The organism is Paenibacillus prosopidis, assembly GCF_003337375.1.
Taxonomy (GTDB): domain Bacteria; phylum Bacillota; class Bacilli; order Paenibacillales; family Paenibacillaceae; genus Pristimantibacillus; species Pristimantibacillus prosopidis.
Window position 1 is genome coordinate 115343 of record NZ_QPJD01000002.1, and the last position, 115343, is coordinate 230685.

Annotated in this window: 101 protein-coding genes (1 of these 101 cut by a window edge); 19 read left to right on the forward strand and 82 right to left on the reverse strand. The window is 48.0% G+C overall.

Features of this window, described 5'->3' with window-relative positions; all coding sequences use genetic code 11:
* Positions 1 to 3 precede the first annotated feature (3 nt).
* The 4 genes from lpdA to pdhA are packed head-to-tail and all read right to left on the reverse strand — an operon-like array spanning position 4 to position 4841.
* Positions 4 to 1419, reverse strand: coding sequence for a dihydrolipoyl dehydrogenase (lpdA, locus tag DFP97_RS02780; protein WP_114378451.1), 1416 nt, complete (start codon positions 1417 to 1419; stop codon positions 4 to 6).
* Positions 1420 to 1422: 3 nt separating this feature from the next.
* A complete protein-coding gene (locus tag DFP97_RS02785; RefSeq protein WP_114378452.1) occupies positions 1423 to 2760 on the reverse strand; it encodes a dihydrolipoamide acetyltransferase family protein in 1338 nt (445 codons plus the stop codon).
* A 15-nt stretch (positions 2761 to 2775) separates the two neighbouring features.
* A complete protein-coding gene (locus DFP97_RS02790) occupies positions 2776 to 3753 on the reverse strand; it encodes an alpha-ketoacid dehydrogenase subunit beta (RefSeq protein WP_114378453.1) in 978 nt (325 codons plus the stop codon).
* 20 nt (positions 3754 to 3773) lie between these two features.
* Positions 3774 to 4841 (reverse strand): pyruvate dehydrogenase (acetyl-transferring) E1 component subunit alpha, encoded by a 1068-nt coding sequence (pdhA, locus tag DFP97_RS02795; protein WP_114378454.1) that lies wholly within the window; start codon positions 4839 to 4841, stop codon positions 3774 to 3776.
* Positions 4842 to 5131: 290 nt separating this feature from the next.
* Here pdhA and DFP97_RS02800 point away from each other — a divergent pair, with 290 nt between their 5' ends.
* On the forward strand, positions 5132 to 5869 hold the full coding sequence (locus DFP97_RS02800) for an alpha/beta hydrolase (RefSeq protein ID WP_114378455.1): 738 nt from the start codon (positions 5132 to 5134) through the stop codon (positions 5867 to 5869).
* A gap of 70 nt (positions 5870 to 5939) precedes the next feature.
* Here DFP97_RS02800 and DFP97_RS02805 read toward each other — a convergent pair whose 3' ends face one another.
* The gene (locus DFP97_RS02805; protein ID WP_114378456.1) at positions 5940 to 6443 is read right to left on the reverse strand and encodes a low molecular weight protein-tyrosine-phosphatase; all 504 of its coding nucleotides are present in this window, start codon (positions 6441 to 6443) and stop codon (positions 5940 to 5942) included.
* Complete coding sequence (locus tag DFP97_RS02810; protein WP_114378839.1) at positions 6440 to 7081, reverse strand: trimeric intracellular cation channel family protein; 642 nt, start codon at positions 7079 to 7081, stop codon at positions 6440 to 6442. Before DFP97_RS02810 ends, DFP97_RS02805 begins: the two co-directional genes overlap by 4 nt.
* 220 nt (positions 7082 to 7301) lie before the next feature.
* Between DFP97_RS02810 and DFP97_RS02815 the strand changes: the two genes are divergently transcribed.
* The gene (locus DFP97_RS02815; protein ID WP_114378457.1) at positions 7302 to 7940 is read left to right on the forward strand and encodes a thiamine diphosphokinase; all 639 of its coding nucleotides are present in this window, start codon (positions 7302 to 7304) and stop codon (positions 7938 to 7940) included.
* A 55-nt stretch (positions 7941 to 7995) separates the two neighbouring features.
* Here the strand turns inward: DFP97_RS02815 and DFP97_RS02820 are convergent, their stop codons facing one another.
* From DFP97_RS02820 to metH, 24 genes are all read right to left on the reverse strand, one after another.
* Positions 7996 to 9927: an endonuclease MutS2 gene (locus DFP97_RS02820; protein ID WP_114378458.1), complete on the reverse strand. Its 1932-nt coding sequence runs from the start codon at positions 9925 to 9927 to the stop codon at positions 7996 to 7998.
* Between the two features lie 423 nt (positions 9928 to 10350).
* The gene (locus DFP97_RS02830; protein WP_114378460.1) at positions 10351 to 11127 is read right to left on the reverse strand and encodes an MBL fold metallo-hydrolase; all 777 of its coding nucleotides are present in this window, start codon (positions 11125 to 11127) and stop codon (positions 10351 to 10353) included.
* On the reverse strand, positions 11124 to 11798 hold the full coding sequence (locus DFP97_RS02835; RefSeq protein ID WP_114378461.1) for a GNAT family N-acetyltransferase: 675 nt from the start codon (positions 11796 to 11798) through the stop codon (positions 11124 to 11126). Before DFP97_RS02835 ends, DFP97_RS02830 begins: the two co-directional genes overlap by 4 nt.
* A 15-nt stretch (positions 11799 to 11813) precedes the next feature.
* A complete protein-coding gene (locus DFP97_RS02840; protein WP_114378462.1) occupies positions 11814 to 12473 on the reverse strand; it encodes a GNAT family N-acetyltransferase in 660 nt (219 codons plus the stop codon).
* A gap of 2 nt (positions 12474 to 12475) precedes the next feature.
* Positions 12476 to 13336 carry a carbon-nitrogen hydrolase family protein gene (locus tag DFP97_RS02845; protein WP_114378463.1) on the reverse strand — a complete coding sequence of 287 codons (861 nt, stop codon included), beginning with the start codon at positions 13334 to 13336 and terminating at the stop codon, positions 12476 to 12478.
* A gap of 23 nt (positions 13337 to 13359) precedes the next feature.
* On the reverse strand, positions 13360 to 14718 hold the full coding sequence (locus DFP97_RS02850; RefSeq protein ID WP_114378464.1) for a HAMP domain-containing sensor histidine kinase: 1359 nt from the start codon (positions 14716 to 14718) through the stop codon (positions 13360 to 13362).
* Positions 14715 to 15413 (reverse strand): response regulator transcription factor, encoded by a 699-nt coding sequence (locus tag DFP97_RS02855; RefSeq protein ID WP_114378465.1) that lies wholly within the window; start codon positions 15411 to 15413, stop codon positions 14715 to 14717. Before DFP97_RS02855 ends, DFP97_RS02850 begins: the two co-directional genes overlap by 4 nt.
* A 115-nt stretch (positions 15414 to 15528) precedes the next feature.
* Positions 15529 to 16740, reverse strand: a complete 1212-nt coding sequence (gene chrA, locus DFP97_RS02860) for a chromate efflux transporter (RefSeq protein ID WP_114378466.1) — start codon at positions 16738 to 16740, stop codon at positions 15529 to 15531.
* A 13-nt stretch (positions 16741 to 16753) separates the two neighbouring features.
* Positions 16754 to 18304 (reverse strand): ABC-F family ATP-binding cassette domain-containing protein, encoded by a 1551-nt coding sequence (locus DFP97_RS02865; protein ID WP_114378467.1) that lies wholly within the window; start codon positions 18302 to 18304, stop codon positions 16754 to 16756.
* 87 nt (positions 18305 to 18391) lie between these two features.
* The gene (locus tag DFP97_RS02870) at positions 18392 to 20017 is read right to left on the reverse strand and encodes a serine/threonine protein kinase (RefSeq protein WP_342773246.1); all 1626 of its coding nucleotides are present in this window, start codon (positions 20015 to 20017) and stop codon (positions 18392 to 18394) included.
* 122 nt (positions 20018 to 20139) lie between these two features.
* On the reverse strand, positions 20140 to 21174 hold the full coding sequence (locus DFP97_RS02875) for a glycoside hydrolase family 88/105 protein (RefSeq protein ID WP_114378840.1): 1035 nt from the start codon (positions 21172 to 21174) through the stop codon (positions 20140 to 20142).
* Positions 21175 to 21208: 34 nt separating this feature from the next.
* Positions 21209 to 22045 carry a carbohydrate ABC transporter permease gene (locus tag DFP97_RS02880; RefSeq protein ID WP_425453488.1) on the reverse strand — a complete coding sequence of 279 codons (837 nt, stop codon included), beginning with the start codon at positions 22043 to 22045 and terminating at the stop codon, positions 21209 to 21211.
* Positions 22046 to 22047: 2 nt separating this feature from the next.
* Positions 22048 to 22947 carry a carbohydrate ABC transporter permease gene (locus DFP97_RS02885; protein WP_114378470.1) on the reverse strand — a complete coding sequence of 300 codons (900 nt, stop codon included), beginning with the start codon at positions 22945 to 22947 and terminating at the stop codon, positions 22048 to 22050.
* A 91-nt stretch (positions 22948 to 23038) separates the two neighbouring features.
* The gene (locus tag DFP97_RS02890; protein WP_114378471.1) at positions 23039 to 24379 is read right to left on the reverse strand and encodes an ABC transporter substrate-binding protein; all 1341 of its coding nucleotides are present in this window, start codon (positions 24377 to 24379) and stop codon (positions 23039 to 23041) included.
* Positions 24380 to 24496: 117 nt separating this feature from the next.
* Positions 24497 to 26053, reverse strand: a complete 1557-nt coding sequence (locus DFP97_RS02895) for a response regulator transcription factor (RefSeq protein WP_114378472.1) — start codon at positions 26051 to 26053, stop codon at positions 24497 to 24499.
* Complete coding sequence (locus tag DFP97_RS02900) at positions 26046 to 27797, reverse strand: sensor histidine kinase (RefSeq protein WP_114378473.1); 1752 nt, start codon at positions 27795 to 27797, stop codon at positions 26046 to 26048. Before DFP97_RS02900 ends, DFP97_RS02895 begins: the two co-directional genes overlap by 8 nt.
* Before the next feature lie 66 nt (positions 27798 to 27863).
* Complete coding sequence (locus DFP97_RS02905) at positions 27864 to 28880, reverse strand: SAM-dependent methyltransferase (RefSeq protein WP_181873338.1); 1017 nt, start codon at positions 28878 to 28880, stop codon at positions 27864 to 27866.
* A 1231-nt stretch (positions 28881 to 30111) separates the two neighbouring features.
* A complete protein-coding gene (locus DFP97_RS02910) occupies positions 30112 to 30444 on the reverse strand; it encodes a cyclic-phosphate processing receiver domain-containing protein (RefSeq protein WP_114378474.1) in 333 nt (110 codons plus the stop codon).
* Between the two features lie 42 nt (positions 30445 to 30486).
* Positions 30487 to 31302, reverse strand: a complete 816-nt coding sequence (locus DFP97_RS02915) for an Fpg/Nei family DNA glycosylase (RefSeq protein WP_114378475.1) — start codon at positions 31300 to 31302, stop codon at positions 30487 to 30489.
* A gap of 40 nt (positions 31303 to 31342) precedes the next feature.
* Positions 31343 to 32155, reverse strand: coding sequence for a TIGR01457 family HAD-type hydrolase (locus DFP97_RS02920; protein WP_181873339.1), 813 nt, complete (start codon positions 32153 to 32155; stop codon positions 31343 to 31345).
* Positions 32156 to 32265: 110 nt separating this feature from the next.
* Positions 32266 to 33588 carry a ribonuclease H-like domain-containing protein gene (locus DFP97_RS02925; protein WP_114378476.1) on the reverse strand — a complete coding sequence of 441 codons (1323 nt, stop codon included), beginning with the start codon at positions 33586 to 33588 and terminating at the stop codon, positions 32266 to 32268.
* Positions 33585 to 35873, reverse strand: a complete 2289-nt coding sequence (locus DFP97_RS02930; protein WP_114378477.1) for a DEAD/DEAH box helicase — start codon at positions 35871 to 35873, stop codon at positions 33585 to 33587. The genes DFP97_RS02925 and DFP97_RS02930 overlap by 4 nt, the downstream gene beginning before the upstream one ends.
* Before the next feature lie 157 nt (positions 35874 to 36030).
* Positions 36031 to 36957, reverse strand: a complete 927-nt coding sequence (gene rnz / locus DFP97_RS02935) for a ribonuclease Z (protein ID WP_114378478.1) — start codon at positions 36955 to 36957, stop codon at positions 36031 to 36033.
* A 122-nt stretch (positions 36958 to 37079) separates the two neighbouring features.
* Positions 37080 to 40520: a methionine synthase gene (metH, locus tag DFP97_RS02940; protein ID WP_114378479.1), complete on the reverse strand. Its 3441-nt coding sequence runs from the start codon at positions 40518 to 40520 to the stop codon at positions 37080 to 37082.
* A gap of 144 nt (positions 40521 to 40664) precedes the next feature.
* On the opposite strand from metH, the gene DFP97_RS02945 reads away from it, so the two are divergent.
* Complete coding sequence (locus DFP97_RS02945; RefSeq protein ID WP_114378480.1) at positions 40665 to 41213, forward strand: 1,2-dihydroxy-3-keto-5-methylthiopentene dioxygenase; 549 nt, start codon at positions 40665 to 40667, stop codon at positions 41211 to 41213.
* Between the two features lie 82 nt (positions 41214 to 41295).
* Here DFP97_RS02945 and DFP97_RS02950 read toward each other — a convergent pair whose 3' ends face one another.
* The 5 genes from DFP97_RS02950 to yneA form a co-directional block, all read right to left on the reverse strand.
* Entirely contained in the window at positions 41296 to 42084 is a 789-nt protein-coding gene (locus DFP97_RS02950) for an HAD family hydrolase (protein WP_114378481.1), read from the reverse strand.
* A gap of 23 nt (positions 42085 to 42107) precedes the next feature.
* Positions 42108 to 42614, reverse strand: coding sequence for a hypothetical protein (locus DFP97_RS02955; RefSeq protein WP_114378482.1), 507 nt, complete (start codon positions 42612 to 42614; stop codon positions 42108 to 42110).
* Positions 42615 to 42640: 26 nt separating this feature from the next.
* Positions 42641 to 43630 (reverse strand): aldo/keto reductase, encoded by a 990-nt coding sequence (locus DFP97_RS02960; protein WP_114378483.1) that lies wholly within the window; start codon positions 43628 to 43630, stop codon positions 42641 to 42643.
* Between the two features lie 46 nt (positions 43631 to 43676).
* On the reverse strand, positions 43677 to 43874 hold the full coding sequence (locus DFP97_RS02965; RefSeq protein WP_114378484.1) for a DUF896 domain-containing protein: 198 nt from the start codon (positions 43872 to 43874) through the stop codon (positions 43677 to 43679).
* Positions 43875 to 44186: 312 nt separating this feature from the next.
* Positions 44187 to 44555, reverse strand: a complete 369-nt coding sequence (yneA, locus tag DFP97_RS31360) for a cell division suppressor protein YneA (RefSeq protein ID WP_245975873.1) — start codon at positions 44553 to 44555, stop codon at positions 44187 to 44189.
* A 162-nt stretch (positions 44556 to 44717) separates the two neighbouring features.
* On the opposite strand from yneA, the gene lexA reads away from it, so the two are divergent.
* Positions 44718 to 45338, forward strand: coding sequence for a transcriptional repressor LexA (gene lexA, locus DFP97_RS02975; RefSeq protein ID WP_114378485.1), 621 nt, complete (start codon positions 44718 to 44720; stop codon positions 45336 to 45338).
* Between the two features lie 201 nt (positions 45339 to 45539).
* On the opposite strand, the gene glnA is transcribed toward lexA, so the two are convergent.
* From glnA to DFP97_RS03080, 21 genes are all read right to left on the reverse strand, one after another.
* Complete coding sequence (gene glnA, locus DFP97_RS02980; RefSeq protein ID WP_114378486.1) at positions 45540 to 46877, reverse strand: type I glutamate--ammonia ligase; 1338 nt, start codon at positions 46875 to 46877, stop codon at positions 45540 to 45542.
* A gap of 45 nt (positions 46878 to 46922) precedes the next feature.
* The gene (locus DFP97_RS02985; protein WP_114378487.1) at positions 46923 to 47333 is read right to left on the reverse strand and encodes a MerR family transcriptional regulator; all 411 of its coding nucleotides are present in this window, start codon (positions 47331 to 47333) and stop codon (positions 46923 to 46925) included.
* Positions 47334 to 47395: 62 nt separating this feature from the next.
* Positions 47396 to 48688 (reverse strand): methionine gamma-lyase family protein, encoded by a 1293-nt coding sequence (locus DFP97_RS02990; protein WP_114378488.1) that lies wholly within the window; start codon positions 48686 to 48688, stop codon positions 47396 to 47398.
* Positions 48689 to 48722: 34 nt separating this feature from the next.
* Complete coding sequence (hflX, locus tag DFP97_RS02995) at positions 48723 to 50012, reverse strand: GTPase HflX (RefSeq protein ID WP_114378489.1); 1290 nt, start codon at positions 50010 to 50012, stop codon at positions 48723 to 48725.
* 29 nt (positions 50013 to 50041) lie between these two features.
* The gene (locus DFP97_RS03000; protein ID WP_114378490.1) at positions 50042 to 51028 is read right to left on the reverse strand and encodes an AAA family ATPase; all 987 of its coding nucleotides are present in this window, start codon (positions 51026 to 51028) and stop codon (positions 50042 to 50044) included.
* A gap of 95 nt (positions 51029 to 51123) precedes the next feature.
* Positions 51124 to 51795, reverse strand: a complete 672-nt coding sequence (locus DFP97_RS03005) for a YdcF family protein (protein WP_114378491.1) — start codon at positions 51793 to 51795, stop codon at positions 51124 to 51126.
* Positions 51792 to 52349, reverse strand: coding sequence for a ribonuclease FAU-1 family protein (locus DFP97_RS03010; RefSeq protein ID WP_114378492.1), 558 nt, complete (start codon positions 52347 to 52349; stop codon positions 51792 to 51794). Before DFP97_RS03010 ends, DFP97_RS03005 begins: the two co-directional genes overlap by 4 nt.
* A 221-nt stretch (positions 52350 to 52570) precedes the next feature.
* Positions 52571 to 53221: a peptidylprolyl isomerase gene (locus DFP97_RS03015; protein ID WP_114378493.1), complete on the reverse strand. Its 651-nt coding sequence runs from the start codon at positions 53219 to 53221 to the stop codon at positions 52571 to 52573.
* 3 nt (positions 53222 to 53224) lie between these two features.
* Positions 53225 to 55714 carry a penicillin-binding protein 1A gene (locus tag DFP97_RS03020; RefSeq protein ID WP_114378494.1) on the reverse strand — a complete coding sequence of 830 codons (2490 nt, stop codon included), beginning with the start codon at positions 55712 to 55714 and terminating at the stop codon, positions 53225 to 53227.
* A gap of 151 nt (positions 55715 to 55865) precedes the next feature.
* On the reverse strand, positions 55866 to 56111 hold the full coding sequence (gene hfq, locus DFP97_RS03025; RefSeq protein ID WP_114378495.1) for an RNA chaperone Hfq: 246 nt from the start codon (positions 56109 to 56111) through the stop codon (positions 55866 to 55868).
* A complete protein-coding gene (gene miaA, locus DFP97_RS03030) occupies positions 56108 to 57142 on the reverse strand; it encodes a tRNA (adenosine(37)-N6)-dimethylallyltransferase MiaA (RefSeq protein ID WP_425453489.1) in 1035 nt (344 codons plus the stop codon). Before miaA ends, hfq begins: the two co-directional genes overlap by 4 nt.
* Positions 57139 to 57915: a class I SAM-dependent methyltransferase gene (locus tag DFP97_RS03035; RefSeq protein WP_114378496.1), complete on the reverse strand. Its 777-nt coding sequence runs from the start codon at positions 57913 to 57915 to the stop codon at positions 57139 to 57141. Before DFP97_RS03035 ends, miaA begins: the two co-directional genes overlap by 4 nt.
* Entirely contained in the window at positions 57912 to 59999 is a 2088-nt protein-coding gene (gene mutL, locus DFP97_RS03040) for a DNA mismatch repair endonuclease MutL (RefSeq protein ID WP_114378497.1), read from the reverse strand. The genes DFP97_RS03035 and mutL overlap by 4 nt, the downstream gene beginning before the upstream one ends.
* Positions 60000 to 60027: 28 nt before the next feature.
* The gene (gene mutS, locus DFP97_RS03045) at positions 60028 to 62679 is read right to left on the reverse strand and encodes a DNA mismatch repair protein MutS (RefSeq protein ID WP_114378498.1); all 2652 of its coding nucleotides are present in this window, start codon (positions 62677 to 62679) and stop codon (positions 60028 to 60030) included.
* Between the two features lie 580 nt (positions 62680 to 63259).
* Positions 63260 to 65152 (reverse strand): putative amidoligase domain-containing protein, encoded by a 1893-nt coding sequence (locus tag DFP97_RS03050; RefSeq protein ID WP_147275014.1) that lies wholly within the window; start codon positions 65150 to 65152, stop codon positions 63260 to 63262.
* Positions 65153 to 65267: 115 nt separating this feature from the next.
* Positions 65268 to 65831, reverse strand: coding sequence for an outer spore coat protein CotE (locus tag DFP97_RS03055; RefSeq protein ID WP_114378500.1), 564 nt, complete (start codon positions 65829 to 65831; stop codon positions 65268 to 65270).
* A 107-nt stretch (positions 65832 to 65938) separates the two neighbouring features.
* A complete protein-coding gene (locus DFP97_RS03060; protein WP_114378501.1) occupies positions 65939 to 66907 on the reverse strand; it encodes an aromatic acid exporter family protein in 969 nt (322 codons plus the stop codon).
* Positions 66908 to 66945: 38 nt separating this feature from the next.
* Complete coding sequence (locus DFP97_RS03065) at positions 66946 to 67743, reverse strand: ABC transporter permease (RefSeq protein WP_114378845.1); 798 nt, start codon at positions 67741 to 67743, stop codon at positions 66946 to 66948.
* Positions 67744 to 67825: 82 nt separating this feature from the next.
* Complete coding sequence (locus DFP97_RS03070) at positions 67826 to 68647, reverse strand: ABC transporter ATP-binding protein (protein ID WP_181873340.1); 822 nt, start codon at positions 68645 to 68647, stop codon at positions 67826 to 67828.
* A gap of 4 nt (positions 68648 to 68651) precedes the next feature.
* Positions 68652 to 69662: an ABC transporter substrate-binding protein gene (locus DFP97_RS03075; protein ID WP_114378503.1), complete on the reverse strand. Its 1011-nt coding sequence runs from the start codon at positions 69660 to 69662 to the stop codon at positions 68652 to 68654.
* 158 nt (positions 69663 to 69820) lie between these two features.
* Positions 69821 to 71335, reverse strand: a complete 1515-nt coding sequence (locus tag DFP97_RS03080) for a carboxypeptidase M32 (RefSeq protein ID WP_114378504.1) — start codon at positions 71333 to 71335, stop codon at positions 69821 to 69823.
* 143 nt (positions 71336 to 71478) lie between these two features.
* Here DFP97_RS03080 and DFP97_RS03085 point away from each other — a divergent pair, with 143 nt between their 5' ends.
* Positions 71479 to 71796 (forward strand): iron-sulfur cluster biosynthesis family protein, encoded by a 318-nt coding sequence (locus DFP97_RS03085; RefSeq protein ID WP_114378505.1) that lies wholly within the window; start codon positions 71479 to 71481, stop codon positions 71794 to 71796.
* A gap of 13 nt (positions 71797 to 71809) precedes the next feature.
* Positions 71810 to 72373, forward strand: coding sequence for a beta-class carbonic anhydrase (locus tag DFP97_RS03090; RefSeq protein ID WP_114378506.1), 564 nt, complete (start codon positions 71810 to 71812; stop codon positions 72371 to 72373).
* Between the two features lie 22 nt (positions 72374 to 72395).
* Here the strand turns inward: DFP97_RS03090 and DFP97_RS03095 are convergent, their stop codons facing one another.
* Complete coding sequence (locus DFP97_RS03095; RefSeq protein ID WP_245975875.1) at positions 72396 to 72935, reverse strand: DUF309 domain-containing protein; 540 nt, start codon at positions 72933 to 72935, stop codon at positions 72396 to 72398.
* A gap of 161 nt (positions 72936 to 73096) precedes the next feature.
* On the opposite strand from DFP97_RS03095, the gene DFP97_RS03100 reads away from it, so the two are divergent.
* The 3 genes from DFP97_RS03100 (at position 73097) to DFP97_RS03110 (ending at position 75902) form a co-directional block, all read left to right on the forward strand.
* Entirely contained in the window at positions 73097 to 73513 is a 417-nt protein-coding gene (locus DFP97_RS03100; protein ID WP_245975877.1) for a hypothetical protein, read from the forward strand.
* 2 nt (positions 73514 to 73515) lie between these two features.
* Positions 73516 to 73794 carry a YxcD family protein gene (locus DFP97_RS03105; RefSeq protein WP_181873341.1) on the forward strand — a complete coding sequence of 93 codons (279 nt, stop codon included), beginning with the start codon at positions 73516 to 73518 and terminating at the stop codon, positions 73792 to 73794.
* A 188-nt stretch (positions 73795 to 73982) separates the two neighbouring features.
* Positions 73983 to 75902, forward strand: coding sequence for a glycosyl hydrolase family 18 protein (locus DFP97_RS03110; protein WP_114378508.1), 1920 nt, complete (start codon positions 73983 to 73985; stop codon positions 75900 to 75902).
* A gap of 55 nt (positions 75903 to 75957) precedes the next feature.
* On the opposite strand, the gene DFP97_RS03115 is transcribed toward DFP97_RS03110, so the two are convergent.
* The 3 genes from DFP97_RS03115 to DFP97_RS03130 all read right to left on the reverse strand — a co-directional run bounded on the left by DFP97_RS03115 (position 75958) and on the right by DFP97_RS03130 (position 78839).
* On the reverse strand, positions 75958 to 76449 hold the full coding sequence (locus DFP97_RS03115) for a hypothetical protein (protein ID WP_114378509.1): 492 nt from the start codon (positions 76447 to 76449) through the stop codon (positions 75958 to 75960).
* Complete coding sequence (locus tag DFP97_RS03120) at positions 76450 to 77238, reverse strand: hypothetical protein (RefSeq protein ID WP_114378510.1); 789 nt, start codon at positions 77236 to 77238, stop codon at positions 76450 to 76452.
* Between the two features lie 440 nt (positions 77239 to 77678).
* A complete protein-coding gene (locus tag DFP97_RS03130) occupies positions 77679 to 78839 on the reverse strand; it encodes a sensor histidine kinase (protein WP_181873342.1) in 1161 nt (386 codons plus the stop codon).
* 183 nt (positions 78840 to 79022) lie between these two features.
* On the opposite strand from DFP97_RS03130, the gene DFP97_RS03135 reads away from it, so the two are divergent.
* On the forward strand, positions 79023 to 79337 hold the full coding sequence (locus DFP97_RS03135) for a hypothetical protein (protein ID WP_114378513.1): 315 nt from the start codon (positions 79023 to 79025) through the stop codon (positions 79335 to 79337).
* 84 nt (positions 79338 to 79421) lie between these two features.
* Here DFP97_RS03135 and DFP97_RS03140 read toward each other — a convergent pair whose 3' ends face one another.
* The 8 genes from DFP97_RS03140 to DFP97_RS03175 form a co-directional block, all read right to left on the reverse strand.
* Positions 79422 to 79991: a manganese catalase family protein gene (locus tag DFP97_RS03140; protein ID WP_114378514.1), complete on the reverse strand. Its 570-nt coding sequence runs from the start codon at positions 79989 to 79991 to the stop codon at positions 79422 to 79424.
* Between the two features lie 62 nt (positions 79992 to 80053).
* Positions 80054 to 80317, reverse strand: coding sequence for a spore coat protein CotJB (locus tag DFP97_RS03145; RefSeq protein ID WP_114378515.1), 264 nt, complete (start codon positions 80315 to 80317; stop codon positions 80054 to 80056).
* A 2-nt stretch (positions 80318 to 80319) separates the two neighbouring features.
* The gene (locus DFP97_RS03150; protein ID WP_114378516.1) at positions 80320 to 80550 is read right to left on the reverse strand and encodes a spore coat associated protein CotJA; all 231 of its coding nucleotides are present in this window, start codon (positions 80548 to 80550) and stop codon (positions 80320 to 80322) included.
* A 176-nt stretch (positions 80551 to 80726) separates the two neighbouring features.
* A complete protein-coding gene (locus DFP97_RS03155) occupies positions 80727 to 81719 on the reverse strand; it encodes an ABC transporter permease (protein ID WP_114378517.1) in 993 nt (330 codons plus the stop codon).
* The gene (locus DFP97_RS03160; RefSeq protein WP_114378848.1) at positions 81716 to 83206 is read right to left on the reverse strand and encodes a sugar ABC transporter ATP-binding protein; all 1491 of its coding nucleotides are present in this window, start codon (positions 83204 to 83206) and stop codon (positions 81716 to 81718) included. Before DFP97_RS03160 ends, DFP97_RS03155 begins: the two co-directional genes overlap by 4 nt.
* 123 nt (positions 83207 to 83329) lie before the next feature.
* The gene (locus DFP97_RS03165) at positions 83330 to 84454 is read right to left on the reverse strand and encodes a sugar ABC transporter substrate-binding protein (RefSeq protein WP_114378518.1); all 1125 of its coding nucleotides are present in this window, start codon (positions 84452 to 84454) and stop codon (positions 83330 to 83332) included.
* Between the two features lie 205 nt (positions 84455 to 84659).
* Positions 84660 to 84845, reverse strand: a complete 186-nt coding sequence (locus DFP97_RS03170; RefSeq protein ID WP_114378519.1) for a hypothetical protein — start codon at positions 84843 to 84845, stop codon at positions 84660 to 84662.
* Position 84846: 1 nt separating this feature from the next.
* A complete protein-coding gene (locus DFP97_RS03175; protein WP_114378520.1) occupies positions 84847 to 85515 on the reverse strand; it encodes a phosphatase PAP2 family protein in 669 nt (222 codons plus the stop codon).
* A gap of 83 nt (positions 85516 to 85598) precedes the next feature.
* On the opposite strand from DFP97_RS03175, the gene DFP97_RS03180 reads away from it, so the two are divergent.
* From DFP97_RS03180 to DFP97_RS03190, 3 genes are read left to right on the forward strand one after another with little or no spacing between them, the layout of a single operon-like run.
* Positions 85599 to 86465: a class I SAM-dependent methyltransferase gene (locus tag DFP97_RS03180; protein WP_114378521.1), complete on the forward strand. Its 867-nt coding sequence runs from the start codon at positions 85599 to 85601 to the stop codon at positions 86463 to 86465.
* Positions 86465 to 87208: an RluA family pseudouridine synthase gene (locus tag DFP97_RS03185; protein WP_114378522.1), complete on the forward strand. Its 744-nt coding sequence runs from the start codon at positions 86465 to 86467 to the stop codon at positions 87206 to 87208. The genes DFP97_RS03180 and DFP97_RS03185 overlap by 1 nt, the downstream gene beginning before the upstream one ends.
* Entirely contained in the window at positions 87198 to 88442 is a 1245-nt protein-coding gene (locus DFP97_RS03190) for a CapA family protein (RefSeq protein ID WP_245975880.1), read from the forward strand. The genes DFP97_RS03185 and DFP97_RS03190 overlap by 11 nt, the downstream gene beginning before the upstream one ends.
* Before the next feature lie 21 nt (positions 88443 to 88463).
* Here the strand turns inward: DFP97_RS03190 and DFP97_RS03195 are convergent, their stop codons facing one another.
* The gene (locus tag DFP97_RS03195) at positions 88464 to 88868 is read right to left on the reverse strand and encodes a MarR family winged helix-turn-helix transcriptional regulator (RefSeq protein ID WP_114378524.1); all 405 of its coding nucleotides are present in this window, start codon (positions 88866 to 88868) and stop codon (positions 88464 to 88466) included.
* Between the two features lie 243 nt (positions 88869 to 89111).
* Here DFP97_RS03195 and DFP97_RS30600 point away from each other — a divergent pair, with 243 nt between their 5' ends.
* A complete protein-coding gene (locus tag DFP97_RS30600) occupies positions 89112 to 89282 on the forward strand; it encodes a hypothetical protein (protein WP_181873343.1) in 171 nt (56 codons plus the stop codon).
* Here the strand turns inward: DFP97_RS30600 and gyrA are convergent.
* The 7 genes from gyrA to DFP97_RS31870 form a co-directional block, all read right to left on the reverse strand.
* Positions 89263 to 91725 (reverse strand): DNA gyrase subunit A, encoded by a 2463-nt coding sequence (gene gyrA / locus DFP97_RS03200; protein ID WP_114378525.1) that lies wholly within the window; start codon positions 91723 to 91725, stop codon positions 89263 to 89265. The genes DFP97_RS30600 and gyrA overlap by 20 nt on opposite strands.
* A 12-nt stretch (positions 91726 to 91737) precedes the next feature.
* Positions 91738 to 93708, reverse strand: a complete 1971-nt coding sequence (gene parE / locus DFP97_RS03205) for a DNA topoisomerase IV subunit B (RefSeq protein WP_114378526.1) — start codon at positions 93706 to 93708, stop codon at positions 91738 to 91740.
* Positions 93709 to 93754: 46 nt separating this feature from the next.
* Positions 93755 to 94741, reverse strand: a complete 987-nt coding sequence (locus tag DFP97_RS03210) for an ABC transporter permease (protein ID WP_114378527.1) — start codon at positions 94739 to 94741, stop codon at positions 93755 to 93757.
* A complete protein-coding gene (locus tag DFP97_RS03215; protein WP_114378528.1) occupies positions 94734 to 95684 on the reverse strand; it encodes an ABC transporter ATP-binding protein in 951 nt (316 codons plus the stop codon). The genes DFP97_RS03210 and DFP97_RS03215 overlap by 8 nt, the downstream gene beginning before the upstream one ends.
* A gap of 20 nt (positions 95685 to 95704) precedes the next feature.
* On the reverse strand, positions 95705 to 96529 hold the full coding sequence (locus tag DFP97_RS03220) for a GDSL-type esterase/lipase family protein (RefSeq protein WP_114378529.1): 825 nt from the start codon (positions 96527 to 96529) through the stop codon (positions 95705 to 95707).
* A 154-nt stretch (positions 96530 to 96683) separates the two neighbouring features.
* Positions 96684 to 96959 carry a YqkE family protein gene (locus DFP97_RS03225; RefSeq protein ID WP_114378530.1) on the reverse strand — a complete coding sequence of 92 codons (276 nt, stop codon included), beginning with the start codon at positions 96957 to 96959 and terminating at the stop codon, positions 96684 to 96686.
* A 168-nt stretch (positions 96960 to 97127) separates the two neighbouring features.
* Positions 97128 to 97625 (reverse strand): CBO0543 family protein, encoded by a 498-nt coding sequence (locus tag DFP97_RS31870; protein ID WP_114378531.1) that lies wholly within the window; start codon positions 97623 to 97625, stop codon positions 97128 to 97130.
* A 120-nt stretch (positions 97626 to 97745) separates the two neighbouring features.
* On the opposite strand from DFP97_RS31870, the gene DFP97_RS03235 reads away from it, so the two are divergent.
* The 5 genes from DFP97_RS03235 (at position 97746) to DFP97_RS03260 (ending at position 103939) form a co-directional block, all read left to right on the forward strand.
* Positions 97746 to 98603: a hypothetical protein gene (locus DFP97_RS03235; RefSeq protein WP_114378532.1), complete on the forward strand. Its 858-nt coding sequence runs from the start codon at positions 97746 to 97748 to the stop codon at positions 98601 to 98603.
* Positions 98604 to 98664: 61 nt separating this feature from the next.
* Entirely contained in the window at positions 98665 to 100233 is a 1569-nt protein-coding gene (locus DFP97_RS03240) for a spore germination protein (RefSeq protein WP_114378533.1), read from the forward strand.
* 24 nt (positions 100234 to 100257) lie between these two features.
* Complete coding sequence (locus tag DFP97_RS03245; RefSeq protein WP_114378534.1) at positions 100258 to 101454, forward strand: Ger(x)C family spore germination protein; 1197 nt, start codon at positions 100258 to 100260, stop codon at positions 101452 to 101454.
* Between the two features lie 257 nt (positions 101455 to 101711).
* On the forward strand, positions 101712 to 102809 hold the full coding sequence (locus DFP97_RS03255) for a GerAB/ArcD/ProY family transporter (protein ID WP_114378536.1): 1098 nt from the start codon (positions 101712 to 101714) through the stop codon (positions 102807 to 102809).
* 32 nt (positions 102810 to 102841) lie between these two features.
* Positions 102842 to 103939: a GerAB/ArcD/ProY family transporter gene (locus tag DFP97_RS03260; RefSeq protein ID WP_114378537.1), complete on the forward strand. Its 1098-nt coding sequence runs from the start codon at positions 102842 to 102844 to the stop codon at positions 103937 to 103939.
* Positions 103940 to 104011: 72 nt separating this feature from the next.
* Here DFP97_RS03260 and DFP97_RS03265 read toward each other — a convergent pair whose 3' ends face one another.
* The 6 genes from DFP97_RS03265 to DFP97_RS03295 form a co-directional block, all read right to left on the reverse strand.
* On the reverse strand, positions 104012 to 104530 hold the full coding sequence (locus DFP97_RS03265) for a DUF3231 family protein (protein ID WP_245975882.1): 519 nt from the start codon (positions 104528 to 104530) through the stop codon (positions 104012 to 104014).
* Between the two features lie 118 nt (positions 104531 to 104648).
* A complete protein-coding gene (locus tag DFP97_RS03270; RefSeq protein WP_114378539.1) occupies positions 104649 to 106355 on the reverse strand; it encodes a GMC family oxidoreductase N-terminal domain-containing protein in 1707 nt (568 codons plus the stop codon).
* Positions 106356 to 107183: 828 nt separating this feature from the next.
* Complete coding sequence (gene purT / locus DFP97_RS03280; protein ID WP_114378540.1) at positions 107184 to 108365, reverse strand: formate-dependent phosphoribosylglycinamide formyltransferase; 1182 nt, start codon at positions 108363 to 108365, stop codon at positions 107184 to 107186.
* Between the two features lie 137 nt (positions 108366 to 108502).
* Positions 108503 to 110326 (reverse strand): ABC transporter ATP-binding protein, encoded by a 1824-nt coding sequence (locus DFP97_RS03285; RefSeq protein WP_114378541.1) that lies wholly within the window; start codon positions 110324 to 110326, stop codon positions 108503 to 108505.
* Positions 110326 to 112113 (reverse strand): ABC transporter ATP-binding protein, encoded by a 1788-nt coding sequence (locus tag DFP97_RS03290; RefSeq protein WP_114378542.1) that lies wholly within the window; start codon positions 112111 to 112113, stop codon positions 110326 to 110328. Before DFP97_RS03290 ends, DFP97_RS03285 begins: the two co-directional genes overlap by 1 nt.
* A 295-nt stretch (positions 112114 to 112408) precedes the next feature.
* Positions 112409 to 115343 carry the 3' portion of a dynamin family protein gene (locus tag DFP97_RS03295; protein WP_114378543.1) on the reverse strand. 761 nt of this gene lie beyond the right edge of the window, so the window shows 2935 of its 3696 coding nt (coding positions 762-3696); the start codon falls outside the window, past its right edge; it ends in the stop codon at positions 112409 to 112411.

The window sequence follows — 115343 nt, forward strand, 5'->3', positions numbered from 1 at the left end:
GTTTTATTTAATAAATGTGTGGATTGGGTGGCCGAGCGCGACTTCCGCTGCATCAAGCACGATCTCACCAAGAGTAGGATGCGCATGGATCGTTAGCGCGATATCCTCAAGCGTAGCACCCATTTCAATTGCAAGAGCAAGCTCAGCAATCATATTGGAAGCTTCCAGACCGATAATTTGCGCACCCAATACAAGACCGGAATCTGCATCAGATACAAGTTTGACGAAGCCTTCATTTGCGTTCAGCGACATTGCGCGTCCGTTAATAGCGAACGGGAATTTGCCGACCTTTACATTATGGCCTTTGTCCTTCGATTCCTTCTCGCTCAAGCCAACGCTTGCGCATTCAGGATCGGAGAAGCAGACAGCAGGCACGCATTTGTAGTCAATAACGCTTGGTTGACCGGAAATCGCTTCAGCAGCAACACGGCCTTCGTACATGGCTTTGTGCGCAAGCGCAGGTCCGGCAATGATATCGCCAATCGCATAAATATGCGGAATGTTCGTACGGCATTGCTCATCAACCTCAACGAGACCGCGATCGGTCATTTTAATGTTGATAAGGTCAAGACCAAGTTCGCCATCGGTGTTTGGACGGCGTCCAACCGTTACGAGCAAGTAGTCTGCCGTTACTTTTTCTTCTTTGTCGCCGACTGTATAGGTTACAGTTACGTCTTTATCTGTTTGCTCAGCGCTCTTTGCTTGGGCGCCGGTAACGATGTCAACATTCGTGCTCTTCAGCTTCTTCGCAACGATCGAGGACATATCCTTGTCAAAACCAGGCAAAATAGCGTCGGAGCCTTCGATTACCGTTACTTTTGTTCCGAATTTCGAATACATTTGACCAAGCTCGATACCGATATAACCGCCGCCGATAACGACGAGGCTCTTCGGAATTTCAGGCAAGGACAATGCGCCTGTCGACGAAACGATACGGCCGCCGTAAGGGAAAGCCTTCAGCTCGATTGGACGGGAACCGGTAGCGATGATGCAGTTTTTGAAACGGTAGCGCGGTGCTTCCTGATCGTTGAATACACGCGCTTCGTTTTCGTTAATGAACATGACTTCGCCTTGGAAATATTGGACTTTGTTTGCTTTCAATAGGGAAGCAACGCCGCCTGTCAATTTCTTAACGATACCGTTCTTGAATTCTTGCACCTTGCTGAAGTCGACCTTCGCTTCGCCTACTTCGATACCGAAAGCAGAAGCGTGGCTGATCGACTCATATTGATGCGACGCGGAAATAAGCGCCTTCGAAGGGATACAGCCTACGTTCAAGCATACGCCGCCTACATATTCTTTATCTACGATAAGTACGTTTTGGCCAAGCTGCGCAGCGCGAATCGCTGCTACATAACCGCCTGGGCCCGCACCAATGACTAGAGTGTCAATATCAAGGGAAGCATCACCTACGACCATGTCTTATACCTCCATTATGAACAATTCCGGTTGGCCCAGAAGTGTTTTGATGTAATTCATAAAGTTTTGTGCCGTAGCACCGTCGATTAAGCGGTGATCGAAGCTGAGTGAAAGAGCCATGACAGGCGCCGCAACGATTTCACCATTACGCACGATCGCTTTCTCCGTAATTCTGCCTGTTCCAAGAATCGCAACCTCTGGGAAGTTGATAACCGGAGTGAAGAACATACCGCCTGCAGAACCAATGTTAGAAATTGAAATGGTGCTGCCTTTCAATTCGTTTGCGGCAAGCTTGCCGTCACGTCCGCGAGCAGCCAGATCACGAATCGAATCCGCAATTTTGAACAGATTTTTACGATCAGCATCCTCAATAACCGGTACGATCAGACCGTTATCCGTATCAGTCGCGATACCGATGTTGTAATACTTGCGCAGTACGATTTCTTGGTTAGCCTCGTCAAGCGTTGCGTTCAAGATCGGGAACTCACGGCATGCTGCCACGAGTGCTTTCACGATGAACGGCAAGTACGTAAGCTTGGAGCCTTTTTTCTCGGCATAAGGCTTATATTTCGCACGAAGCGCAACAAGCTCAGTAACATCTACTTCGTCCATGATGGTAACGTGTGGAGCAGTATATACAGACTTGGTCATCGCATTTGCGATGATTTTGCGAATGCCTTTGAATGGTACGCGCTCTTCCGGACGGTAAGCAGTTCCAGCTGTTACAGGCGCGGCTTTTGCTTCTCCAGCGACCTTCGCTGCGTTATCCTGTTGTTCAACTGCTGCAGGAGCTGCAGTATCAGCCGCAACTGCTGCCGGCGCGCCGCCAAAACCGGTTACATCGTCTCGTGTGATCCGGCCGTTCTTGCCTGTTCCGCCCACTTGCGTCAGGTCAACGCCCTTCTCGCGAGCGAATTTGCGAACGCTCGGTGTTGCAAGAACTAGACCGCCTGTTGCTTTTGGAGCAGCCGCAGCCGTCGGTGCAGCCGCTTGCGCTGCAGGCGCAGCAGGTGCTTCTGGAGCCGCAGCCGGTGCAGCTGCCGCAGGCGCCTCCGCTTTTGGCGCTTCAGCAGCAGGTGCAGCTTGCTCTGGCAGTTCGCCTTCAGCGTCAATGATTGCAACGATTTCGCCAACGTGGCACACTTGGCCGTCCTTCACAAGCACTTCAAGCACTTTACCGTTTACCGGGCAAGGCACCTCAACGATCGCTTTGTCGTTTTGAACTTCCATAATAATATCATCATCTGTAACCGTGTCGCCGACTTTGATTAGCACTTTAATAATTTCGCCTTCGTGCAAACCTTCGCCCAGCTCCGGGAAACGATATTCGAATTTAGCCACCGCTTGTAACCTCCTTTAAAAGTTCAGTACTTTTTGTACTGCCGCCGAGATACGAGCTACGGAAGGAAGCCACGCATCCTCTATTTGAGCAAACGGATATACGGTATCCGGTCCGGCAACGCGAAGCACTGGCGCTTCCAGGTGCAAAATTGCTTTTTCATTAATTTGAGCGATAACTTCAGCTGCAACGCCGGATGTCTTTTGAGCTTCTTGAACAACGATTGCCCTGTTCGTTTTTTGAATCGAAGCTACAATGGTATCGATATCTAGCGGAAGCAGGGTACGAAGATCGATTACCTCTGCCTTTACGCCTGTTTTCTCCAGCTCTTCCGCTGCTTTCACAGCGGTGTGAACCATCAAGCCGTAAGCAATAATCGTTACGTCGCTACCTTCGCGAACAACGTTAGCTTTGCCGATCTCGACCGTGTACTCACCTTCAGGCACATCTGCCTTGAACGCGCGGTACAGGTTCAAATGCTCCATGAAAAATACAGGGTCATTGTCACGGATTGCGGAAATCATCAAACCTTTTGCATCGTAAGGATTCGAAGGGATGATTACTTTAATACCAGGAGTTTGAATCGCAAGACCTTCAAGAGAATCGGTATGAAGCTCAGCCGCTTTGACGCCTCCGCCAAATGGCGTACGGAATACGATTGGCGAATTATAGCGTCCGCCTGAGCGGTAACGCATACGAGCCGCTTGAATAAACATTTGATCAAGCGCTTCGAAGATAAAACCGACAAACTGGATTTCTGCGATCGGACGGAAGCCTTGAATACCCATCCCTACTGCCATACCAGCGATAGCCGATTCAGCAAGCGGCGTATCGAATACGCGATCTTCGCCAAACTCTTCCTGCAAACCTTCTGTCACACGGAACACTCCGCCGACCTTACCTGCGTCCTCACCGAAGATGAGCACGTTCGAATCACGTTTAAGTTCTATGCGCATCGCATCGCGAATCGCTTCCAACATATTCATTTGAGCCATGATCGTCTGATCCTCCTCTACTATTGAAAATCGGCCTTTTGCTCTTCCAGATACTGCGGTGTCGTTTCGAACATCGAATCGATCAAGCCTGCGACAGTCATTTTCTCAACCGCTTCAGCTTTCTTGATGTGCTCGTTTACAGTTGCTTTCGCTTCTTCCTTCACGCGGTTCGTATCTTCTTCCGTCCAGAGGCCTTTTTTCTCCAAATATTTGCCGAAACGAACAAGCGGATCCTTAAGCGCCCACTCGGCTTCTTCTTCTTTTGTACGATATTTAGTCGCATCATCCGCCATCGAGTGCGGACGGAAACGGTATGTTAGCATCTCGATCAAAGTTGCGCCTTCGCCGTTGCGGCCGCGTTCAGCAGCTTCTTGAACGGCTTTAATGACAGCAAGCACGTCCATGCCGTCTACTTGAATTCCGCGGATACCGGCAGCAACCGCTTTGTGTGCAATCGATAATGCAGCGGTTTGCTTGGCAAAAGGAGTTGTAATCGCATAGCCGTTGTTTTGAACAGCGTAAATGACAGGCAGTTTATAAACTCCAGCGAAGTTCATACCTTCGTAGAAGTCGCCTTCTGACGAACCGCCATCGCCTGTATACGTAATTGCTACGCGCTTTTCATTCTTTTTCTTAAACGCCATTGCTACGCCAGTCGCGTGCAAAATTTGAGCGCCGATAATAATTTGCGGCATAAGCACGTGTACGTCTTGCGGAATTTGTCCGCCGTGCTGGTGCCCGCGCGAGTAAAGGAAAGCTTGGTAAAGCGGCAAGCCATGCCATACGAGCTGCGGCATATCACGGTAGCCCGGGCAAATAAAATCGTCTTTATTAAGCGCGTATTCGCTTCCGATCATCGATGCTTCCTGCCCGGATACCGGAGCGTAGAAGCCAAGTCTGCCTTGGCGACCAAGGTTAACTGCCCGCTCATCCCAGGTACGGGTAAATACCATGCGGTACATTACTTCTTTTAATTGTTCATCAGTCAGTGCCGGCATTAAGTCCGGATTAACAACTTCACCGTCAAGGGACAAGACGGATAGCGGTGTAACCGGTTCCGTTTGAACTTCGTATGGCAATTTGCTCATTTTGAACGCTCACCTCAATCGAAATATTTGAAAATCGTTTACCTCTGTTATAGAATTATTATAAACCTGTTTAATGAAAATGGTCAAAGCAAAAAACAAAAAAACCGTTGTTTTTTCGCCGATTCTCATCATTCTATTAAGAAATTGTATATGCTACAGACTTATATTATCACTATAACAGCATAATACAACAAAACAGAATTAGATGCGATTCCCAGGATTACCTTTCTATTGTTTACCCACAACAGCAGCTTTCCATTCAATAATTCAAAACGTTAGGAGATAAAGAAATGACGGATGAGCGATATTTAAAACGTACAATTGTAAAAGAATCCGTGCCTAGCAGTCTGCTGCCGGAGCAATCGCGCAACTTGCGCATCTTTTTGCCGCCAGGCTATAACGAGGTGCTTAGCTACCCTGTCGTCTATTGCCAAGACGGCGAAGACTTCTTCAATTTCGGCCGGATTGCGACAACGGCAACCCGGTTAATTTTGGACGAAGGTCTGGAGCCCTTTATTATTGTCGGCGTCGATGTCGACAAGAAGCTGCGGACGGCGGAGTATGCGCCGGATGGCGACAGACATGCCAATTACATCCGTTTCTTCGCAGAGGAGCTTCTCCCGTTTGTAGAGGAACGTTATTCTGTAAGACGGGAGCCTGAACACAGGCTGCTTGCGGGGGATTCGCTCGGCGGATCGGTTTCACTACATTTGGCTCTGACATATCCTCATTTGTTCACGCGTGTAATGTCTTTATCCGGTGCTTATTACGGCATTTCGCAAAACATCATCTCTGCGGCAGGCGACCTCAGCTGGCTTACCGTCTATATGATTGTCGGCCTGCAAGAAGATGCTTATGAAACGGATCGAGGAGTATTTGATTTCGTCGCGCTGAACCGGAATGCAAAAGCTCTGCTTGAGCTGAAGCAGGCGATACTCTTTTATGAAGAGAAAGATGGAAAGCACCAATGGGGGTTTTGGCAAAAAGAACTCGGTCAAGCGCTCTCCTATTTCATTGAGGTTGAATAGCTCCAAAAATACGAAAAAAGCTGCCCGACAGGTTCAAGCCATGAACCGGGACAGCTTTTTTTACATTTGATTAATTCATATCCAAATCTGATTGGACCCGCTTCAGCAGCTCCTTGCAGCCATTGTCTACAAGCTCATAGACAAACGAGAAATTACCGTCGTAGTATGGGTCAGGCACATCTGCCATCGCTTTGTCCGGAAGAAGCTCCATAAAGGTAAACAGCTGCTTTTGCGAGCCGTCACCCTCCCGCTTCGCTCCTCCTGCATCATTTAGCAGTTTACGAACATCGCGCAGGTTGTTCGTATCCATACATACGATATAATCGAAAGATTCGAAATCATCGGAAATAACTAAACGCGCCTTCATCCCTTGATGAGAAATACGGTGCTGATCTAATTGCTTACGAGTCCCCTCATGCGGGGGATGGCCCAGATGCCAATCGCCAGTTCCTGCTGAATCCACTTCGATACGGTGAGACAAGCCGGCTTGCTCCACTTGATGACGCATAACGGCTTCCGCCATCGGTGAACGGCAAATGTTGCCTAGACAAACGAACAATATGCGAGCTTTCATTGCACGCCTCCTTTCTGCCGCGGTTCAGCTGCTGCTATCTTGAGCGAGCGGCGCGGAAGTTTCCACTTGTAATAGACCGACAGCATCCGGAAACTAATAATAACGACAAATAAAAACAGCAGCTCTAAAGTCGATTTAAACCAGCCAAGACCAATTGCGAGTCCCGCAAGCATAGCCCACACGGCATAAATTTCATCCTTCAGGACAAGAGGCTTCCGCCCGGCAAGCACGTCCCGGATTATACCGCCGCCAATTCCCGTAAGCATCGCAGCAACAAGCACCGCACTGAGCGGATGCTTCATTTGTGTCGCATAAAGCGCCCCTTGAATCGCAAATGCCGACAAGCCGATGGCATCGAAAAAGGCTTCGCTGCGCCGCCACCGCTGAATCCATACGACAGGCAGCACGAAGGCGATCGTCATAGCGATAATTGCTATTTTGAGCAAATAGCCTTGGCTCCAAAGCGACGTGACCGGCATACCGATCAACAGGTTTCGGACGACCCCGCCGCCGAATGCCGTTACCAAGCCGAGTACGAATACGCCCAAAATATCGTATTCCTCCTCCATTGCCACAATCGCTCCGCTGACCGCGAAAGCAATCGTGCCAATAATACTGAAGATTCCAAAAATGTCCATATTCACCGCTTTTATTCCTCGCTTCCCGTCCCATGCACCGACCTTAGTCATCGGTACTTTCCTTCCCCATTTTAGCTGGGAGCATACGGTTTCGCAACGACAAATTTCGCGCTATTCCGAGCGCAATATAAGTCGCTTATCGGTTTACTCTAGTTTTTAAGTAACAAAAGGCTATATACTTGGTATTATATGATTTTCCTATATGAAAGGACGACACTTCATGCAACCTCGCATCGTCATCTGCACGGGCGGCCAGCTCGGCGCTTGGGCTCTTGAACATATAAAAGCCGGCGATTTGCTCATTGGAGCTGACAGCGGCGCACGCTTTCTTATTTCGCAAGGGCTGCGGCCGGATATTGCGATCGGCGACTTCGACTCGGTCTCTGCGGAAGAGCTGGCCATCATCCGCAGCAGCAGCGGACAGACAATAGCTTGCGATCCGGTCGACAAGGATTACACAGATACCGAAATGGCTGTAAGACTTTCACTCGATATGCAGCCATCTGAACTAGTACTGCTCGGTGCACTAGGCACTCGATTCGATCATTCACTCGCCAACGTTCATCTGCTTGCTCTCGCGGCAAAGCAAAACGTTCGCGCAACTATTATTGACGAACATAACAAAATTACACTGGCAACTGAGCAAATCATGATTCAAAAACAAGGTTATCCTAACGTTTCACTGCTGCCGCTTACCATGCAAGTAAAAGGGATTACATTAACAGGTTTTCAATATCCGCTGACCGATGCAGCATTGACGATTGGCCAATCGCTAGGGATTAGCAATGTGTTGACTGCTCCCACCGGAACGATCCAATTAAGCGAGGGGCTGCTCCTGATTATCCAAAGCCGGGACTAGAAATCCTTCATATAAGCAAAGAGCCGAGGTTCATGAACCCCGGCTTTTTTTGATATTACTTATAAATGTCTTCCTCAGGTGTAACGATGGAAAGCCCTTCTACATGCTTACGGTTCATCAGCTTGCGTGCTTTTCTATTTTGCTTCGTTTCAAATACGATATCCAAATCATATTGCTCGTCAGGATACAATTTTGTTTTGGCGATATATAGCTTGATCCGTTTATGGTTAAAGGTGAGCTTCTGGCCCTGCACCTGCACAACAACATTGCCCCGCTCATCTGCAGGTCGAAATACCACTCCGATTCTCTTTAACGGATAAATCCAAACCGCGTCTCCCTTCTGAAACGGTTTAGCTTTTGGTTTTACGGCTTCGCCGGTATCGTTAAGCTTCTTCGTTTGTTCATTCACTTCAGTGTTTACTAACGGCAGCTTCATTAACTCTGGTTTTATAGTCGTCTCTTGCTTACGCACTAGAAGCTGCTCCGCACGCTGCAGAACCTCTTCCGGCAAACCGAATCTCCGCGCGATCGCGAATGCATGGCTGTCCCCAGCTTCACCAATTTCTAAACGGTAAAGCGGCTTTAATGTTTCTGAATCAAATGCCATTTTTGCGTTTTGACAGCCTGCCGTTCGGGCGGCAAATGATTTGATTTCATTAAAATGGGTTGTTGCTGCAGCTAATGCCCCTCGTTTCAGCAATTGTTCAAGCAATGCGATTGAAAGCGCTATTCCTTCAGAAGGATCTGTCCCTGCCGCAAGCTCATCCAGCAGCAGCAATGCTCTCGGACTGGCATATTTAAGCATTTCGTTCAGCACTGTAATGTGAGAGGAAAAGGTGCTCAGCGACTGCTCCAAGCTTTGACCATCACCCACATCGGCAATGACATGTTGGAACACGCCTAGAACGCTTCCCTCCTCCGCGGGCACAAGCAAGCCCGATTGCAGCATGAGCACAAACAATCCGATCGTCTTTAAAGTAACTGTTTTCCCGCCGGTGTTAGGACCCGTGATAATAAGCTGCTTCCAGCCATAGCCAAGCTCAACATTTAGCGGAACGCTTCCCTGCCCAAGCAAAGGATGGCGAGCTCCTTTGAGCCGGATAACCGGCTGATCCAATAATTCAATTCGTTTTCCTTCATAGGATCGGGACAGCTTAGCCCGGGCTGTTATGAAGTCAAACGACGCCATCGCTTCCACATTACGATGCAGTTCAAAAGAAAAAGATTCAGCCAGCTCCGACAATCGCGCTAAAATGACCGTACGCTCGCGCTCTTCCTCAGCCTTCCACTGCTGCAGTTCTACTTGAAGCTCAGCAACATCAACGGGTTCAACGAACAGCGTCTGCCCGCTTGACGATTCATCCCATACCATACCAGGCACCTGCTTGCGCAGCTCACGCTTCACTGCTATCACGAACCGGTCACGCCGTTTGCTAATAACCGGCTCTTGCAGCGACGTGCGATACTTATGCAGCGCATGCTCCATTTTTCGCTGTATTTTATCTTCGGAAGCATAAATGTGCCTTCTTATAAAAGCGAGATCAGCACTTGCTTGGTCTGTAATTAAGCCGTACCGTATACAACGGTTCAGCTCATCCCGAAGCTGAGGACAATCATACATCGACTCCGCATAAGCCGCTATAGTCGGTGCGATGCTGCGTTTGCTGTACATATACTTTTTCATTTGCACGACAGAGGTAAGCCATACAGACAATTGCTCCAGCTCCGATTCGTTATAAACCCGCCCTTTACCAAGCAATGTCAGAAAAGGATCGATCCCTTCCATAGCTGACAATGGGATGCTGGCACCACTTGCAAGCAATGCCGCAGCTTCCTCCGTTTCCTGCAGCCAAGACTCAATTTGTCTGTATTTTGTACTCGGCTCCAGCCGCTCAGCGAGTAACCGCCCCGCGGGTGATACAGTAAAACTACTGACTTGCTCCTTCACTTTGTCATACTCTAATTTTCTCCAAGATGCATTGATCATCTTATTGCCTCCTTAATTTTGGATAAAAAAAAGACAGGAACAGAACGCGGGCGCGTTCCATTCCTGTCATGTTCGACGTATGCTCCAATACCGCTTCCATCGTTAACGCAATTCGTTAACAGAAAAAAGAGTATAAAAAAACCGCGCTGCGAGAGCACGGTGATTGGGCCGCTGTCGAATTGCATTCAGGCGGAAATCCTCATGTCCTTAACTCTTGGCGTCAGATAACTAAATAGAGCCTTGCCGCACGACACAAATGCACCGGACGTAAGCCGCAAGACCTTCGTTCATCTGACCATATCCAATTTATGAGTTAAGAACACCGTTAATCATTAAAATTTCCCCTTTTCGTTGAAGAAGCTTACCCCAATAATATACAAAAAAGACAAGTCCTCTGTCAAGCCCGACATTAAGACCGGCAGATTAAATCGTTATCGACATCCCTGTCCGAGCGAATTCCATTCTCTCCGGCAGCGCATATGATTTTCTGAAGTCAATGTCATGGGACATATGAGTAAGAAGCGTGCGCTTTGCTTCCCACTTCCCGGTCAATTCGATTGCTTCAAGGACATCATAAACGGACCTCGTTTCATAAGCGAATGGCTCATGATAAAAACTTGTCCCAAATACAAGTAAATCAAGGCCGTATAAGGGCTCCTGCTGCTGCTCCGTCAAACCGATTGAATCGGAACAATATGCCCACTTATAACCGTTAATGGTATGTTCGAACCGGAACGCGTAGGCATAGCCGTTTTTGCCATGATTTACGCGCCAGCTGGAAGCAATCCATTGACCTAATTGAATAGGCTGATCGAAGGAATGAAACGATATTTGATTTTGAAGCCAAGGAAAACGTTCATTAATTTCATTGATAACTTCCGAGGGAGCGTAAGCAATCCCCCGCTTTTTCAGCCAGCGGCAAGTGTCAGCCCATTCTACTAAGCCGCCGATGTGATCAAAGTGTGCGTGTGTAATGAGCATCGTATCTACTGTGTGCAGCTTAGCGGCTTCCATTTGTTTCGCCCAATCCGGTCCGCAATCAATCCATATCGTTCCCGCATCCGGATCTTCGATTTGCATGGAAGAGCGCAGACGACGGTTTTCGTTAGTTATGCGGGCTTCTTCGCAAACCGTACACTCACAGTAGACACGCGGAACCCCCATGGAGTCCCCGGTGCCTCTAATTAATAATCTCGTCATAGCGGAAGCAGCTCGATCGTCTCTGAAGCGCGAATCTTCTCCATCATATTAAGCCACTCTTCCGGTTTGTTCGGCAATGCAGAATAATAGCCCTCGAGAAACGCGGATACGAGCGAAGCGTCAATACTTGCTTGCTCTTCATCCTTCGGTAAAAAGCATAAGTCCAGCTCTGATACTGCCGCGCCTTCATGATCCCATGATGGGTGAACATAAGCGAGATTTAGCCGTTTGTAGCCGACATGCGACAGCACCTCGCGGCGAACATACGGATTCATCGGAGATACCCCTCCAAACGCATGATCTTCCGCACGATAAGGATCGTAGACCTCAGCAAACATTCCGATTGGCGTTGTTCCCGATTGTTCAGCGAGTCTTTCCAGGTCACGCTCTCGATTTCGCAGCAGAAACCGCCCAATACCGAGTGATGGCTTGGCGATTATCGTAAAGTCAGTCATCGCCACGCGCAGTTCAGGATAATAACGATATTCGGTTGATCCAACGACTTCACCTTCATGTACCGCCACGTATACATGAATGGTTGGATCCTCAAGCGGTTCCTTCCACAGCTCATAAGCCAGCACCTCTTCAGGCGGGAAAATCGTTTGCAGCAGCTGATGCAGCGAGCTGAAATAGGGATCTTCAATCGATGAAATGCGATGATAGATTAACATAATGGCATCTCTCCTTTATATAAATGGATTTCTCCATTCCATAATGACCGCACAGTTTTGCGATTGCTCGTCTTCCAAATAATTATGGGCTAATCCAACCGGCATACGGCCGCAACGCAGCAGAAATGTAATGACGGGATCTTTCCACTCACCTTCCAGCACTTTTTCCAAATACACTTCAGGCGACACCTCATGCGCATGTTCCGAATAGCCTGGCATCCGTCCCCCGCCTAGCAATCTGCTTAGTCCTGCGAATACTACGGTCTCATACATCGTTTGCATGAGCCATTTGCCGATTCCCGATTTGCGATATTCTGGCATAACGCATATATCAACAACGTATAACGTATCTCCGTTTCTGTTATGGTTACGGATATAGCCGCCATCAGTTATCGTTTGCCAATCGTGCGAATGGCCATAATCGTTCATATCGACGATTAGCCCTGTCATGGATCCAATCATACGCCCTCCTACTTCAGCGCACAATGTACCTTCAGGGAAACGCGAAACATGCTCTGATAGCTGCTGTGGGTTCCACCACAGCTCTTCTGGAAAAGGCGGCGGAAAGCTTGCCCGTTGAACGTCAATGAGTGCTTCAAAATCAGCTTCGGTATAATTGCGTATGATGGTCTTTTGCGGTTTCCCGTCAACAAACAAATATATTTCTTTGCGCATTGCTAGCTCCAATCCGGATACAAATCGGTCCGGCGGTCACGCCAGGTTGTAACCGAGCCTCTCGCTCTTACATCCTCCAGCAGCGACAGATCAAGATCTGCAACGACCAGCATATCATCATTTATAATGCCTTCACTTAGAATACCAGCTGGCGGGAATGGAATGTCGTTTGGAGTTATGATGGCAGCTTGACCAAAATTCGCCCGCATGAAATCGACTTTGCGCAACGCACCGACCGTTCCCGTCGTTACGATATACACTTGATTTTCAACCGCTCTCGCATGACAGCAATAGCGGACGCGATAGAACCCATGCCGATCGTCCGTGCAGGATGGACAGAAAATAACGTCTGCTCCTTTAGCACGCGCCATTCGTACGATCTCAGGGAATTCGATATCATAGCAGGTTAACATTGCAATCGTGCCAAATGTAGTCTCGAACACTTCAATGCCCTCACCCGGCGACATGTTCCATTCACTTACTTCGGTCGGCGTGAGATGGATTTTGTGCTGAACGTCTATTTTCCCGTCCGGATGGAACAGATGCGCCGCATTACGGAGCTTGCCATCAGTGACCTCAACGACATGTGTACCACCGACAATATATACCCCATATTCAGCTGCTAATGTACGAAATAACTTCAAATAGTCATGCGAAAAGTCAGGCAAACACTCGATTGGCAGCGCATTGCCTTCCTCATCTCCGATTGACAGCAATTGCGTGGTCATAAATTCGGGAAATAAAATAAATTGCACGCCATACTCCGAGGCATTGCGGACATAATGCTTGACTTGCCCGGCAAATTGATCAAACGAGCTAATATCAGTCAGCTTATATTGAACAGCAGCTGTACGAAACTTCATCTGCATCCCTCCTTTAAAAAATGCTATTGTTTCCGTTGCTTGAATTGCAGCGTTATCGTCGTACCTAGATCAGGCAAGCTGAAGACGTCAACTTTGCCTTCATGCAAATCGACGATACGCTTTGCTATAGACAATCCCAGTCCAACGCCACCGGTAGTCCGGCTTCTGGCTCCATCTACGCGATAGAATCTTTCAAACAGATGCGGAATTTCATTTTCCGGGATCCCGATCCCTTTATCCTTGACCTCAATTTTTACAATATGCCTGACCAGCGTAACGGTGACATCGATCGGGTCCTTTGAATATTTGATTGCATTATCCAGCAATATAACGAGCAGTTGTCTAATTTTATCCTTATCGCCTACCATCCGGACGACCTTAGACATCGCCTTAACGCGAATCGGTCGTCCAAAGGTGGTCTGCAGCATCGTAGCTAGCTCGTCAACTACTTGAACAACGTCGAACAGCTCCTGCTTGAGCCAATCTTCTTGCTCAGCCTCTGCCAGCATTAGCATGGACTTCGTTAAATTTTGCAAACGGTTTGCTTCCTTATCGATTGCTTCAATAGCCTCATTGCGCAGGTTTTCATCGTCGCGCCCCCAACGCCTCAGCATGCCGGCGTAGCTGCTAATTACAGTCAGCGGCGTTTTCAGCTCATGTGAAGCATCGGCCACGAATTGCTTCTGCTTAGCAAAAGTACGTTCAAGCCGCTCGATCATTTGATTAAATGCGCGGACAAGCTGCAATAATTCTGCCGATTCCTCACGGCTGTTCAAATCAATTTGCCTTAGCTTCCCGCTCCGATCGATTTCGCGCATTGTATTAACCATTTGCTGAATGGGCGCCGTCAATCTGGATGTGAACCAATATGTACCAAAGATAGCGAACAAAATGGCTCCGCCGCTCGTTACGCTTAAAGCAGCAACCAGCACTTGCAAATAGTTGTCGAGCTCGTCCAAAATGCGGTTAACCTCAAGCATTCCAATGACACGGTTGCCTTCATAAAGCGGTACACGCATAAACAAAATGCGCTCCCCGCCCTTCGTAATCATCCCTGTATGATGCTGGAGCTCGAACGCTGCCGGCAGCTCCAGCAGCAGCTCGTTGGAGCCCGTGATGTTAACCACTCTATTATTCGGAACTATTATGCGGATCATTTCATTTACATTGTAATATTCATTCAGCAAATCCGGAGAATTTAGTCCTCGGCCGCTCTGGATTCGGGGGTTTTCAAGCATGAGATTGACCTTATTGGCAATTACTTCTTCTTCGCTTTCAGTCGTGATTTTTATCACATAAAAATAGACGAAAATATTAAACAAAATGAGAATAAAGATTAGCCAAAAAATAGTAAAAAGCGTGAACCGTTTGCGCAGCGTCATGCATCGGGCTCCTTTATCATATAACCTACACCGCGCACCGTATGAATAAGCTTATGACGATAGCCCTTGTCCAGCTTTTGCCGCAAATAACGGATGTAAACGTCAACCAAATTCGTTTCGCCGATAAAATCATAACCCCACACTTCAGACAGAATGTCTTCGCGCGACTTTTCTTCATTTTTGTTCTCGACGAGATAGACAAGCAGCTCAAATTCACGCGGAGTCAGTTCAATAACAATATCTTTACGGAATACTTTACGCGTCCGCAGCTCAATGGTTAGATCGCCGACTTTAATCATGTCCGAACCTTCCGCTTCACGCGGATACTGCTGAAATATGCGCAAAATGTTACGAACCCGCGCCAGCAGCTCCTCCATCGCAAACGGTTTGGTAATATAATCATTCGCGCCGTGCTCGAAACCGCTCACTTTATCAGGTACAGTATCCCGTGCTGTCAATAATATAATAGGTACCGGATTACCTGCCTGACGCAGCAACCTCAGCACTTCAATTCCGCTCATTTCTGGAAGCATGACATCAAGAAGTACTAGCTCCCAATCACCTGAAGAAGCCATTTCATACCCCTTACGTCCATCAGTGGCCGTACCGACCGTATAGCCCTCATGCTCCAGTTCCAGCTGCAAAATACGGGATATACCCGCTTCGTCTTCAACGACAAGAATTCGCTCTTTCATCTTTGAGGTTCACCTGCTTCCGGTTGTCGATTATATATTCATTTATCAACACACTCTTGCAAGAGCGGTTGATTTTATCATAATGAAGCTGTTTCACAAATGCAAGCAAGCCGATCTACAGGAAGAGTAGACCGGCGATAGCCGCGAGCAAGACTGTTTGCCACGGAGGACGTTTCCATAATTGCGAAAAGGCAAACAAAATCAGTACAAGAACAAACTGCTCAGAGGATGTAACCGTATCGATAAAAATAGGATCGTATAAGGCCGCCAGCAAAATACCAACGATACCGGCATTGACTCCTTTGAGCGCAGCTTGCGCAATACGATTTCGTTTCAGAGCATCCCAGAATGGCAAAGTGCCGATTAACAAAAGAAACGAAGGTAAGAAAATAGCTATAAGCGCAATTAAGGCATACCCGATTCGCATCGGTCCCGTTTGCAGAGCCGCACCTATATAGGCTGCGAAGGTAAACAATGGCCCAGGCACTGCCTGCACCGCTCCGTAACCGGCCATAAACTGATCATTCGTAAGCTTTAGCTCGCCGCTGCCAAGAAACTCAACCTCCAGCATAGGCAAGACGACGTGTCCGCCGCCAAATACGAGAGAACCGGCCCGATATATGCTGTCAACCATCGATAAGACCGGTGATCCTGTCCAAGTGCCAGCTATAGGCAATAGGATAAGCAGCAAGAAAAATATAACGAGCATGACTGCGGCGGAAATGCGTCCTACAGGATGCTTATCATCCTGTTGTTCTGCCGGTTGCTCCTTCTCCGTCTGCGGCTTAAGCAACGTTATTCCAATAACTGCACTTATTAGAAGCGGAAGCAGCTGTCCCCACATATTCGGCACTAAAATGGCCATGCAAGCTGAGCCGAACATCAGCGAGGCGCGTGAGCGATCCGGGGCTAGGGAACGTGCCATGCTCCAAACAGCCTGCGCGACAATTGCAACTGCTGCCAGCTTCAAGCCCTGAAGCCAGCCCGCTCCTGCCAAAGACAACGTATCTGCACTAAATGCAAATGCAATCATCAGCAGCGCCGAAGGGAATGTAAAGCCTATCCATGCTGCAATAGCGCCGATGATTCCGGCACGTTTGGCACCAATAGCCATTCCAAGCTGGCTGCTGGCAGGTCCGGGAAGAAACTGGCACAACGCTACCAAATCGGCAAACGCCCGATCGGATAGCCACTGCCTGCGTACAACATATTCGTCACGAAAATAACCGATATGAGCAATAGGTCCGCCGAATGAGGTGAGTCCGAGCTTGCTTGCTGCCCAGAACACCTCCCATAACGCACCCAAACCGAAGGCCCGCCTATTCATCCTGAATTCACCCCTAGTTTTGCATCGACCAAGCTTCAACATCCCAAATCTTTGTTACCCAATCCTCATAAAAATCAGGTTCATGTGATACAAGTACAACAGTACCTTTGAATGCTTGCAGCGCACGCTTAAGCTCTGCTTTCGCAACGATATCCAAGTGGTTTGTCGGCTCATCGAATAAAATCCAGTTGCTTTCACGCATCATCAGCTTACAGATTCGCACCTTCGCCTGCTCGCCGCCGCTCAATTGATTAAGCGCACGGGTAATGTGCTCGTTTTTCAGTCCGCAGCGCGCAAGCGCAGCACGCACCTCATGCTGATTCATAAATGAGAATTCGTTCCAAACGTCGTCAAGAGGTGTCATCGTCGGCGCTTTTGCTTCCTGCTCGAAGTAAGCCGGATTCAAATAATCGCCACGGTAAACGTTGCCGTCAAGCGGCGGAATAACACCAAGAATTGTTTTTAAAAGCGTAGATTTACCGACACCGTTGCAACCGACGATCGCAATTTTATCCCCGCGCTCGATAAGCACGTTCATCTTCGGCAGCAATGGCTTATTGTAACCGATGACCATACCCTCAGCCTCAAACACCGTTTTCCCGCTCGTTCTGGACTCTTTAAAGATGAACGTCGGTTTTGCCGCTTCTTCCGGGCGGTCAATGCGATCGATGCGATCAAGCTGCTTCTCACGGCTCTTCGCACGGCCGGAAGTGGAAGCCCGCGCTTTGTTCCGTTGAATGAAGTCTTCTTGTTTCTTAATATAATCCTGCTGTTTCTCATAAGCATCAATATGCTGTGCCTTGTTCAAATCCGCCATTTCCAGAAACTTCTCATAGTTAGCGGAATAACGAGTCAGCTTCGTAAACTCCAGATGATAAATAACGTCGACGACCTGGTTCATAAAACCCGTTTCATGGGAGATGAGAATGAATGCATACGGATAATTTTTCAAGTAATTCGTCAGCCAGTTAACGTGCTCCTCGTCCAAATAGTTCGTCGGCTCGTCTAGCAGCAATACGGTCGGCTTCTCAAGCAATAGCTTCGCGAGCAGCACCTTCGTCCGCTGTCCCCCGCTTAACGCCGTTACGTCGCGATCGAGACCAATGGCACTAAGACCTAAGCCGTTAGCCATTTCCTCGACTTTCACATCAATCAAATAGAAGTCGCCGATATCCAGCTCTTCTTGAATTTCTCCCATACGCACCAGCAGCTGGTCGAGCGTATCGGGATCTGCATCACCCATTTGCATCGCGATATCATTCAGCTCCTGCTCTAATACGAGCATCGGTGCAAATGCATCTTTCAGCACATCACGGATCGTTTTGCCTGCTTCGAGCTTCGTGTGTTGATCCAAATATCCGTAACGGACGCGTGGCGTCCATTCTGCTTTTCCTTCGTCTTTCAACAGCTTGCCTGTCAAAATGTTCATTAGCGTCGACTTGCCTGTCCCATTCGCGCCAACCAGACCTACGTGCTCGCCTGCAAGCAAACGGAACGATACATTTCTAAACAAAACGCGATCGCCAAACGTATGTGATAATTGCTCTACTGTTAACAAACTCATGTCTTTTTAAACTCCATTCATGCATCCTCAATAATATGGCTTAACAATTTTGCCGTTTTCACCCGTATTATTGTACCACATACAAAGTTAATGTGTGTTAATTTCATTGTAAAGCAGTGTAAAAATAGGCTCCAACGCCCGGTTCAGCCGTTGATTCAACCCGGTTTCGCCCATGAACCACCGACCGTTCCATTGTGCGTTCATTATGGCTTCCTGGGGCAGTAACGGAATAGCAGCGGCCGGCGGCATCGGAAATAGCGACAACCATTCGCTTCGTCCTGAAAAACGGATATCTTTATTGGCAATCCAAACCATCGAACCACCAGTTCCTTGCAGCTCCTGCTCTAACGCATCCAGCTTCCGAAAATCTCTTGCCTGCCACTTGGTGACAGACGGATCTCCTACGACAAAAACAAAGCGGGATTGTCTGAGAAGCTGAAACGAAAGCGGCTCGTCCCATTTTGCTGATAAATCAATAAGGTCAATTGCAGCTCCGGCATGACGCAGCATCTGTTCAAATTTATAGTCATCAGGTTCTACGTTTGCCAATTGTTCCGGATGAAGAGTAAACCAGCTTACCAGACTATCCGGCTGTTTGTATCTTATATACCGTTCGTCAAAAGCTCCTTCATTCTGTTCGTACGATGTCCTTCTAGCCCGTTGCATGAGCAACGCATGCCATTCAGGTCTCAAACCGCTGTACTCAGCGGCTGCAACCGATACGCCGCGCCGCCCTAATAAAGCCGCTAATGTCAGAGAAACAAGGGTTGCTCCAGCACCGGGTGAAAGCGATATAACACTGGCACATAATTGCTTTGAACGAATGATTTGTGACCTTGCCGTTGCTGGTCCCTCCCCCTGTTCCCGCGTCAACCTTCGCTCTAATGACTTGAGGGCAGACTCTACATCAACCATGGAACGATATCTGTGCTGCGGGTTTGACTGAAGCATTTGCCTAAGAATATTTTTAAACGAATGCGGGATGTCGGTCTGTAAATGAACGAATGGATCCTTGCCGCTGATGTTAGCATCATTTCTGAGATATGCCTTGCCTCCGCTTGCCATATAATAGAACAGCCCGCCAAGTCCATAAATATCCGTTCTGGCGTCGCTTTGTCCGGCACCCTCCTGCTCAGGCGCAGCATAGCCGACCGTCCCAAGCTGTACGGTATCTTGCAGCTGTCCCAGCTTATATTGACGCGAAATGCCTAAGTCGATTAGCTTCACATATCCTTTGCTGTCAATCATCACATTTGACGGCTTCAAATCCCGATGAATGATTGGCGGCATCTGACCATGTAAATAAATGAGCGCAGAACAAAGCTGCAAGCCGATATGGATTATTTGCGCAAAGGTAAAGCCACCGTATGGCTTAACATAATAGTCGGCAACCGTTTGGCCGTCAATATAATCCATTACGAGGGCTTCATAGCCCTGCTCATTCGGTGGAAAATAATCGATGATTAACGGTAGATGAGGATGACTCAGCTTCATCAAGGTATTGGCTTCACCTATGTAGCTGCCGCTTCCATCAGGCGGTGGAACCGTAACCTTTACCGCTCTTAGCGAGCCTCCCAGCTTCAAATCTTCAACCGCAAATACAGTTCCCATTCCACCCCGGCCAATCGTTCCAACGATTCTGTATCGCTCCCCGAACACGTCACCCTTTACGGGCGAGAATGAGGACCGTTCTATATTTTCGATAGTAGCCACCTCTTTTTTGGCATAAAAAAAGCACCCTGATCCCGCGTGCTGTTACACAAGCGGCTTCAGGATGCTTTCCCGGTTATTAGTGCTACTTTAGCATATGATGGATAGTTCAAACAACAGCTAATTTATGAAAATACGCGCTTTTTGGAATTGAGCAGCTCCGCTAGGAAAGCAAGCGCGAGACCTTGTCCCCAGCCTTGAACACGCTTATGAGCAACATCCCGGTAGCCCTGGATATCATTCATTACAGCTGTTCCCGCCGATACGTTCAGGACAGCGCCATCCTCCGTAATTTGACTTAGTATACCGTCAATTGAACGCTGGATGTACTTGTTGTACAGTGACCCGAAAGCAAACAATCCGGTTGCGATACCTGCTGAGCCTGATGTTTCAAAGTAAGACGTCTCATCATTCAGAACGGTATGCCATAATCCGTTGTCTGCTTGCAACCGCACGAGAGTACTTAGTTGATCGCGCATCGAGCCTTCGATAATCATAAAAGACGGATGCTGAACCGCGATATGCGGCAGCGCCTTCGCCATCGTTAGAGCTGCCCATGAGTTACCGCGAGCCCAGAAGATCGAGGACATATGATTTTGCGCGATATTGTCCCAACCGTGATAATACAAATTAGAAACGGGATCCTGCAAGAAATGCTCATGTCCGTGATACTGCTTCAAGCCATCCTCTAAATAATCGGTACGGTCAAGCAAATGCCCCATCCGGACGAGGAAGTAGCCGGCCATCATCATCGTATCGACCCATGCCTGCTCAGGAAAATTGTAGGTTTCCGAATTAACTGTATGCTGGAAAATTCCATCAGCAAAGCGCACGGCGTCATGCTTTAAGTATTCGGCCATTTGGATGGCAACATCTAAATATTTTTGGTCATCGGTAGCCTTATACAAAGAGATAAGTGCATGTCCGATCGATACGCCGTTAACGGACAGCTTTGGCAGCCCGTCTTCCAGCTTCTCGTCAATCCATTCCTTCAACAATTGAATGTAACGCTCGTTGCCGGTTGCTTCATAGGCTTCCGCCACTCCGAAGAAAGCGACACCGCCTGGCCAATCCCAACTGAAGTCCATTCTAAATGTACGGTCTACGACACGGTCGATTACGTCACGAATATGATTTTCGTCAAATTGAAGCTGCGGCATTTCCATCTTCCTCTCCCCTGGTTCTTTCAAATTTCTATTTTAATCCACTTGTGCTAATCCCTTCAACAATGTACTTCTGAAAAGCAAAGAATATAGCCAGTACTGGAATTAAGCTGACGATCGACATCGCGAACATTGCGCCCCAATTCGATACCGTATCACTGTCGAGGAACATCTTAAGCCCCATGGATACCGGATATAAGCTTGGACGGTTTAAGTAAAGAACCGGTCCGAGCAAATCCTCCCATCGCCAGTAAAAAGAGAAAATAGAGGCGGTTGCTAAAGCCGGCACAACGAGCGGCAAAATAATTCGGAAAAACAAGCGGAACTTTCCGCAGCCGTCAATCGTTGCCGCTTCATCGAGCTCATTCGGAATCGTCCGTATGAACTGGATAAGCAAAAAGATGAAAAACGGAATGCCAAAATATTGCGGAATGACAATCGGTTTAATAGAATTTAGCCAATCGATCTTAGCGAACAAAATATATTGCGGGACAAGCACCACATCATGCGGAAGCATGAGCGTAACCATCATAATCGCAAACCAAAACGTTTTGCCCGTAAAATTAAGCCTTGCAAAGCCGAATGCAATAAAAGCAGAAGATAATACGGCGCCTATTGTCGCTAAAACAACGATCTCGAGCGAGTTCATAATAAAATTACCGAAGGATTGGCCGGCGATCCCGATCCAGCCGATTTTGTAATTTTCCCAAATCCATGGCTGAGGTATGAGCGAATCGGCGGTTGCGAAAATGAGATTGCTTTGCTTGAATGAACTCATTAACAGCCACAAAACGGGATAAACCATAGCAAGCGCGAGTGCGGATACAAAGATATGGTAGATGGGCCACTTCAGCTTTTTGGTCAACATGATTAATGCCCGCCTTTCGACTCGTAATGGACCCATTTCTTAGATGTCCAGAACAGGATTCCCGTAAGTATTGCAATAATTATGAGCATGACCCATGCCATAGCTGACGCATAACCCATATCGAAGTATACGAATGCTTGACGGAACAAGTAAAGCGAATAGAGCAGCGTTCCGTCAAGCGGTCCGCCTTCGCCTTTGGAAATGATGTAAGCTGGAACGAATGTCATAAAGGCGCCGATCGTTTGCATAATCGTGTTAAACAATATGATCGGGCTGAGCATAGGCAATGTGATCTTGAAGAAACGAATGACAGGACCTGCACCATCCACATTGGACGCTTCATACAATTCGGGCGGAATGTTTTTGAGTCCTGCCAGAAAAATGAGCATCGATGAACCGAATTGCCAAACCGATAAAGTAATTAGCATCCAGAGCGCTGCTATTGGTTCCGCAAACCATCTCACGCTATCTAAACCGAGTGCATTCAGAAAAATGTTTATGACCCCTTCGTCACCATAGAGATTGCGCCACATAATGGAAACCGCGACGCTGCCGCCAATAATGGAAGGAAGATAATAAACCGTCCGATATAACCCGATTGCTTTCGAGGCTGTATTTAAGATCATGGCGATAAACAGTGCGAACGCTAGGCGAAGCGGTACGCCGATAAACACGTACAGAAACGTAACCTTCAGCGATGCCCAAAACTTCGAGTCGTCGGTGAACATCGTCGTGTAGTTTTCTAATCCGATAAAGGATGGCGTTGATAAAAGATCATAATCTGTAACCGAAAAATAGAGCGATGCGATAGCGGGAACTAAAGTGAACAATAAAAATCCGATAACAAACGGTCCTATAAACGTGTAACCGATCAAGTTGTTTTTGAGTGATAGCGATTTCATCTTTTCCAACTCCTATACGAAGTCTAACGTGCCAGGTATGAAAGAGCGATGGCCGATCTTACGACCAGCCATCGCATCTGTTCAAACAATGTTACTTGTTCTTCTTAAGAATGGCGGTTGCTTCGTCTCTAAATTTCTTTGCCGCATCTTCAGGTTTGATTTTGTTGTAGTTCATTTGCTCTGCAAGGCTGGTGAGCGATTTGAACACTTCAGCGGAGCCGATTGGATCAGCCGGATCCATTGGGGAGCTGTTCGACTCAGCCCAAGAAACATAGTCATACACTTGAATTTGAGCCGGAGTAGATACCTCTTTCAGCGCTTCTTTTACTTTTGCAGAAACTGGAACGCCGCGGTCACCCAAAATCAATTTGTTTGCTTCGATATCATTTACGAAAAAGCTGATAAATTTAGCCGCTTCTTCCTTTGCTTTCGAATTTTCAGATACGGAGAAGAACATACTTGGCTTCAAGAACAACCCTTTAGTCATTTCAGGACCAGTCATAGGAGCAATAGCGAGCGGACGGTTGGCTACTTGCTGCAGGCCAACAAATTGGTTCGACCACTGCCATACGCCGATACCTTGGTTCAGCACTAGATGACTGTCTTCCGCGCCTTTGATTTGTGACAGTACGTCTGGTGCCGGAACTGCTCCGTCAATGACCAATTTAGATAACATTCCGAAGAAATCGACGAACATTTGATCATCTTCATAGCCAAGTCCATTGCCCTCAGCATTAAATAGCGTTTTACCTAATGTACGGAGGTAATATCCGAAAAACACCTCTGCACGCATACCGCTATCGAAGTAAAGACCAGCAGCCTTTGCTTTGCCTGCCATCTCTACGTAGTCATCCCATGTCCAATTCTCGGGAATGGAATCGATGCCTGCTTTTTTCAGAAGAGCCGGGTCATAGTTCAAGCCAAGTGCATTTACACCAAGATTAATACCATAAAGTCCGTCTCCCAGTTTACCGCCGTCAAGCGCGTTTTGACTAATGTCGCTCACGTCGATTTGATTATTCAGGAAAGGCGTCAGGTCAGCCAATTGATTTCTGCCCGCATATTGCGAGTAGTTTTGAGTATCGATTTGAATGATGTCCGGAAGCTCGTTTGCAGCCGCTTGCGGCGCAAGCTTTTTCCAGTAATCATCATAGTTCGCATATTCCATTTCAATCGTTACATGTGGATTTTTTGCTTTGTACATTTCGATTACTTTCATCGTATAATCGTGGCGTGGCTGTCCGCCCCACCAAGCGATTCGGAGTGTTACCGGCTTTGCTTCCGCCGGCTCTTCCTTTACTTCTGTCCCGCTGTTTGTTGTGTTTGGTTTGTTCGCTGTGTTTTCAGCATTGTTTGCATGACCGCCGCAAGCGCTTACGAGAACGAGTGCGAAAGCCATGAGCAGTAAAAGCATTTTTTTCGGTGCTTTCATTGTGTTACGCCCCTTCCAAACTCTTAAATGTTGTTTACAAGCTTTATTATAGGTGTATTGTCGAAATGTCGGAATTCAAAAAACCGCTTTCTTTGTTAAAAAAACAGAGGTCGCCTTTTATGGCGACCTTTTGTATTCGGAAGGCGTAAAGCCCGTATATTTTTTGAATACTTGACTGAAATACTGCGGATTATCTCCAAATCCGAATTTTTCGGCAAGCTCGAACACTTTTACATCGCCAGTTTTTTCGATTTCCTCAATCGCTTTCTCCATCCTAAGCCGGACGACATAGTTTGAAAACTTATCTCCGGTCTCTTTCTTGAAAAGCTTGCCTAAATAGTCTGCGTTCATATACAAGATCTCGCTTGCTACCCAATTAAGCGAAAGCTCAGGATTAGCAATATGCTCCTCGATAACAAGAATCATTTTATGAATGATAAAGGAATGCTTTTTAGTATGCGATTGGAAGTTGTTCAGACATATTTGTTCCGCATTTTCTGTAACGAATTGCTCGATTGCACGCAGTGTGAAAAGTTGATCGAAGCTTGCAATTTTTTTCAAATAATCGTTGATTTCATCAGGTTTCCCTTGTCTCACAATCGCCACGTAAAGAGGAATAACATAAGACTTGGACAGATGCGTATCCATTCTGTTATCCGCAAGCATCTGGAAATAATTTTGCAACTCCGCTTGCACAAACAACCAGTCGCCGGACTTCACATGCATGCAGAGCGGTTCCTCGTCATAGATGAACGACTTATGAAGACCATCGTCCGTTCGTTCGATATCGTCCTTCGTAATGATGCTGCCTTCGCCTAAATAAAATTGATAGTTTAAGCACTCCAACGTCTCACGATACATTTTACGGGCGTCGGTAATTTGACCGGCATCGCTAACGGCAACCGTCGTATCCAGTTTGTAATAAGAGGCGAACGTTTGCTTGATTTCTTTTAGCTGCGAAAATAAGGGTTCCGCATCATCCGTTACCTTGATAAGCAGAAGTACGTGCTTGCCGATCGTTGTGCTGAGAAGCACGATTGATTCACCTAGAACATCCTGCGCGATGTTTTTAATGGCAAACATATGCTCGAACTCAAACTTTCCTTCTATTTGAAATAAAAGCAGCTGTATCTTATCGTTTTCTACCGTAATGTGAAACAATCTTCCATAATCGTCCCAGTCACGTTGACCATACGTCTTGTTCGTAACGAGCTCCTTCAGGAACTGCTCCTTCGCATGGGGAAGAACCTTGGATAACTCCTTCTGAATGTTCACCATAAAGCTCTCTTGCGATTGCTGCTTCTCCAGATCTTCTATGACTTCCGATAAGGCTTGCGTAATGGTGTTCTCGTTGCAGGGCTTCAATAAATAATGCTTTACGCCATATTGCATTGCCTTACGGGCATAATCAAACTCGCTGAACCCTGATAGGAGAATAAAAGCAATGTGAGGAAACTGCTCGTACATTTTCTCTACAAGCTGCAATCCGTCCATACCCGGCATTTTAATATCGGAAATAACAATGTCAGGCATATGGCTTTCAATGAACGTCGCCGCTTCAATGCCATTTCGGGCCGTTCCAATCAGTTCGGTTTGAAAGGCGTTCCAATTAACTGTACGCGATATGCCCTCAACAATTATTCGCTCGTCATCTACCAGCAGTACTTTATACATCGGAATCCCTCATTTCATAAGGCAGCATCATCGTAACCTTCGTGCCTCCATTAGGTTCACTCTCCACCATAAGCCCGTATGCCTCACCGTAAAGAAGCTTAATGCGTTCTTCGATATTTTTCAGACCAAGTCCTGAGCCTTTCGTTTTCACTTCGCCGCTTAAAAGTTTAGCAAACTGCTCCTCCATGCCAGGACCGTTATCCTCAACGGATATGAACAAAAGGGCTTCTTCTACATAAGCATGAATTCGAATCGTGCAGGTGTCAATCATTTGCTCAAGTCCGTAATTGACCGCATTTTCGACAAGCGGCTGCAAGGAAAGCTTCGGAATGCTGCAATAAAGCAGCTTATCGGGGACATCGACATGAAAGTCGAGCCGTTCCTCGAACCGGTATTTTTGAATCGTCACATAATGGCTAATGATGTCGAGCTCTTTGCTGAGCGGTATAAGCGGCTCCTTCAAATTAATCGAAGTTCTAAGTAAGGAGCCTAATGCTTCGACCATTTGGGAAATATGCGTTTGATTATTCAGCTTAGCTGACCAATTGATCGATTCTAACGTATTGTACAAAAAGTGCGGGTTAATTTGAGCCTGCAGCGCTTTGAACTCCGTATCGCGAATCGTGAGCTGCTTCACATAGTTTTCATGGATAAGCTCATTAATCCGCTCGACCATAATGCGGAAATTACGATGCATTTGCCCAGCTTCATCCATTGCCAGGGCCCGTGCATTCGGCTCATCCGTATATTCAAAATTACCTAGCTGAACCCGCTTCATTTTTGTATTCAGCCGTTCAATCGGCTCCGTTATCCCGTTCGCGAAAGAGATGGCGATGAGAAGGATGACAACGAACAATACGGCAAAAATAATAACAATCGTATTTTTAACTTTAACGATACGGTCAAAAATATCATCGAATGGAATTAGCGTAAAGTAAGTCCAATCGGTGTTAGTAGATGCAATATAAGTAACAAAATATTGTTTCCCGTTTGAACGGATAACCTTGTAACCCTCGTCTCCAGACAATGCAGCTAGTCTATCGATCGGAAATTCAGAAGCCTCGGGATAGATCGCTTCTTTATTTTTCATGATAATAAGCTGAGCGTCGTTGCTGTTCATTCCTTTGGCGAAGTCGCTAAACAGCTTCTTCATGTCAATTCGTAACGCTAAAGTTCCGATATAGTCGAGGTTGATCTGCTCGAACGAGCGGACCTCACGCGCAGCAATTAGTGAGTTGTCATTGAGGTCGGGAGCAATCCACGTATTGCCGCCTTTATTGACCCTCGTTAATTGCTTAAACTCATTTAAACGGTCTTGATTGACCGTGATCGAATTCGCTCCAACGGCATACTCATTATCGTTCACATCATAAAGCTGTGAAGATAACACATACTTATCAAGCGCTCCGATATTCACCATCCGCTCGCGGACCGTCGTTCTTACCACATAATTATCGTAATCAGACAACCCGCTCTTGATCGAACGTAAATAGTGCTGGATGGTCGAGTCCGTCGCAATCATGAATGAGAGCTTCTCCATTTTCTTCAGCTCATTTTCGATGCTAAGCGAAGACAAGCTGAGCGCTTTGGAAGATTGCTGATATATTTCTTGGTCGTAAAAGTCAAAAGCATATTGCTGAACACCGATTCCAAGCACTGCAACGACTAACATAATGATCGAGATTAACACAAACATTTTGTGCTTAATTCGCAAATTCATATAAAGCGCTTTCAAACCAGCCACCAGCAATAGCCTCCTTTGCCAAGCGTAAACGGCTGAAGTGCGCCCTTCGACGAAGGGCGGCTTCCGTTATTTTTTTTGCAAATAAAGTGTGATCTCTTCGCGATTGTGGAATAATTGCTTCGCTTTTTGAAGCGCAAACTCCGTTTCCAATCTTGAGATGACATCCCTGATCGTTTGCAAAGGCTTGCGATGCATTAATTTGACGGTAATGATTGCGGTAGCCCCCTTCGCCAATGCAGGCTCAAGGTCAAGCACAAGCTTGCACATCAGCATCGGACTCCAGCTCATATCGCAGACAAGCAAGTCAAAGGAACCGGCATCAAACTTCACATCTGAAGCGTTGCGCTTTAAATAGGTCAGGGTTGGATATTCCAATAACGAAGGATGCAGATCCGCAGGATCGACAGCTGTTACACGCAAGCCCCGCTCAAGCAGCAGCGACGTCCAGCCTCCAGGCGCCGCGCCAACATCAAGCGCTTTCTGGTATTTGGCATAATTAAGCCCGAATTCACGTTCGGCTTCCAGCAGCTTGAATTTAGCACGAGAAACCTGACCCTCCTCACGCTGGAACCGAACCGCGCCTCCCGGCCAATCAGACAGCATGTCCGATGGCGTACCAAATCCAATGTACAATTCGTTCACCGCTGCATAAATGGCGATAATGATTTCCGGCTGCTGCACGACCGGCTCAGCGCCAATCTCTTCCAACACCGCATCTAGTACCGCTTTCGTATCTGCGGCCGAATAGAGATAGGCTGTATTCGAAGTGCGTCTAATATGAACCGCTGTCCGTCTATTCACAAATGTAAGTACGGCATGACGAACCATATCCGACAATTGCTCTAAATCATTGGCATTTCCGGCAATTTCAATGGTTCTGTCAACCGGCTGCACATGCCGCAAAAATATCGGCTCCTGCTGATGAATCGCTTGCAGCGTCGTTTCACGGCTCTGCGGGCTGTTCATCAAAAACACCTCACCAGCTGCAAGCTGAGTGAAGGCCGCACCTTCTATGAGTCTCCGAAGCTCTTCCATTGCATAGGATGCATAACTTTGATTCGCTGTTCCGATCCATTGACTCACTTTTATATGCCTCTTTCGTCGTTTATTACCCCGGCCCTTAAAGGGAGTTTAACACCCAGACCCTGAAGGGCTTTTACACCCAAACCCTGAAAGGCTTTCGAACCCACCCAAACCCTCCCTTCCAAGGGAGGGCCCCGAGGGTCGCACCCTCTGGACACCCGCAATTGGACTAACGTGGGAGAGTCTGCGTGTTCGTGTGTGTAGTTTGAGCGTGGAACGCTTTAGTCCTATGGGACACGCTTCACTGTTGGTGCGCTTTGCGGGACACGCTTTATATTAATTAGAGATAATTACTAATAAGTCTCGGCTGTAAAAACAGTATCGAAACGGATCAATGTCCATGTCTAGCGCCTCTTTCGAGGTACTTGCGGACATGGAATCCGTTATTTATCCGTTTTTTCCCTTTTTTAGGTACTTGCGGACATGGAATCCGTTATTTGCCGTAAAACAGTTATTTTAAATATATTTAAAGACGTATAGGAGATCCTATGTCCGCACAGTTTGTATTTTATGCCTCGTACACACAAATAGCGAATGTTATGTCCACATCCGCAAATCATGATCTACGGATAGCGGTGCCTCTTTGCAACTCTTATTTCCACTTAATTGCCTCCCGAGCTCATACACTGGTGGCTGGTTTATTTAAGCATAGATTCTTACACTACCCAATTAAACTTACGAACTGCAAAAGTCATGTTAATTTCATTTATTATACTTATTTTATTCTTTTATTGAATTATAGCCGAGACAGTGTCATTGCGAGAAACTAATCAAATTACTTCAAACGAATGTGTCTAGAATAGCCATTATTTTCATGATTTAATACTTCTAGGCTTGTCTTTATAAATTGCTCCAATTAGTTTCACCAAATATAACTAATTTTCTCCCCGCGACTTCAAGCGTGTCCCATAGGGACGAAAGCGATCCTACACATAACCTTCTGATTTCCTTCTCAGTCACTAAATCGTTATTCGATTCATTGATTTCCAGGTAACCCTAGCCCGTCCCATGCAAGCGTGTCCCCCAGGGACGAAAGCGTTCAACGCTCTAACCCGACCCGCGAGCAACTGTCCACCTCTCACGTTAGTCCAATTGCAGGTGTCCAGAGGGTGCAACCCTTGGGGCCCTCCCTTGGAAGGGAGGGTTTGGGTGGGTTCGAAAGCCCTTCAGGGTTTAGGTGTTAAGCCCTTTAGGGCTTGGGTGTAGAAGCCCTTGAGGGTTTGGGAGAAAATTATTCATCAGCTATTTCCTTTAATAACGCGTCCGGCATAGGTCCATTATGAAGCTGGATATTCGTAGGCGCATTCGTCGAAAGCATGTGGTACATTTGCATGCGTCCAGCTGCACTGGATGTGTGCAGATAAATGTGTTCGGGGTAACGACCGGACTCAACGATATGACGTACCACTTCGTAGCCTGTAGGCTGTGCCCAGCCTAGATCGTAGTCAAGCGATAGAATGCCAACCGTTTCAAGGTCCAGCAGCTGCTTGCACTCTTCGGCATTGCTTGCTAATACGAATCCCTTTGGACATGCACGGTAATCATCTAAATAAACATGAATCATCAATGAATCCCCCATCCACACATAGATTCAATGCTTGCTTATTCATTGATCCTTCTGGCAGCTCAGGCAAACGTAAGCTTTTCGAGTAGATACGTCCATCCTCACAATCGTTGCGCCGCATCTTGGGCATGACTGACCTTCACGGTTATAGACTTTAAAATGCGCAAGATATCCGCCTGTTAAGCTATCGTCTTCGGCAAAAGGCTGCTCGCCCGCTCCACCTTTTGAAATCGCTTCCTTTAGCACTTTATGCGTAGAAACATAAAGTCGTTCCCATGTCTCGCGTTCAAGAACGGGAATTTTTGCATCGGGCCGCACTTCTGCATCGAAGCAGATCTCATCTGCGTAGACGCTTCCAATACCCGAAATGATATTTTGATCAATAAGCGCCGCTTTTAGAGTGCCTCGTTTTTTTGCAAACCGGTCAATGAAACGATCTACCGTTAGCCATTTTTCAAAAGGGTCCGGTCCTAAACGACCCAATTTCTCTTCGACTTCCTTAACAGACAACAGCTGCATATCGTCTGCACGTAGTCCAATACAATATAACGCTTGATCAGAGAATCGAATAATTAATTGTGCCGGTCGTTTTGGTTGATCGACATCGCTGCCTTTATACAAATAAGCGCCTTGAGCCATATGCAGCATTAGACGCTTTCCGTTATCCAAATGGAATAACAACTGCTTGCCGCGTCGTTCTACGAACCAGACAGCCTTTCCTGCTACGTCATGTTCCAGCCGTTCAGGACTTACTTGAAACGTTTTCGAATTTTTCACTTCAATACCGGTAATTCGGACTCCTGCGAATTGCTCCGCCAACAAAGCCCTGTATATATCTAACTCCGGCAGTTCCTGCATCAAAGCTCGCTTCCTTCCCATGGCCTTCGTTTTGTTTCTCTTATTTCCTTCTATGATCGGAAATATACGAACGAAGCTCTTCTAAATGATTGCAAACGATATCCGGCTTACAGCCGGCCTGTTCCATATAATAATCGATATTTTGAGCTGTCGTAAGCCCGGTCAGCACAAGCAGCGTCCCGCATCCGGCAGCCCTGCCGAAAGCGATGTCCGTTGCCATATTATCGCCGATTACCCACGTTGCATTAGCCGGAAGTCCGATTCTTCGCAACGAGTAGTTCATCAAAATTGGCGAAGGCTTTCCGATAAGCACAGGCTCCTTGCCGCCTGCCGCTTTTAGCATTGCACCAATCGATCCCGCGCCAGGAATAAGTCCGTCACCTGAAGGCAGCAGCAAATCAGGGTTAGTCAATATAAATTGTGCTCCCCCATGAATAAAGCGGACCGCCTTCGTTAATCGTTCATAAGTGAACGTTCTGTCAATGCCTTGGAGCACAAAATCCGGCTGCTCCTCCGTCAGTAATAAGCCCGCTTCTTGAACAGCGCTCCTTAGCCCTGTTTCACCTACCACAAATACAGAAGCGCCAGGATAGTTGTCAGCAATGTACTCTGCGGCCGCTTGCGCAGATGTGCAAACATCATCCGCTGTGGCCGGTATTCCCATTTTCAATAACCGATCAGCCACTTCTTGCGGTGATGCAGATGAATTGTTCGTTACATAACGAAAGGGAAGCTTTATATCACGCAAATAAGAAATAAGCATATCGGCACCATCAATTAGATGCGTACCATGGTATAACGTACCGTCAAGATCAATGAGTAAACCGCGCATTTCAGGCAGTCTATCGGTCATAGCTGTATACCTCCCAAGCAACAAAGGCTGATGCCTTCTCAAAGCGGCTCAGCTTCGTTATCTATAACTGTCTGCTTACGCTTCCTGTCATATCGTTTAATGCTGCTTATTCATCGAAGTTGCTTTTCCGCCTTACGGCGCAGCCGGGCTACCCGGTTCCGCAACGACTCGAGCTCAGCCCGTTTCTTCGTATCGCGACGCAGCAGCATAGATTGATTTAAAGCATACTCAAAAGCATGATTTGCGTGTCCCAAAGCGGACTCGTAATCCTTCACCTTATGTTCATAATACATGGCCAGCTCTACGTTAGCTTCTTGAGCAGCCGACCCGTATTGCGTGGATGAATGAATAATGACCTTCTGCCACAATAACACAGCGCGCCCCCAATTTCCAGCCTTCTTGTCCCGTGAAGCAAGCATCAAAAGCGTAGATGGATTGGCTTGATCCGCACGCATGACCATCTCGAACATTTGCTCGGTAAGCGTGATTTTCCCCATTCGTTCCAGCCAGAGCCCTGTTCGAACCATCTCCTCCGGCTCTATGGGCAAAGGAATATATTCATGAATGTTTTCATTTAACAAATGACCAAAACGGATAGCTAAGCAAGCGAGTGAGAGCATATCCGTTTCATTATGACGAAATACGCCTTCAAGCGGAGCTGGATCACCATCGGCTAAAAATTGAAAATAAAGCTGAGGGGCTAACGAACCCGGAACATCATCCTTTCGATGAATGCCCAGCCTTTCTTCTTCGACGTGGCTCAGTTTGCATGATATAAGCGTGTTTCTCCAAACCGACCGGGCAGGATGCAAAAAATCGAGATGTTGCGGCTCCCAAATGTTACGTCCAAATCCGTTCATAATGAATCGATTTTGAACTAGAGGCCAATCAAACGTCTTGCCGTTATACGTAGCAAGAAAAGTATAATGTTGAAGCTTCTCCGCTAAGTATGCGAGCATTGCTCTTTCCTCGGCAGGATGTCTGATCAATGTCTGCTCGACAACAAAATGTTCATTCGACATATATCCTATGCCGACCATAAAAGGAACGTTCCCGGCGCCGACCCCTAAACCCGTCGTTTCTAAATCCAGAAATAACACCTTGTCTGCAGACATGCTGCGCGTCGGGTGGAATGCGGACAGACCGGGTACCGCGTCTCGCAGCTCTTCGATTGCATGCAGTCCATGGGAAAAAGTTGCCGGATATACGATTTTCCGCAATAAGAAGCTGCCAATGTCGTTTTTGTACAGAATAACGCCGAACGACTCCCACACGGGGGAAAGCCATTCCGTTTCTTCTTCAACCGATAAGGACGGAGCATCATGTTTCGGCTCATCCAATTCATCTAATGGCGGAGCAACTGGAGCAGACTTCAGCTCTTGTTCAGAGCGGTCCCCCCGCAAACGATTCATTCTGTCGCGCAATCCGCTCATCGCGTCTTACCCTCCGCTTCGTTTAGAAGCTCCAGCGCTTGCTGCTTACCGAGCAGCCCCACTTCTTCAATAGGACCAACGCATGCCGGACAACCGCTTAAGCATGTGCAGGATCTGATTAGCGACTTAGCTTGGCGAATGAGCTCATCATGCACCTCGAACAAGCGTTCGCTAAGCCCAATTCCGCCAGGATACCGGTCATAGAAATAAATGGTCGGCTTCTGAGTATGCACAGCCTTCACCTGCGGTACGACCCGGATATCAAATGGATCACACATGAGGTATAGCGGCGCAATGTGTACGAGTACGTTAGCAATGCCGAGCAGCGCGAATTGCATCTCATTTTTGCTTTTACGGGCAGCCGCTTCTTCACTGAACGAAAACCAGTAACCGCTCGTATGCAGCTCCTCTTCCGGCAAATGGATAGGACCGGAGCCGATGTTTTCATGCGTGCGCAGCTTTATTTTTTTGAAAATCGTTGGCTTTGCGTTGACAGTAAGCTCGCCATATTGCCTTACAAGATCGCCAGACTCGCGCTCTTTGTCAACATGCAGCACCTTGAGCTCAACAGCCAAGTTCGCGTCCGTATAATAATCGACATTAACCTCTCGCACATACGCTTTTTTCTCCGGATAATCCAGCTTCTCGACCTGGTATTGCACACCTTCATGAATATAGATGGCTTCCTCATGGATAAGCGTTGGCGCGCTGAAGCGATCAACCTCGCCTAGGACGCGGCTGCCGTTTGTATTATCAATGATAATGAAATTTTCTTGCGCTGCTGTGCGCAAGGAGATATTGTGAGCCGGAAACGACTGCTCCATCCAAAACCAGCGGCCGCCCGCTTTGTGCAGCACCTTTTCCTCTACGAGAAACTCCATCATGTCCTCAAGCGATTCGGACCCAAACTGCTCCCCCGCCTCGAAGGGCAATTCGTATGCGGCACATTTTACATGATCGATTAAAACGAGTAAATTGTCAGGATGAATGAGTGCCCTCTCAGGCGGTCTATTAAAGAAAAAGTCCGGATTTTGAATCATGTACTGATCAAGAGGATTGCTGCTCGCTACCATAAACGTTACCGAGCTTTCTTGCCGTCTGCCTGCGCGGCCTGATTGCTGCCAGGTACTCGCAATTGTGCCGGGATATCCATTTAGTACACAAGCTTGAAGCTGCCCGATATCAATACCCAGTTCGAGCGCATTCGTGCTTACCACACCTCTAATTTCTCCTGATCGCAAGCCGCGTTCGATCTCTCTGCGAAGCTTCGGTAAATAACCGCCTCGATAGCCGCGAATCGACTTATCATTCACTTTATCCCGGATGAGTTCCTGCAAGTAAGTCAGCAGCAGCTCGACCCTAACGCGGCTGCGTGCGAATACGATTGTCTGTACGCCTTGCTTTAAGAGCAAGCCTGCTAGTTTACGCGTCTCCAGAACGCTGCTCCGGCGTATGCCAAGCTGTCGGTTGACGACAGGGGGGTTGTAAAACACAAAATGCTTCTCCCCCATAGGAGCGCCGTTGTTATCTACTAAAGATACTTTCTCCCCTATTAAACGTTCCGCATGCTCCTGAGGATTATCAATCGTTGCTGATGCACATATAAATTGCGGCCTCGACCCATAAAACCGGCAAATCCGCTTTAATCGCCGAATAACATTCGCGACGTGGCTTCCAAAGACCCCTCTATAAGCATGAACCTCGTCAATGACGATGTATTTAATATTTTCGAACAGCTTCACCCATTTTGTATGATGCGGCAGTATAGCCGAATGCAGCATGTCCGGATTGGTCACAACGATGTGGCCCGCATTTCTGATCGCCGTTCTTACCGTAGGCGGCGTGTCGCCATCATAGGTATGCGTCTTAATGCCGACGTCCATAAGATCAGCCAATGCTTGCAATTCTGCAACCTGATCCTGCGCCAGCGCCTTAGTTGGAAACAAGTATAGAGCTCTGCCCTCTTCGTTTTCTAACAGTGATTGCATAACCGGGAGGTTGTAACAAAGCGTCTTCCCCGAAGCGGTCGGCGTCACGGCAACGACATGATTCCCAGCCCGCGCCGCCCGGTATGCTTCCGCTTGATGCGTATATAATTCGCTGATTCCGCGGGAACGCAGCGCTTCCTTCCATGCATGATGCAGTCCATCCGGCAGCGGTGCGGTACGCGCCTCACGCGGAGCAATGGTTCGCCAGTGGGTCACATTGTCCATGATCTCGGTATTTTGACGCACATGCTCCAACCACTCCTCCAAGCCGGAGGTTTTGCCCGTAAAGCGGTTCATGACCGTCCCACTCCTCATCCCATCAATGTTTCTTTTTATTTTACAGAATACATGTTCGTACTGCAATTTTAATTTTAGGAGATAAGCGTTAGCCGCTGAAGCCGCCTTCAAAAGAAAAACGCGGGGCATCCCCCGCGTTTTCTCTATTGTACGATCATTATCGTTTTATCTCCGTCATATAGAGATCAGTTGCCGCTGTCACAGCGCCAAACTTTACGGAAGCTTCCTCCTCTAAACGACTCAAATCCTCATTGCTGTATCGGCCGCTGAAATGTGTCATTACTAGCCGCTTCGCTTTCGCCCGCGCAGCCGTCTCCGCTGCCTCTGCCGTTGTGCTGTGTCCGAATTCATGCGCCTTCTCCTCCATGCCCGCAGCGAAGGTAGCTTCATGTACGAGCAGGTCTGCGTCTGCGGCCAGCTTCAAAGCACGCCCGCAAGGCTTCGTGTCGCCGAGCACCGTCACGACTCTGCCGCGCTGAGAAGTACCGGTAACATCCTCTGAACGCACCACCTTCCCATCCGGCAGCGTTACCGTTTGTCCTTGCTTTAATTGCCCGTATATCGGGCCTGCCTCGATGCCCAGCTCCTGCAGCTTATGAACGAGCAGCTTGCCAGGCTGATCATGCTCCGTAATCCGATAGCCGAAGCAAGGTACGCGATGTTCTAGCAAGCCCGCCTCTACCGTAAAACGTTCATCGTTCAAAATAATACCTTCATCAACCGCTATCTCGCTAATATTCAGTTCGTAGTCCAGCTGTGTTCCGCTTAAAGCAAACACTGTATCAATATACGACTTCAGCCCGGGAGGCCCAAAAAGCTGTACAGGTGTAACACCGCCGTCGAAGGAACGGCTGCTCAACAAGCCGGGAAGCCCATAAAAATGATCGCCATGCAGATGTGTAATAAAAACAGCCTCCAGCTTGTTAAGCTTCAGCGGTGTTCGCAATACCTGATGCTGCGTTGCTTCACCAGCATCAAACAGCCACCAATTGCAGCCCGGCTCCGGAAGCTGCAGAGCAATAGCGGTTACATTTCGATGCTTAAAGGGCCTTCCTGCCCCCGTACCTAAAAACCACATGTTCATAATCGCGACCACCTCGCTCTCTAGCATCTGCTTTGCTGGCTGGCTTTATTTATGAAATGAAGAGCCCTCTCTAGCTCGGATAACCGAACGCCGGAGGGCTCTCATTCCTGTTTATCTATGAACTACACTTTCTCCACGTTAAAATATTGCGCTTCCGGATGTGCGAATACCATCGCGGATACGGACGCTTCCGGCTCCATCATGCAGCCTTCCGTCAGCTCCACGCCGATATCCTCCGGCTTCATCAAATCGAACAGCGGCTCCTGATCCTCCAGGTTTGGACAAGCAGGGTAGCCAAACGATACTCGAATACCTTGATAACGTGCGCCGAGACGCTGCTTCATCGTCATTTCCGCAGGATCCGGATAACCGCAGAAGTCGCGCATCATATGATGGACGCGTTCGGCTAGTCCCTCAGCAACCTCAAGTGCTACCGACTGCAAGGCATGCGACCGCAAATAGTCACCGCTATCCTTCCACTCGTTCGCAAGATCACGAATGCCATGACCGGCTGTTACGACGAGGAAGCCAACGTAATCCATTACGCCGCTTTCCACCGATTTCAAGAAATCAGCCAGACACAGATAAGGCTCAACCTGCTGACGCGGGAATGTGAACCGTTTAAGCTCCTGCGCCGGATTTTCAGGATTATAAACAATAACATCGTTTCCGGAAGACTGCGCGGGGAAAAACCGGTACATGCCGTGGGCGCGAATAAAACTTTCGGCGCTTCCCTTTTGCAATATTTCGTCTACGGTCGCTTTCAAATTTACGGCTTTCTCATTGCCTTCCTGAAGCAAGCTATCCACATTGCCCTTCAAGCCAAGGTGATGACCGAGCAGCATTTGCATATTCACATACGGAATTATGTGTGGAATCGGTACATCACGCAATACATGGCGATCCAGATCCGGTGGAGCAAACACAGGCGCATCAGGAGAAATATTCGAACGAACAGCGCGTGTCAGCTGCGGTAGCTGCTTCTTCTCTTCCTCTTCCGCTCCGCCAGACGCTTTATACGCCGCCATTTCCTCTTCCATCCGCAGACGATGCCCAGGATCCATCAGCTTGTTGGCAATGTCGAGTCCATCCATCGCGTCCTTCGCATAAAGGACAAGGCCGTCATATTCAGGACCGATTCTCGTTTTCGTAAATTTACGCGTAAGCGCCGCTCCGCCGACAAGTATTGGCGCGTCGATACCAGCATTGCGCAAATCCTGCGCCGTAATAACCATTTGCTGCGCAGATTTAACGAGCAAGCCTGACAAGCCGATCGCATCGACCTTCTCCTTGCGGTAAGCTTCAATAAGCTGCTCCGGCGGTACTTTAATGCCTAAGTTGATAATTTTGTAACCGTTATTGGATAAAATGATTTCAACTAAATTTTTGCCGATGTCATGAACATCGCCCTTTACGGTAGCCAAAATTATTTTACCTTTAACGGAGGACTCGTTTTTCTCCATAAACGCTTCTAAATAATTAACGGATGCTTTCATAACTTCAGCACTTTGCAGCACCTCCGCTACGATCAATTCATTACCATTGAATAAGCGGCCGACTTCCTCCATTCCGCGCATAAGCGGACCGTTAATGACCTCCATGGCCGAATACTTTTTGAGCGCTTCATCCAAGTCGGGAATGAGGCCTTCCTTCGTCCCCTCCACCACGTAAGAGCCTAGCCGCTCCTCTAGAGACAGGTTTGAAATTTTTTCTTTCTTCTCAACCTTCTTATTCCGGAAAGCAGCGACAAATTCAGCAAGCGTCTCATCGTTCGTATTGTAAATAAGTTCTTCGGCCAAACGTCGCTCTTCTTCCGGAATGGAAGCATAGCGCTCCAGCTTTTCCGTGTTTACGATCGCATAGTCAAGTCCCGCTTTTGTAGCATGATACAGGTAAACCGAATTTAGCACCTCGCGCCCGGCATCCGGCAAGCCAAAGGAAATATTGCTGAGTCCCAAAATCGTTTTGGCCAGCGGGAACTTTTCCTTGATCATCCGGATACCTTCAAGCGTCTCAACTGCCGAGCCGATATATTGCGGATCCCCTGATCCGACCGGGAACATATTCGGGTCAAAAATGATGTCTTCCGGATTCATTCCATACTTATCAACCAAGAGGTTATAAGAACGCTCTGCTACTTCCATTTTCGCTTCGCGCGAAACGGCCTGGCCTCTCTCATCAATCAATATCATGACGACGGCAGCGCCGTAGCGATGGATCAATGGCACTATTTTCTCAAACTTCGATTCGCCATCCTCCAGGTTGATCGAGTTAATAATGGCTTTGCCTTGAGAATATTTTAGACCTAGCTCAATAATATGATCATACGTCGAATCAAGCATTAGCGGTGCTTTTATCTTCTTCACGACTTGCGGCAAAAACTGATGAACGGCATACGCTTCATCAATATCCGTGTCCTGCAGGTTAATATCAATAACATGGGCGCCGCCCTTTACTTGTGCGCGGGCGATTTCCGATGCTTCATCGTACTTTTCTTCTTTCAAGAGACGTTTAAACTTCCGTGAACCGGAAATGTTCGTACGTTCCCCGATCATGATCGGACGGTTATCCGGCTCAATAAATACGGTATCTATGCCGGATACGGCATTAGGGTGATCCCCTAACTTTGTGCGGGGCGCGTAAGCAGCCATGGTCTCGGCCATGACACGAATATGATCAGGTGTCGTTCCACAGCAGCCGCCGGCAATGTTAAGCCAGCCTTGCTCCGCGAACGCCGACATTTTCTTAGCAAGCGACTCCGGCGATTCATGGTAATGGCCATTCTCGTCCGGCAAGCCGGCATTCGGATAACAGCTGATCGCTGATTTCGCGATTTCGCTTAGCGTCCGGATATGGTCACGCATAAACTCCGGACCTGTCGCGCAGTTTAGACCGATTGAAATCGGCTTCAAATGCTCGAGCGAAATGTAGAACGATTCAATCGTTTGACCTGCTAACGTTGTACCCATTGGCTCGATCGTGCCGGAAATCATGATCGGAAGCTCCCGGCCCAGTGTCTCAAACGCATTCCGAATACCGATACTGCCCGCTTTAACATTCAGGGTATCCTGAGATGTTTCAAGGAGCAGAGCATCCACGTTGCCTTCGATCAAAGCAAGTGCCTGCTCATAGTAGCTTTCAACCAGCTCGTCGAACGTAACGCCACCGGTAACCGATAACGTTTTGGTCGTTGGACCAAGTGCTCCGGCAACGTAACGAGGCTTGTCAGGTGTGCTGTATTTATCGCATGCATCACGCGCAAGCTTGGCAGCGGCAAGGTTTATTTCTCTCGCTTTTTCCGGAATATCGTAATCGGCAAGCACGACGCTTGTTGCTCCGAACGTATTCGTCTCCAAAATATCCGCGCCAGCTTCCAGATATTGTTCATGAATCGATTGTATAACGTCAGGACGCGTCAGAACGAGCATTTCATTGCAGCCGTCCAGCTCTGCCCCGCCAAAATCATCCTCGTTTAAGTTTGCTTGCTGAATCATCGTACCCATTGCGCCGTCCAATATGAGTATACGCTCTTGAAGCATTTGTTGTATGGTCGGTTTCGACAAATTACTACACCCTTCCCCCTAAATCATTAACCAATAGTTTATCAGAATACACACTAAGTTAAAAGGTGCATCCATCGACAATCAATATAAATTGCTTTATAATAATTATATCATTTAATTTCCATGGGAAAAGAGGGAATGTTCATGGCTGAAATTAGAATTCGCAATACAGAGCAACGGATTCAAGGCGAAGAAAACGTCCGTGCATTTCTAGAACAGCAAGAGGTGCTTTACGAGCACTGGGATCCTAGCAAATTAGCAGAAAACCTTCAACAAAAATTTGTCCTTTCCGATGAAGACAAAGCGCAAATTTTGTCGACCTTCGACGAAGAAATTCGTGATCTGGCTGCTCGCCGCGGTTATCAAACATGGGATATCATCGCGTTGTCCGATGCGACTCCTAACCTCGATGAGCTGCTGAAAAAATTCGAAAATGTTCATACGCATACCGAAGATGAGGTTCGTGCCATTACGGCTGGCCGCGGCATTTTCATTATAAAAGGTACTGACGATGTCGGTTATTTCGATGTTGAGCTCGAAGCAGGCGATGTTATTTCCGTACCTGAATATAAACCACACTTCTTCACCCTGATGGAAAACCGTCAAATCGTAGCTGTTCGTTTGTTTATCGAAACCGAAGGCTGGATTGCGCACCCATATACGGATGAATCCTTCTCTTCAAACAAAGCTTAATTCCGAATAATAATAATGGAAGCCCCTCGGTAGCAGCTAACGCTGTCAGCGAGGGGCTTTTTGGTTGCTCGTGAATCAAAAATTATGCTTCCAGTATTTGCATGAGCTCTTCCAAATGTTGAATTTCATAGGTTGGGATGATTTCATCGTTGCGAACCGCTCCATGACGATTGAGCCAAACCGATGTCATTCCGATCGTATTTGCGCCGAGTATATCCGTTGTCAGCTTATCCCCGACCATGATGCCGTGATCCGGTTCAATGCCGAGACGTTCAAGTGCATGCTTGAATATCGAAGCAGCCGGTTTTCCTTCTCCGAACTCGCCCGAAATAATAATATGATCAAAGTATGGCACTAGCTGCGGTACACCTGCAAGCTTTTCTCTTTGCAAGTCCGGCGATCCGTTTGTCAAAAGCAGCAGCTTGTACTTTCCCTTCAGAGCGTCCAGTACACGGAATGTCTCGTCATAGACGATTGGACGCGAGCGACGTTCAGCAGGAAACTGCTCGGCCAGTTTTGCCCCCAGTTCCTCATCGACAACACCTAGCGCTTTAAGTCCTTGCGTCCATGCTGCTTTGCGATAGCCTGGTGCGAGAGCTTGAAGCTTACGGAATTCCTCTTGCTCGCCTTCAAGGAAAGGAGCCCACAATCCTTCGAACGGGTTAATTCCGATCATTTTCGTGAAAGAGTACGTTTCATAGGACTCATACAGAGCTCTCGCTTCACGGCGAACCGCTTCCTCGAGCGCCTCTGGATCAACACCAGTTGCGGCAGCTGCTGCTTGGCATGTCGCTTCGAAAGCTTCCTTTACACTGCGGTCATCCCACAACAGGGTATCATCAAGATCAAATAATACTGCTTGTTTAGCCATCGTTGTCGTACGCTCCTAAAAGTTTATTTTTGCTGAAAAGCGATTCCGTTCGCCTGTGCGAACTGCTTCAACTTCTCGCCAATTATTTCGGTTGGAAAACGGTTAGTTAATTTCGAGAATACCCAGTTGCCGCCTTTATGCTGTTCAATAATGACATAACCCGCTTGGACACTAATCCCTTTTATCGCGGATACAGGCAGCCGCTTGTCTCCTGTAAAACGGCGCGTCTGCACATAGTCTTTGCCGATCGTAATGTACGGTCTGCGGAAATAAAACAATGCCGCGAGCAAAATATAGCAGCCGATCGTAACCCAGAACATCGTGTCCATTTGGAATTCAGTAGAGCTTTGCATCAGCACGACGTACAGGCAGATAAATAAAATCAGCAGAATCGGAACGATAAAATTACGTCCGACAATTTTCTCCGATTTCTCGGCATTCAATACAATTTGACCGTTTCCTTGCTTCTTGCGCTGCTTGTTCACAACACCCATGTTTTTGCGCACTTTGCGCTCCCAAGAACGTGACATGCTGCCACTCCTTCCAATTTTCAATCTTATTCAAACGGTCTGCGGAATTTATAGATAAAACGATCTGGGTAGTCGTCAGGCAATGCGCTGACTTCATCCAATCGATTCCATACGTCACTAGGCATCTCCCAGCCAACAGCACCGATGTTATCCTCAAATTGCTCTAGCTTGCTGGCGCCGAATATGGGAGAGGTCATTCCCTCGCGCTGCAGCAGCCATCTTAAAGCAACCTGAGCAGGAGTTTTGCCAAGCTCAGCTGCCGCTTGAAGCAATGCATCCAAAATAATAAAGTTTTTATCCAGCGCCCGATTCACCCATGCGCTCTCTCCCGCCTTTGAGGTCAGTCGCCCTTCAACAGGCTCATTCCGATTGTAACGTCCTGTCAAAAAACCTCCGCCCAGCGGAGCCCAAGGAATAATGCCGACCTTCTCCTCCAAGCAAAGCGACAGCATCTCGCGATCCATCTGTCTGCTTACTAGGCTATATTGCGGTTGTATGGATACAAAGCGCACATACCTGCTGGCATCGCTGTAAGCGAGTGCTTTCATTAGCTGCCATGCAAAAAAATTCGAACAGCCTATGTAACGCACCTTTCCAGAAGACACTAAATCATCAAGTGTCCGCAGCGTCTCCTCAATCGGTGTCGCGTCATCCCAAACATGAACCTGATATAAATCAATATAATCCGTTTTCAGACGCTTTAAACTAGCTTCCACGCCGTCCATAATATGCTTGCGCGAAAGGCCGACTCCATTGATATTGCCCGATGTAGCCATACGCACCTTTGTTGCCAGTACGATATCCGAACGTTTGTTCTTGATCGCTTTGCCTACGATTTCTTCAGAGCGACCGCTCACATAAACATCCGCAGTATCGAGAAAGTTGCCTCCGCGATCGATAAACCGGTCAATCATTTCAATAGAATCCTCTTCACTTGTCGTGTTGCCAAATGTCATTGTGCCAAGACATAATTCGGATACGGCGAGCCCACTCTTGCCTAATAGATTATATTTCATCTAACCACCCCTTCTTGGACATTAAATGAATATACAACAGCGAAAGTTAATGCTTGATATTGTCGTTCCCGTCACCATCGACAATAGTAATCGTATCTAATTGTTGACGAAAGTTTCTTTTGAAATTGTTTAAATATTGACGTCGCAGCTCTTCTCTTTCGGTCGTTTCGGCATCGGTCAAGCCTACCGTTTTATTTTTACGAGAAAGCTCGTTAATTCGCGCAATTAATTTCTCGAACTCCATGACTGTACTCCACTCCTTTCATGCCAAGCGTAAATGGCAAATGCCATCCATTGGCGGTGCAGCTTCCGTTTCGTGATGAAATATAAGAAATGTTAACTTTACTATTTTATCATTCTTATATCTTGAAAAAAACTCTACCCTCTACTTTTACATTTCATGTATTCAGTTGTCAAGAAAACCTAGAGGTCAAGCCGCTATGTACTTCACATCAAACAAGAAAAAACTTTCTGCAAAGGCTGATAGATTGTATCCGCCTGTTCAGAAAGTTCTTTTGGGTAAAATAAATTTAACGAATTGAATGTATGTATTAAATTATACAGCAGGAATAATCAGCTTCTGTCCTGGTTTAATATCCGCGGATTGCAGGCCGTTCCGGTCCTTAATGCTGTAGATTATATATCTGATATCGTCTTTCCCATCGGCGTATTTCTTTGCAATTGCCCAAAGGGTATCGCCTGTATGTACGGTTACGACTTGTTCATTTAAGGAAGCTTCTGCAGGAAGATTGCCGGATGCATCTGTTCCCATCATTAGAAAGCTTGTAAACAGCAGTATGAAAACTGCGAAGCTAACAATAATCTTTACAGTATGCTGCCGTAGCCATCTTGCTGCAAGACCGTTCCAGATGGCTGATTTGATCTCTTGCTTCTTGTGAATAGTTCTATAAAAACTTGGACTCATTATCATTATACACACCCCAAACGTTTGTTCTGTTTTTAGAATACACGAACAAACGTTTGGTGTCAACAAAAAATACGAACCTTTGTACTTAAGAACTTATGTTTGTACGAACTCTGGTTCTATGTTATAATTTTTTACAAACCTACTAATGGAGTGATCGCAGTGTCGAAGATTTCTAACCGACAACATTCGATTCTTGAATTTATTAAGAATGAAGTCCGGGAGAAAGGCTATCCACCCTCCGTACGAGAAATCGGCGAAGCTGTTGGATTGTTATCCAGTTCAACCGTTCACGGACATTTGGACCGATTGGAGAAGAAAGGGCTTATTCGCCGGGATCCAACCAAGCCGCGTGCAATTGAAATTTTAGATCAAGAAGGCGTGGACGGTATTATACCGCTATCCGTAGCCAAAGTGCCGATTGTCGGTAAAGTTACAGCAGGCGTACCTATTACGGCAACAGAAAACATTGAAGAGTATTTCCCTCTTCCTTCACACTTTGTCGGTGACAGCAGCGTTTTTATTTTGAACGTCATGGGCGAAAGTATGATTGAAGCAGGCATTCACGATGGTGACTACGTGATCGTTCGCCAACAACAGACCGCTAATAACGGTGAAATCGTTGTTGCAATGACTGAAGACGACGAAGCGACCGTCAAGACGTTTTATAAGGAGAAAAATCACATTCGTTTGCAGCCGGAGAACTCCTCCATGCAGCCTATTTTGCTCCAGAATGTCACAATATTAGGAAAAGTCATCGGGCTGTTCCGAGATATCCATTAAATAATAACGATTCCTACTTAAAGAAGGGACTGAATCGATGCGAAAGCATCAATGATTCAGTCTCTTTTTCACAAGAACCGAGCCTAATTTAGCATGATGAGGAACAAAGAGCGGAGCTATGTCATAAAAAACCTCTAACACATTACTCTTCCCTTAAAAAGAAAACTCCCTCGACGCTTACAGCGTCAAGGGAGTTAGTCATTAATAAAGAGTCAGATATTGATCGCGTTCCCATTGGTGAACTTGCGTACGATACATATCCCACTCGATTTCTTTCAGCTCATAGAAGTGCGCAAGCGCATGGTCGCCCAGAGCCTCGCAAACGATGTCGCTTCTCAGCATTTCATCAAGCGCTTCCTTCAGGTCACCTGGCAAGCTCGGAATATTTGCGTCTAAACGCTCTTCTTCCGTCATGATGTAAATGTTCCGGTCAGTAGGAGCGGGCAATGGAAGCTTGTTCTGAATGCCGTCAAGGCCCGCTTTAAGCATAACTGCAAGCGCTAAGTAAGGGTTTGCTGCAGGATCCGGGTTACGGACTTCCACACGAGTACTAAGCCCGCGTGAAGCTGGAATACGAATCATCGGCGAACGGTTGCTTGCCGACCATGCAACGTAGACTGGCGCTTCATAGCCAGGCACAAGACGTTTATAAGAATTGACAGTCGGGTTCGTGATAGCTGCCATTGCACGGGCATGTGTCAATACCCCAGCCATATAATGACGTGCGACTGCGCTTAAACCAAGCTTATCCTTCTCATCATAGAACGCATTTTTTTCACCTTGGAACAACGACTGGTGACAGTGCATACCGGAGCCATTCACTCCGAACAATGGTTTCGGCATAAACGATGCATGCAAGCCATGCTCGCGGGCAATCGTCTTTACGACTAGCTTGAACGTTTGTATTTGGTCTGCCGCTTTGATCGCGTCAGCATATTTAAAGTCAATTTCGTGCTGTCCGGGAGCTACCTCATGATGGGAAGCTTCGATTTCGAATCCCATTTCTTCAAGCGTTAGCACGATTTCACGACGGCAGTTTTCACCCATGTCCATCGGTGCCAAGTCGAAATATCCGCCTTGATCGTTAAGCTCTGTAGTCGGCTCGCCGCGCTCATCTGTTTTGAATAAGAAAAACTCAGGCTCCGGACCGACATTCATCGCAGTAAAACCAAGCTCACCCGCTTCCCTAAGGGCACGCTTCAAAATACCGCGCGGGTCCCCGGCGAAAGGTGTTCCGTCCGGCATATATATATCACAAATCAATCGGGCAACACGATCTTGCGTAACCCAAGGGAAAACAACCCAAGTATCCAAATCCGGGTACAAGTACATATCAGACTCTTCAATACGAACATAGCCTTCAATCGAAGATCCGTCGAACATCATTTTGTTATCAAGCGCTTTCTCAAGCTGGCTAATAGGGATCTCAACGTTTTTGATCGTACCGAGCAAATCTGTAAATTGCAAACGGATAAAACGAACATTTTGTTCCTGTGCAATTCGTCTGATGTCGTCTTTAGTGTAGCTCTTATTATTCACTGAATCATCTCCTTTGTTTGCGAATCGATTGTTATTGCAGCCATTCTAGCGTTTATTTAAGAAACGAGTCAATTGACCTTGAATGAGTGACGCTTGACCCGGTCTCTTCTCAAGCAGCTGCTGCTTAAGCATACGGTGAAGCTGTTGATCGGAAAGCTCCCGCCGCTTCACTTCAGATTGCTCGCTGACGATCGTCGCCTCCTCCGATTCCTTCGAAACCGGATTCATCACTTGTTTAATACCTGCGATGTTAACGCCCTTCTCAATCAATGATTTAATCTCCAAAAGCCGTTCTACGTCATTAAAAGAAAATAATCGCTGGTTTCCTGCTGTTCGCGCAGGTACGATCAATTCATGCTGCTCGTAATAGCGGATTTGGCGGGCCGTTAAATCCGTCAGCTTCATTACGATGCCGATCGGAAATAAGGCCATATTTCTGCGAATATCATCAGCCATGTCGCATCAACCTTCCAGTCGCTCATTTATATGTTTATTCTATACGTTATACCGTAAATGTGTCAAGTCATGTAAGGTTTAGTCACAATTAAACCACTGTTGACCAGCCGGTATAACGCGGTCAAAACACCAAATTTCGCATGAGCATAGGTTAGGCCGCCTTGCATGTAAGCGATGTAAGGTTCACGAATCGGCGCATCTGCAGATAATTCCAAACTGCCTCCTTGTATGAACGTTCCTGCCGCCATGATGACAGCATTCTCGTAGCCTGGCATATCCCATGGCTCGGGAACAACATGTGAATCTACCGCTGCCGCTTGCTGAATGCCCTGCACAAATGCTATAAGATGCTCGGCTTGCCCAAAGCGTACCGCTTGAATCAGATCCGTACGCGGTTCATGCCAACGCGGTTTTGTTTCAAATCCTAGCTCCTCGAACAATGCCGCTGCAAGCACGCTTCCCTTAATGGCTTGTCCAACAAAATGCGGTGCAAGAAAGAGCCCCTGGAACATCGCACGAAGCGTACCAAGCATGGCGCCAACCTCTCCGCCAATCCCTGGCGCAGTCAGTCGATAAGCTGCCGCTTTCACAGCGGCAGCCGTTCCCGCGATGTAGCCGCCCGTTTCTGCAATGCCGCCACCGGGGTTTTTAATAAGCGAGCCTGCCATTAAATCAACGCCAACCTGAGTAGGCTCCAGCAGCTCCGTAAATTCCCCATAACAATTGTCTACGAATACAAGCACATCCGGTTTCAAAGCCTTAACCCGCTTCACAATATTTTCGATCTCGGCAACAGAAAAGGACGCACGCCAATCGTAGCCGCGCGAACGCTGAATACCGATCATTTTCGTTTGAGCCGTTATGGCTTGCCCGATGCGCTCCCAATCCAGGCTCCCGTCCGGCTGCAAGGCAATCTCCGTATATTTCACGCCAAAGTCCTGGAGTGAACCTGTACCGTCTCCAGGCTTACCGATTACCTTATGGAGCGTATCATAGGGTCTGCCGGTAACATAAAGAAGCTCGTCCCCCGGCCGCAAGATGCCGAATAGCGCACAGCTTATCGTATGAGTGCCGGAAACGAAATGCGGCCTAACGATCGCAGCTTCGGCCCCCATCACATCTGCATAGACGAGATCGAGAATCTCCCGTCCGCGATCGTTATAACCATACCCCGTTGAGCCCGTAAAATGAAAATCGCTCACTTGGTGACGTTGGAACGCTTCAATAACTTTCCACTGATTGCGTTCGGCTATCCGTTCAACGCTCCTAAACGATTCTGCTGATCGCCGCTCAGCATCATCTGCCAACCGCTCCAGCTGCTCCCATACCTTATGTTTCTCGTGCTGCTCATTCATTCGGTCTCTTCTCCCTTATCTTTCTGTAAATCCCTTATTCTATATATTGCTGCAATTGGTGTCCGTGCTGCTCATACTGCTGTTTACTTACTTGCACGGTCAGTCGTAACGATTCCTCGCTGACCTCTTGATTAATAACCTCGCCGCTGCGGTACGCTAGTGCAATAAGATCACCGCGCTCGGCAGGTACAACAAATGTGAGTGTATCTCCGCTCAGCTTGTCTTGAATCACCTGGCGCAGCAACTCAAGATCGCCTGCATCATATGCGCTAATGACAAGATTGTCTCCCCCTGTTATAGGCAAGTCAGCTAAAGTACCGCTCACGGCACATAAATCCTTCTTGTTATAAACCATAACATACGGCTTATCGGATGCCCCGAGATCATCAAGAATTTTATTTACTACAGCTATCTGCTCGTCACGCATCGGCGAGCTGCTGTCAATGACATGCAGCACGAGGTCGGCTTCGCATACTTCCTCAAGCGTCGCCCGAAACGCGGCAACGAGATCATGCGGCAAATTTTGAATGAAGCCTACCGTATCGGTAAGTATAACTTCTCTGCCATTTGGCAGCTCCAGCGTGCGGGAAGTCGGATCGAGTGTTGCAAACAATTGATTTTCTACGTATACGTCTGCCTGCGTAAGCTCGCGGAGCAGCGTCGATTTGCCAGCATTCGTATATCCGACCAATGCGACTTGAATGACGCCTGATTTTTTACGGCGCTCCCGGTGCAGCTTGCGGTGACGCACAACTTCCTCCAGTACGGTCTTCAGGTCTGTTATCCGGTCCCGAATATGCCTGCGATCCGTCTCGAGCTTCGTCTCACCCGGTCCGCGCGTTCCGATACCTCCGCCTAGCCGCGACAAGTTTTTGCCATGACCGGACAAACGCGGAAGCAGGTAACTCAGCTGAGCGAGCTCCACCTGTATAATACCTTCGCGAGTCTTCGCCCTGCCTGCAAATATATCCAAGATCAATTGCGTGCGGTCGACAATTTTTAAATCAAGTGCTTCTTCCAGATTTCTAACCTGTGCGCCGGAAAGCTCTTGATCGAAAATGGCAGTCGTAGCGCCGAGCTCATCTGCCAGCGCTTTAACCTCCTGCACTTTGCCTTTGCCGATAAACCATTTCGAGTCGGCAGACTCTTTATTTTGCGTAATCGTGGTTAGCACTTCGACGCCTGCCGTTTCTGTTAGTTGTACGAGCTCCTGCAGCGAATGCTCAGGGTCGCCGCTCTTCCTTTTATCGTTCGAAGTGACCAAGCTGATCAATATCGCTTTTTCGTTTAAATTCGTATTTGTTTCGAAAGTTTTATCGCTCATCTCATACTCCTTCTGCACTTCTTATGTCCTCATGTCTTCGTATCCCATTTCAAATCCTCCGGCCTGATCGTCATCAACTCCTGCTTCGCCGGAACGGAGTTCGCGTATTGGTTCAGCAGACGTACCGCTTGATACCGAATCGCCTTCTCGATCGAATTCCTTACATATCTGGCATTGCTAAACGAGAACATCGTGCTCTGCTTCTCCTGCATCAAATGCTGTCTTAATTTAAATATCGTCTGCGGCTGCATAATATAATCACGCTCTTTGGCCATCAGCTCGCTTATTTGAATCAATTGATCTACCGTATAATCCGGGAACTCGATTTGAATCGGGAAGCGTGAAGGCAAGCCGGGATTCGTTAGCAAAAAATCATCGATTTCAGCAGGATAACCTGCTAATATGAGCACAAATTGATTTTTGTGATCTTCCATCGCCTTTACCAGAGTGTCAATCGCTTCCTTGCCGAAATCCTTCTCTCCGCCGCGTGCGAGGCTGTAAGCTTCATCGATAAATAAGACGCCGCCTATCGCTTTACGAACGAGATCGCGTGTCTTTTGCGCCGTATGACCAATATACTCACCGACGAGATCAGCCCTCTCGACTTCGATCAGATGTCCTTTCGTCAGCACACCCATCTTCTGAAAAAGCTTTGCCACGATCCGCGCAATCGTTGTTTTACCTGTTCCCGGATTGCCTTTGAATATCATATGATATACATGGGAGCCGCCGAACAGTCCCGCTTCGGAACGCATTCGGCTAATATAAAGCAACGCGTATATTTCATATACGAGTGATTTTACGTTATCCATGCCGACCATCGGCTCGAGCTCTTTCTGAATGTCCGCATAATGATCCACGCTGGGCAGCGGCTTCACGGCCGGAAGCGGCTCTGCCTCTAAAGCATGCGCAGAAGCTCCCGCCTGAAACGTCTCTTGGCTTCTAAGCACAACATTTATTTGCCGGGAAGGTCTGCCGGTTCCATTGCCGGGCCCTGATATGACGTGTCCATTCATCTATCGCATCACCTATCCTTCGCATCGAAAGCTATAGCGGCTGTCCGCACTACAAGTTTATTCTATCTTGCGGCCGCATATTAGCAGATTCAAAGCTACGGTTCAGAAGAGCGGATTCGTAATGAGAGCAGCAGCGAGTCGAGCTTCCATTTGGTAAAAGCAAGCACTTCACGCGATTCATTGTAGACCGGATTTAATACCTCTGATTTTGTAGCAGCTACTTCAGTTTGTGCAAAACCCAAGTGTTTCGCCACTTCCTCAGCTCTCGCCGCATGGTAATCATGTGTAATCACGATCAGCTTGGACAGCTTATTTTGCTCAGCAACCGTCTTGCTGAACAACATATTTTCATAGGTGCTGGTCGCTTTGTTTTCTAGCAACAGCTTGTCAGCAGAAACGCCTTTGGCAATTAAATAGTCGCGCATGCCTTCGGCTTCCGTTTTAGTAGATCCGTTGCCGTCCAAGCCTCCGGATAAAATAAGCTTGTCCACGGTACCATTTTCGTATAAGCGGTATGCGAACTCCAGCCGTTCCTTGAGTGCCGGGCTTGGCACATCGTTCCATAACGCAGCTCCAAGGACAATGCCGGCATCTGCTTTGTCCAAGTGCTTATCGGTGGGATACCCATTAATTAACCACAATAAATATCCACACCAAAACACACCTGCACATATGAGCCAAGCGGCAAAACGAAACAGGAGCAGCCACGGACGAGTTTTTTTCGTTCGTTTACGCAGCCTGCTCCTCCGACCTGTTGCTGGTTTCATGACTCGCTTAACTCCCCGGAACGCTCGAGTAAGCTTTTACGATGCTTCAGACTGAGCGTAAAATAACGGAATCTTCCGTTGCGAATGCTCGACAGCAGTCTTCCTGCCGTTTTGCGTGCGAGCGCAACATCCTTGCCGTTCACATCGCCCTGTCTCAGCGCTTCCTCCAGTTCATCCTCATCCATCAAAAACACTTCTCCGCTTGGCAGCACGACAACGTCCAAGTATAGATCATCGAACCAAGGCACCTGCTGATCGGTCAAGCCTTGCGTTTTGCAAACATCGATATACCACTGCACGACGCGCCCTTTATCATCGAACATCGTCGTTACGACAAAATGCTCACCTCTTGGAAAGTGCTGCATCCATAAGTAACCGCGATCGGCCAAGCAAAGCCGGCGTCCGTTATATTCCTTCCATAACGGCTCACGCAATTCATGAATTCGATAAAACGTAACGAGACCTTTGAACTCCTCGCCGTCAAGCGCTAGGCACGAATAGCTTTTGCGCAAAATACGCCGCCAGTTAGCCCGGTCTGAAAATTTTCTCTTCATACGGAACGTACCTTTCCGTTCATTTGGGAAAAGCCCGCAACTACATGCGAATGCTCCTCTTTTGGGGTCAAACAACGTCCAACTCGCGACAACCGACTGTAGAAATCTTCCTATAAAAAAAGATTACCATATCTTAACGTCCATCTCCAGCCGACGGAGAAAATAAACCAAGCTTCATGCCGTAAAATAAAAATCGCCGTCCCTATGGGACGGCGATTTCCTTATTCTTCAGCAATAACAATCGAATTTATAACGATTTTTTCGGTCGGCACATTATTTTTGATCGGTGTTTTGGAAATAGCCTGTACGACATCCATACCACTTTCCACTTTACCAAAAATCGAGTAGTTAGGCTCCCGGTTTAAATTAGCAGCGTCGGGACCGGTGCATATAAAAAACTGACTGCCGCCTGAATTCGGCTCACTCGCGTTAGCCATCGCCACAATGCCTTCCTCATATTTCAATTCCTTGCTTAGCTCATCAGGTATGGAATAGCCCGGCGTACCCGTGCCATTCCCTTTCGGATCGCCGGTTTGAATCATAAATGACTCAATTATGCGGTGAAACGACAGCCCTTCATAAAACCCTGCACGCGCTAGAAATACGAAATTGTTCACCGTTACCGGCGCCTCATTCGCGAACAGCTTGACTGTAAAGTCGCCTTTAGTCGTTTGAAACTTCGCTATATACGACTTATTGAGATCAATCGTCATCTCAGGCATTTTATCCCAGCTCATCGTTTTAACAGAAGCCTCTGCGCCATTCCCGGCTGTTAACCGCGCATCTCCCTTTGTACCACAGCCTGCCGTCAGCATAACTACAGCAATAAGAGCGACAAAAAAATGGAATCGCGCTTTCTTTCTATTCGCCATTAATTAACCACCCGTTCCTTGCGTATTGCCGTCGGTCCCAGAGCCGTCAAACAACCCGTCCAGGATGTCGTTTCCGGCTCCGTCACCCGTGTCCGGCGTTTCGCCCGGTTCGCCGGTTCCATTACCGGCATCCGGTCCGCCAGTATCATCGGGAAGGTCTGTACCATCTCCCGGTTCCGGAGTTCCTTCGCCGCCATCTTCATCAATTGGAGGCGTAATTTCGCCGCCATCAGGATCGATAGGGTCCGGCTCCATTGGAACGTCCGGAATAATTTCCGTCTCCGGAATCACTACCTTGATCGTTTGGGAAGGCGGACTTTCCAAGTTATTTTTTGCATCATAAGCGACCACGTAATACTCATAGGTCATCCCCGGGAATGCACTCATATCATCAACTTCGGTCGATGTCAACGAGTCAACAAACTCGATGAACTCACTTTCCGACGCTTCCTTACGGAACACTTTATACGTCACTTGACCATCTTGAATCGGATCCCAAGACAATTGGACCTTCATCTCTTCCGGAATAAATATCGCGTTAAAATTCGTTATTGCTGCCGGCGGATTGTTCTCTTTGACGCCTTGCGGTTTTTTAAAGCTTGATTCCTGCACACCCTTCATTGCCGGACGCATTACCTTTGCAAAAAACGCGGCAGACTGGGAACTTCCTTTTTTTAGAATGTGATCCTTGCCCGTCTTATCGTATCCCATCCATACTGCCGCTGTCCACTCCGGCGTATAGCCGACGAACCATGCGTCGCGAATACCGTCACCACTATATCCAGGTATACCGTGTTGAGTGGTTCCCGTCTTACCGGCGAGCTGCCGGCCGATAGCTGCTCTTGCGCCCGAACCGCCCTTCTCAACGACCGTCTGCATCATTTCGGTCAAATACCAGGCCGTTTCGGCCGACATCAATTGCTTCGATGCGGGAGCTTTGTACGTATAGGAATAATTGTTTTGCCCTTCGATCTTCAAAATCGTATGCGGATCAACCGACTTCCCGCCGTTTGCAAACACGCTGAAGGCTGTAGCCATTTGCATAGGAGTAGCGCCTTTAGACAAACCGCCGAGCGCGGCCGTCAAATTCCGGTCCTCCTGCTCTAGATCAAAGCCAAGCTTTTTCGCGAATTCAAAGCTGCGCTTCAAACCAATCTCGTTCAGCATCCATACGGCTGCCAAGTTGCGTGAATCCTTAATCGCCTGCGTCATGGACACCGGTGTTGGCCCCCATCTATCCGTTGGACAATAGTTGTTGTAGCATTTTTTATCGTTTTTGAGTATCGTCCACGGATAGTAATCGCCCGTTTCAAGCGCAGGTCCATACGAGATAACCGGCTTGATCGCCGATCCCGGCTGACGCGGCAGCTCAACCCGGTTAAGCCCCTTCTTCACATAATCACGTCCGCCGGACAACGCTTTGATTGTACCGTCGCGGTGATCTATGATGATCATTGCGCCTTGTACCTGTTGTTCATCCTTGCTCTTCTCAAAGTTATCGTCATCGTTGAACTCCGTATCCATCGCTTGCTGAGCTTGCTGATTCAGCGAGGTGTAAATATGGTATCCGCCGATCCGCAGCTCTTCCTCGGACAGCTTCGTCACCTCTATCGCCTCTTCAATGACGTAATCGATGAATGCCGGATACGATTCCGGTCGATTTTCCTCGTAATTGGCAGGACGCTCGTACACAACCGCTTTCGCTTTCTCCATATCCGCTTCTTCGATATATTTCTGATCGAACATGAGCTGCAGAACGACTGCCCGCCGATTCAGTGAATCTTCCGGATGGTTTATTGGATTATAGCGGTTAGGCGCCTTTGGCATTCCGGCTAATATAGCGACCTGCCAAAGCTCCAGTTTTTCAAGCTCTGTGTCAAAATAATATTTGGCTGCCGCTTTCACGCCATATACGCCATTCCCAAAGTAAATCCGGTTTAAATACATCGTCAAAATTTGTTGCTTTGACATTTGGTGCTCCAGCGCAACAGCGATTGATGCCTCCGTTGCTTTACGGAAAAACGTTTTGTCCGCTGTCAGAAACACGTTTTTGGCAAGCTGCTGCGTTATGGTGCTGCCGCCCTCCACTGCGCTGCGTGCAATAACGTCCTTCACGACTGCACGGCCGATTGCGAAGAAATCGATACCGGAATGCTCATAGAAGCGCTGATCCTCCGTTGCGACAATCGCGTTAAGCAATTGTTCGGGAAGTTCTGAATATTCCGCAACCTCACGATTGTCAAGAACAGCAGACAATCTGGCAATTTCTTTTTTATCCGCATCGTAAATGATCGACGCTTCCCCTAAGTTCAGCTTGCTGCCGTTTTCGGCTAAAATCCGTTCGCCGTTTAATATGATAAGCAAGTATCCGATGATGCCGCAAACGATAGCGATCGCCGCCGTAAAAAACAAGCCATAAAACCACTTTCGTCCTGATATTTTCTTTTTCTTCTTTTGTTTCTGTGCAGTTTTGCTGCGCGGTCGTTCAGCCATAGCCGACTTCCCTCCTGTTGATCCGTAGTCCGTCTACTCTATTTTTGCCACGAAATGAAAAGAACAACCCAGCTTTGAGCGGGTTGCTCTTGCATGCCGCTATCTAGTTAAACGAAGCACGTTATTAGAAAGTTTCACTTAATGCCTTCACTTACGATTCAGAACCGCCTTGATCCTGCTGCATAAGCGATACATTTCGCTGTGGGGTGAACGTGGAAATCGCGTGTTTATAAACCATTTGTTGACGGCCTTCGCTGTCTATTATGATCGTGAAATTGTCAAACGCTTTAATAACGCCCCGTATTTGGAATCCGTTCATCAAAAACACTGTAACCGGTATGTTGTCCTTGCGCAGCTGATTCAGGAACGTATCTTGAATGTTGATTGATTTGTTCATTGGACGTTACCCCCGTCTTCAAAAGGTTGATTAGAAGTATATTCAATATGAAGTTGAAACTTTCCTGCTATTATAGCATGAATTGATAGCAAATTGTTGTGAAAATTTTCCCCCATGTCGATCCAATGAATATCGTTCATATGGCGAAACCAAGACAGCTGCCGCTTGGCGAACCTGCGCGTATCTCTTTTGAGCCTCTCTACAGCTGCATCCAACGAACAATTTCCGCGCAAATAATCTGCTATTTCTTTGTACCCAAGTCCCTGCATCGCTACGGCCTGAGGAGGCAAATCACGCTCCAGCAGCTGCTTCACCTCATCCACAAGGCCCTGCTCGATCATTAAATCTACCCGCTGCTCTATTCTACGATACAACTCCGAACGTTCCATAGTCAAACCGATGATACAGAGTTCGTACGGCGAGCCTTTTTTCTGACCCGCTTGCTGCTCCGAAAATGTCTGACCTGTTAAATGATATACTTCAAGCGCCCGTATAACGCGGCGCATATCGTTTGGATGAAGCCGCTCCGCCGCCGGCGGATCTATCTCGGCTAACCTGCGGTGAAGCGCTTCTGCACCGTTAACGGCTGCGAACTGTTCCTGTTCCTGACGGAAGGCTTCATCGGAGCCGATTTCCGCAAACTGATACTGATAGCACACGGACTCTACGTACAGTCCTGTTCCCCCTACGATGAAGGGCAGCTTGCCCCGTTCAGCAATTTGCCCGATCGCGTTAATTGCACCTGCTTGAAAATCTGCAGCAGAGTACGGTTCCTCAGGCTCGCATATATCGATAAGATGATGCGGAATACCTTCACGCTCTTCGAACGGTATTTTGGCCGTTCCTATATCCATGCCGCGGTAGACTTGCATCGAATCGCCCGAAATGATTTCTGCATTCCAGGCTTTTGCAATATCCAGACTCATTCTCGTCTTGCCTACCGCTGTAGGACCAATCAGTACGAGCAGCGGCTGCTTGCGGGCAGCGGCGCCTGGTGCCTCTGACTGTCCGTTGCTAGTTAGTTCACTCAAAGCTGTATCACTCCATATGCTATTTTCGACGTATTCACATGCTTCCGCTCGAATCCGAGCCGGGCAAATTCTCCGCTTGATTGATGCTCCTTAAGAATGACGCTTTTGCGGGCAACCCGTACCGCCTGCCCAACAACCTCGGACGAGAGCGCATCCATGTTAGCGATTGACCGAAGCGGCTCCATGGAGCTCGATTCTTTAATCGGCTGCCTGAACATCGGATCAAAATAAACGATATCGGCGCTTTTATCCGGCAATGCCTTTAAATAATCGAGATGATTGACACAGCGCATAACGATCCGTCTCATTGCGGCATCTACATCATCGAGGCCCGTCTCATATCCCGCCAGCCCTTCGCGAACGAGCGCGCACAGCACCGGCTCGCTTTCAATCGCAATAACGCTTCCGCTTGCGCCAGCCGCATAGGAAAAAACGAGTGAATCAGAGGCTAAACCGGCTGTACAGTCTATAATGCTGTCGCCCTCGCGGCAGCCGGAAAGCTGGATAAGCGGATCCGTTTCTCCCCGCCGCAAACGCTTCACCCGTACAAAGGCCATACTTGGATGAAAATAAAGCGGCGCTTCCGATTGTCCATCATAATAGCGCACCTCTTGCTCAGTCACCACAAGCAGCCGTTCATCGCTGCTCATCGCGATTAGCTTGCGGACGGTCAAATTACCTCGTGCCTTAAGCAGTGCGGAAAGCTCAAGCGCCAGCCGGGACGCTTGCTCAAGCGCCCTAGCGGAAGGGTTCGCTGAAGTTGTGACGATCACGACATCACCCGCTTGAACATTTTTTCCAGCTGGTAGGTTGAAAGATGTACGATAATCGGACGGCCATGCGGACACGTATATGGCTGCTTACAATTTGACAGTCTGGCGAGAAGCGTCTCGCCTTCCTCACGGTTCATCCGGTCATTCGCTTTGATAGACGCTTTGCAGGCGCACATAATTGCCGCTTTCTCACGCAGCTTGGCGATGTTAATGGATTTGCGCTCTGTAATGAGCAATTCTGCCATCTCTTCAAGCAGCGACTGCTCCTCCCCTTGCGGCATCCATTCCGGATAGGCACGGACAAGAAACGTTTGCGCGCCGAACGGCTCCAGCTCTACTCCAGCCTGTGCGAAAAGCGATATGAGCTCGCGAAGCTGGGCAGCTTCGCCTGGCGTAAATTCAAGCGTTAACGGAACAAGAAGCTGTTGACTCGCAGCTTCAGGATTCCCAAATTTATGAAAGAAATATTCGTAGTTAATACGTTCATGAGCCGCATGCTGGTCGATTAAATAGAGCCCGTCCTCCGCTTGCGCCACAATATATGTACCGTGATGCTGTCCGATCCAGTGCAGCTCCGGGAATGCCGGCTGTCCATCTGCGGGTTGATCAGTATCAGCAGGGGATAGCTGAGCCGTTGCTTGTTCCCCTGAATCGGGGGTTAGGTGCTCTATTAATACAGGCTCAATGGTTTGTGCAGAAAAATTATTGTCCTTCCGAATATCTGCATCCAGCACAGTTGAAGCTGTTTGCTCCCAAGGAGCCGACACTTCCCGGACTGCATGCTCGTCCTGCTTCGTCGTGGAAGGCGGTGCATAAAGCTTCTCAGCAGCGTCGCGAGGAACATATTCGCGCTCTAAGGCTGGCGGCTTGTAGGTGGAGGAAGATGAAGTCCGCGTAGCGCCGGAACCTGCTCCGTAAGATCCAGAGACATAAGATGAAGAACCATCGCCCAATGATGATTTACCCGTCGATTGAGCTGGCTGGAACGGCTTAAAAAGCTCCTGCGGCTCTGGCCGGTGGAACGATATGGCATCCTGCACGAACAGCGGCTTGGAACGTTCCTGCTTAGTGCCCGATTCCGGTCCAGGAATGTGACGCTGGCGGCCCAGCACACGCTTCACAGCATCCTCGATCAATGAGCGCAGCTCGGGTTCCATACTAAACCGCACTTCCATTTTGGACGGGTGGACGTTTACGTCGAGCAGGCTCGGATGCATCCCGAGCTCCAGCACTGCAAGCGGAAAACGATTAATCGGAAGAAGCGTATGGAACGCTTGCAGCAAAGCTTGATTTACCGCATGACTGCGAATGTAGCGTCCGTTTACGATTACCGTAATACCGCCCCGGTTCGCGCGCGTAAGCTCCGGCTTCGATATGAAGCCGCGCAGCTCATAGTCCGCATTTTCCGCTTCAACCGGCAGCATTACTTTTGCCGTATTTGAACCATAAACCGCTGCTATGACTTGCAGTCTGTCACCTGTGCCAAGCGTCCGAAGCAGTACATTTCCATTATGCTTAAAGGTAAAAGCGATGCCGGGATGGGCAAGCGCAATCCGGTTAATATAGTCCGATATATGTCCCAGCTCGGTTTGGATGGCTTTCATATATTTGAGACGTGCAGGCGTGTTGTAAAATAAATCCCGCACGGTCATGTCCGTTCCTTGCGGCGCATTCGCCGGCTCGTCAGCAGTAACATTTCCGCCCTCAATGACTATTCGGCGGGCCAGTCCAGTCGTTGTTTCCGATGATATGCATTGCAGACGGGAAACGGCGGCTATACTTGGGAGCGCTTCGCCGCGAAAGCCCAAGCTGGCAATCCGGAACAAATCGCTGCTCGTCGAAATTTTGCTCGTCGCATGACGTTGAAACGCCGTCACGATATCGGATGCTTCAATACCGAAACCATTGTCAATTACGCGTATTAAAGACAATCCGCCTTCTTCAATCGAAATATCAACGGTTGTGCTGCCGGCATCGACCGCATTCTCAACGAGCTCCTTCACGACCGACGCGGGCCTTTCCACAACTTCGCCGGCCGCTATTTGGTTGGCTAACTGCTCATCTAGCACTTTGATTTTTCCCATGGCGTGACCGCTCCCCCTCTCAGCTATTCTAGTCGTTCAGTTTGTTCTTCATATCATTCAGCCACTGCATCGCTTGCATCGGCGTCAAATTAAACAAATCCAGCTTGCGCAGCTGTTCAGCGAGCTGCTCTGCTTTCGGGTTGGCTTTGCGCCGCGGCGTCTCTGCTTCCACTGCGGCAGCCGGCTCATCGAAGATGGACAGCTGTACAATTCCCCTTGCTTCGGCAACCTTATCGGGTTGTATTTTCGATAGATTATACGCTGGCCCATCGGTTATTCCGGACTTCGCTGCAACCGGCTTTTCAGTTTCCTCTAGCAGCTCATATGCTCTGCCTATAATGGACTGCGGCAGCCCTGCTAATTGCGCGCAGTAGATGCCATAGCTTGTACTCGCCGCCCCGGGAATAAGCTTCCGCAGAAACGTTACATTATCGCCGCTTTCCTCGACCGCCATACGCGCGTTCGTCAGTGAAGGCAAAGATTCCTCCAAATGAGCGAGCTCATGAAAGTGCGTTGAGACGAGCGCTTTACAGCCTATATGATGATGCACATATTCGATAACAGCTTGGGCGATCGCCATTCCTTCTCCGGTCGAGGTTCCGCGGCCAAGCTCATCAATAATGACAAGACTGTTTGCAGTCGCCTTCTCCGTCATCAATTGGATGTCTTTCATTTCTACCATAAACGTGCTTTGTCCGCCGATAAGGTCGTCAGCTGCGCCAATACGGGTAAATATGCGGTCGATAAGCGGAACGGCCGCTGACTTGGCCGGAACGAAGCAGCCCAATTGCGCCATGATGCATATAAGCGCCACTTGCCGCATGTAAGTGCTTTTGCCCGCCATATTCGGACCTGTAATAAGCAGCATCCACTGCTCGTCCTTATGCAGCGCAGTGCCGTTCGCAATAAATGGAGTTCCGTCCATCATCGCTTCAACGACCGGATGCTTGCCTTCTTCAATATGCAGGTCGTAACCTTCGCTAACTTGCGGACGGACAAAGCGGCGCTCGGCGCTGACAGTAGCAAGCGATTGATAGACATCCAGCTCGGCAATGACGGCCGCAGCCTTCTGAAGCCTATGTAAATGAAGAGCTAGGTGATCGCGCAGCTCAATGAACCGCTCGTACTCCAAATCGACCATTTTATCCTCGGCCTCGAGAATGAGCCGTTCCTTCTCCTTCAGCTCCGGCGTTACGAACCTTTCCGCATTAGCAAGCGTTTGTTTCCGTTCATATCTTCCTTCCGGGAGCATCGACAAGTTCGCTTTGGATACCTCTAAATAGTAGCCGAACACTTTGTTGTACCCGATTTTCAGAGATTTAACGCCTGTTGCCTCACGCTCTTGCCGCTCTAGCTCCGCCAGCCACTTCTTCCCGTTCATGCTCGCCTCGCGCAGCTGATCCAGATAAGCATCGTAGCCTGCGCGGATAAGCCCGCCCTCACGTATCGCAACCGGCGGCTCTTCGACAAGCACCGTTTCAATGAGATCCGCCAAATCCGCGCAGTCATCCGTCCCTTCAACAATAGCTCGAAGCACGACCGAGCCCGATTGTTCGCAGAGTGCGGTCAAGCGCGGAATACGGCGAAGAGAGCTACGCAGCGCATTCAAGTCACGTCCGTTCGCATTGCCGAATGCAACTCTGCCTACAAGCCGCTCCAGGTCGTAAATGGGTTGAAGCTCCGCCCGGATATCGTCCCGCAATATTAAATTAAGATATAACGTCTCCACCGCATCAAGGCGTGCGTTGACGGTGGTGCTGCTCAGCAGCGGCTTATCGATCCAGCGGCGCAGCAAACGGGCCCCCATTGAGGTTTGCGTCCTGTCGAGCAGCCAAAGGAGTGAGCCCTTCTTATTCCGGTCGCGAACCGTTTCCGTCAGCTCCAGATTCCGTCTCGTATAGTGGTCCAAAATCATATATTGATTCGGCTCGTAAGAATTAATTGTCCGAACATGTCCAAGCGAGCGCTTCTGCGTCTCATCTAAATAACCGGTTAATACACTGACTGCCCGTAAGCGCGCTCCGGATAACCTGTTAAGCTCTGCTTCACCATACTGCTCGGTCAGCTTCTCCTCCGCCATCGGCTCACGCGCGGTAAGCGGCAGCTGCCGGTTCCAAACCGCAGCGGCTTGTACCTTATCGATTAGCTCACTGTCTCCAACAAGCTCCGACGGCTGATACACATTAATCTCGTCAATCAGCGCTTCGATCTGCTCGGGAAACGAAGTAACGTAAAGCTCCCCCGTCGACAAATCGCAAGCCGATAATCCCAGCATGCCGCCCACTCGAACAACGGCTGCAATAAAGTTATTCGTTTTTCCTTCCAGCGATTTCGATTCCATGACCGTTCCGGGCGTGATGATCCGTACGATTTCACGGCGCACGACGCCTTTGGCAGCCGCGGGATCCTCTACCTGCTCGCAAATCGCAACCTTGTATCCTTTTTCCACAAGCCTGATTATATAGTTTTCAGCCGAATGGTAGGGAACGCCGCACATCGGAATTTTTTGCTCGCCGCCGCCCTCGCGCCCGGTCAACGTGATTTCAAGCTCGCGGGATGCCGCTATCGCATCTTCAAAAAACATTTCATAAAAATCGCCCAGCCTAAAAAATAAAAAAGCGTCCTTCGTTTCTTCTTTTATCGCAAGATATTGCAAAATCATCGGAGTATAACCAGCCATCCCGATCCTCCTCGAAAACGTTTGGTGTAAAACGGTTATGTTAAAAACGAAGTTACCTTTGTAGTAAACATCAGATGTCTATTATAACAAGCGGAACAGATGTGCGCCATAAGAATGAAGCAGGAGCGGATGTCCGCTCCTGCTTGTTGGTATAAAACTATAACTAATGCAGTTTGTTCATCGTTTGGTAACGGAAAAAGCTTATTAATCGAAAATCTGGAGTTAATTATAGATTTCAGCAGCAGAGGGAGTATCTGGCTTGGATTTCCGGGACTTTCGATTCATTCGAATAGTGGTACAAAGGATAACGGTAATAAATGGCGCTATAAACTCTACTTCTACTACCACTGAAATAGAGGAAAAATTAGGCGTTATTCATCGGTTTTTGATGAGTCAGAGGTAATTCAATGTGAATAAGACCCAACAGTTCCGCTATTGAACCAGTCATTTCCTCCAACTAAAAGAATAAGACCACAAATGACCGTTATACAACCTCGTCCTACTCACTTTGGTTAGTTAATCGACTCTTTCCTCCAACGTAGAGACGGGACTTGTAAATGAATGCAGGACATTCTTTTCATTATGGCGTCGGTATACGCCATTTCGCGCGTATATCTGAGCTTTCGTCCCAAGTCGCGCCGCGCCTAGCCGCGTCGAACAGCGGTTCTATGAACGGGGCGAGCCCGGGATAGCTGGCGGTTGCGGAGATGGACGCGGCAACACCTTCTAAGCATACGGCGAGCTCCAAACGATCGCCGGTGTAATAAGCTTCGACATACCGCTCCTCGAGAGCCGGTATGTAAGGCAGCGCTAGAGCCTCGCGGGCGCACAGCAGCGCCAGCGCGAAGGCGGCCTTGGCGGCTGCAGGCGAGATGAGCCAGCTTGGCAGCGTGCGGTACTCAAACCCGCCATGCGGCTGCTGGCGGAAGTCCCCGAGCGTACCGTACCTTGGACGCCGTGCCCGCCCGGCGGGATCTTCAATTAGCGCAAACGGGAATGCCGTGCAGCTGTCAAGTAAGCGGAGCAAGCGGCTCGTAAGCGGCGTTCCGCTCAAGTGGATGTGCCCGCCGAGCGATAGCCCCGGCACGGGCATAGCTCCAGCGGCCCAGCGCAAAGCGGGGTCGCTGATCCGTGCGGCGGCGCGGAGCATTAGCCGCCGTACGTTCGCGGCGAGCGCGGCCGGGTCATCGGCCGGCTCGGGCCGCAGCTCGGCGACGGGAAAGAGCAGCCGTCGCCCGACAACCAAGGCGTCGGCTCCCGCAGCCCCGCCGACGCCAGCACCAAAAAACCGCGACGCCGACGCCACCTTCCCGCTCGGCGTCACAAGCACAAATTCCGGATCGGCGCCAATAAGCATCCGCCGATCCACTGCCTCCGCTCTCGCCGCCGCATACCACGCGGCGAAACGCCGCAGCGAAACCGCCTCCAGCCTCGTTTCCCTCAGCCTCGGCCAAGCTGCTCGGACGGAGGTGCGCCCGTCCCCGCCCAGCGCGACCTCGACCTCTCCGATATCGAGGCCAAGGGCATAAAGTGCCTGTACGGCGGTGCGCACCACCCGCCGCAATGCCGGATCCTCCGGCCAGCGCCCTATACTCTGGCCAACCACATCCCGCGCCTCCAGCGCAGCTCCCTCACTCGCTGCCCGGCTTGCACGCTCCACCCGCTCGTTCTTGCTTACCGCCAGATCACTTCGCTCCGCCCGCGCCTCCAGCGCAGCTCCCTCACTCGCTGCCCGGCTTGCACGCTCCACCCGCTCGTTCTTGCTTACCGCCAGATCACTTCGCTCCGCCCGCGCCTCCAGCGCAGCTCCCTCACTCGCTGCCCGGCTTGCACGCTCCACCCGCTCGTTCTTGCTTACCGCCAGATCACTTCGCTCCGCCCGCGCCTCCAGCGCCTCTCCCTCACTCGCTGCCCGGCTTGCACGCTCCACCTGCTCGTTCTTGCTTACCGCCAGATCACTCCGCTCCGTCCGCGCCTCCAGCCCAGCTCCCCCGCCCGCTGCCCCGCTCGCCCGCTCCGCTATCTCGTACTTGCTTGGCCTATTCCGCCCCGCCGGATCCCCGTGCTCCGCACGAAGCTGCGGCTTGCCGCCAAGCGCTCTTCCCTGCGAATCAATACGCTTCATATCCACAGGCTCCAAATGAACCACGCTGACAAGGTACAGCCTCTCGCTCTCGATCGGCGCACCGCCGCATAAGCCCGTACGCCGCCAAATACGCTGCTTCTCTTCATCGGACATGCGGGCAGCAATAGCACCATTAACATTCAGCACCCAAATACCGGGGAAACGGCCGCTATCGATCGAATGTGCTTCCGACCACGCGATTACCGCGTCGCCAGCCTTAACCGCCGTCCAGGACTCCATATGCAGAGGCATCCCATTCCTTTCACCGGAGGTGTGCTCCTGTCTCTCCGGGTAGGTTATCCGCTCCAGTCGATCATAGCTGCCGCGCCATATCCACGTCGAAGCCATCGCCATTCCCGCCTTTTCATTTTTTTTGATTTGAGAAAAAAAAAGAGGGCTTTCGCCCTCGAATTTACTGCTCGCGCAGCATATGATACCTTGACAGCAAAGCTTCCCGGCTTGCTTACAAATCATCATCCAGCAAATCTGGATCCAAATCCTCATAATCATTATCGCCGAGGCTGAACTCCAAATCTTTGCCGTCCAGGTCGCCGCAACCGCCTGGAACAACTGCTACACAAACTTTAGTCTCGGCGACTAATTCCACCGAAAACTCACGCTCTACGCGAATCTTGACACTTGAGCCGTTCGAAGAAATGTTCGCTTCGACACAGTTCGGCTCTTGAATCACATCAGCGGATACTTCCTCCGTTGAAGCCCGATGTTTCGGATCTACATAGGAGAGGCTAACGTGCTCCACGTAATGTACAGATTCCTTAGCCACGTCTGTTTGCGAGTTTTTGCTGTACGAATACCAGATGTTGATATCGTAAGTACCGATTACCTCAATGCCGTCGCCCGAACGAACCGCTTCATACTGATGGTTGATGATCCATGCGCCCAGAATACTGGTCGGATGATGAGGCGGCGTTACGGTATGGGTTACAGTGGAAAACTTACGACCTTTGCCGCAGACAGCTTTAGTAATTATTTGTCTGTACTGGAGCTGTTTATCTGCATTAGTCATTGATTTAACCTCCTCCATACAATCATTCATTTAAAGTGTATGCAGGACATTCGTCTAGGGTGACTGTTTCTTTTCCCGCTGCGCAACGAATTTTTTCCCTCTATATTCTATGGCTGAAGTTCGGACGAAATGACTTTTCTTTTTTTTAATCGCTTTGCGATTCCCAAATACCTCTCCAGCTCATGCAGCAGCATGAGCAGCGCGGCGCGAACCTCAAATTCATCCCGCGTTTTGGGCAGCTCCATCGTTCGAAAGGCTTTGGCGAGCTCATACAGCCTTTCTTCGACGGAGCCTTCATACACATCCGATTTCACATCGCTAGATAATTGTTCAAGCAGCTCAGCGATCATGGCGGCCTGCGGCCAATTCTCATAAACGAGCGCAAGCTCTACGAGCATTTGCTGCACCGATTCAAGCTGCTGCCGCCTCATTTCGAAATAAGTCGACCAGTAGTGCTCCTGTCCCCACAGTCTATTCTCCCGATTACGCACCGAACGCTGGGCGCCTTCCTCAATTGCGCTGTACGCCTCGAGTATTTCGCCGCCATTCCACACATGTGACGGATTGCGCAAGGTCAGCGCCATTTCTTGAAAAATAACCCCGAAACTTTGCTCGATGGACGCGCGGTAGTAGCTGAGCCGGTGCTCATCCTTTGGCATATAGATGATGTTGACGACCGTTGCCCATCCTAGCCCCGCAAGCAGCAGCATGATTTCGTTGCCGATCAGTGAAGTTGTTACTTCCGCACGGTCGAAAAGGTGGAAGACAATAACCGAGCTAGTCACTATTCCATCCTTTAACTGAAATCGGGAAAGCACCGGGAACGTAATAAGAATGAATATAGCAACCGCCCATATGTGAAAGCCGAACAATGAAAAGATTAGCGATGCGAAAAAAAGTCCAAGCACTGAAGCGATAAAACGGACAAATGCGCTCTTCAGCCCTTTCATCCGTGTCACTTCAACGCCGAGTATAGCCAAAATCCCAGCGCCTAGCGGCGGCTCCAATCCCAAATATACAGCTGTATAAATAGCTGCGATGGCGGCTAACGCCGTTTTAATAATACGAATGCCCATAAATTAACCTCGCGAACGATAAGACTTTATTTTACATCCTACCGCTCACGCCAGCCTGCCGTCAACCGCCGCTCAAGTACTCCTACGAACTGATACATAACGGTTGCAACCGCAGCGATGACGATCAAGCTTGACAGTACTAGTGTAAAGTTGAATACCTGAAAGCCATAAATAATCAAATAGCCGAGACCGAGCTTCGCAACGAGAAATTCACCAACGATTACGCCGATCCATGCCAGCCCGACATTTACCTTTAGAGTCGAAATAATAACGGGGAACGATCCCGGCAATATGACCAGCCGAAACAATTGCGAGCGCGACGCTCCGAACAACCTAACAACCTTTATATAGCCCGAGTCGATTTCCCGGAATCGGTTGTATATATTTAAAGTCGTAATAATAACAGTAACCGATAACGTAATCACAACGATCGACATAAAACCGGGTCCAAGTCCGACGATAAAAATCGGTCCAAGCGCTACCTTCGGCATACTGTTAAGAACGACCAAATACGGGTCAAAAACCCGTGACAGAAACGGAAACCACCAAAGCATCGCCGCGATAGCCGTACCAAGCAGAGTACCGAGCACAAACCCGACTATCGTCTCGGTAACCGTCATGCCGACATGCGGCCAAATCGATCCGTCAGCCATCGTCTTCCACAACTGTTTGAACAGCTTAGACGGATAACTGAACAACAAAGGATCAATCCAGTCATTCCGTCCCGCAGCTTCCCATAAACCTGCAAACAATAGGAGCAGCAAGGTTTGCGTCGTGCCCACCGCGGCAGTTAAGCGCCGCTTGCGCTGTTTAAAACGAACATGGAGCTCATTCATCCAGTCCAAACGGTCCTCCTGAATACCCGATACAGACGCAATCTCATGCTCTATAGACTCCGGCTTCACCAGCCGTTTGCGCTCATCCACCAGTTCCGCCTCCTTCATCGTCAACTGCATCGAGCTCTGCCCAAAGCCGCTCGAATATATCTTGAAAGCCAGGAAGCTTACGCGCAACCATCGGCGTTGCGAGCCGGATGTCCTCCGGCATCTCCAGCTCGCACCGTATGTGGCCGGGATTTCGTCCGAGCACGATAACGCGGTCGCTCATCGCAGCCGCTTCCGCCAAGTCATGCGTAACGAGTACGGCCGTTTTGCCAAGCCGCTTCAGCGTTTGAAACACCAAATCTTCAAGCTGAAGCTTAATATGCAAATCCAGGGCCGAGAACGGCTCGTCGAGCAGGAGCACCTCAGGCTCTGTCGCGAGCGTACGCGCAAGCGCGACTCTCTGACGCATGCCGCCAGAGAGCTCATACGGATACCGGTGACCTGACCCGGGAAGACCTAACTCAGTAAGCAAGCGATCTACGTCTTCAAGTGCTTTCTCCGTCTTCCGGCCGCTTATTTCCAGCCCTATAGCGGCATTATCTCTAATCGTACGCCATGGAAACAAATAATCTTGCTGCAGCATATAACCAACCTTTGAAGTGGGGTGAGTAACCCTCTTGCCATTTAGCAGCACTTGCCCCTTTGTCGGGAGAAACAGGCCCGCCAGCAAACTAAGCACCGTCGTTTTGCCGCAGCCGCTAGGACCAACCAGGCTGATGAATTCCCCGCGCGAAACAGACAGTTCGATCTTCTCGACCGCAAGCGAGGCTCCTTTTTCATTCACATAAACATGAGACAATTGCTGCAGCTCAAGCACCGGTACGTGCGTCATGCCAGCATCCCTACTTCCTTCCATGCAGTTATTTCACCGCTTCGATTGCTTTCTCGGCAAAGCTGGTGTCAACAAGCTCACTGTGCTCCGTCCGTTTCTCCAGCTCGCCTGCAGTCGTAATGACATCAAGGAGGTTGTTCCATTCCGCTTCATCAATAATGGGATCAGTAGCAAACGAGCCCTGCTGCTTGTAGCGATCAATAGCACTAATCAAAATATCGCGCTCTACATTTTCGAAGAAAGGAAGCACAACATCCGCAATCGCTTCAGCATCATTTTCCGCTACCCACAGCTGCGCTTTATGGATGGCGTTTGTGAACGACTGAATCACTTTTTTATTTTTGTTAATATAGCTTTCTTTCGCCATAAAAACGGTGTATGGCAAATGTCCGCTTTCTGCACCGAACGAGGCGACAACATGGCCTTTTCCTTCCTTCTCGAAGATAGATGCCGTCGGCTCGAACAGCTGTACATAATCGCCAGTACCGGAAGCAAAAGCAGCTGGAATGTTAGCAAAATCTACATTTTGAATAAGCTCCAGGTCAGCCTGCGGATCGATCCCCTTCTTTTTCAAAGCGAATTCGCCGGCCATTTGCGGCATGCCGCCTTTTCTTTGACCGAGGAACACACTCCCTTTCAGGGAGTTCCAATCAAAGCTGTCGGCCGCCTCGCGGGCTACGAGAAACGTTCCGTCGGTTTGTGTGAGCTGAGCGAAGTTAATAATCGGATCGTCCGTACCCTGCTGATACACATAAATCGATGTTTCCGAACCGACAAGCGCAACGTCGATCACGTTCGAGAGCAAGGCGGTCATCGTTTTGTCGCCGCCCGGCGTCGTTGTCAATTCCACGTCAAGCCCTTCCTCTTCAAAAAAGCCTTTCGCAACGGCGACATATTCCGGCGCATAAAACAACGACCGCGTCACCTCGCCAATCCGAACCTTCACCTTCTCCGAATCTCCTTTGCCGCAGCCAGCCAGCACAGCAGTTGCGACAAGCGTCACCGCAAGCAGCAGTGACAAGAAAATACGTCTGTTCATTTCCAATCCCTCCTGCACATATGCGTTTAATAGATGTACTCCAGCCTATGCGCTACTATCTTGGGCGGTGAATAACCGCACAAAAAGAAGGCTGCCCGCATATCGTCTTCGACGACGGGACAGCCTCCTGCTATCATTTTATTCCTGTTCCCTCGGTTCTAAAGCTTGTAAATGTCTGTATATTTGCCCGTTAAATAAGTGACCAGATGCTGTGGATCAAGCGGCTTGCCGGTTACGCTCTGAATCAGCTCGGAAGGCGTTCTTAGCTTGCCGTATTTGTAAATACGCTCGGTCAGCCACTGCTTGATTGGCAGAAGGTCGCCGCTTCCGACGAGCTTCCACATGCCTTGCAGCTCGCGCTCCATCGTATCGGCAATTTGCGCCGCATACATATTTCCGAGAGAGTAGGAAGGGAAATATCCAAATGCGCCACCCGACCAATGCACGTCCTGAAGTACTCCTTCTGCATCCGTAGACGGCGTCACGCCTAAATATTCTTTATATTTATCGTTCCAAATCGCCGGCAAATCAGCCGCTTTCGCGCCCTCGTTGAATATAAGCTTTTCCATCTCATAACGGATAATGATGTGCAAATTGTATGTCAGCTCATCCGCTTCAATCCGAATAAGCGATGGCTGCACAACGTTATTACCCCGATAAAACTGATCGACGGTTACGTCAAGCTGACCTGGAAAACGCTTCTGCAGCTCACCGAAATACCGGTCCCAGAACGGTCTGCTGCGGCCGATCACATTTTCCCAGAAGCGGGATTGCGACTCGTGTATGCCCATAGATGTTCCCGTGCATAACGTCGTTCCAATCAGCTCATCCATAATATTTTGTTCATAGAGCGCATGGCCGCCCTCATGGATCGTTCCAAACAGCGCGCTCGTTACGTCATTCTCCAAATAACGGGTCGTGATGCGCACGTCGCCCGGGCTCAATCCCGTTGCAAACGGATGGACACTCTCATCCAAACGTCCTGCCTCAAAGCTGTAGCCCATTTGCTCCAGTATGTATAAGCTGAACGCTTTCTGTGCCGATTTGTCGTACGATTGTTTGAGAAAAGACGTATCCGGCTGATGGGGTGAGTTCGCAATAGCTGCTGCAAGTGGCACAAGCTGTGCGCGCAGGCCTCCGAACACACGGTCCAGCTCGGATACCGTCATTCCCGGCTCGTATTGATCCAGGAGCGTATCATATCGGGTCGCCTTTGCGCCCCACAAGTCGATAAATTGGTTCGTGTACGAAATAACCTTTTCCAAGTAGGGCTGGAAACCGGCATAATCATTGTTTTCCTTTGCTTCCTCCCATTTCGATTCCGATTGCGAGGCAAGCACGACGTATTCCTGATAAAGCTTCGGCGGTATTTTGACACTGCGGTCATAATCCTTGCGTGCTTCCGTTACAAGCCTTTGCTCGATTTCGTCAAGTTCCGAATAGACGGAACCTTCTTCTAATGCCGACAACCATTCTCCAAGCTCAGGCGATGTTGACAGCTTGAACATATCGCCCGACAATGAGCCGATAACCTCCGAGCGGTTATCCATACCTTTGCGCGGCGCGCCTGTTCGTAAATCCCAATAAAGAACGCCAAGCGCTTCCTCATAGCTTTTGATTTTACGAATCGTCTCCTTAAAGCTTAGCAGCGCTTCTTTTTGCTGTACCGGCATAATTGTTCCGCCTTTCTATTTCGTTTGAACTTCAATTCCATACATTGGAACTTAACTTGATCTTACTTATTTCAATCCTTATAATCAACTTAAAACCTATATAGAAATGCAAGTGCACAGCTAGAGAGAGGGAGAGGAACTGAATGCATATTACATTCTCAAAGTCGGCCATCGACCGGCTTGCGCCTTACTTGAATGATGGAACAAAACAACTAAAGCTTCTCCATGATACGGAGGACTGCGGCTGCGTCGTCAGCGGTGTGCCTGCGCTTCAGCTTATTGCAGAGCCTACAGTAGATGACAAGCTCTCCCAAGGCGAGCCCTTCCCCTTCTGGTATGAACCGCGGCATGAAGTTTATTATGAGCCGCATTTACGAGTCGATTATGACGCTGCGCGCAGCAGCTTTAGCCTAAAGAGCGACAGCCAAATTTATACACATCATCTGCGTTTTTTGAATTAGGGGGATTATTATAGTGAATAAAATTGAGGATATATTAAGCTTTAACAAACAATTCGTTGAGAACAAGGATTATGAAAAATATTCGACCAGCAAATATCCCGATAAAAGGATGGTCATCGTCACTTGCATGGATACTCGGCTAACGGAGATGCTGCCCAAAGCAATGAACCTGAAAAACGGAGATGCCAAGATCATTAAAAATGCGGGCGCGATCGTTACGCAGCCTTTCGGAAACATTATGCGAAGCGTGCTGGTCGCTTTGTATGAGCTGCAGGCAGACGAAGTATTCGTCATCGGCCATCATAATTGCGGCATGACCGGGCTCAACCCCGAAGCCATTGTTATGAATATGATGGAACGCGGCGTTTCATCCGAGACGATTATAACGCTGAAGCATTCCGGCTTGAATCTGATGCGCTGGCTGACCGGCTTTGATAACGTCCGCGACAGCGTGGTGAACAGCGTTAGCATCATCCGTAATCATCCGCTGCTGCCGGCGAATATTCTTGTGCACGGTTTAATTATTGATCCGGAGACAGGCGAACTGGAGCTCGTAGACGGCGCTTACCCCATCTAACTAAAAAGGGAGCCTGGCGGCTTTAGGATAAGCCGCTGCGCTCCCTTTTTTTTGCAATAAACGCTGCTGATCTAGCCTCTATAACATCCGAGCGGTCTCTGACCGCGTGACGGTGAATGATCGACGTATCATGAAGAGGACTGGGCATCCCCCACACTAGACCACGTTCACTACAGACATGATCACATAGCATCTTTAGTTGATCGTTAATAATCCGTATATTGAAATCGGCATAATCCGCACCGGTGTTTCCCCGCAGCGCTCCCGTGCGTTCAGTCAATTGCTTTAATAAGCTTCCCTTGTCGATGCCAAGCTCTTCTAATGGGGAAATTCTCAGCCGCTGCTCCGCTTGTTCATACATTTTCATTGCACCCCGCAAGTTGCCGCGCCGATCATGATATTGTCCCACCGCGAGCTGGATGAGGCCGACCCACGTTTCAGCGAGCGTATCGCCCGGATGCTCCTTCCAATATTCCTCGAGCAGCTCATGGCATTCGAAATAATCTCTCGATGCATGAAATTCCACTAAATAGGAAACAAAAGCATTAGGAAATATATTCATGTCTTACCTCCGCCCAAATTAGAAGCATATTCAAGTAAAAACTTATACTTTTTAATATTTAAACCAGTTATAATAAAATATATGAAACCTTCGTCTATATTAGCCGTATTTCATGTTGTTAGCAATGCTTGTACTACGCATATCAGGAGGAGACAGATCAGATGAAAAAGGGATTCATGGTCATGATGGCACTAGCACTATTTTTCACATTAGGGTTCGGTCAATATGCCGATGCAAAACCACGGGGCGGCATGAAATCACCCAAGCAAAGCTTTACGCAAACGCCGAAGAAGACCGATAACGTAAGTCAGACAAATACCGGTACAAAAGCAGGCACGACTACCGGTACGACAAAACCAGGATTTTTCAGCGGCGGCGGCTTGATGAAAGGTCTGATGATCGGCGGCTTGGCCGGCTTACTGTTCGGAAGTATGTTCAGCGGCTTAGGCGCATTCGGTAATATTCTCGGGCTTATGATTAACCTGCTTGCCATCTTCGCGATTATTATGCTGATTCGCGTAGCATTCGTCTATCTTCGCAGCAAACGTAACCCGCCCGATGCCCGGAGACCTTACTAATCGTGCGAATATACACGGATGAAATTATAAACGCCATTTGCCTCCACATGGCCGATCGCAGGGGTGTTAGCCCGACGGAAGTGGAAGTGCAGCTTTCATGGGAAGAAGAGTATGGGTATACTGCCGAAGTTTGGGTGAATGGCCGAAGTCAATATATTATTGAAGCCAATATACTCGAGGCAATCGAGCAGTATATGTTTAAACAATATAATCGCCGCGTATTCCGATCCAGCATTACGCTTGATGCGGATGAAGAGTTTTGGGCGGATATTGCCGATTAACGAAATGAGCATTCAGACGCTGACCTTATCTCCATGATAAGGCAGCTCATGAATGCTTTTTTTGTGCTCGTATCATGGACTGATAGTCTCCTAATAATTACCGCACAAATAATGATAGATTTTGAGCAACCTCCCCTCTCTTTCTGCGTCTAATAGAAAGAATACGAGAGGAGTGTGATAGAAAGCTTATGAAGAAAAAAATAAGCGCGGCACTGCTGATGCTATTGCTTGGCTCAACCCTAATATCGGCGACGGCCAATCTAGTAGATGCAGCAGCAACCAAGATGACCAAATATCGTGTCTATCAGAACGATAAGGCGCTGCGTGAATTCGCGACGGAAGCTCAAGCAATCGCTTATGCTCAAAAATTTGGTTACAGTCATGTGGAGACTATTGCCGGACGCAGCTGGGTATGGCATAACTTTCCCCGTTACAAGGTTTATCAGAATGGACAGACAAACGCGAAATGGGAATTTAGCACATACGAACAAGCGCTATCCGTTGCAAAAAAATTAACGAATGTACATATTCGCGATCTCGAAAACATCGGTTGGAAGTATGAATCCCATACGAGATTTAGGCTGTACCAAGGTGATAACACCTCGCCAAAATGGGCATTCACTACACTTGAAGCCGCTAAGCAGGAAGCAAAAAAATGGGGCAATGCCCATATTATCGATTTAACGACAAATAAGTGGGTATGGGGAAATCTAACTTCAGCCCAGATCAAAAGCCAACGAGCAGCGAAGCCCGTCTATCAAATTACGGTAGATGGACAACCCGCGCAGGAAGATAAGCTTTATTCCTTCCTCTTGGACGCCATTAACGCATCCGGAGCTATTACCCGCAGCGATGTGATTAATACAGCTACAGGCTTAGTCGTTTACTCGAACGTTCCTGCTTATACAGTCCAACAAAACGGTTCTGTTGTTAACGAATTTGTCAGTCTGTATGAAGCGGTGCAGTTTGCCAAAAAAACAGCTAATGCCGAGGTAATGTACAAAGGCTCGGTATGGTGGTCCGGTATTCCTTATTTGACGGTCTATCAAGGTGATAAGAAGCTGAGAGCATTTAATACCCGCAATGGCGCAATCGCCTTTGCAAAAGCGTATGCGAACAGCTCTGTTCGAAATGCCGACGGCCGATCGATTTGGAGCAATACCAAAAGCTTAATCTATTTAGGTTGGAATGGCAGCGCAACTAGCTCTACCGTACTTAGCCATGTTGAAAACACTCAAGGACTTTCGATTGATTCTCCTACCTGGTTTGAATTGTCTGCAGCTGACGGTACATTAAAGGATGTATCGGACAAAACGATTGTAACCGCCTTTAAGGAGCAAGGCATCCAAGTGATGCCGCTCGTGCATAACCAATTTAACAGAAAAATGACGACTGAATTTTTGAAAAACAGCTCCGCTCAGCAAACGTTTATTAACAAGCTGGTCGGACGTTTGGTTGAACTCGGTGTTGCCGGCGTCAATCTTGATTTTGAGGAAGTAGCAGGCAGTGATCGCGCGGCGTATACCGCATTCGTAACCGCCCTTTCGAAAGCGGTGCACGCAAAGGGCTTGCAGCTATCTATTGATTTGCCAAGAGGCAGCGTCAGCTGGAACCATTTAACGGCTTATGATCATGCCGCACTCGCCCCTATCGTCGATACGATCATCATGATGGCGTATGATGAGCATTGGAGCGGCAGTGAGACGCCTGGCTCCGTCGCTGGTCTGAATTGGGTCGAGGAAGGCGTTAAGCAGTTTCTGGACTATGGCATTCCGCGCAGCAAGCTCATGCTGGGAATTCCTTTCTACGTCCGGGAATGGAAGCTCGACAGCACCGGCAAGCTTGTTGCCAACCGCGCTATTTACATGAAAGAAATAGCTGGGCTTATCGCAGATACAAATGCGCAAGCCGTGCCAGATCCTGAATCCGGGCAATTGAAATATAAGTATGTGAAGGACGGATTTACGTATTTGTTCTGGGCGGAAACCGAGGACACGATCAAAGCGCGCATCAATATCGCAAAAAAATACGATCTCGCAGGCGTTGCCGCATGGCGCTTAGGCTACGAGAGCTCCGATTTGTGGACCATGATGCTGCGCATGAAATAATACGAAATACCCTCGTTCACTCTGAACGAGGGTATTTTATATTCAACGATAACTATCACACGTTTTCTATGATACGATTCGTTTGTTCCTGATTATTTTTTATTTTGGCTAATCCTAAAGCTAAGTGCTCCCAAAGAACTCCTTCAACTACCTCTCCTTGACTCTCATCACAATCAATAATCAGGATTATTTCCGAGTTTTTTCCTTTTAACACTCTTTTCTTCTTTTTATAAACTTTGTATATGTATAAATCAATTAAAACACCTAGGGCAAACCCTGAGATCGCCCCAATCAATCCCCAATAGATAGGTCCCCACTCAAGAACAAACCCTCTGCTGGCACCTATCACTGAAAATATGACCGCAAGTCCCATTCCTTTTCCAACAAAAGTAACTCCGTCAGACTGATGGATGGTATCAAATATTTTACGTTCTTCCGTGCGATTATCTAACGGTACGGCAAAAATATCTTTAATACCCTTTTCCTCTAATTTTGTAATAGCCAATTCTATGTAATTGGAAGATTCAAACGTGGCATAAATTTGCAATCACTTCACCTTATTTCCTTTCATTATCGTAAAACCTGCCGGTTGGTAATGCTTTTTCAAGTAATTCTTTTGTTCTCTTTCGAATAATTTGTTGTTTTCCACTGTGTTTGTATAAGCATCATAAATTGTAAAAAAATAAAAAGATGGAAAATAAAAAAGCCATTGTGCATCTAATACGCTAGTGGATTTCGAAATATCCCCTAAGAGCAAATAGTGAATCGCTTCAAGAAGATGTGAATAATAAACGATGATTACGGTCATCACGAGATGGAAGAAACCAAGGACGAATCTGTTGATATATAATTGTCCCACACTGGGTATTGTCAGTGAGCACAAAAAAGCAACTATAGGGTTCTTTTTATCAAGGTAATTGATTTCTAGTGCCCCAATACTAAATGTATTAAATGGAGCGTTTTCTCTTTCTGCTAGAAGATAAATTTTGTTTAAATCCACCGTTGTGCGATAACTGTCCCAGATAGCAAAAAGATAAACAGGAATATATAAATGCATCATACTTACATCTAATACTGCTTTAGCTGATTCAATATCCCCCATAAACGAATAAACCATAGCTGAATTGAGATGTGTTTTTTGATTAATAAATAGTTCCCATATAAATAAGAGCATTCCCCGAATATATTTGGATAATAGCAGGTGCCCGAATCCTGGGAATGCCACAGACCAAAAAGCAACCATGTAAGGACTTTTTAAATGCAGTTGTGTTGTCCCGAAAATACTTACATGAGCTTTATAACGTCGATTTTTATTGGTGTTTGTGAAATTATCCAATGTCTCACCCTTATCTGCACTTTAGGAACATTATTTCCAAATTATCTATACCTTAATAAAATTAAAAAAAGGCTATAGAACTTTTCTAATAAAGAAAAGCTTCTATACCCTTTTTTGTAAGTAGGCTAATATTAGTGTTCGATTGTCTCTGTAACAAACACCCAATCACTTAGCAATATTCTTGCATAGCATACAGAGTACTCCATACGTAAGGAGGTGCATGAATAATGTCCGGTTTAGTTGGCGGGGCCTTCACGAACACGGGTACAATCCTGGTTCTCTTCATTTTATTGGTGATCGTTGCTTGTAGCTGCATGGGCTTTGGAGCCTACTAAGTAAAGGCTTAATTCTTTGCCTCCATGTATGATCCATGCAAAAATTCCTCCTAAAACCTCCCCAAAAGGCCCATTCTTGGGCTTTTTGCGTTTGCTTTACGATAATCAGCCTATAACTAAGCTTGATTGCTCCTTTATTTCTTGTAAGCACTTTAAGTTAAACATCATGCTGAACGTTGTTTCCTTTTGATTCGAGGAAAATGTAATATCTCCTTGATTTCTGTTCATGATCTGCTTGCTTATGGCTAATCCAAGCCCTGTACCTTCCTTCTTACTAGTAACAAAAGGAGTAAAGAGCGAATCTTTAATCGTTGTTGGAATTTCAGGTCCATTGTTTGAAATCGAGAGCAGATAGGTTTCTCCTTCGATCTTGCTGGAAACGACGATTTTCCTGCCCGTACTGACTTGGTACAATGCGTCTATACTATTGATTAAGATGTTTGATAAAACTTGCTGTATCGCGATTTTTTGTATATGCAGCGAACAATCTTGAATGGCATCATAATTTAGCTCAATATTCTCATCTATTATCCGAGGGTAAATTAATGAAATAACGGTTTCGATAATGGTGCTTGCAGATACATCAGCAAATGATTCTTCAATCACATCTTTTTTGGAGAAGCTGAGGAATCCGGTTATATGCATCTGTATGTTTTGAAATTCCATCTCGATTATTTCCAGGTAATTGATTAACTTATCAAAAGAACGATCGTTAATTTGTTTACGCATGATCTTGATAAATCCTAGAACAGACGTCAACGGATTTCTTATCTCATGTGCCATGCTGGCAGCCATTTTACCTATAATTGTCATTCGATCTTCATGCAATTCCGATATGGTGCTTTCCTTATCTGCAATTAAACGGTTTGTACACTCATTGTAATAATCAAAAATATATCGTTCAAATTGATCTAATCGCAAATTGATTTTTCGAACTACTTTCATTGGGATGATCTGATCGCCCAGTTTCTCTTCTATAAACTGCATAACAGCATTTCTCCACAAATGATTGCTATGAAGCAACTGACTGCTCGATATGTTGTTATCGAAAAGCAATTTATAATACCGCGGAACAGCTTTAACGTGCTCGTGCGACTCAAATGGAGAATCAGTATCCAGCATGAAAGCAAAATAACTAAGCCCATCTTGCAATAAACTCGCTTCATCTAACATGTCTAAGGAATTTTCATGAAAATCATCCAGCCATTTTTGTATGATGAAGTCCCTATTATTTCGTAGCGATATTAGAAATTGCGATTCATTCATGATTTTTAGCTCCTTGATAGTATCCATACCATTTCTACAAAATAAACCTAACTCCTTCCGGTTCCCAAATCTCATATCCAAATCTTTGTAATTATGCGTTTACAAAAATACGGTTTTATTATAAAATTCTTTATAGCGAACGTAAAGTTCTCAATCAATGTTTTGTCGGAAGGTGTTGATGTTATGTCAAAGATGAAAAAAATCATCAGTCTTACCGTATTGATTAGCGTACTTATGTTCCCGGCTTCCGCATTCGCTTCTTCAAATCATTCAACATCAGATAACAAGAAGAACTTTTTCTCGAATGTGGTTTCTTTTATTACCTTTAAAGGAAACGACACTTATCAATCTGACAAATATACAGTGTATAAAGATTGGGATAATAAAGGATGGATGGATTGGTTTGAAGATAAAGACGACTGGTGGGATGACATCTGCTGGTGGGAAGACAACAAAACGGATTCCTTTAAAATGTGGGAACGGTATTATTGCTACTGATCTTACTCAACAGTGGCCTTTTTATAAAAATACAAGAACCGCCCTTTATGTAGAACAATCTACTTAGAGGACGGTCTTTTTTGATTAATAATATATTTTTTCATCCCGTTTTTCTTTCAATATTTCAACCGCCTCGCGGAAACGAAGGGAATGCACGATTTCCCGCTCACGCAAAAACTTCAAGCTGTCCTGCAGATCGACGTCGTCTGTCAAATCAATCAGCCATTGATAAGTTGCCCTTGCCTTCTCCTCTGCTGCTATATCCTCATATAGATCAGCTATCGGATCCCCTTTTGCTTGAATATAAGCGGCTGTCCACGGAACGCCGGATGCATTTTGGTAGAACAACGCATTGTCATGCGCCGCGTAATGGTCTCCCAATCCAGCAGCTCTCATTTGATCCGGCGTAGCGTCCTTCGTCAATTTGTAAACCATTGTGGCGATCATTTCGAGATGCGCAAATTCCTCCGTGCCGATGTCCGTCAGCAATCCGATGACTTTATCCGGAATCGAGTAACGCTGATTTAAATAACGCAGCGCTGCTGCAAGCTCCCCGTCAGCCCCGCCATATTGCTCCAATAGAAATTTGGCCATTAGCGGATCGCACTTGCTGACCCGAACAGGATATTGGAGCTTCTTCTCATACACCCACATCAAAGTACCTCCTTCAACATACGCATTAGCAAATTACGTTTCGAAAGTCACTGACTGGAGGTCTATACCTGCCAAGGCCAAGGTGTATCGTTCCATGCCCAAGGTACGCTGGAGAAGCTATGCCCGAAATTCATTAGCGGGCCGTATTGTGATTCAAATTGGTGTGCAATCCGCATCCTTAACTCAGCGTACTGGTTGTACTGCTGAATCGCATTTGCATCCATTGGATGCGTGTCTAAGTACAAATTTAACTCGACCAGGACAAAATCGACTGCCTGCAGCTCATGCAGCTGCTTGTAGTAGGCGTCATCCACCATTTTGTGCATGCTTAATCATCACCTTCTTCTTCTTGCCTGACTTTTTGAGGACCGTAAGGACTGTATAACGCCGGCCAGAGCGTACCGTGCATCAAAGCCTCATAGGGATGGAATTGCGGCAAATTGGGCGGCTGAAAAGGAATAAATAATTGAGGCGGGGTGATGTAGCTTTTCACCCTTCTTGGAGGACAAGGGTCTAGTGGGCTGACGTACGGCTCGTAATAGCGTACCTGATCATTCACGATCGCAGACTCCTCTCGCTGTTTTCTTCGACCCAATATATGAATTACGGCTTGACTAAAATAACTTTTATTTCAGTTAGCTTGGCATTAGCAATCTTTCCGTAAGCCAATAAAAAAACCGCTTGAGCGTTAGCTTAAGCGGCAATAGCCTTACCAATATTAACGATTATTTCAGCTCAATGGTTTCTCCTGTAATAGGTAATGGCAAGAGCCAGAGCAAGTACTGAGCCCTTCACAATATCCATCGCGTAATACGGTACGGACAGCATGATGAGACCATTAGATAGAATACCGATCAGTACAGCGCCCGCAAACGTACCGAACGCATTTGGCTTTCCTGCTCCCAGTACGGAATACCCGATAAAAGCGGCTGCAACGGCATCCATCAAATAGGGGCCTCCCGCATTTACTTCGGCGTTCATGACCCTTGCACCAAGCACGATACCGCCTACTGCTGCAAATAAAGCTGATATTAAATAGGCAGTCAACCGATATCTGCTTACTGCAATACCGGACAGCTTAGCCGCCTCAGGATTGCCGCCAATCATATACATATAACGGCCATGCTTCGTATACGTAAGGAATAAATGAACCGAAACCACGATGAGCAGCATGATAATAATAATCCAAGGAACCTGTCCCAGCTTTCCAAACACTTTTGGAATTTGTCCTGCAGCGAAATCTCCGTTCGGCATAATCATGTTCTGCGAGATGGTCGCCCCCCTAGTGTAGGTAAGCGCCACACCCTGAAAGACGAACATCGTCGCCAGCGTCATCAGCATATCCTGAATCTTGAAATTGATGACCAGAAAGGCGTTAATCAAACCGACAACCAGACAGAACAAGATCGTGACCGCAATGCCCAAGCCGAAGTTATGCCCGTGCCAAACGTACATGGAGATAACGAGTGCATTCGCTAATGATGCTACCGATCCGACCGAAAGGTCAAAACCGCCGACAGCCAGCGAAACCGTCAAACCGATCGCAATAATCGTAACGATTGAAATCGATCGTAAAATATTAATAATATTGGCTGCGTTCAAAAAATTTTCGGTAACCGTACCAAACACAGCAATCAACAGCAAAATCGTAATTAGCGTTCCGTATTTGTACAAAAAATCGAATAAGTGAAACGTTTTTTTCTCCCGAACCGGTTCGGCAGCATTCATGTTAACAAGCCTCCAGTGCTGTACAGCAAAATCTCTTCCTCATCGGTATTCCGTGTCTCCAGCTCTTTGATAATGCTCCCGTCGTACATGACGTAGATTCTATCCGTAATGCCGATTATTTCCGACATTTCGCTGGAGGCATAAAGTATACATTTCCCTCGACCCGCGAGCTCCGCAACCAAATCATAAATATCCCGCTTCGCCCCCACATCGACACCTTTGGTAGGCTCGTCGAAGATGTAGACGTCCGCGTCCACGAGCAGCCACTTCCCGATCGCAACCTTCTGTTGGTTACCGCCAGAGAGGTTTTTCACGATTGCTTGCCCGTTAGGCGTTTTGATGCCCAAATTGCGGATTATTTCTGCAGAGGCGTTCTTTTCCTTGGCGGTGCTTAGCCATGGTCCCAATCTTGTGAACCGGGATAGAATGGCTGCTGTTAAATTAACGGAAACCGATTCCTCTACAAAGACACCCTCCCGCCTCCGTTCCTCGGGTACAAGCGCGAGACCGTTTTGTACTGCCTCATAAGGTGTGTTGATACGCAGCTTGCGTCCCTCTAAATAGATATCGCCCGATGAGGTCTCCGACGCACCGAACAATGCGCGGCACAGCTCCGTTTTACCGGCGCCGACCAATCCTGCAAGTCCGACGATTTCCCCTTTGCGGATATACAGATCCACATTGTTCACCTTGCCTTTGTCGCGAATGCCTTTCGCTTCAAAGCATTTCCCGCCAATCGTCGTTTCGGTTTGAGGAAACTGTCCATCCATTTTCGCTCCGAGCATATATTCGACGACTTTGTGCTGGTCGATCTTGGCGAGCTCTTCTCTAACAACGAGCTGTCCATCCCTCATTATCGTAATGTCGTCACAGATCTTGTACAGCTCCGGAAGGCGGTGCGAGATGAATATAATACCTACTCCGTCCGTTTTCAATTTTCGGATAAGACGGAACAATTGCTCTGTTTCACTGTGACTTAGCGGAGCCGTCGGCTCGTCCAGAACAAGAAAACGGCATTGCTTCGATACCGCACGGGCAATAAGCACCATTTGTTTCTCGGCAAGCGTCAAGTCTTGAACGAGCTTTCTCGTAGAAACCTTAACATTCATTTTGTCTAAAACCGCCTGTGCCGATTGATGCAGCTGCTTCCAATGGATCAGATGCCGCCCATTCATGTCATGCACCGTTTGATCCAGCATGATATTCTCCCCGACAGAGAGATTCGGAATCAATGCCGTATCTACCTCCTGATAGACAACCTGAATGCCGTTATCCTTCGCTTCCTTCGGATTACGAATATGCACTTCCTTGCCGTCGATACAAATTTCGCCGGTATAATGATCATACACTCCTGCAAGCACCTTCATGAGCGTAGACTTCCCTGCTCCATTTGCCCCGATCAAGGCATGCGCTCTTCCGGCAACGGTATAAAAATCAACTTCGGTTAGCGCCTTCACGCCTGGAAATGCAATCGAGATCCGTTTCATATCCAGCCGGCTTGCCTTTGAGTCGGTCAACAGACCCACCTTCCTTTCCAAACAGGATAGAACGCCCTTATCCAACTGGATAAGGGCGCCTATATGATAAAGCTATTTTATCATGTTTGCACCTTACTTGCCGTTCGCTTTTTTCAAAGCTTTCATCCACTCTTCTTCGAAGGCATCCGTCGTGCCCCAGCCTGGAATGATATCAGCAAGGCTCACCATGTTGACCGGTGAACTTGATTTTTTCAAGCTTTCCTGGTCAATGAGCGCAGCATCCAGACTGTAAGCAGCAGGCGTTTCTTCACCGGCAATTTTTTTAGCGAGCAGTCTGACGTTAACCGCACCGATCATTTTCGGATCTACTGCCGCTGTAGCTGCCCACGGGCTGTTCTCCTCCTGCATAATTTGCAAATCGGCGTTCGATACGTCGATACCGTAAATCTTAATTTCAGTCCGGCCCGCTTCAATCAACGCTCTGGCAGCACCGATTGCAAAGGCGTCCCAAGTTGCAAAGATGGCGTCAATCTCGCCTTTCGGGTGCTTTGTCAGCATCGCTGCAACCGCATTTTGCGTCTCAACCGAAGTGTTCTCGTTCGCTACGCCGAACCGTTCGATTTCTTTAATGCCAGGGTATTTTGACAGTGTGTCCTGATACACTTTATTGCGTCGAACCATCGGCGGGAATCCATCCACCCACAAATAAACAATTTTAGCTTCTTCACCTTTTTCCTTCACCAGCTGTTCAAGCGCATATTGAGCCAACGCTTCGTCGTTTTGCGAAGTCAGGGTTACGCCTTCAATACCGGAAAGGTCGCCAATCGAATCAAACGCTACGACTGGAATCCCTTTGTCTTTTAGCTTTTGCACGGCTTCTACCGTTGCCGGATCATCACCATGCGAAATGACGACCCCGTCATAGTCGCTGTCCGTGGCCTGAGCAATCGCATCATGGAATTTAGCCGTGTCGCCGTTCGCAGAGAAGGTGTCTACTTTGAAGCCAAGCGCCTCCCCTTCCTGTTTTGCTCCAGCCAAAAATTGCGCCGTATGGTCATCGCCACCGATTTTGCGGATAACCATTAATTTAATTTGATCCTTCTCGGCTATAGCCGCAGGAAGATTTTCAATATCTTTGGTTACTTCGCCGGCGTTTCCGCCGTTCGAATTACCGCCGTTTGTTTGTCCGCAGCCTGTTGCGACGATCACGATCGTCATTACTAAAGCGAACAAGGTACAAAACTTCTTATTGTTCATTCCGCTTTCTCTCCTTAAATTAAATATAATTAATATAAGTAATCCTATAGGATATAAATAATAACGTCAATAGAATTTGCAGAAAAAAAAGCCGTCTTGCCCCTTTCCAAGACGACTCTTCTTCGATTGTAGGTGTTCTATTAACGGATACGGCAGCTTAGGTCATTCCAACGAAGCTCGCCTGCGCCTAAAATTCAAATGTACATTAAATTTGCTGTAACCGGTATGTATATCCGCAAAACGAGCACCGGAACAGCACGCTGTCCTCTCCTATTGTAAACGTCAGCCTTTCATCATCTTCGATTTCGACGAATTCTCTCCCATGCTCGTCCCGGTCACCGGTAGCAAACAATATAGTCTTGTTGCCGCACTCGCATTCAAAGCTCATCATACTAAGCAGCTCCTCTGTTTTTGTTAAACGCGTATGTAATCATCATCAGTATGCTAATAACCGCCAATCCTGCTGCATAGCCTCCCATGATATCCGTTAAATAATGCACATGAAAATAAACCCGGCATAAACCCATCATAAGAATGAGGAGAGCAGCAACAGCAATGGCAGCAAACTTAAAGCCGCCCCGAATCGAGCTTGATTGTATAATCATGTTTGCTAACAAACCATACATCACGATAGCAAGCATCGCATTGGCGCTGGGAAAGCTTGCCCCGTCAGCTTCGATTCCCCATGCCACGGCCGGTCTTGAACGGTCAATCCACATTTTGAGCAGTGAATTGAGCAAATAAGCGGCTGCTACTCCGGCCATAAACGAAGCGCCGCGCAGCCAGCCTCTCATCCAGCCAATGACCAGTGCCGAAATCAATGTTATTCCTATAATAGCAATCGTAGATCCTAATTGAGAAAACAGCTTAAATAATACGGTCATTCCATCACTCTTGAAGCCTGCCATCCATGCTTCCATTGATCGGTCAAACGCATTACCCCCTTGTTCAGGTAATGACATCACCAGTGCCGTAAGCAGCAATACGCTCACGATTAGTACAAACATCCAGCCATTCCATTGCTTTCGAATAAATACCAGCCCCCATTTGCGTCGTTTCATTGCTTCGTAGTGTTTGCTTCGATATAATTATCGTTGACATTATTATATTACAAAAACGACGTCAAGGAAGGGTTACTGAAAACATGTACATAGCAGATAAATGGAACGATTACGAGGTTATAGATACTGGAGACGGGGATAAGCTTGAGCGCTGGGGAAACTACACGCTTCGCCGTCCAGATCCGCAAATTATTTGGCCTATCGTAAATGAAACAGGTTTATGGAAAAAGGCCGACGGGCACTATCACCGCAGCAGCGCTGGCGGCGGACAGTGGCAGATGAGTCCAAACCTGCCCGAACGCTGGACCATTTCATATGGCGAGCTTAACTTCCACATCAAACCAACAAATTTCAAGCATACAGGCTTATTTCCGGAGCAAGCGGTGAACTGGAGCTGGATGATGGACAAAATCAGATCAGCAGGCCGTCCGGTTCGAGTATTGAATCTATTTGCATATTCCGGTGGCGCGACCGTTGCAGCCGCTGCAGCCGGAGCTGAAGTTTGCCACGTCGACGCTGCAAAAGGAATGGTCCAGTGGGCCAAAGAAAACGCGCAATTGTCCGGGCTGGATTCAGCACCCATCCGTTATATTACGGATGATGTGTTCAAGTTCGTTCAGCGCGAGCAGCGCCGCGGCAAGCAATATGATGCGATCATCATGGACCCGCCGTCATACGGACGCGGACCAAACGGCGAAACCTGGAAGCTGGAAGAAAACTTGTTCCCGTTTCTTCAATCCTGCACATCGATTTTGTCAGATAATCCGTTATTTCTACTAATTAACTCCTATACGACCGGCTTATCTCCTTCCGTGCTGCATAATCTGCTGCATATGACGATGAAAGCCAAATACGGCGGTGAAATCAATTGCGGCGAGATCGGTTTGCCGATTACAAAGTCCGGCCTGAATTTACCTTGCGGAATTTTGGGACGATGGGAGTCTAAGTAATGCCGATTCCGATTTTGTACGAGGATAATCACGTCCTGGCCGTCGTTAAGCCCCCAGGTGTTCTTTCGCAAGAGGATGAAACGGGCGATCCGGATATGCTGACGCTGCTGAAGCAGGACTTGAAGGAACGCCATAACAAGCCGGGAAATGTGTTTCTCGGCTTGGTTCACCGGCTGGATCGCACGGTAGGCGGTGTCATGGTGTTTGCGAAAACATCGAAGTCAGCCTCCAGATTGTCAGAATCCGTACGCAGCCGCCATTTTGGCAAAACGTATGTATGCGTCGTTCAGGGATGCCCTTCCGTACAGCAAGCTAAGCTTACGCATTATATCCGCAAGGACAATAAGCATAACCAAGTCACCGTTTATAATAAGCCTGCCGCTGAAGCGAAAGAAGCTATTTTAGAATACGAGGTTGCAGCAGTATCCGGACGATATACGCTGGTTGCCGTACGGCTGCATACCGGAAGGCCACACCAAATTAGAGCCCAAATGGCGTATATTGGTTGTCCGCTCGTCGGAGATCTCAAGTACGGGGCGAAGCCTGCTGCAGGCATCTCCGACATCGCATTATGGTCGACATCGGTCTCCGTTCCGCATCCTGTCACTAAGGAAATGATAAGCTTCCACTCAATTCCCAGCGGCTCCAATGCTTGGAGCTGGTGGACTGACAAGCAGCTCAAATCCGCCTCCTATATGCTAAACAGGGTGCATAAGGAAGGACGTGATGCAGATGCGCCGTAAAAGGCACCGGTTGATCCAAGCTGTTTTATTAGTGCTATCTTTGATCGGACTGCTCATCATATTTCTAATGCCCTCCTACAATGAGAGGACTAGAGTACCCGCATCGCCTACTCCTGCACATACAGCAGACGTAATAATGGTTTCTCCCACCCCTTCGGCAACGGCAATTACACCTTCTGAAGCACCTCCGGAGCCTGTCTACGTAGATGCAGTATGGATGGGAGTAGGTGATATAATGATGCATTCACCGCAGCTTCCAGGCGCTTACGACAAAGCAAGTAACCGATATAACTTTGACCCTTTCTTTGCAGAAGTAAAACCGGTATTGAAGCAAGGCGATTGGGTTATTGCCAATTTAGAAACGCCGATAGCGGGAGCCGAATTCGGCTATAAAGGTTATCCTCTTTTCAACGCACCGGTCGAATTGGCAGAGGCGCTCAAAGCGGCCGGATTCAATCTCATCACTACAGCGAACAATCACTCCCTTGACCAAGGGGAAAAAGGGCTGCTCCGTACATTGGAAAATTTGAAGACTGTCGGGCTGGAAACCGCAGGTACGGCTGCATCGCAAGAACAAGCAGATCGGCTATTGCTTTCAGAGAAGAACGGAATTGTTATGGGGCTGCTCTCATACACTTATGGAACAAACGGCATACAAGTGCCCACGGGCAAACCGTATCTGGTTTCGCTGATCGATGATCAAAAAATAATCGGGGATATAAAACGGTTAAAGGCAGCAGGGGCGGATTTCATAACGGTAGCGCTGCATTTCGGCACCGAGTATCAGACCACACCGAATGAAGAACAGAAGCGTTTAGCGAGATCGCTTATCGCTGCGGGCGCTGATATTATAGCAGGTTCACATCCTCATGTCGTACAGCCATACGAGGTAGTCGAGACAACCGATGAGAACGGTAAAGCGAAAAAAGGACTTATCATTTATTCAATGGGCAACTTCATTTCTAATCAACGGGGCGATACGAAGGATTACGGAGTCATTTTCAAAGTGAATATACGTAAAAATATGACAGACGGTGCGGTGGAAATAACCGAAATCGAGCCCATCCCGACCTGGGTTCACCGCTATAAGCCGGATCGCGCATTCCGTTACCGTATCCTGCCTATTGAACAAACGATTGCGGCTTCAACCGATTCATTGCTAACTCAAGCCGACTACGCCATGCTTCAGAAAGATTACGAGCTGCTTCGCAATCGGCTCGATTCAATGAAATAATCTGCTTTCCCGGCATCTTCTCTACTGGTTTGCCACTTTGCCAAGCAGATAGACCAGCAGCTGCTGGTTATGGGAGGAGATGCGGTCCAGCGATTGCTCGATCATTTCGGTCCTAATCGCTGAGCCGCGCTTTGCCTCCGCCTTTCCTTTCTCCGATACAGAAACCCATACGATTCTCCGGTCGTTATCATCCCTTGTCCTTTCAATCAGCTCATTGCGCTCCATCCTGTCAAGCAGCGTCGTAATAGCCGCAGGTGTAGTCGACAAATACTGGAGCAGATCGGACGGCTTCATTGGCTGATGCTGCAGAAGCAATTCCAGCACGTTAAGCTGTCCTTCCGTCAATGGAGCAAGCGATTGTTCCAAATTGTTTTTCCAATCACGCGAAAGCCTCGTCCACAATCGAGTAAATTCATCAGACACCATACTCTCACACCCATTCCCTGTCAATTTCCACCTTTTCGTTACTTATTATAGCAGTCTTTATTGTCGAATAAAAGATTAACAGGATTAATAATTTGCGATATTAATCGATACATTTTCGAACGTTTTGACAGCATTAGACATACAATGTGGCGAAGGCCCAGCGCTATGTCTCTTCCCCCCGTTTAAACCCATGCTTTCATAGCAAAAAGTTTACTGTGTAAACGGTTAAGGAGCGTGATCCCAATGGACAACGATAGAAAAGCGGAAATCATTCGAAAAATAAAAGGCTACGGCATCATAAAAGACCCACAATGGCTGGACCGCCCGGATGAGCTGGTGCCATTGTGGGTCATGCTGGAAGCTATACTGGAAGTGATTGAACGTTTCGATCCGCCTAATCGCCCTTTTGACTGACGTCCGTCATTGAGCGTACCAGTGTGTTGATGATGACATCGTTCTTCTCTACAGGGAAAATTAATTTGCCTATCGCTTTACGTTCTTCAATTGGCGCTTTCTCCGAATCGGCAGTCAGTTTCGCTCCGGATGCGGTTATGGCGACGATTTCTTTTGTTTCCTTGCAATAGTATGCGGCTACAAGCGCGGCTCCGTTTGGTCTTACCCGTTTGCCTTCCTTGAACTCGAACGTTTGAACGCCCTTTCCGCCTCTGCCCTGGATAGGGTAATCCAGCAGCAGCGACCGCTTCGCATAGCCGATATCGGTAATGACGAGCAATTCGCCTTCATCTTCGGCCACCCATTCTGCCGCGATAAGCTCGTCTCCATCCTTAAGCTGTATCCCTCTGACGCCGGATGCTACTCTGCCCATCGGATTTACTTCCGATTCTGCAAACCTGATGCTCATCCCTTGCCTTGTAACGAGTAAAATTTGCCTGCTTCCATCACTGATAACGACCCGAATAACCTCGTCTCCGTCAGCTACCTTACATGCAGCTACCGCCGTTGATCTGGTCGTTGCATATTCCTTCAGTTCTGTCCGTTTGACCTGGCCCCGCTTCGTGATGAAAACAAGCGACGCGCTTGAAGATTGGATATCCTTGACAGGAATTACGCTTACGATTGAATCATCCTTCGGTATAGGCACAATGTTTACGATTGCTGTTCCTGTATCCTTCCACTTAAACTCTGGAATCTGATGGACAGGCAATAAGTAGTATTGACCTTTACGGGTGAACAACAGCAGATTATCGATCGTATTAACCTCGAGCAGCTCGCGGATAACGTCGCCTTCCTTAACGCCGGCGCTTTGCAGCTCTCCGCCTGATCTCGAGAAAGAAAGCATGCTGGTCCGCTTCACATAGCCTTCCTGACTAAGGGTTACGAGCACATCCTCCGGATTCACAAGCACCTCAAGATTTACTTTCAGCTCCTCGATTTCTCCACGAAGATCCGAACGGCGGTCAATGCCGTATTTGTTGCGAATTTCAAGCAGCTCATCCTTTATGACGCCGAGCAGCTTCTTCTCGCTTTCCAAGATAGATTTCAAATAAGCGATTTTCTTCAATGCTTCTTTAAGCTCTTTCTCGAGCGTCGTGATTTCCAGGTTTGTTAAGCGGTAAAGCTGCAGCGTCAATATAGCGTCGGCTTGCCGTTCCGAAAACCCGAATTTCGCAACGAGATTGTCCTGCGCGTCAGCGCGGTTTTTAGATGCTTTAATGGTCGCGATGACTTCGTCTAATATATTAAGCGCCTTGACGAGCCCTTCGACCACATGAGCCCGGTCCTCAGCCTTCTCCAGGTCGTATTTCGTCCGGAACGTTACGACTTCCTTCTGATGCTCGATGTATGCGCTCAATATTTGCTTGATCCCGAGCTGCATAGGCGTTTTGTTCACGATTGCGACCATGTTGAAATTATAAGCCACTTGAAGATCGGTTTTCTTAAACAAATAGGCTAAAATGCCCTGCGCGTCGGCATCCTTCTTAAATTCCACGACGATGCGAAGACCATTTCGGCCGCTCTCGTCGCGCACTTCGGCGATTCCTTCAACCTTCTTCTCCAGCCGGATGTTTTCCATCGCGGTTACGAGACGTGACTTAACGACCTGATATGGAATTTCGGTTATGACAAGCTGCGACTTGCCTCCGCGCATATCTTCAATCTCCGTCTTTGCCCGAAGAAAAATACGGCCTTTGCCTGTTGCATACGCATCCCGTATGCCTTCCTCCCCCATAATAATGCCGCCTGTCGGAAAGTCGGGGCCCTTCACAATAGCCATGATCTCTTCGAGCGACATCTCTGAACGGCTCATAAGCGCTATGCAGGCGTCGATGACTTCGCGCAGGTTATGGGGCGGAATTTCCGTGGCAAAGCCGGCGGAGATGCCGCTGGTCCCGTTTACGAGCAAATTGGGGTACCGCGACGGCAGCACCACCGGCTCCTTCGTCGTATTATCGAAATTGTCTTTAAATTGAACCGTTCGTTTATCGATATCCCGCAGCAGCTCCATCGCAATAGGCGATAAGCGAGCTTCCGTATAACGCATAGCAGCTGCCGGATCATCGTCCTGCGAACCCCAGTTACCGTGTCCATCTACAAGCGGATGTCCCATTTTCCATGGCTGCGCCATCCGTACCATGCCCTCATAGATAGACGAGTCGCCGTGCGGGTGATAATTACCCATGACGTCACCGACCGTTTTGGCCGATTTGCGATACTGCTTGTCCGGTGTGTTGCCCGAATCATACATCGCATACAGAATACGGCGCTGCACCGGCTTCAAGCCGTCGCGAACGTCGGGAATCGCGCGGTCCTGAATGATATACTTCGAATAGCGCCCGAAGCGGTCTCCTACAACCTCTTCTAGAAACGCCGGCAAAAATTGTTCCAGGATACTCATGCAGAACTCCCCTTATTCCTCAAATTCCGTAAAGTCGACATTTTCAACAATCCACCGTTTGCGCGGATCGACCTTATCTCCCATAAGCGTCGATACTCTGCGCTCTGCTTTGGCCGCATCCTCGATCTGCACCTGAAGCAGCGTCCGTTTTTCCGGATCCATTGTCGTTTCCCACAACTGATCCGGATTCATTTCGCCAAGTCCCTTGTAACGTTGAAGGTCATAGTTTTTGCCGTATTCCTTCAAGTAGTTTTGCAGCTGCTCGTCCGTCCAAGCATAGCGGATCGTCTCGAGCTTACCGGACTTGCGGGTTATTTTGTACAAAGGCGGCTGTGCGATATACACGCGTCCCAAATCGATTAGCGGCTTCATATAGCGATAGAAAAAAGTAAGCAGCAGCACTTGAATATGTGCGCCGTCCGTATCCGCGTCCGTCATAATAATAATTTTATTATAGTTGCACTCTTCGGCTGCAAATTCGGAGCCGACACCGGCGCCGATCGCCGATATGATGGCTTTGTACTCGTCATTCTTCAAAATATCGAGAAGCTTAGCCTTCTCTGGATTCATCGGCTTGCCCTTTAGCGGCAATAACGCCTGATACTTCGAATCTCTGCCCTGCTTAGCTGATCCGCCGGCGGAATCACCCTCTACGATAAACAGCTCTGTACGGGTGTAATCCTTTGATTGCGCCGGTGTCAGCTTGCCATTCAGATTGGAGCTCTCGCTCTTCTTCTTGCCACTGCGAATTTCCTCACGGGCTTTACGCGCCGCTTCCCGCGCTTTGGACGCTTGCAGCGCTTTTTTGAGCAGCATTTGCGCCACTTGCGGATTTTCCTCTAGAAAAACTTGCATTTTATCGGTCACAATAGCATCAACTGCACTCCGGGCCGATGCACTGCCGAGCTGATCCTTCGTTTGACCGACAAACTCCACTTCGGACATTTTTATATTAATAACGACCATCATACCTTCGCGCAAATCGTTGCCCTCAAGGTTTTTATCCTTTTCTTTGAGCATCGCCGCTTTGCGTGCATAGTCATTCATGACGCGGGTGTATGCGGTTTTGAAGCCGGTCTCATGCGTACCGCCGCCGCGCGTCGGGATGGAATTGACGAATGACGCAATCGTCTCGGTATACCCGTCATTGTACTGTAGAGCTACCTCGACTTCAATTTCATCTCGCTCGCCGGCAAAATGGATGACGTCATGCAGCACCGTTTTGTCTTCGTTCAAAAATTGCACGAATTGCCGCGCTCCGCCTTCATAGTGAAACACATCCTGCTTCCCGCTGCGGTCATCCTTAATCGATACCTTTAGTCCGGAATTCAGAAACGCAATTTCCTGCAGCCGTTCCGCCAAGGTGTCATAGCTGAGCGAAGTGCCGTTTTGAAAGACACGGCCGTCAGGTTTAAACGTTACCTTTGTTCCGGTCCGGTTCGTCGTTCCAATTACCTCTAAGCCGCGGACTGGCTCCCCCACATGCTCCTTGCCCGCTTCATCGATCCAATACTCGAACCGCTGCTTATGTATTTTGCCGTCGCGGAAAATCTCTACCTCCAGCCATTCCGACAGCGCGTTCGTAACGGAAGCGCCTACGCCGTGCAAGCCGCCGGATTTCTTGTATCCGCCGCCTCCAAACTTGCCGCCTGCATGCAAAATCGTAAAAACGACCTGCGGCGTCGGTATGCCGGTCTTATGCATGCCGGTTGGAATTCCCCGGCCGTTATCGTGAACCGTCACTGAGCCGTTCTTATGCAGCGTAACTTCAATTGCGGAACAAAATTTAGCTAAATGCTCATCGACCGCATTATCGACAATTTCCCATACAAGGTGATGCAGACCTGAGCTGCTTGTACTTCCTATGTACATGCCCGGCCGTTTACGGACAGCTGTTAAGCCTTCAAGCACTTGTATATCATCGGCCTCGTAATTTCGGTCTGCGGCCGCTGTATTTGCGAAAAGATCTATTTGCTCTGACATGAGCGCCCCCCAATCTGTAGTCACGTTTCCGTATCTTCAAGCTATTTTAATTCAAGATGTCCTGTTTCGTAAAGACACCAAAGGAAACGACCAGCGCACATATCCCCCAAATCGCCAGAATAGTCAAGGAAAAAGGGAGTGACATTCCATCAATAGGCGGCGGCGATCCATCCAAATAGCCGGTCAGCTTCAGGTTAACGGCAAACAAATATTTAGCGCTCGTCCAAGAGGAAGACATGCCTGATAAAATGGTGCCGGCGATTACGGCCGCCATCATCGTCATCATGCTGGCTGCGGTGCTGCGTATCAGGACGGATACCATAAAGGCAAGCAGCGCTACGATCATAGCTGAATACCATGTCAGCCCCGCCTGCATCATCAAATATAGCCATTGCGGAATCGCATGCGCTCTGCTGCTGTCGACCACGGAGCCGGTTACTTGAAAACCGGTGAATACCGGCATCCCCCATCCACTATAACCGAAAAACAAGCCAGCTATTGCGTAGCAGAGTAAAACCGTCACCGCGACTGTAAGCGAAACATACATCGTTAACGCGCAAAGCTTGCTGAACAGCACCTTTGAACGCTTAACCGGCCTGGTGAGCAGCATTTTTATCGTACCCGTAGTGCGCTCCCCCGAAACAATGTCTGATCCGAGCGCCAGTACAAGCAGCGGAATGAAAAGCGATACCGCGTTATCAAGAAAGCTGCGCGTAAAGGTTACCCCGTTCGGCGCGCTAGGATTCACATCATGGTCCAAATAGTACTGCAGCTGCTGCACGGCGACGCGTCTGCTGCGCTTCCATTCCTCTGGGACCCGGTCGCTCGACAGCGTGTTTTGAAAATCAGTGATTTGCTGCATAACCTGATTACGCCAATCCTTAAATTTAGCGGCATTGTTTTTCGCGACTTTCAGCTCAGCATACGTGAAAATCGGAATAAGCGCCAGCAAAATAAGCACGATGACAAAAAATCGTCTCTTCTTCCAGATTTTCAGTGTCTCATTCTCGATGAGAGGGATTATTTTAGGCAAGTTGTTCTTCCTCCGTCATGCTAAGAAACAGCTCCTCCAGCGTTGGAGCTGCCTGATAAACCGATACGACTCCGATTTGCTGCATGACTAGCCGTTCGACCGTTTCCGGAATATGTGCGGACTGCATCGATGTAATAATAGCATCCGGCATCCCGGCTTTCAGGCTTTCTCCATGCCGAAGCGCGTCTGCATCAATGATTTCGATATTCAGGTCCTTTTGAAGCGCTTCCCTTCCTTGTAAGGTCTTATCAAGCTGCCATATAACATAGCCCTTTGCCTGCTTGACCAAATCATCCACTTTTCCTTCGGTAAGTATTCGCCCGCCGTTAATGATCGCGACCCGATCGCAAAGCAGTTGAATTTCGCTCAGTAAATGACTCGATATCAAAACACTAAGTCCTTCCGAGGAAAGCATTTTTACAAATTCACGCAGCTCCTTTATCCCTTTCGGATCAAGACCGTTCGTCGGCTCGTCTAGTATAAGAAGCTTAGGTTTTCCGAGCAGCGCCTGCGCAATCCCAAGGCGCTGTCTCATGCCCAGGGAATAGGTTCTCACCTTGTCGTGAATACGCTCCTCAAGCTTTACGGTCCGAACGACCTCCTGTATACGCGGTACTCCGACTCCATCAAGCATGCGGGCAAAATGATCGAGATTTTCCCAGCCTGTTAAATAACTATAAACTTCCGGATTTTCAACGATACATCCTACATGCCGCAGCGCTTTCTCAGGCTCCTTCTGAACATGATATCCGCATATTCTCACTTCCCCGGATGTCGGTTTGATCAAATCTACGAGCATACGAATCGTTGTTGTTTTTCCTGAGCCGTTCGGGCCGAGGAATCCGAATATTTCTCCGGCTTGAACCTCGAAGCTGACATCGTGAATAATCGTCTTGCCGCGTATTTTTTTGTGAAGCCTCTTAACCGATAGGACGTTTTCCATGTTTGTTTCCTCCAACCTGATTATTTCAAAGACTCAAGGATGCGATCAGCAATCCTTTCATAACCTTGGCCGTTCGGATGAAAATGGTCAGATGACAAATAGTTTCCGATATTCCATTCGAACAAGTCAAAGACCGGAATCATCATCATGTTCGGGTAGCTTTGGATGACTGTGTACGCTTCCTTATTCCACTGCTGCACCTCGAGACTGCCGCTGCGCAATTCCTCTATATCATAAAACGGGTTGTACAATCCGATATAAATAATCGTGGCATTTGCGTTAATGCTGTGAAGCTCCGCGATCACCCGCTCGAACCGTTCCATCGCCTCCGGGAGCCGATTAGACAGACCTTTCAAGCTGTATGCTGATAGCTTACGGCCCGCATTGCTTGCGCGCACCGAATTGAACAAATCGTTTCCGCCGATTGTGAGCAATATCAAATTTGCTTGCTTTAGCACATACTGGAACCCTCTGTCATCAGCGAGACGATCTGCAAGCTCATCCGCCTGCAGGCCGTTAATAGCCAAGTTATTCAGCATTCTGACAGGCTTGCCCTTTTCAAGCATAAGTCCTTCGACAACCTTCTTCACATAACCTTCGCCGGTGGAATCGCCTGTTCCTTTTGTGAGCGAATCACCAAGCGCAGCTATTCTTATTTCGCCTGTTTCTTCCATAACCGGCGCAGCGGGAGCACCTCTTTCAGGATTAACCGGCTTTACATCAAATTTTGGAAATACAGGTATCAGCATATCCTTTAAAACAAAGCCGAAGCCTATTATTAAAAAAGCGGTCGTGCACAACGAAGCAGCGGCAAGCGCCAACCAAAGCTTCCGGAATTTGACCATCCGCACACCTCCTTATTAAGCTGCAGCCGTGTATATCGCTAAATGGATAGATATTACCATGTTTTACAAAATGGCGGGTTTTATGTATAAACAATAGAAAATGATCAAAAAAAAGAAGATGCGTAGGGCAGCATCCTCTATCTTATCCAGCTTCTTATTTGTGCTTAGACCAATTCGGATCGCTATTCTCTAACAAATACGAGAAATCGTTCTCCAACCGCTTTTGTTCCAATTTCTTTTTTTCTTCCTCCTGCTTACGAATGTCTTCCTTGCGAGTCTCCTCGGCCTTCTTTAATTCCTCTGCCTGTGCTTTGAGCTTTTTGACGATATCTGCGCTCAGAAGCTCATTGAGCAATATGGGCTGATCCTTTTCACTTTTTGGAGTGAATTTTGCCGAGGATGAGACAGCCGGTTTCCTTTTCTTACCCATAATAACGTTCCTCGATTCCTTAAAATGAGTTCTAATTAAGCTATGTATCTCACAACATATTCATTTATAATAACACAACTAAACATCAATTCGCTCTTCAGCGGCATAAAAACAAGCAGGACGTCTAGACGCCCTGCTCGTTCCTTTCTACTCTTGAAATGTCTGTGTTCAATGCATAGGAATATGCAACCATTGCATTAAAAGAAAAACAATAACAACCGATACTAAATAAGCCCGAAGCGGCTTCCAATGATGAAGGATCAACATAGGAAACATCATCATGTCAAATAGCAACGAATAAAAAAAACTCCATCCATGATTATAAGAGATTCGCCCACAGGATTGCAATAATAGTTCAACGGAAGCATAAATGAGGACCCATTTTATTAAATAAAGGAGCTGTTTTTTAAAGGTTCGAGGGTACCGGGATAAGAAGATCAAAACGCTAAGCGGCATAGTAACTAATGCATAGACTATAACCGTTAGCTGTTCATTCATAAGAAAGTCAGGATGAAAAGTCCAAACCTTATTATCATGCAATAAATACTCATATAACAGCCCTCCTGTCGCGATGTAAAACATAGTTGTATGGTATTTATGCCAATTTACCCAGTCTCCATAGCGCCAGGTTGAGAAAATCGTAAACAAAGCAATGATTAAATGCACAGAATCACCAACATTTTTTTATTTTTTTTATATTCACCTCATTCACTCGGCCTTATGCATGTATAAAGTCGTACAGCCGAACGATACTATTGGAATAATCATTTCTTATGGGGTGTACCTATGGATTTTAATTCGTACTGGTATTTAGGATTAGCTATCTTAAGTCTTCTATTGTTGGTGTATATTTGCCTTAAAAAAAGAAGCGTTCGAAGCCTATTGCTGTTTTTTACAATTGTTGGAATTGGTTACGTCATTGAGGCTGTCATTTATATTCTTATGGGTAGCTATCAGTACTATCCGAAATTTATAGCCCATGAGCCTTATTACGATAGCAATATGGGGGCGATTGTTTCAAATGCATTAGCTTTACCTTCGGTGGCAACCTTCATTGCAGCTTTTAGGTTAAGATGGATGTGGCTGATTTTTTTTACATGTCTTATTGTAGGGATTGAGTGGTTATTTTTAAACCTTAACATCTATTCTCACAATTGGTGGCGCCTCGGTTATACAGCATTTGGCCTTCCGGTATTTTTTGCTTTGGCAAGAAAGATGTACCCGCTGGTTTTGCAGCCTTTAAAAGGATTCTTTCATTTTTTGATCCTGCTGTTAATCATAGGGGCGATTACAGGTACAATGAATATTCTCCCCATTATGTTCTTTTATAACAGATATTATCGACCTGGCTGGTATGCCGGCCAAGCACATGATACGACTGCTTTTTCCACCGTTTATTATATGTGCGCAAGTCTCCTTCTTGTTGTGATAGTGAAGCTCCACTGGAAATATAAATGGATGAAATATGCGCTCATTGCAGCTGTTGTAACAATTGTGACGATTATTTTGCAAGCAGAGGGAATACTGTACAGCCTTGTATGGTGGGATCCCATCTATTATGTACTTTTACCTTTAGTTGTTTTGTTTATTGCTGAGGCTGTAAGCAGACGCCTCTCCATGGGTTTAGAATCAAGAAAGAATTAGGTCTTTTCAAGCCGTTTGGATACCGTATACAAGAGAGACCACAAGGAAATAATTAATTAATATGAAAATAAAAAAAAATTTCTCCTCTCAAAGCGGCCAACACCAAATAATGGTGCAAACGGAGCCGTTATATGAAAGTCTTGATGAAAATATTCGGAAAATAAAAGAAGACCTTGGCAGCAGCGACGACATCATCATCCGAGAAATCCGGATCGGCAGAGAAGGGAGTGTCAAAGTAGCGGTTCTTTACACAGACGGATTAGCAGACAAACAAGTCATTACAGAATTTTTTATGGAATCACTAATGAAGAAGGATACTCTAATCGAACCGATCGAGCAGCTTTCTGATGGCGACAAACGATTGGAATCTTTGAAAGGTATGGTTCTCCAAATAGGTGACAACAAAGATATTACGGACTTCGCCTCTTTGTATAATTCGCTATTATCTGGTGATACGGTCATTTTATTAGACGGATATTCGCAAGGCATCGCAGCTAGCACGCAGGGGTGGCAAAGCCGCAGTATCTCGGAACCTGTCGCACAAAGTGTCGTTCGCGGACCTCAGGAAGCCTTCACCGAAACGCTTCGTACGAATACATCTATGATCCGCCGGAAAATAAAGGATCCGAACCTGTGGCTGGAAACGAAGCAAATCGGCAGGGTTACAAAAACCAATGTAGCCGTCATGTACATAAAAGGAATCGTCAATGACAAAATTGTCGAAGAAGTACGCAAACGTCTGGATCGGATTGATATCGACGGTATTTTGGAGAGCGGCTATATTGAAGAACTGATACAGGACGAAGTCTACTCCCCTTTTCCAACCATTAATAATACCGAGCGGCCCGATGTGGCAGCCGCCGAGTTATTAGAAGGTCGTGTCGTCATCCTGGTTGACGGCACCCCCTTTGTACTTATCGTCCCGACGTTGTTTATCTCATTCTTTCAGACAGCGGAAGATTATTACCAACGCGCGGATATAAGCACGCTCCTGCGGATTATCCGCTTCATAAGTTTGTTTATCGCTATGATAGGTCCGGCTCTCTATATAGCCATTACAACCTTCCACCAAGAATTGCTGCCGACTCAATTGCTAATCAGTTTGGCGGCTCAACGGGAAGGCGTTCCCTTCCCCGCTTTCATCGAAGCTCTCATGATGGAAGTGACCTTTGAGATATTGCGAGAAGCGGGTATCAGAATGCCGCGTCCGATAGGTCAGGCGGTATCAATCGTGGGGACTCTGGTTATTGGACAAGCGGCGGTTGAAGCTGGCATCGTGTCGGCTTCCATGGTTATCGTCGTCTCTATTACCGCCATTTCAAGCTTTGTCATTACAGGCTACAGCATGGCTATCTCCATAAGAATGATTCGTTTTGTCATCATGGGGCTGGCTGCATCCTTTGGCATCTTTGGAATTGTGGTTGCTTTGATCGCTCTTGTTCTTCATCTTTGCAGTTTGCGATCCTTCGGGATTCCTTATATGAGTCCTTTTGCTCCTTTTGTCGTTGGCGAACACAAGGATACGATTTTCCGGCTTCCCCATTGGGCGTTGTCTTCAAGGCCGCGATTAATCAATCAGAAGAACAGCATTAGAAAGCAAATGTCTCCGCCCTCCAAACCAAAATCATAATAGATTCTAGAAAGGAGCCCGCCAATGGCACGCAAGCTATTCGTGTTCATCAGTTGCCTTCTCCTTCTATTCCCGTTAACCGGGTGTTGGAATCGGCGGGAATTGAATGAGCTCGGGATTTCAGTAGGGATCGGGATCGATAAAGCGGAAAAAGGATACCGTGTCTCCGTTCAAGTTGTCAATCCGGGAGAAGTGACAGCCGGAAAAACAAGTGGAAACCGTACGCCGATCACCCTTTATGAAGCAACAGGAGATACCATTTTCGAAGCGATACGGAAAATAACAACCATTAGTCCCAGAGTCATTTACTTGGCCCATCTTCGCGTTCTCGTGATCGGAGAGTCATTGGCAAGAGAGGGGATTGAGAAGCCTCTCGATCATTTCTCCAGAGACCATGAAGTCCGAACGGACTTTTTCATTGTTATCGCAAAAGGGTCTACAGCCAAGGATGTATTGAAAGTTTTGACACCGATTGAAAAAATTCCGGCAAACAAACTGTATCTCTCCCTCGAGACTTCCCAAAAGGTGTGGGCGCCTACTGCGACGGTCACGCTGGACGAGCTCATGACGGACATTATCAGTGAAGGCAAAAGCCCCGTTTTGTCTGCAGTAAAAGTGACGGGAGGCGTTGAAGGCCAATCCCAAAAAAATGTAGAGAAAATTGATCCTTCCGGCCGTTTGAAATATACAGGCTTAGCTGTATTTAGAGAAGATAAATTAATCGGTTGGTTAAATGAAAAAGAAAGCAAAGGGTACAGCTATATTAGGGATAAAGTAAGGAATACGGTTGGTACTCTGGTCTGTCCTGAAGGCGGAAAAATAGGCGTAGAGGTTACGAGATCAAAAACGCAAGTCACAGGTAAGATGAATAATGGAAAACCTCAAATAAATATTGAAATCCGGATGGAAGAAAATATAGGCGAGGTAGAATGCCAAATCGATCTGACGAAGAGAAAAACGATTGAGGATCTGGAAAAAAGTGCAGAACAAAAAGTAGCAGCAATCATGCTCGGGACTATCCATAAGGTGCAGAAAAGTTTTAAGGTAGATATTTTTGGATTCGGCGAGGAGATCCACAGGGTTGATCCTACAGCTTGGAAAACGTTAAAACAAAATTGGGATGAGCAGTTTACACATTTGGACATTAATGTGAAAGCAGATGTACAGATCCGCCGCATAGGTACGGTCTCCAATTCTTTCCATAAAAAAGAGGAGGAATAATCGGTATGTGGGCTATTACAGGAATTATCGTTACAGCCTCTTTCATCGCTATGATCGAAGTCCCACCTCTGCTAAGAGCAAAATTAAAGGGGGAACTGTGGCTATTTTCAATCCTGCTCCTGCTTGGGACCGTGTTAAGCATAGCTAAGAGTCTCCAACTCGCTATCCCGAATCCTTTGGATATGCTCTGGACCATCTTTCAGCCTTTCAGTGATTGGTTATACAGCTTTCTAAAGTAATAATGGAGTGGAGACAAGATGACCAGCAACGTTAAAATCTCTGTGCGTCAGTTTACTGTGATCGTCATGTTCTACACGATCGGCACGACCATATTAGTGATTCCTTCAAGCCTAGCCGCGGATGCTGATCAGGATGCTTGGATCGCTGCGATACTTGGTTGGGTATTAGGGTTATTAATTGTTGGCTTCTATATACGGTTAGGCAGGCTGTTTCCTAATATGACGTTAATTGAATATAACGAAAAAGTGTTCGGGAAATGGTTAGGTAAGAAGATCTCCCTATTTTTTATTTTCTTTTCCTTTATATGCGCTGCTACAGTGTTATATTATTTGGGAAATTTTATGACGACACAGGTTATGCCTGAAACTCCGATCGAGTCTTTTACGATTCTCTTCGCAGGCATCGTTGTCATGGGACTGCGTCTCGGACTTGAAGTAGTCGCGCGTACCGCCGAAATCTTATTTCCCTGGTTTCTTTTGCTGTTTATTGTATCTACCCTTTTCCTCATACCTGAAATTGAAATTCAAAATATTCAACCGGTATTCGAGTTTGGCATAAAACCAATCATGAATGGGGCGTTAACTTTTGCCAGTACCGCTTCCCTTCCGCTCGTTATTCTTTTGTTGGTATTTCCTGCTTTTGTGAATCATCCGAAAGACGCGGGAAAAGCATATTTTATTGGAACTCTCCTTGGCGGACTGTTTGTCATTATTATCACTTTTTTGAGTATTTCAATATTAGGCGCTGATTTAAGTGAACGAAATATGTACCCCAGCTACGCTCTGGCTAAAAAAATAGATGTCGGAAACTTTATTCAACGGGTTGAAATCCTTATAGCGGGCATCTGGTTTATGACCATTTTTTTTAAAACCACGATTTATTCCTTTAGTTTCTTAACGGGTTTGGCACAAATATTTGGATTTAGAGATTATCGTCCATTCGCATTACCATATGGGATGATTTTGGTCGTATATTCACTTGTTGTATATCCGGATGTCGTTTATATGATGGATTTTGATTCTACTATTTGGATCCCTTATGCATTGACGATTGGTTTATTATTGCCGCTTATTATTTTAAGTGTCGGCAGCCTTAGAAAGAAAATAAAAAAGTGAGATGTTTCATGTAAGACTGGAGTTGAGAACGAATGATGAACACCGTTAAAATTTCGATACGGCAATTTACTGTACTTGTCATGTTCTATACGATCGGGACGACCATTTTAATTATTCCGTCGAGCCTTGCGGCAGATGCTGAACAGAATGCTTGGATTGCTGCAATAGTCGGCTGGTTATTAGGTTTTATTGCTGTAGGCTTATATATTTTGCTCAGCAGGCTGTTTCCTAATATGACGCTGATTGAATATACGGAAAAAGTGTTTGGGAAATGGCTAGGCAATCTGTTCTCCCTCTTATTTGTGATCTTTTCATTTATCGGAGCCTCTACCGTTTTATTCTATATGGGTAATTTTATGACGACCCAAGTGTTGCCTGAAACGCCCATCGAGTCTTTTACGATTTTATTTGCAGGCATTATTATTATGGGGCTGCGACTCGGACTTGAAGTGTTGGCACGTACCGCCGAAATTTTATTTCCGTGGTTTCTCATCCTGTTTATGGTTTCAACCCTTTTACTCATACCTGAAATAGAAATCCAAAAAATACAACCGATCGTAGAGATTGGCATTAAACCGATCATAAAAGGTGCGTTATCTTTTGTCGGTACGGCTTCCCTTCCGCTCATTGTTTTCTTAATGGTATTCCCAGCGTTTGTGAATAATCCAAAGAAAGCAGGAAAAGCATTTATTATTGGGAATTTACTAGGCGGATTATTTGTTATTATTATCACTTTTTTGAGTATTTCGATATTAGGCCCTGATTTTAGCGAAAGAAATATGTACCCCAGTTATGCATTGGCAAAAAAAATAAATATCGGAAATTTCATACAGCGGGTAGAAATCCTAATGGCTGGCATGTGGTTTATGACTATTTTTTTTAAAACCTCGTTCTACTCCTATAGTTTCTTGAAGGGTCTTGCACAAATTTGCGGACTCAAAGATCACCGCCCGCTCGCGTTACCTTACGGGATCATTTTGGTCGTGTATTCACTCGTCGTGTATCCGAATGTGGTTTACATGATGGATTTCGACTCGAAAATTTGGGTCCCTTATGCGTTAACGACCTGCCTCTTCCTGCCGCTCATCATACTAGGAGTCGGTACAATTCGAGGGAAGATGAAAAAGTAATTCGACGCAAAAAAAACCGCAAACTTTGCGGTTTGATGCTCTCCCTTTTCAACTGCAGCCATCAAAAGATTGTTAAACCTTTTGTATAAATGGTTCTGTTTGAAAGTATGGCGGCTGTTTAAGCCAGCCTCTTTTCATAGCCAGATCCTTTAATGGTACTGAGGCCGTGACCTTCATGATCTGAAATTTGGCAAACATAGCTGCCACATCCGGTCTGACGGCCTCCGTCAATCCTCGGCAAGCATAATTAATGCCTAATACCAAATTGAACTGTACAAGATTTGTAACTTCCTCGTCATTCAATTTTGCACCCTCCGGAATATCCCGGAAATCTCCGATTGGTTTCTCAGGTGTTGTTTCAGGCAACGTTATTCCTTCTGCTCTGAGAAACTCTGTCAGCTCCTTGATAATTGGTCCATGAACGTTGTTAATGATGTTTTTTATGTTATCCCTGAGTTCAGGATCTTGAACAATATTGAAAGAAATTTGTTCGCCCCGCATTGTTTGTTCCGAAGCGGTTAAATACATCCATAAATTCATCACTTCCCCTGCGTTTAAAGGAGACTTTTCTCCGTCTAAATAAGGCTTCATCGCATCCTTCAGGATCTCCAGTAAATTCATTCCTTCACCTCTTTTTTCTCTTTACTTACAAATAAGTTACCCCCTTTTGATGCTTTCATTCACGTATGCAAATTCAATATAAACGAATCTAACTAAAATACTTGTTAACCAGTTTTTCAGCCGTTCTGGTAGCCAAGGCTTGTGTCGTAAGCGTTGGGTTGGCCCCTCCTATTCCATTATAATGACCGCTGTTGTCGGCTATATATAACCGCTTGACCTGATAAGCTTCGCAATCGGTATTAATGACAAACCCCATCCTCATTGCGCTTTCCAGATGGATAAACATGCCAGGCGGCCAATCGGCCCAGATTAATTTCTTAGCTCCCGCCTTTTGTAAAATCTCGGCTGCTATTTTGATTAGAATATCCCGGTTCCTTCTTGCTTTTTGACCAGGTGAATAATTTATTTTTGGAATCGGACCATGTTCATCCGTCATAGAAGAATCGACAGTAATCCCGTTCCGCTGATCCACCTCATCATCCGCATAAATGTTTATATGTAAAGCCCTCCGGTAGTTTGCCATCAATTCCGCCAGCTGCGATCCGCTGATAAGACCCTGGGCATACCAAGGTGTCCCCGATGCAGGCGGATTCAAGTCGTTATAACCTGATTCACTGATCCCATAGCTAAAAGCGGCGGTTAAACCCGGACTAAGGCCATTCACCTGAATGCTCCCTATTCCAGGGTAGTCCAGTCTAGCGCCTGATGTATGACCGACAAAAGGATCAATTTCCGTCTTCCCCAAGATGGAATATAACACCGTTTCATCAAAGATGCCCGTTACCCAGTCAAAATAATGATTAACAAGTCCTCTCCCTACCCATGGATTATTAGGCAGACCTGAGTTTAACCAAAGACGGGGACTTTCTATACATCCGGCTGCCATTACCACGGCTTTCGCAAAAATCTCTTCCGTTTCCCCTGTCCATGTATCCCTGGTTCGTACACCAATGGCATGCAGACCTTCCTGCTGATCTTTTTCCGTTAGGATTTTAATCGTAAACGTATTCGGCTTTATTTGAACCCTCCCCGTCTTTAACGCAAGCGGAACATAGCTCACATTGGTTGAACGCTTGGCTATTTTATCGACCGATGGTCCATGCGGGCATCCGTTAATACAATGTCCCGCCAGCGTGCATCCTTCCATCCAGGATAGCTCCTCTAACGAATAATTCGGATTCATGAGGTTCCTGTTCGGCGGCAGAATGGCATTGGGCTGAGGACGATAGCCGGGAGACGTCACATCAAGTGTCGAAATCAATGACCAACCAGCCCTTTTGGCCCCGTAATAAAATAGTTCCTCCTTTGCGGTCATCGGGGCAAATTCAACAGGAAGTGTGGCTTCTACCTTTTCATAATAGGGTATCAAATCTCGATAGGATATAGGCCATATATCATCGACAGCTTGTGGAAATGCCCGCGGAGAATGCCCCAGATAATGCTGCGTACTCCCCCCAACGCCCGAATTTTGCCAGACATAACCTTTCTGGGATAAGATCCGACTCCAGGGAGCTCGGCTGCTGTCAGCCGGCCCCCAACGAATTCTGCCTGAAATCAGATCGTTCATTATATTTTCTTGTTTGTTATATAATTTCTTAAAGAGAACGACATCTAAATCCTTCGTGCTTGAACTGCTTATCGCTCCCCTCTCCATATTGGGTTCTGGCCACTGCTTATTTCCATACCAAGGGCCCGCTTCCAAGACTAAAACCTTTACACCCAGCTCTCCCAGCTCCTTGGCCATGACTGCTCCGCCGCCGCCCGCACCGATCACGATTACATCATGGTCGAACATTCACCTGCCCCCTTATTATGCGGATATCTAAGTATGAATCCCCGAAATTCTCGGTAGCCGAAAGAGGGCCCCGGGTATCCGACCAAGCCCCAACTCGGCGGATAACATTCGAGTCTCCGAAAGTCGGGTGTAAAAAGCCGGGTGCTGCCATACCCGAACCATTCCGAGTAATAACCGAAAAGGGTTAGTTGATTTATGGAACTCATCATGACCTGAATGAGTGCGGGGTTGTTTTGATAAGGAAGGGGTAGACTTTGAAGAGAAATATCCAGACGGTCCAATAACATAACCGTGAGCAATCTATCGCTGCGTGAAAGAGTAGAAAATAGACGTCCGCCGGGAAATGGGCAACCGTCTTGAGGTTGAACCGCGTGGCTTGTTCGAATGAATTGCTCTGCCCCCAGATCAAGTAAAATGGCTGTTGATTTAGATAAAGGGGTAATATCGGGATTCCCCGTTGGAGGTATATATTGAGAGTGGTCCAAATCCCATATGACATAATCGTGTATGCATAGATTTAACGCTCCTGGTATTTGAATCACCCCTGCCTGGGCATAGCGGAGCGTGGGCGGGATTACTGCATCGACAAACGCCTGAAATGTAGCCTGGGTGTGAGAATCGTGCATGCCCTCATGACTCGCGGAACTCACCAATGACTCTCACCGCCTCGTCCAACCTATTTTCTGCTGAAACTTTATCTTATTGTATTTATGAAGTTGTTATTACATGCCCGGCAGTTCTACATTTAAAAGGTAATTTGGGTTAATAAAAAACCTCCATTTTCCCTTATCGGGAAATCTGGAGGTTTCTTGGTTCATTGATAATTAGTTAGTTATCGTATTCGATATGCAGCGCTTCAGCGGCAAGACGCGCAGTTTCACGCGCTTGCTCGACATCGGACGCAGAGCTGAGCGCAACGGCCATGCGGCGGCCTACCTTCGTCTCCGGCTTGCCAAATATACGAACCTGCGTGTTAGGCAAGGCGAGTGCTTCCCCGATTCCGCCGATACGGAATGAGTTTGATTCGCGGTCTGCCTTCAACGTATGCGATGCTCCTGGCGTCAGCAAACGGATCGTCGGGATCGGGAAGCCAAGAATTGCACGCACATGCAGCGCGAATTCAGATAGATCCTGAGTAGCCATCGTCACCATTCCCGTGTCGTGCGGGCGCGGCGATACTTCACTGAACAATACACCATCCTTTGTAATAAACAGCTCAACGCCGTAGATACCGTAGCCGCCCAGTTCATTCGTTATTTGCAGCGCAATCGCTTCCGCTTGCGCAATTTGCTGTCCGGTCATTTCATGCGGCTGCCACGATTCAATGTAATCGCCATCCTTCTGAACATGCCCGATTGGCGGACAATAGCTCGTACCCGAGACAGAACGGACAGTAAGAAGGGTAATTTCGGATTCAAACGTCACGAAGCCTTCTACGATGATGCGCTGCTTCTTCGCGCGGCCGCCTTCCATTGCATAGTTCCAGCAGGTTTCAAGCTCCGCTTCCGAACGGCATACGCTTTGCCCTTTGCCGGAGGAGCTCATAATCGGCTTAATGACACATGGAAAACCTAGTTCAGATGCAGCCTGGCGCAGTTCATCCAGCGTATCGGCGAAGCGGTATGGAGCCGTGGGCAAGCCTAGCGTTTCAGCTGCTAAACGGCGAATGCCTTCACGGTCCATCGTGAGCCATGCAGCACGGGCCGTCGGGATAACACGGTGACCTTCCTTCTCAAGCTCAAGCAGCGTTTCCGTTGCTATCGCTTCAATCTCGGGAACAATATAGTCCGGACGTTCCTGCTCGATAATACGTCGAAGCGCAGCTCCGTCCAGCATGTCCGTCGTATAGCTGCGGTGCGCAGCCTGCATAGCCGGCGCGTTATCATAACGGTCTACGGCAATCGTCTCAACGCCGAGCCGCTGCGCCTCCAGCACAACCTCTTTTCCAAGTTCGCCAGAGCCAAGCAGCAGCAATTTACGGGCATTCGATGTTAACGGTGATCCATACATAAAGAAAGAGAACCTCCTGGAAGCAAGCCGATATACCATTCAACTCTTTAACCCTGAGTTGGACAAGCGATCGGTTCGTTTTTTCTTCCATTGTGGAGGTTCCCTTTGCAAAAATCAACCATTAATATGATTTGACCTTAAAGAAAACGGTATTGCGCCTCAATTAAGCCGTTATATACGCCGCGCTTAGCGATTAATGCCTCATGATTGCCTTGTTCAACAATCTTGCCGTGATCGAGCACGATAATTTCATCCGCATGGCGAATGGTCGACAAACGGTGTGCGATCATGAACGACGTACGTCCCGCAAGCAGCGCTTTGAGCGCCTCTTGAATTTTAAGCTCGGTCTCGGTATCAATACTAGCCGTTGCTTCATCCAATATAAGAATTCGCGGATCCGCAAGCAGTGCCCGGGCGAACGACAGCAGCTGACGCTGTCCCATTGAAAGCACATTGCCTCGTTCCTCGACCTGCGTATCGTAGCCGTCCGGCAGACTCATGATGAAGTCATGCGCATTTACAGCCTGGGCAGCCTTTACCACTTCCGCATCGGTCGCGTTTAGCCGTCCGTAACGGATATTGTCACGGATCGTACCCGCAAAAATAAACGTATCCTGCAGCACGATACCAACCTGCGAGCGCAAGCTCTCAATCGTTACATCGCGAATATCGATGCCATCTATAAGCACGCGGCCTTCAACCGGATCATAAAAACGGCAAAGCAGGTTAATAATCGTACTTTTGCCTGAGCCGGTATGGCCGACGAGCGCTATCGATTGCCCCGCTTTCACGTCGATCGTAACACCTTTGAGCGCTGGCCTGCCCTTCTCATATTCAAAGACAATATTGTCGAACTTCACCGCTCCATGAATTTGCGGCAGCGGCTTAGCTGCTGTCAATTCGGCAACGGTCGGCTCCTCGTCAATAAATTCAAATATACGTTCTGACGAAGCCATTGCGATAAGAAGCTGAGAATACATCTGGCCTAACCGGTTGATCGGATCCCAGAAGTTGCCGATATAGTTGGCGTAACCGACAAGCAGCCCGACTGTAATGGCTTCCTGCTGAATCAAATGCGCGCCGTACCAGAACAAGATAAACGTACCGACTGCAGACGTTATCTCAATGACAGGTCCAAAAGCCTGATTAAGCGCGGACGCTTTATTCCAAGAATTAACGTTGACCGTGTTCATCTGATTGAAAAAGCCCATGTTGTCTTTTTCCTGAACATACGCTTGGGTAACTTTCATCCCCTGGATACTTTCATTCAAGTGGGCGTTGATACGCGATTGCTTCATCCGCACATCCTGCCAAGCAAACCGGATTCGTTTGCGAAGCGTGGTCGAGACCAGGAACATAAGCGGAACCGTTATCATAACCGCGATCCCTAACTTGAAGTTCCACACAAGCAAAATGATTACGATACCAAACAGCTGGACACAGTCCATCAGCAGATTGACGACCCCGTTCGTAAACAGGTCCTGCAGCGAATTGACGTCGTTCGTTACGCGAACCAGCACCGAGCCGGCCGGACGTTTATCATAAAAACGGAAGGATAGCTTCTGAATGTGCTGGAACAAATGATTCCGAAGATCATAAATGACCTTTTGTCCAATGATGTTGGTATACTTGATCCGGTAAGTATTGGAGGCCCATTGCAGCACATATAAAAATAGCATGAAAGCGGCAATGATGACGAGCTTCGGAATGCTTGTCGTTCCACTCGCCGGCGCGATCGCTTCGTCAATGGCCAAGATGACAAGCGCAGGCACTCCGAGCCGGGTCAACGTGCCCAGAATCATCATGATGACGACAGGTAACAGCTGCTTCGTGTAGGGCTTCATATACATAGCCAAGCGGCGCAATTGCCCCCAGTTAAACGGCTTTTCAATCAGTTCGTCGTCTTGGTAAACGAACCGTTCATTTTTGTTGCTTGCTTTCACTTTACTGGTTGCGCTCATTATAAGGTACTCCCTTTCCGATCATGCGCTTTCACAATCGAGGCTGCTTCATCAAGCGGATAATCAGCATATTGAATGTTATAAGTTTCCCGGTATGGTCCATTCTGAGCGACTAATTCAGCATGCGTACCCCGCTGCACAATATGGCCTTTATCCAGAACAATTATTTCGTCGGCATGACGCAGCGATGAGATCCGGTGTGCAATGATGAATGTTGTCCGGCCAGCCATCAGCTCCTTAAACCCAGCTTGAATTTCATGCTCCGTCTCCATGTCAACCGCACTAGTGGCATCGTCCAAAATGAGAATGCGCGGGTTTTTGATGAGTGCCCTTGCAATAGCAATACGCTGCTTTTGTCCGCCGGACAAGCCCATGCCTCTCTCCCCGACGATCGTATCGTAGCCCAGGGGCAGCTCCATAATGAAATCATGCGCTTTCGCCAGCTTCGCGGCATATTCAATTTGCTCCGGCGTTACATCACGCACACCGTATGCGATATTGTCGCGAATCGATGCCGAGAATAAAAACGTTTCTTGAAACACCGGCGCAATTTGCCGGCGAAGACTCCCGACATCCAGGTTACGTATATCCATGCCGTCCAGCGTAATGCTTCCGTGCTTTACATTGTAGGCACGCATGAGCAGTTGAATAATCGTGGACTTCCCTGATCCTGTTGCGCCCAGAAACCCGATAACCGAACCTGCAGGCGCGTCAATTACAATATCCGTCAACGCCGGTGATTTGTCTGGATAGCTGAACGTGACATGATTAAAGCGTACATGGCCTTTAACCGTCTCACCCGTAACCTCGACCGCGTGCTCTGTATTTTTTACATGCACATGCTCGTTCAGAAGTCCCAAAACCCGTTCACCTGATGCTTTAAACTGCGTATAGTTATTAATGTGGAAGCCCAGCCCCCACATCGGGCCGATAATGTACCAAATTAAGCTGAAAAACGCGACGAATTCACCAAGCTTCAGCGAATTATTGATAACAAGAATACCTCCGGTGACAAGGAGAATGACAGCGCTTAAATTTGCGACAAGCTCCATGACCGGGAAAAACTTTGCCCAAATCTTTGCGGCTCCGACTTGATTCGTCTGATACGCCTCGCTGCGTACCGAGAACTTCGATACCTCGTGCGTCTCGCGGGCAAACGATTTTACCGTCCGCACGCCCGTAATGTTTTCTTGAACGGCTGTTGTTAAATTACTCATCGCTTGACGCATTTCGCGAAACGCGGGATGAATGTTACGTTCGAAGCGGATCGCCGCGAAGCCCAGCAAAGGAATCGTTACTAGCGTTATTAGCGTTAACTGCCAATGAATGGACAGCATCATAACGCCGCCGAACACGACCATAAGCACCATGTTCAAAATTTGCGCGAAGCCGAAGCCGATAAAGTTGCGGATGGCTTCCAGATCCGCAGTCAGCCGCGACATAAGATCGCCTGTCTTGGCTTTGTCGTAATACTGAAAGGACAGCGTTTGCAGCTTATCGTACAAAGCGTTGCGCATGCGGAACGCAACCCGGTTACCGAGACGGCCGCCAAAAAAGCCGTGTAAAAACTGCATGCATCCTTTAAACGTAACGACTCCGACAACCGTAAACGCAAGTGCCGGCACAAGTTCAAATTTCCTAGGCCCGATCACATCGTCAATCAAGTACCGCAGCAAATTCGGATAGACAAGTCCGAGCGCCGTAGCGCACATTAAGCATAGTATGGAGGAGAACAAAAACTTCCGTTCTGCCCAATAGAATGCTTTCAACTGCCTTAATACGTCCAAGTAAATCCATCTCCCCGTTGCTATTTTATAAGTATGAATGAATATTATCAGCATCGGTAAACAGGAGCAAACAGTATAAAAATGCGAATATGTGTTTGAGCCCTCTTATATTGGCGATATAGAAATTGGAAACCGTTAAAGCTCCTAAATAGTCCTAAATCGTGATGTATATGTGCCTATTACTCGCTTTTTGCACATAAACACACAAATATAAAAAATGCTTTTGCAGGGCGATTGTGCACCCGCAAAAGCATTCAGCGATATATGCGATGGAACGATTAGCATTCATTGACGATTAGAGATCAATTAACCGATTGTAAAGCTGCTTCAATTCTTCCGTGTTGGCATTTCCAGTCAGTGAGCTTCGTTTGCCTTCCGCATAGGCAAGCATATCCTCCTGCAGGCGGTTTCCTGCCTGATTTGCCGCCATATTCCAAGACTGCTCATAAAGAACCGTCCACGAGGAGGACTGCTCGGACATCCAGCCGTTTAAGGAAGGGGCAAGCAGTGTCTCGAGCTCCTTGCGGAGCATGGCCTTCCCTTCACCCTCGAAAAACTGCCGCGGCGACTTGAAGCGGCTCCACAGCCACTTCGCGTCGATACGCTCTGCCTGCCATGCTGCGGGTTCATCCGGCGTCGGCAGTTCAGCAGCCTGGTAAGGCACTGCATTATAAGCGGTAATTGCTGCTTCTAGACGCTCTAGGCAGCTGTCGTACTGCTTTTGCAACAGCGAATGAACACCGCGCTCCATCCGGAGTGACGTTGCGAGCAGCTCCTGTGAGAGCTCGGTTTGGACGAGCCTTTGCAGCTCAAGCCATGCCGTCCAAATCGCTTTGCGCAAATCGCGTCCGTCGTCCTGCAGCGAAGCAGGATTAAAGGCGAGATTATAAAACTCGCCAAACCGGAATTGAATACGCTGCACGACATAATACAACAGCTCGCTCAGCTCCTGCTTAAGCTGCTCCGGCATTGCGCCCGACTGCAGGGCGGCTACTTCACCTTTGGCCTCGCTCACAGCAAGCAGCAGCTCATTAAGCTCCGTTTCCCGGGCTGCCGCATCTCCTTCTGCGCTCTGGAGCCAGCCCGCTACCGTTGCAGCGGCGCGCTGCAAATCCTGCTCAGCAGAATCGATTGCGAGTCGGCCTAGATCGTTCTGTATAAACGAAAGAAATGATTGCTCAAATGCTTCGATGCCGGAGCGCTTCAGCAGCTCGGTATCATCATCCTGCTTACCGTCAAGCGCCTGCAGGCTTGATACAGGGAATAGACGCGGCGAACGGATCGCATGCTGCAGCAGGTTCGCTTCCACGTGCTTCAATACGCCGTCCAGCTCCTCTTGATCAGCTGCCAGATCGGCGGCATTTACGAGGAAAAACATCTTATCGAGCTCGAACTGGTCCTTCACGCGGCCAAGCTGCATCAGAAACTGGCGATCCGCCTGCGAGAACGCATGATTGTAATAAGTGACGAACAGAACGGCGTCGGCATTTTTAATATAATTAAAGGCTACGCCCGTATGTCTTGCATTAACCGAGTCGGCGCCCGGCGTATCGACAAGCACGATGCCTTGCGCCGTTAAGGCGCAATCATAATGCAGCTCGATCTCGCTGACAAAACACGAACGCGATTCCTCAGCTACGTAGCGCTCATACTCCGCTTGACCCACCAGCAGCTGCTGGCCGAGCAGCGCTTCGTGCTCTGCCCAGCCTGCGCGCGCTGCGCGCAGGAAGCTGTAGTGCGGGCGGCCGCCAGCCTGGATGGCATCCGGCGACAAGCGGTCAATCGCCCGCATCAGATCTGCCGCGTCCGGCAATTGATCGGACGCGGCGTTTTCGCCGAGCAGCGCTAAGGAATAGCGCAAATCGCCCTCGATGGCGGCGCGCGATTTCATGACGATGCGCGCCGTGCCGTGGCCGTGCTCCGCCGTAGGAGGCACGAGGCGGTTGATCGCTGCGGTCGTCGGATTCGGCGAGACCGGCAGGACCGGCTCGCCGATCAGCGCGTTCGCGAGCGATGATTTGCCGGCGCTGAAGGCGCCGAACAACGCGATGGTGAAACGGCTGTCCTGCAGCCGCTTCGCCTTATCGCGCATCGCGTGCGCAGCCGCGGCCAGCGCCGCGTGCGGCGCCAGCAGCTCTGCGGCGCCGGCTAAGCGCGCCGCTGCGCCGTGCTGCTGCGCGAGCGCGGCTCCGCCCGCGAGAGCGCTTCGCGCTGCCGCATGCGGCGCAGACGCGCCAGCCCTCGCTGCGCCGGCGCCGCTAACCGCGGGCTTCGCCGCCACAGCCACCGCCGCTCCGCGCAGCGCAGTGCTCGAGCCGGCTGCTTCGCCAGCCGCCGCAGCAGCAGCTGCCGCGGCAGCAGCGCTTGGCGCCGGCAATGCCGGCTTCGCCGGCGGCTCCGGCAGCGCTGCCGCCAGCCTCGCCTCATGCTTAGCAGCGCGCTCCGCCAGCGCCGCCAGCGCCTCAAGAGCGCCAGCCTGCGCGCGAAGCGCCGCTAGCTGTGCCTGCGCTTCCGCTGTGGCTGCCTCGCCCGCCGCCGCTGCATGATCCGCCAGCGCATCGACGAGCTCAAGCGCCCGCTGGCGGTAAACGCCCTTCACGTCCGCGGCAAGGTCGCGGCTGTACGTCATCGTATATTCATTTCCGATGACGGCTCCAGCCTTCACCCGCTCCACAAGCCATTCAGGCTCCGGCAGCCAGCCCAGCGTTCGTGCGAGCTCCGACTCCAGAAGCTCGCTGTCATAGCCGATGCGCTCTGCTGCTTCCCTCAAGAAATGCTTAACATGCCAATCAATTGAAGCGCTGATTAAGCTGTTCAATTCCTCACGGAACGCCTGCAACCGCCGTTCCTGCTCGGCTGCCGTCTTCGCAGCCGCAAACAGCAGGCCGGCCTTGAAGCCCGGCTTGCGGCTCTCCAGGAACGTCTGCGCCAAATCACGCAGTCCCGCAGGTGTAATATTCGCATTATCGAGCAGCGTTTGCAGCTCTTTACGAAGCTCAGTCCGGTAAACCTCTTTCTCACCGGCAATTGTGCGAATAAGCGATGTTAACCGCGCCATCTCGCCCGTTACCTGAGCTGCCGCCTCTTCCCCGCCAGCTTCCTCGAGCAGGCGCTCGCGTTCCGGCTCTGTCTGAAGCTCGCTCCACTTCAAATGACTTGCTACCAGATGCCGCAGCGAAGCATCTACGCTGTACTCGCAAAGTGGCTCCCGCAGCTGCTGAAGAAGGTCC

Bases quoted from the DNA above. Each gene is read 5' to 3' on its own strand.
- lpdA (WP_114378451.1), bottom strand. From the start codon at position 1,419: ATGGTCGTAGGTGATGCTTCCCTTGATATTGACACTCTAGTCATTGGT.
- DFP97_RS02790 (WP_114378453.1), bottom strand. From the start codon at position 3,753: ATGGCTCAAATGAATATGTTGGAAGCGATTCGCGATGCGATGCGCATA.
- pdhA (WP_114378454.1), bottom strand. From the start codon at position 4,841: ATGAGCAAATTGCCATACGAAGTTCAAACGGAACCGGTTACACCGCTA.
- DFP97_RS02800 (WP_114378455.1), top strand. From the start codon at position 5,132: ATGACGGATGAGCGATATTTAAAACGTACAATTGTAAAAGAATCCGTG.
- DFP97_RS02805 (WP_114378456.1), bottom strand. From the start codon at position 6,443: ATGAAAGCTCGCATATTGTTCGTTTGTCTAGGCAACATTTGCCGTTCA.
- DFP97_RS02810 (WP_114378839.1), bottom strand. From the start codon at position 7,081: ATGGACATTTTTGGAATCTTCAGTATTATTGGCACGATTGCTTTCGCG.
- DFP97_RS02815 (WP_114378457.1), top strand. From the start codon at position 7,302: ATGCAACCTCGCATCGTCATCTGCACGGGCGGCCAGCTCGGCGCTTGG.
- DFP97_RS02820 (WP_114378458.1), bottom strand. From the start codon at position 9,927: ATGATCAATGCATCTTGGAGAAAATTAGAGTATGACAAAGTGAAGGAG.
- DFP97_RS02830 (WP_114378460.1), bottom strand. From the start codon at position 11,127: ATGACGAGATTATTAATTAGAGGCACCGGGGACTCCATGGGGGTTCCG.
- DFP97_RS02835 (WP_114378461.1), bottom strand. From the start codon at position 11,798: ATGTTAATCTATCATCGCATTTCATCGATTGAAGATCCCTATTTCAGC.
- DFP97_RS02840 (WP_114378462.1), bottom strand. From the start codon at position 12,473: ATGCGCAAAGAAATATATTTGTTTGTTGACGGGAAACCGCAAAAGACC.
- DFP97_RS02845 (WP_114378463.1), bottom strand. From the start codon at position 13,336: ATGAAGTTTCGTACAGCTGCTGTTCAATATAAGCTGACTGATATTAGC.
- DFP97_RS02850 (WP_114378464.1), bottom strand. From the start codon at position 14,718: ATGACGCTGCGCAAACGGTTCACGCTTTTTACTATTTTTTGGCTAATC.
- DFP97_RS02855 (WP_114378465.1), bottom strand. From the start codon at position 15,413: ATGAAAGAGCGAATTCTTGTCGTTGAAGACGAAGCGGGTATATCCCGT.
- chrA (WP_114378466.1), bottom strand. From the start codon at position 16,740: ATGAATAGGCGGGCCTTCGGTTTGGGTGCGTTATGGGAGGTGTTCTGG.
- DFP97_RS02865 (WP_114378467.1), bottom strand. From the start codon at position 18,304: ATGAGTTTGTTAACAGTAGAGCAATTATCACATACGTTTGGCGATCGC.
- DFP97_RS02875 (WP_114378840.1), bottom strand. From the start codon at position 21,174: ATGCCGCAGCTTCAATTTGACGAAAATCATATTCGTGACGTAATCGAC.
- DFP97_RS02880 (WP_425453488.1), bottom strand. From the start codon at position 22,045: ATGTTGACCAAAAAGCTGAAGTGGCCCATCTACCATATCTTTGTATCC.
- DFP97_RS02885 (WP_114378470.1), bottom strand. From the start codon at position 22,947: ATGAAATCGCTATCACTCAAAAACAACTTGATCGGTTACACGTTTATA.
- DFP97_RS02890 (WP_114378471.1), bottom strand. From the start codon at position 24,379: ATGAAAGCACCGAAAAAAATGCTTTTACTGCTCATGGCTTTCGCACTC.
- DFP97_RS02895 (WP_114378472.1), bottom strand. From the start codon at position 26,053: ATGTATAAAGTACTGCTGGTAGATGACGAGCGAATAATTGTTGAGGGC.
- DFP97_RS02910 (WP_114378474.1), bottom strand. From the start codon at position 30,444: ATGATTCATGTTTATTTAGATGATTACCGTGCATGTCCAAAGGGATTC.
- DFP97_RS02915 (WP_114378475.1), bottom strand. From the start codon at position 31,302: ATGCAGGAACTGCCGGAGTTAGATATATACAGGGCTTTGTTGGCGGAG.
- DFP97_RS02920 (WP_181873339.1), bottom strand. From the start codon at position 32,155: ATGACCGATAGACTGCCTGAAATGCGCGGTTTACTCATTGATCTTGAC.
- DFP97_RS02925 (WP_114378476.1), bottom strand. From the start codon at position 33,588: ATGAGCGGATTGCGCGACAGAATGAATCGTTTGCGGGGGGACCGCTCT.
- DFP97_RS02930 (WP_114378477.1), bottom strand. From the start codon at position 35,873: ATGAACCGCTTTACGGGCAAAACCTCCGGCTTGGAGGAGTGGTTGGAG.
- rnz (WP_114378478.1), bottom strand. From the start codon at position 36,957: ATGAACATGTGGTTTTTAGGTACGGGGGCAGGAAGGCCCTTTAAGCAT.
- DFP97_RS02945 (WP_114378480.1), top strand. From the start codon at position 40,665: ATGGCTGAAATTAGAATTCGCAATACAGAGCAACGGATTCAAGGCGAA.
- DFP97_RS02950 (WP_114378481.1), bottom strand. From the start codon at position 42,084: ATGGCTAAACAAGCAGTATTATTTGATCTTGATGATACCCTGTTGTGG.
- DFP97_RS02955 (WP_114378482.1), bottom strand. From the start codon at position 42,614: ATGTCACGTTCTTGGGAGCGCAAAGTGCGCAAAAACATGGGTGTTGTG.
- DFP97_RS02960 (WP_114378483.1), bottom strand. From the start codon at position 43,630: ATGAAATATAATCTATTAGGCAAGAGTGGGCTCGCCGTATCCGAATTA.
- DFP97_RS02965 (WP_114378484.1), bottom strand. From the start codon at position 43,874: ATGGAGTTCGAGAAATTAATTGCGCGAATTAACGAGCTTTCTCGTAAA.
- yneA (WP_245975873.1), bottom strand. From the start codon at position 44,555: ATGAGTCCAAGTTTTTATAGAACTATTCACAAGAAGCAAGAGATCAAA.
- DFP97_RS02985 (WP_114378487.1), bottom strand. From the start codon at position 47,333: ATGGCTGATGATATTCGCAGAAATATGGCCTTATTTCCGATCGGCATC.
- DFP97_RS02990 (WP_114378488.1), bottom strand. From the start codon at position 48,688: ATGAATGAGCAGCACGAGAAACATAAGGTATGGGAGCAGCTGGAGCGG.
- hflX (WP_114378489.1), bottom strand. From the start codon at position 50,012: ATGAGCGATAAAACTTTCGAAACAAATACGAATTTAAACGAAAAAGCG.
- DFP97_RS03000 (WP_114378490.1), bottom strand. From the start codon at position 51,028: ATGAATGGACACGTCATATCAGGGCCCGGCAATGGAACCGGCAGACCT.
- DFP97_RS03005 (WP_114378491.1), bottom strand. From the start codon at position 51,795: ATGAAACCAGCAACAGGTCGGAGGAGCAGGCTGCGTAAACGAACGAAA.
- DFP97_RS03010 (WP_114378492.1), bottom strand. From the start codon at position 52,349: ATGAAGAGAAAATTTTCAGACCGGGCTAACTGGCGGCGTATTTTGCGC.
- DFP97_RS03015 (WP_114378493.1), bottom strand. From the start codon at position 53,221: ATGGCGAATAGAAAGAAAGCGCGATTCCATTTTTTTGTCGCTCTTATT.
- DFP97_RS03020 (WP_114378494.1), bottom strand. From the start codon at position 55,714: ATGGCTGAACGACCGCGCAGCAAAACTGCACAGAAACAAAAGAAGAAA.
- hfq (WP_114378495.1), bottom strand. From the start codon at position 56,111: ATGAACAAATCAATCAACATTCAAGATACGTTCCTGAATCAGCTGCGC.
- mutL (WP_114378497.1), bottom strand. From the start codon at position 59,999: ATGGGAAAAATCAAAGTGCTAGATGAGCAGTTAGCCAACCAAATAGCG.
- mutS (WP_114378498.1), bottom strand. From the start codon at position 62,679: ATGGCTGGTTATACTCCGATGATTTTGCAATATCTTGCGATAAAAGAA.
- DFP97_RS03050 (WP_147275014.1), bottom strand. From the start codon at position 65,152: ATGGCTTCGACGTGGATATGGCGCGGCAGCTATGATCGACTGGAGCGG.
- DFP97_RS03055 (WP_114378500.1), bottom strand. From the start codon at position 65,831: ATGACTAATGCAGATAAACAGCTCCAGTACAGACAAATAATTACTAAA.
- DFP97_RS03060 (WP_114378501.1), bottom strand. From the start codon at position 66,907: ATGGGCATTCGTATTATTAAAACGGCGTTAGCCGCCATCGCAGCTATT.
- DFP97_RS03065 (WP_114378845.1), bottom strand. From the start codon at position 67,743: ATGAATGAGCTCCATGTTCGTTTTAAACAGCGCAAGCGGCGCTTAACT.
- DFP97_RS03070 (WP_181873340.1), bottom strand. From the start codon at position 68,647: ATGGAAGGAAGTAGGGATGCTGGCATGACGCACGTACCGGTGCTTGAG.
- DFP97_RS03075 (WP_114378503.1), bottom strand. From the start codon at position 69,662: ATGAACAGACGTATTTTCTTGTCACTGCTGCTTGCGGTGACGCTTGTC.
- DFP97_RS03080 (WP_114378504.1), bottom strand. From the start codon at position 71,335: ATGCCGGTACAGCAAAAAGAAGCGCTGCTAAGCTTTAAGGAGACGATT.
- DFP97_RS03085 (WP_114378505.1), top strand. From the start codon at position 71,479: ATGCATATTACATTCTCAAAGTCGGCCATCGACCGGCTTGCGCCTTAC.
- DFP97_RS03095 (WP_245975875.1), bottom strand. From the start codon at position 72,935: ATGAATATATTTCCTAATGCTTTTGTTTCCTATTTAGTGGAATTTCAT.
- DFP97_RS03100 (WP_245975877.1), top strand. From the start codon at position 73,097: ATGAAAAAGGGATTCATGGTCATGATGGCACTAGCACTATTTTTCACA.
- DFP97_RS03110 (WP_114378508.1), top strand. From the start codon at position 73,983: ATGAAGAAAAAAATAAGCGCGGCACTGCTGATGCTATTGCTTGGCTCA.
- DFP97_RS03130 (WP_181873342.1), bottom strand. From the start codon at position 78,839: ATGAATGAATCGCAATTTCTAATATCGCTACGAAATAATAGGGACTTC.
- DFP97_RS03135 (WP_114378513.1), top strand. From the start codon at position 79,023: ATGTCAAAGATGAAAAAAATCATCAGTCTTACCGTATTGATTAGCGTA.
- DFP97_RS03140 (WP_114378514.1), bottom strand. From the start codon at position 79,991: ATGTGGGTGTATGAGAAGAAGCTCCAATATCCTGTTCGGGTCAGCAAG.
- DFP97_RS03145 (WP_114378515.1), bottom strand. From the start codon at position 80,317: ATGCACAAAATGGTGGATGACGCCTACTACAAGCAGCTGCATGAGCTG.
- DFP97_RS03155 (WP_114378517.1), bottom strand. From the start codon at position 81,719: ATGAATGCTGCCGAACCGGTTCGGGAGAAAAAAACGTTTCACTTATTC.
- DFP97_RS03160 (WP_114378848.1), bottom strand. From the start codon at position 83,206: ATGAAACGGATCTCGATTGCATTTCCAGGCGTGAAGGCGCTAACCGAA.
- DFP97_RS03165 (WP_114378518.1), bottom strand. From the start codon at position 84,454: ATGAACAATAAGAAGTTTTGTACCTTGTTCGCTTTAGTAATGACGATC.
- DFP97_RS03170 (WP_114378519.1), bottom strand. From the start codon at position 84,845: ATGATGAGCTTTGAATGCGAGTGCGGCAACAAGACTATATTGTTTGCT.
- DFP97_RS03175 (WP_114378520.1), bottom strand. From the start codon at position 85,515: ATGAAACGACGCAAATGGGGGCTGGTATTTATTCGAAAGCAATGGAAT.
- DFP97_RS03180 (WP_114378521.1), top strand. From the start codon at position 85,599: ATGTACATAGCAGATAAATGGAACGATTACGAGGTTATAGATACTGGA.
- DFP97_RS03185 (WP_114378522.1), top strand. From the start codon at position 86,465: ATGCCGATTCCGATTTTGTACGAGGATAATCACGTCCTGGCCGTCGTT.
- DFP97_RS03190 (WP_245975880.1), top strand. From the start codon at position 87,198: ATGCGCCGTAAAAGGCACCGGTTGATCCAAGCTGTTTTATTAGTGCTA.
- DFP97_RS03195 (WP_114378524.1), bottom strand. From the start codon at position 88,868: ATGGTGTCTGATGAATTTACTCGATTGTGGACGAGGCTTTCGCGTGAT.
- DFP97_RS30600 (WP_181873343.1), top strand. From the start codon at position 89,112: ATGGACAACGATAGAAAAGCGGAAATCATTCGAAAAATAAAAGGCTAC.
- gyrA (WP_114378525.1), bottom strand. From the start codon at position 91,725: ATGAGTATCCTGGAACAATTTTTGCCGGCGTTTCTAGAAGAGGTTGTA.
- parE (WP_114378526.1), bottom strand. From the start codon at position 93,708: ATGTCAGAGCAAATAGATCTTTTCGCAAATACAGCGGCCGCAGACCGA.
- DFP97_RS03215 (WP_114378528.1), bottom strand. From the start codon at position 95,684: ATGGAAAACGTCCTATCGGTTAAGAGGCTTCACAAAAAAATACGCGGC.
- DFP97_RS03220 (WP_114378529.1), bottom strand. From the start codon at position 96,529: ATGGTCAAATTCCGGAAGCTTTGGTTGGCGCTTGCCGCTGCTTCGTTG.
- DFP97_RS03225 (WP_114378530.1), bottom strand. From the start codon at position 96,959: ATGGGTAAGAAAAGGAAACCGGCTGTCTCATCCTCGGCAAAATTCACT.
- DFP97_RS03235 (WP_114378532.1), top strand. From the start codon at position 97,746: ATGGATTTTAATTCGTACTGGTATTTAGGATTAGCTATCTTAAGTCTT.
- DFP97_RS03240 (WP_114378533.1), top strand. From the start codon at position 98,665: ATGAAAATAAAAAAAAATTTCTCCTCTCAAAGCGGCCAACACCAAATA.
- DFP97_RS03245 (WP_114378534.1), top strand. From the start codon at position 100,258: ATGGCACGCAAGCTATTCGTGTTCATCAGTTGCCTTCTCCTTCTATTC.
- DFP97_RS03255 (WP_114378536.1), top strand. From the start codon at position 101,712: ATGACCAGCAACGTTAAAATCTCTGTGCGTCAGTTTACTGTGATCGTC.
- DFP97_RS03260 (WP_114378537.1), top strand. From the start codon at position 102,842: ATGATGAACACCGTTAAAATTTCGATACGGCAATTTACTGTACTTGTC.
- DFP97_RS03265 (WP_245975882.1), bottom strand. From the start codon at position 104,530: ATGAAGCCTTATTTAGACGGAGAAAAGTCTCCTTTAAACGCAGGGGAA.
- DFP97_RS03270 (WP_114378539.1), bottom strand. From the start codon at position 106,355: ATGTTCGACCATGATGTAATCGTGATCGGTGCGGGCGGCGGCGGAGCA.
- purT (WP_114378540.1), bottom strand. From the start codon at position 108,365: ATGTATGGATCACCGTTAACATCGAATGCCCGTAAATTGCTGCTGCTT.
- DFP97_RS03285 (WP_114378541.1), bottom strand. From the start codon at position 110,326: ATGAGCGCAACCAGTAAAGTGAAAGCAAGCAACAAAAATGAACGGTTC.